This window comes from Planococcus versutus (assembly GCF_001186155.3).
Classification (GTDB): domain Bacteria; phylum Bacillota; class Bacilli; order Bacillales_A; family Planococcaceae; genus Planococcus; species Planococcus versutus.
Map to the genome: position 1 here is coordinate 1,777,402 of NZ_CP016540.2, position 112,380 is coordinate 1,889,781.

Sequence of the window (112,380 nt, forward strand, 5' to 3'; positions counted from 1 at the left end):
TCAAGCGAACGCAAAAGTGGTTTTAGTTGATCATTGATGTCGGATGATTCTTGATATCCTGTACTCAATGTCCAGTCGGTTTCTACCCTTCTTCTGGTTCCAGATGAAGTAGTAGTACTGGTTTTCTTGATAATATCTCCTTTGACATGCGTTTCAGTTGGTTGAATGGCGAGTTCTTCAGTTATTTTCTCAGGTTGGAAGTAGTTACCAACTATGCTGAAGTAAGCCATAACTTTTGTAACATCCATACAATCTCCCCCTTTGTACAAGCAGCAAAACAAACCCACTCTTTCAATCTGCGAATATAACTTAACTGCACATAAGTTACATTCAAATCTCAGCAAACTGCAGTCTCAAATATATTGATATTCATCCCCATTCATTACTTGATAAAGTACAATCTCCTGATTGAGTGAAATGGAGATAAAGTGGCTAGTTTCTGATGGATCTAGCCCTCTTAGGGCTCCTTGGACAGTTCCCAAAAGCACTGGTTTCTGTGTGCCAATTTTCAACTGATACATTTTCTGATTCGAATTGTAGGGATCAAAAAAGTAAGCGTACTTTCCTCTGATGCATAGTGCGTGGGCGCCATGCAGCAATTCAGGAACCGGATATGTGCGACTCGTTCGCTCTTTTGAGTTTATTTCAACCAAAGGAAAATCAGTATAAGGAAAAATCCAGACAGACGTTCCTCTCCCTTTGCAAAGAGCATAACAGTCAGCTATTGAATTGGGATTCAATAAATCGGAATGGTATCGTAAGAGGATGTTGCCGGTCATATCGAAAAGTACGAGTCCCTCGGTAGAGATCCCGTTACCGAAAATCCCTTCGTCAAAATAACTGATCCAGATTCCTTCTTTCCCAACGACTATCTCTTCGAACGCCTCTCCTCCCTTGAAGGAATAGAGAAGTTTTCCAGACGAGTCTACAATGAATATATTCCTTCTGTCATTTTCATAGGTAGCTGTCAAAAAACGATTGTCATCAATCCAACGAATCTTCGTTAGTTTGCATGATGTAAAGCTCACTGCTATTTCTACACCATTCAATTGAACAACGGTTTTCTTATGTCTACGAAGAATTACTGCCAACCCGTACTTGTCTCTCCAGTCTGCGTCAACGATTTCTACTGACTTTTCTTGCTGGGAAGAAACTGTATAAATGACCTCTTTGGTTAATGTCTGACTCAAAATAACTCCTCCTGATTTCACACCGAATAGTTCTTTTTCTTTATTTCCTTAATGTACCAATGCAAAGATGTAAAAGCTAGCTAATTTTACAGAGAAAACCGTTCGTAAAAGTACAGCTTTACGAACGCTTTAAAAACAAAGAAAAAATAACAAAAGAACGTTCGTAAAGGTCTCAACACACTTTACGAACGTTCTTTTATTGTATGCCACGTTTACGAACACAAACCACCCGTGTGTAACCTGGTTGTTCCTCACAAGTCAGGTTATTCTTCTATCGAATTTCTCCATCTTCTGCGGTTGAATGGCTTTGAAAAATTTTCGTACCATACTCCGTTCGGCAATTTCATGTGAAATCACAAAGTAACAAAAATCTTCCAGTGTATCTTGTTGCATCAATACACTTTCTTCGTCTTCTTCAATGGTGATGTAAATCGGGGCATCTTCAATGACTTCACGAATATCCAAGTCATTGCTACAAATGATTCCTGCACTCAGGAGCATGGCGGCTGCTAGGCTATGAATTTCGCCAAGGTCGTTTGTGTTTTTCAATCGGCGTCCTTCAGCCTCTTTTTTTACATCGAGTTGATAAAATGCCTTGCGCATTTCCCTCAGATAGATCACATATAAATCATACAATTCTTCTGTCGGGATGAGCGTTTCTGCTTGCGGATCAAACAAAATCCATTGCCCACTCGCTATGAATTGGTCTGCCTTTTTTCGTACCGATGCTACCTGAAGCTCATTTAGAACTTCTATATGAATATAAATCTCTTCGTATAACTGATTCAACCATTGAAATACATCCGTCTTCTGAAAACTTCCAGCATGAATGATCATATTAGCGTCAATAAACACTTTGCCTTTACGTTTCATGCTGTTCTGCCTCTGCGACACGCTTCATTTCTTGTTCCTGTAATTTTTTCGCCAACTGGCTGTTATACTTCTTTAGTTTGTGGGATGCGCCCAAAGAATCAACGACTCCATTTTCAAGAGCTTCTTCGACAACACGCTCATAGGCAGTAAAACGTTCAAGCCGTTGGGAAACATCTAACGTGCTCTCAGACAAGTCCAACTTTACTCGTTCGTTCTTCCATTCCTCTTCCGTAAAGGAAATTCCACTAAGGGAAATCCCTAATTCTTTCAACCGGCGAACCACGGCTTCATAAGGAACTTCCGAAAAATCTGCAATGAGAATAACGGATTCTTTCGGCTCATATAATTTCTTGAACTGAAGCCATAAATCCTTCATTATTGCCTTCGGCAACATAATGGCTGCGGCAAATCGATCGGCTGCGCGTTCGTGATCAAAATGTTCATCTTGTAACTGGCTAGCTTCCGATAAATGCCATAGCTCATGCGCTGCGGTGAAATAACGCACCCGCAATGAATGGAACGTATTCAGCGCAATAAATTGCGTCCCCGATTCATGACTGACAGCTGCCCCGTAGTAAGTTGGATCTTCTACGTATTGGTAAATCACGTTTGCCTTACTCGCAAGGATTCGTTCGATATGAGAGCCAATAAAGATCGCACTGGCGGTAGTTTCTGCTAAAAAATCAGCCGCAAACGCTTCTGCGACTGCCTCTGCCTGTTTTTTACGATCCATTCGTTTGCCCACGCTTTAAACCCAGGTAATCTTCAATCACAAACAACAACTCTTGCACTTCTTGCTTGGAACGTCGATTGGACGTGGTTCCTCTCAGCTGAACAACCAACCGTTTTGAGTTGAGAGAGCTGTCTTCCATCAGTTCATTCACCGACATCCCAAGTACTTTTGCTAACTCAGGGATTCTTTTGGGTTGAATTGTTCGATTCCCCGACAGCATATGACCAACTAATGCTTTGCTTATGTTTAGTTCTTCAGCTAACCATTGATGGGACTTTCCATTTTCTTGGAGCCAGATTTTCACTTTTTCGATTACTACTTCATTTGTTCTCATACTCTACCGCCTCCTCTAACTACATCTATTATACAACTTTTTGTAGTCGACTACAATTTAACTTACTTTTTCTTTCTTCTGTCTCTTCCATAGTCACTAATGAACAACTTCTTTTTGAGCCACGGCATAGTTGGATAATTTTAAGCGCTTATGATCGGACTATGTTCATCCTATAGTAATACCAATCATTCCGGCCGCTGCAGTTGGGAACTATATAATAGAAGAAACTCATGTTACACTGGGAAGAACAGAACCCATCACGCCTTTTCATCATGCGGACCACGGTGGGTCAAATACTTTTTGAGCCTTATACTAATAAAGTTAAGCTATTAAGGTGGGAAAGGTTCCCCATGCGCTCACGATGAGTTATCAGAGATCCCGGATACGCCGCCCGGGTAATAGCTCCCTAAACAAGTAACTCCGCTAACTTCGGTTAGCGGAGTTTTTTTACATGCTTGATTTTCTTACAATCCGTACTTTGTTAAGGTTATTGTTTTTCTAAGTAACGATAAATGGTGGTACGAGAAATCCCCCATCTTTCAGCCACATCTTTGATGGGGGTCCCCCTTGAATCAATGAACGCATCATCTCAATATCTTTTGGTCCGAATTTTTCTGGCCGTCCACCTAGCCGTCCTCTCGCTCTGGCAGCGGTTCGTCCTGCAGCTGAACGTTCTTCAATCAAGTTTCGTTCAAATTCAGCGAATGCCGCAAACAAGTGGAACATCAATTGCCCCGTTGCATTGCGTTTATCCATCGTCAAGTTTTCCTGCAAACTATGGAAGGCGACACCCCGTTCATTTAAAGCATTCACCAGTTGAATCAAGTCCTGCATATTTCGTCCCAAGCGATCCAATCGCCAAACCACAATCGTATCTCCTTCACGAGCATACGAGATGGCTTCTTCTAAACCAGGCCGTTGTTTTTTCGTCCCACTCATTTTGTCGTGGAATGTTTTATCGCAGCCGTAAGCTGTTAACGCATCCATCTGTAAATCCAAATTTTGTAATCCTGTAGACACACGCGCATATCCAATGAGCACTCGATCCCTCCTCTCTTCTTTTTCGATGAATCTATTGTACCATAAGATAAAAACGGCGCAGTTAATGCACATAGAATACTGTACAGGGTTTTATAACACGAAACGCATGAAAAAAGATCCTTTTCAAACCGACGAATGTCGTGTTCAGAAAAGGACGAGTTTTGGAACAGAGGACGTTAGCATAAAATTCAAAGTTGATAAACTTTCTTGAATCGAAACACCTCTACAAAATGACGAAATCAAAATAAGAGCCAGCGGGATTCGTAATGACATATTTTAATGCTGTTTCTTCTATATAGGGTTTGTAAGAGTATAAAAAAATTAGTGAACGTTCGCAAAGTGTCTTACCACATTTACGAACGTTCTTTTTAGCGTTTTTCACTTGTTTTTGAAGCGTTCGCAAAGCTGTACTTTTACGAACGGTTACTATTTCCAAAATTATCTAGCTATTGTTTTAAATTCTGAGTATATTTAAGTTAAGAATTCTGATTTTATCTAAGGAGGTTGCGCTATGTTTTCTACACATCCGAAATTAGTCATTCTCACTTACGTCGCATTGACGATCAGTATGCTTCTAATGTTGTTCCTGTTTCCGAATAACGAGTACAAGATTTGGCTGGCGATCCTGATCCCGTTCATCGTCTGGCTCCCATTCGATATACTCTGGTTGAGACGCAGACGAGAACAAAAACGCAATTCAACAACAAACTAGTATAATAAAAATAGACAAGGGGTAACTAAGGCTGCCTATTTTTATGGCGAAAAACAAATGAAACGGATGGTTAAGCAATGGGATTGGACATGTATTTAGAAACATTACCGGAAGTCCTATAAGAAAAATAAAAAAGAAGATGCTATGAACTCAGCATTTTTTTGTTTTTAATTTCTTTCGATAACCGTTTTTATGTCAACCAGAGCTGTATAGAGGATGAATACGGAATCTGAAGGGCGTTTTGATGCGATATGTTGCAACAGTATATTTATAAGGTGCAATACTTCATTAATCGGAAAATCCTCAGAAAAGTGATTGAACAAACTGAAAGTTAGGCTTATCATTTGAATAAGTGGCAAAGAAGGTCGATTGTTTGAAGTTAAGCAAACGGGCCATCTTATTGCCATCTATTGAACTATAGCTCCTCAATTGAATAAGATCTTAAAGTAATTAGTGAATGGGTTTTTAACTACCTTGCATAACAAGTCAAAGTAGTTTATCATTTGGATATATCTTGTTACGCAAGGTATATAACCATAACCCTTGTATTACAAGGTAGTGAACGGAGGAGGATATATTTGTCAATGACGCAAATGCTCAAGGGCATAATTGATGGATGTTTACTAGCTATTATCGAAAATGAAGAAGTCTATGGCTATGAACTAGCGGAGAAACTAGGAGGTTTCGGTTTTGACTCTTTCAGTGAGGGTACAATATATCCATTGTTAATACGTATGCAGAAGGAAGAACTTGTTTCATCAACTTTTAAAAAATCTACTGCAGGACCTAAAAGAAAATATTACTCACTAACTCCCAAGGGTAAAGTAGAATTAGAAAATTTTATCGTACGTTGGAATACCTTACAAATCAATGTAAACAGAGTCTTACATTTCGAAACAGGCATAAAAGGGGATGAGACGAATGAATAGTCAATTGGAACTTTCAAGAAAGAGTCAAAGGTTTTTAGATGATTTACGTACTTATTTATTTACCAATAGAAAAAGTTTGAGTGATGTAGATGAAATTATAAACGATTTAGAAAATCATTTATATGAAGCTGAACGAAATGGGAAGCCTATTGAAAAAGTTGTTGGGAAATCCCCAAGAGAATATATGAAGATGGTTTCTGGTGAATTGGCAACTGATAATAAGAACTGGTTCAAATATATTTGTCTAATCATTTTCGGATCATTTTCTTTTATGATTTTCCCGGATATAATGAGCCTAAATCTTTCGTTTACTGTCTTGGAAATTGGCAGTCACATTGTGATTAGCACTATGTTTATTCTATTAGCTTTTTCATACTTTAAATATAATGCAACAAAAGATAGACCCATTGCAAATCGAGTGATATTACAACTTGGAATGGTACTATTACTATCTGCTATATCATTTTCTATAATTTATTTGAATAAATATATAGACAGTCCTATTATTCATTTTGGTCCTATAGGAAGTCTGCTTGTCGCTGTTATTATGGGATTATTTTTAATCGGTCTTGTAATATGGGCATCGAAATAAAGTTCAACAAAAGGGCGCGTTTGTGGTATAAGCATCCCTGTTCTTATTAAACTAACGAGGTGCTTTATTAGTTGAACAATCGGCTGCCTTTACAGGGCAGCTTTTTCTTATTGCGTAATGGCGTTATGTCTACTAGAGGCACATTCTACATACGCCAAGGTTAATTACATTGGTAAACCTGCGACAGCAATTAATAGCCATCCTGTCATCTTTCTTTTTTCTTTAAATTCTTTAGTTGCCATTACAAGCATTAAGAAAATCAGGATGACAGTGACATAGTTTTGATAGTCATAAGAGTCAGTGGAAATCATGAAGATAGAAATTCCTATCGCAAGTGCAGCGAATAAAATTTGTAAAACTGTCAACAAAAGCGTTCCTCCATTCATATATTTTTCCTTTGAAATCTATACTTACAGATATTCCCTATGACCTACTCTAAAGTATTTTTCGCCGATTTAAACAACAAGTTATAAAAATTTAAGTTATATTGATGAAAAGGTTCAGCATCTATGTCTGCTGTCGAGCAATTTATTATTTATTTTTTAAAAATTCTTTCCAAAAAACAAGATGCAAGAGTAATCAAACTCTTATAATATGAAAATCAAAGAGGTGATGAGCCATTGATGATGACACCCAGTGAAGTTTGTAAGCAATTAAATATTTCTACTTCAACGTTACGAAAGTACAGCCTTCGCTTTGAATCGGAAGGGATTCTTTTTAAAAGAAACAAAAGTAATAGCCAAATTTACACCGTCACAGAGGTCGCGGCGTCATGACGACGTCGCGGCAGCCGTTATCTTGAAAAAATTGGAAGACATTGAAAAAGAGAATCGAAGTTTGAAAGAAGAAATACGAAAACGGGATTCTTTGTTTGTAGAAGCCTTAGAAGAGATGAAGCATCAACTGGATCAGATAGAGGAACATCAGCAGCAGTTAATTGCACCAACACCCGAAAAACCAGAGATAGATACGTCAGAACCGTCCTCACAGGAGGAAGAAAGCGAACCGGAACCGATAATGCCTAAAAAAGATACACGAAGTTTATGGGCGAGGATCTGGAACAAATAAAAGGCACTGATTTAGGGATTTTGAATGTAACTTATGTGCAGTTAAGTTACATTCAGGAGACCGTCAGTAATTATATTAATTGCAAAATAATATGGGATTAATAGTAAAAAATACAAAATATTGATTAATAAAAATTAAATATATATACTTAACTACAATATTAAAAAAAGGACTGAGAGTATTGAGAAGATTATATGAATATTTTACGATTGAGCAAAAAAAAGAAGCTGTGAAAAAACTTGAACTTGATAAATTAGAATTACAGAAAGAAATTAATCAAAATATAGATAGTTATCCGAGAATCACTCGAGAAGTTTTGTTACACACCCTCGATAGCTGGAATTTGGAGATTGAAGAATTAGAAAATGATATAAAAGATAACCGTGGTCCCCACAAAAAAATATAAGAACCCTCTCAGTTTTTAGAGGGTTCTTATATTTTTTATAACATTAGCCAAGTGACAGTTCTTGCTACTGCATCTGCAATTTGAAGAGAATATTTTGACGGAACTCCAGCTTTGCTTAGTTCTGAGTTTAATTTCGTTTTGATTGTAGTTTGAGTAACATCTGTTGCGTTATCAATCCAATTTTCCACTTTTTTTATTGCCCCAGTGATTTTACTTTTATTATTTGTAATATACTTGGCAGCATCTTTGTCTAACCACTTGGTAACATATGCTAAAACATCGCCACCCTTATCGACAGAAACTCTTATTAAAGCTAAGGACTGTTTAACTAAAAAACCTTTAAATCCATACGTACCTATTTCAGGTTCTTCCTCAAAATTTGAAATTACAACTGGTGTTTTTTCTTCAACAAAAGTAGTTGTTGGGGAAGTGGATCTTGCATTTGTTGAATTAGCAAATACTGAGCTAGAAGTAGATACAAATAGAGCTATCACCAATAAACACGCAAACATTTTCTTTAACATATTAAATCCTCCTCATTTTTTACAATAATCCTCAGTATAATACCTTATATTTGTTTTTATGTATATAATATCCAAATAATATTCTAACTTTGAATGTAACTTAATGTGAATTAAGTTACATTCAAATACGTGAGAATAAAGCTATTTAGGGGAGGTAAAAAAGTGGAGTTGATTTTTATTCGTCACGGCCAAGGCGAACATACATTGAATTTACCTGAAAGTTTGCACATGAGTAATCCCCCGTTAACCATCCAAGGAAAGATACAGGCAAAAAAGTTACAATCGGCCCTTCCGATAACTTTTGAGGACGTTTTAATTGTCAGTCCGGCTTTAAGAACCCTCCAAACGGCTTCAATCTGGAGTGAGAATATGGAGTGTAATAGAGTGGTGCATCCATTAGTAGGTCCTCGTATATTCCCTACACGATTGGCTGCCACGACATTGCCGTGTGATGAATTGCTTGATTTAGAAAGACTTCACTATGAATTCCCAAACTTTGTTCTTGCACCAGATCTTGCATCTTCTTTATGGTCATCAGGCATCAATGTCTTATCTGAAGATGAATTTAATTTGCTGACTGAAGAGTTCATTGGTTTTTGCCGAAGCTTTCAACGTGAACGAATCTATATTGTTACGCATGACGGGACCATAACTTCTTATCGGCAAAAGATTTCAAGCCAACAACTTACCAGAGAAGATTTTCTCCAAGAGACTGAGCATTTCCGTTTGATTGTAGAGTGATTTACATGGAATTTGAATGTAACATAATGCTAATTAAGTTACATTCACAACCCTGATTTTAATGGCTTCACCTGAAAATCATTCCGAACTAGCTTCATTAGAAAAAATGATACATTCAGAATGCTGTTTTACAAGGTTTTAAAACTTGAATCTCAAAAGATCTAGGTTTACATATCGTAGCTTATCGGAAGTCTATAAAAGTAAGCTGGAGAAGGTGCTGGTCCTAAGCACCTTCTTTTTTCATTCATGTAGGTGTACTTTTACGAACGGTTTAAGCTGAATTACATCTACCCATTATTAATAAACTACTGGAACTTTTTTGATAGTGAGCAAATGGCCTTCAGGCAAAAATAATTCTTCTGAAGACTTGAGTTTGTGTAAGTGTACTTGTTTTTTCTCTAAGACTTTGAATGGTACTCTATTAGAATTAACCAGCTTGGCAACTTGAAAGCTACATCTTTTGTGATTTTCAGCTTTTTTGTGAATGTACTTAAACAGAATATCTACTTCTTCTTTTGTATTAATACCATTATCAATTTCAAGTTGGATAGGAAAGTCGAATCCTTTAATCCGTTCATTAGATCTTTCAAAATATAATTCATGTTCTTTATAGATTTCCGTGGTTAACTCGATATCGGAGGCAATGTAATAAAAGTAGGTCATCAATAAATCTCCTTTCAATAATTAGAGATAGTAAGGGAGCATCCTTTTTAGAATGTTAGAACATATATAACATATTGGATCATATTTTGAATAGACATGAGTTTACATATCATTTATTATCGGTAGCAATCAGTTGTATCTCATAAAACGAAAATAAAACAGGACTGTCCTAAAAGATTAAGATACATGACTTTTAGGCACAGTCCTTTTTTATTCGATGTTCTGATCTAGATTAATTCCTTATTTCTGTTGTAGGAACGCTTTAATGAAATGAAATTAATGAAAAACATCATCAATCCTGCCCATGTTGAGAAACCTATAATTCCAAGCCCTTCACTGATACTGACCGGCAATCCACTTATGAACGGATATACTAAAATGAACATTGCTGTAAATCCGGCAGATTTTACAAGAATCACTTTTAATTCTTTTTGATATTCCTGTTCAGTCGCAATACTCGTAAATTCAATGCCTGATACGATGTATCTTCCTAAAACGTAAACCACGAATAGAACAACATGAAGAAATAGAACCGTTTCTGTGTCAAAACTAATAAATCTGCTGCAAATGAATGTGACGAGAAGTGATAAGAAAAGGAGTATTGCCCCTTCTGAGAAAAAATACAATATTTTGCTCTCTTTATATTCATCATCTGGCAATAAGAAAGATATCCATGATTTCATCATTAATCGACCTCCCAAAATAATTCATCTAAGGTTTTTCCCAGTTCCTTTGCGATGGCCACACAAAGTTGGAGACTGGGGTTATATTCTCCTTTTTCAATCAATCCGATTGTTTGCCTTGTTGCCCCGACTTTTTTGGCTAACTGTTCCTGAGTGATTGGCAATTCCAGCCGATTTATTTTTACTTTATTTTCCATCGATCCACCTGCTTTTTTTGCAATATATATCTAACATATGCAATTTATATATTACATTGTATGCGGAAGATCTCAACTTCTTATGACTTTTTATTTTATCTGAGGTGAAAACGGTCTACATATTACACTTTATCGAAAGTTCAACATCTAAATTAAAGCTCACAGCAACCTTGTTTTCACAGAATAACTAGGGTTTCTCAATTCACATGAAAAATAGCATTTAAAGTGACATCTAATTCTCTTTTTAAAAGTTTATTGAATTCAACTTAACATCTAGCTAATTCATTAAAAAGCACTAACTTTAACTTTATTTATAGTTTAATTAATAAAGTTAAATTTTTTCTTTAAAATATATTACATTTTATTAATTTGTATGATATATTATAAACTACAAGGAGGGTGTTTGAATGAACAAAGATGAAATTCCAGCATGGGTTTTGGCATTAAATAGTGAGGATTTAGAATTCGTGAAAAATTTCATTATAAGTTCAGGATCTTTAAAAGAAATAGCGAAAAATTATGGTGTTTCCTATCCTACAGTAAGAATTAGAATCGATCGTGTTATTCAAAAAATTGAGATGAATGTTAATTTAGAGAAAGAACCATTAATCAGTTACGTTAAACAATTGGCTATTGAAAATCGCATTAATATAGAGGATGCCAAAAGTATAATTGAAAAGTATAAATCTGAAAGGATGAGTAATAATGAATGATCTTTTATTTCCTTTATCAGCAGCAGCAGTTCTAGGACTACAGTATTTCTTATCATCTCGACATAATATTTATTTCGGAGCCATCATTCCAATTCTTGTTATAGGTGGTTTAACATGGATGCTGTTTACTGACCGTGTTAAAAGTCCTCTTGCTTACATATTAATTTTGGTAGTTTTATTACTTTTCCTTCTTGAGCAATGGTCTCGAGGACGCAAAGCACTTCGTACAAACACACAAGAAGAGTTAGATAAAATGGAGAAACATGATATAAGCTAAGCTTACAAGTATAAGATTTTGTTCATGCACTTAATTATAAGAAACTATATTAGGAGTATTTTTTGAAATGAAATACCCACATAACTAAAAGCACCGGTAACCTCTATGTTGAGGACACTGGTGCTTTTAAATTCCATGTAAATTAAGATTTAAAATCACTGCAAATGATTTCAACTACTGGTAGTCATATGGACAGGTAGATGACTCACCTTTGAAATCAGAGTGCTACTCAAAGAATTACTCTTCTTTCTTACTTTCAAATTTTACAAATCGGATTATGTCTCAGTTCATATGTACTGATCTACTGTTATTTCAGTCACTGTAAGATAGTGTTGACTTAATGTTTCAAGAGATTGATGACCTGTTTGTTTCGCAATAGTTGGTAAGTCTGCGCCTGCTGCGTGCATTGCTACCACTTGGCTTTTCCTGAAATTATAGCCGGTGAGTCCTGTCCATCGCTGCAAAGCTTTACCATAACCTATTTCGCTGATTGCGGTGCTTTCGTAGCGTCCATTCCTATATACTCTCCCTACGAAGTAGTCATCTGTCTTAAGGTCATATTCGCGTGTATAAACGTCGACTGCATTAATGACTTCTACTGTGAGCCGTTTAGTATGCCATCTTTTTTGTTTCTTCAAATAAACATGAACAAGTCTATTTTTCAAATCAAAATCTCGTACTCTTAATCGAACCATTTCATTGGGTCTGTTGGCGGTTACCAAGTTAACTAAACAAATCGTCTTTGCTCTTATCGGAAGAGTATTTATAATATTCATCAATTCCTTCTTATCAATGGCTGACTTTCCTTGAACTTGGATTAAGTGAGCATACTGATCCTCACGATACATCTTCCTCATTGCTGAAAGTTCGTATGCAACTCTAGCCTCTGCTCTAAAATCTATTCCATGAATCACACTCAAATATTTTCGAATAGCTGCCAATCGTCGTTCCCATGTTGTTTTTTTAACCTTTTGCTCAATCAGCGATATATATAAATAATCGAGCATCGCCTCTGTTCCAACAATTTGACTCGTACTACAGCAATACTTTTTGTACCTACGAATATCCCCGTCGTATTGCCTTGGGATTTCCTCCATCTTTTTTTCAATATGAATTTTCCTGTTGTGGTAACGCTTCTGAGTCTCCAGTGCATCTTGGTGCATTACTAATTCAAAATCTGACATTCTACTTCTTCCCCATTTCTTTTCAAAATCATTTTGAGACACCATTTATGATAAATTGATTTTGAAAAGAATTATGAGACAAAGCAAAAGAGACAAAGAAAAAAATTCGAACCTTCTTCTCTGTCTCTTATAAACCATCGTTTTTGATAGGTTGAATCTTTATTAAATAAAATTTTATAACAACAGAAAAGATTCAGCTCAGCAGAAGATTTGTAAGTCTTTTCTTTTGCTACTATGAAAATTCCAATAAATTTTAACTCTGATTAGATTTTAATCAATATTGAACCCTTGTGTATAAGGAACATACTAGTCTCTAATCTCCATAAAATATTTAACTATAATTTGTAATGTAGATGCTCTATATATTTTCTAAATCTATATCTCCAAAGTTATTTAGAATTAGCGATTTTTCTGTATCAGATAAATCAGTGTCAAAATGTATAGTTTGGTTAACTTTCATATTTCTATTTATACCCCATAGTTCCGTTTCTATTTCGGTCTTCTTATAGAAATCTTTTATTATATCTATTTGTGGAGGTGCACTTAAAAAATCAATCAATTTTTGACTTGTTAATTCGCCTTTAAATATATCAAATCTAGTACTTGAGTATTTTTTACTTTTTCCTTTGTTAACGTATGTTAACGAAGGTGGGATTCTATCTATAAACATGGTAAAAGAAGATTCATCAACAATATAGACTCCATTTATAAACATAGGAGTTCCTATCATCGAAGTTGTTAATAAAATTCTATACATATTTTTTGGTGAAAAATTTTCATTCAAATTCAACTGTTCTTTCACAATTTGTGTATTAGTTTCAAAGAAATCTGCTATCCTATTTATTTGATCTGTCTCTTTATATAATTTATACAAATGGTTCGCATGTTGTCTTCCAGTAAATGGCTGTACGTGCGCTTTACATTCAATGAAAAATAAATCATCCTCTAATATGAATGCAACATCGCATTCATATTCTGTCCCATTAATTCGCTTGTATAAACTACCATTTATAATGCCATTTATTAGTAAACCCGCCTTAGTTCTATCCTCAAATCCTTGTCCTTTAAAACTTAAGTTCACATCTCTATTAAGGAAGTTAGAAGCTAATGCTCTAGCAGTATCTGCATGTTTTGTTAATGTTGGTACTATCACTAATTTATCGTCTACTTTTATAAATGGGCAATCTACTAAATCCAATGATTTTCTGTTAAAAGTAAAAAAATGAATAATTCCTTCTGATTGTTCTTTAGTAAACCCACTCTGTATAAAAAATTTTTTCCATTCGTATTCAGTTTTGCTTAAACAAATTTTTTCGAGATTTAATGATTGAGTTTTCTTTTGTTTTTTTAAAAAGATATCACTTTCACTTTTTAAAAGCTGATAAGCTTTAATCCACTCGGTAAGTGACAAACCTTCTATTTTTTCGTTTAAAAGAGAAGAACCAAAGTATAAAGTTGCAAAAAGAGTATCAAGTGATTTACTACTATTCAAAAGTGAGTTTTCTATTCCCTCTTCTTCTAATTTATTGTACTTACTTAATATTTTAGTTATCTCATTGAATTGCCAACCATGACGAAGATTTAAAAACCTTTCATTTGAAATTTGATTATTTAACTCAAATCCATCATCACTGATATTAAAGTGTATCTTCCCATCGTCTTTTTCGATGATTTCTACCTCTGAATACTTCCAGTATTCTAATACATCATTAAGCTCATTCCAAAAATTACTAAACAAAATATGCTTTTCAGTAATCTCGATTATTTTTGGAGAAATGTTTCGTTTACTCCCTATAAAATCGCTTCTAGTATACATAAAATTCTTTAAAATCATTCCAGTAGATTCGATTGCGGAATCAAATAGATTTTCTGTTAATATAAATTTTTCGGCGATTACTTTTGTAGTATCATCATCTATTTCTCTCAAATAAAGTTCTAAAGAAATGAGATATGAAACTACTTCAAATCTATCATTAGAAATACCATTTTCTTTGAAGTAATTTTTTCGGAGTTCTCCTTGAAAGCTAAACAATTTATTGAAATAAGTAGATTCTTTCAGCATTTTTATAATTTTATATTTCCCCTCAATTTCAAGCTCACTCCAAACACTCTCAATGATTTTAAGGAATTTATCTTTTTGTTTCTTTTCGTTGAATATATTTATTGAAATCCCGGTACTTTTTATAGCGCTTATTACACTATCTATACCATCATTTTTTAAAAGGTTATTTAAATGATTTATAAATTTTGAAGGATTTTCTTTTATCATATTTTCTAACTTATAAAAATTATATCTTTCTGGATTATCTAGTAACAAGATTATCAATCCTCTTTTCTTAATCTTTTAATATAATACTGATAAGAAGTTAATTTATTTTGTATTGTAATTTATAGCGTATAGTACAGCTATGCCTATAATATTTTACTTTACCTACATTATAGAATATAGCTAACCATCGATTTAAATGTTTCTTTAGAAGTTAAGTATGAAAATTATAACAATTCGTTTTTAAAAAACGCACTTATCTATAATGAGGTTCCCAGTATCACGTATTTCAACAGTTCGGGCAATCCTCTGCTTTCATAACCTAATGGTATATTTATTGAAAGCATTCACAAACAGGAGTGTTAATGTCATGGCTAACTGGTATGTTGGTTTAACTAACGTTGTGATTAAGAAAGTTTAAATGACCATTTCTAGACTATTTTTGCAACTTGTTTGAGCTTTGAAGGGAAACTAAAACGAATGAGGGGCGTGTGAATGGAATGGTCTATCTAGGTGATAAGCCACTACTAGTAGGAAAGACAGTTATTCTTAGACCGTTTAAGGATGAGGACTTTCCTTTTATAGAGGAATGTTTAAAGGACCCAGAAGTATTAAAACTGACAGGGAGCGATTCGGATTTTAATCAGGAAGCAACTCTCCATTGGTACAATACAAGAAATAGACAAACGGATCGCTTGGATCTTGCTATTGTTGATCCATCCCAGGACTTCTTAGTAGGAGAAGTGGTGATCAATGCATACGATGAAAAAAATCATAGTATGAATTTCAGGATTCTCATTGGACCAAAAGGGAGAAATCAAGGGTTGGGAACGGAAGCGACTCGACTGACCATTGATTATGTATTTGAAAATACGACACTCAATCAACTAACTTTAAGCGTTTTTGACTTTAATCCAAGAGCCAGGCATGTATATGAAAAGGTTGGCTTTGTACCATCGAGCATTGATAAAAACGATCTGGAGTTCCAAGGAGAATGGATTGACTCTATTAATATGAAGTTAACAAGAGAGAATTGGCTCAACAGAACAAAGTGATAACATATTAGCAAAAACTAATTCACTACTCAAGATCTGAAGGAGACGAAAAAATGACAGTATTCCCCAACGATGAAGATGGACAAGTATTAAAAATGTTATCTAAACAAGGCGTTGACTTTACAGAACCACAAAATGTTGATTTTGTGATTGCAGTTCCAGCTAAAAAGAACGATAAAGCAATTTTAGAAACTTTAAGAAGTGAAGGATTTAATTGTGAATTAGAACAAGATGAGGAAACTGAAGAATGGACTTGTTATTGTTTTATAACGATGCTTTTAAAATACAAAGAGATAGTAGATATACAAAAACGACTTGACGAATTAAGTAAACCTCATGATGGTTATACAGAGGGATGGGGACTCATGGTTAACTAAACGGCTGTTTAAAAAGAATCGTTGGATAGGTGTGAGCCCTTAAAGCTAGATTTTTAGTTTATGCAGCTAATTGGTTGGCATGAGCCCGTTATTTTACTAGGCTCATACTGGCCAATTTTTTTTGATGCTCTCGTTGTTCCAGTAGAAAATAATATTAGTATCGACAATCCTCTGTTTTTATAATCAAGTGATGTCTATGGGGAGCATTCAGAAAACAAATTGTGATTTGGTGGCATGCTAGTTTAACGAATTTAATTGCTGTTGACATTTCCACCTCTTTTTCATTTATAAAAAAAGACGCGAGAATAAATTTCTCGAATCCTTAATCGCATCCTCTCGTTGATAAATCTATGCTATCTTTTGCCTTCCTCGACATTAGAAATGATTTCATACAATTCTTCTACAAGTTTGTCTCTGATAATTGGCTTCATTGCTGAATCAAGTTCCTTTTTGCTCTTATAGGTCTCTTTATATTTATAGTCATACAACAGAGCTACTATTTTTAGTCTCGGAGAATGAAATTGCATCCCTGTATCTTTGAAGTTTGGATAATCACGATAAAACCGTTCATTATCTTCCTTTCGCCACTCTTTCTGACTGATTTTCAATTGCTTTTGTCGTTCTATATATTCTTGTTCTAATCGTTTCTCTTTATCTATTATGCTTTGTTTAAATTCTTCTCTTCTTCTCTCTTTTTCTTCATGGTATTCAAGTGGCGTATTGGGATAGATTCTGCCGATTTTCTTTTCCATCTTATTTAGTATATTTACTGCCTCCTCAGGTATTAAAAAAGACTTATGGTAACAGTTTTTCATCCACTCAAGTTTAGGTATTTTTTCATCAATAAACCATTCTTCAATCATTGGTTTTAAAAAAAGATCGTATCCTAGATAACCATATTCTTGAGATGTTTCCTGTGTGATCAAAGCGTGTAAAATATTATGTTCTATCAAATCACAATAAACTAATCTTTCTTTCTTCTGAAATTCAAAAGAAAGTTGATTCTCTTCAATAAAAAATTGATTTGATAGATTCAAATAGGCGTTCTCATCAATATGGTGACAGTACAAACCTTCACTAGTTCTTGAATATTTTCCTTTTGTAATCCTTTTAATTTCACCATTCATGAAACGCTGATATGACTTTTCTCTAAAAAAATCATCTTGGGCAGAACCATATTTCTGAAGTAAAAATAGAATCACTTCGGCATAAGTTTTCGACAATAGATCCTCATACTCTTTATAAATACCCATTTATAGCTCCCCCTTTTTTCTATTATATAACAACACTAGATCAAATAAACTTTTACATTTTTCAATTCGATAAGTAACAGAGTTGGGTAGTAGAGCTGCTACTTTGATGCTTATCTTTATGTCTCAAGAGTTGAGTGAAGGATAAGCAAGTACATATTAGTAAAGTCATTCCTCTACTGTCTTAACTCTTCAAGGATCATAGCCCAATCGGCTACTCTAGGAAAATTTTAAAAGCTACAGCAAATATTCTACCTTCTTTAATCCTCTCAAATAAACATCCAAAATATGGTACTATTCTAATAGTAGATATTACGTAGAAAGAGGTGGCAGATGGTGAAAAATATCCTTAAGTTAGGTATTATTTTTAGTATATTATTTTTAGTGGGATGTAACCAAGAAAGCAATGAACTAACAAAAGAGGAGCTCGAAACTATTTATCCAGAAGAAGTCCGAAAAGAATTGGAAAAAGTCAATAAAGCTGAAGAAACTGAGATAATTGAGGAAGACTCAACAAGTGATGAAACAGAAGTTACAGCTGAATCCTCTATTCAGAACAAAGAGTCAAATAGTGAAAAATTCGAAGCATTGCCAATGGATACACAAGTGGCTTTACTAACGCCATATTATGATGAGCGTGGAGAACCGCAACTTATCAGTGAAGGTATGTATTTTATCTTATACGGGCTAGATGAGAATTCCATCTTCATACAAGTTCATTCCGGTGCTGGGACTGGGCATCCTGTCTATATGATTGAACGAAAAGGTGATACATTTAATCTAGTAGATGGTGTAATCAATATGGGTATGTCTGGATACGAGCTAATTGATCCTCCTCAAGTTAGTGTTACCATTGATGAGTTAATGGCTGATTATGAAAATAACCCAGCTCTTTATGATGCATCAGCAGCGAATACGGATACTGATCAATTTGATTTAGACTCATTTAATCAAATGAAAGTGCTTGCTGAAGAAACAGCTAATAGTATTGAGACTGAGAACGCTACAGAAATCACAGAGTCTTCTCCTGACCAGGCCATGTTCGTTAATGGGGTATTATACTCAGGCGAAACCCTAGAAGAAATGTCTTCAGCAGAAGAATTACGAGCGCAAGGTTATGAGGTTCATGAATTAACCGCTGAAAAATTTGATAAGCTAAGACAAGATATGGATGAGTTTGGAATCACTAATGAGAACCTACATGAGTATTATCTCTCTAATTACTAGGAAAAATGTAAGTTCTTATTTTTTCTTTCCAAAACCCGAGAATCGATCGTAAAAAGTTGGGTGCAGATCTTTTTAATACTACGTATTGACTTCTATTTATTACTTGCTCAAAATCTAAATTAAAAGCATTTTTATTTACATTACTCAAAATTTGTAATACAATGTATTACAAAGAAGTATAGGAGGTTTTATTCGTGGCTACTATTTCCTTGCGTGTAGATGAACGTGACAGTAAATTGATTCGTGATTATGCCAAATTAAAAAAGACATCTGTTTCTGATTTAATGAGAAATGCCATCATTGAAAAGATTGAAGATGAAATCGATTTAGAGCATTTTGATCGTGTCCTGGCAAATGTGGAAAAAACCTATTCATTGGATGAAGTCAAAAAAGAGCTCGGTTTGTAATCCGATATGTATACTGTTCGATTCTCAGAAGTGGCATTGAAGAAATTAAAGAAAATGGATCGTTACCAGGCTTCCCTCTTGGTTGGCTGGATTGAAAAGAATCTGAACAACTGTGACGACCCCAGAACTCAAGGGAAAGCATTAGTTGCAAATCACAAGGGAAAATGGCGTTACCGAGTAGGAGACTATCGCATACTGGCTTTAATTGAAGATGAAAAAATCGTCATCACCATCATTGATGTTGGACATCGCAAAGATATTTACGAATAAGAAAACAGATACATTCTCAATTAAGAGACTGTATCTGTTTTTATTTGGTTTCGTTAGATATTACTATTGATTACTTTACTTTTTATTTCAGTCAATTCTCAGCATTAAATTGAGCGACATTAACCTCTTTGATAATACTATCGGATGATTCTAAACGTAGAATTCTTTATTTAGTGAGAGACGGTTCTATTTTGACAACCATCAGAGAAGTAAAAAGTCTATCTTGCCGCTGACTTCTTAAGGGAAGAGATATCTTTTCAATCGCATAAAATAGGGTTTAATATCTGGTGAAAGTCCGAATCGAATCACATTAGAGCCTTCTACATACTTAACGCTCTCTATCCAGTGAGTCATCATCCAATCCCCATGTTCACGTGGAATCTCCACTACTTTAGATAGCAATTCTTCTACAACACCTTTAAATATCACATTGCTGTCCAATCCTTCTAGCCCAAGCATTTCATAAAAGTTCTAGATAGGAAACTCATAACTTTTATCCTCTTCATCAGTTGAATTGACCATACTAGCCATTGTAAGAATAATCTTCTTTTCTATTTCAGTTAGTGGATCTTTTTCAAGTCTTTCAATCAAGTTTCTACCCGCGATTGTCATAGGATATTCCAAAATTAAAGCCCCCATTTATTTACTTATATTTTGCTGCTCTCTTTTCTCAACTGAGTACATCAAAACTAAATTAAGTATATATTTCGCATCTGAAAATTGAGCCACAAAGTACTTTAATTTTGAGTCACTTCTGAATGGCTATTTTCAAGCCACTTTTGCGTTTCTCTCGTTCGGTAAGAGGGTCTGATCATATTCACCACGTGCGATTTATGTGTCAGGCGATCCGTCAATGCTGCGGTCAGAATGGGATCATGAAATACTTCTTCCCATTTCGCAAACCACAGGTTGCTGGTGATAAATAGGTAAACAGTAACTCAGCGCCTTCTTTATCGAAAGAAATGTAGTCCAATTCATCGATGATGATGAGATCGTAATTTTCGAATCGCAATTCAAAAGAGCGCAGGGACTAATGTGTATAGTATCTACAATCCTCTATTATCTATATCAATATTTTAGAACGTGAAAAGCCACCCTCCAAAGAAGATGACTTTCCTTTTTTCCGACTCCTGTATCCTCGGATGTTCATATGCTTTCAACTTAGGCTCAATAAATAGAGTTAGTACTTAATTTTCGATTTCAAGAATAGCTTCGATTTCTTCTTGGACCTCTCGATTCACCAAACGAGAACGTTTTTTTCTCAATTCAAGATCCATTTCTTGGTCAATAAAGTCATTCGTATGTTTATCAAAACAATTAAAACAAATAGAATAAAAGTCTTTATTCTCTTTCTTTAAAAAATTAAATTCCCACGTTTCAAGTTCCAAATAACTTACTTGATTTTTCGTTTCTTTTCCACATATTTCGCAAGTTGTTTTCATTATAAAAATACCCTTTCATACATCTACCTTTTATTTTTTTCCTGACGCTCTTTGATTCTTTTTAAACGCCCATGATATTTTAATATATTCGCTTGTGATTGTTTGGCATCTTCGCTAGTAGGTTGCAAGTTGGCAATATCCCAATATTTTATAACGACATCTAATACTTGGTCAAAGTATTGCAGTGGTCCATAATTCGTATCTATGGCAATGGTTTTCATTCTATCCTTAAAGTCTGGCATAACGGCACCTGGCATAGAGAAATTAATAATTACTTTCTCAAAAAAAACAATGAAATTCGGATCAAGTTCAAGATGGGCTTTCACTGTGTCGCGATAGAATGCATAATGAAGTGCTTCGTCTTTCGCTACACGTCGAAGTAATGTTGCTAAATCTTTGTCGTAAAGACCCGCTACCTTAGCTACATTGTTATAAAAAACGAGTGTAGCTAACTCTTGCAAAGTAGTATAGGCCATTGTTGCTAGAGGATTTGTGAAGTCTGGAAACCAACCACTTTCAACTACTCGTTTTCTTAATGCATGCAATCTTACGGGATCTACGTTTCGTGTCACCAATAAATACGTTTCCAGTAAGTTAGAGTGCTGGTCTTCTTCAGCCGTCCAAGTGCGTACGAAATCATTTATGACTTCCATTGAATTTTTAAATGTATAATCCAAATGCGAAGTATACCAAGGTAAATTTACTTCTGTAAGTAATGCTGTTTCTACCGCAATAATTACACCTTCTGGAAGCGTTACTTGACTCTTATCCCAAGGAACTCGTTTAAAGGACATGGCCTTGTCCCATGGAATAAATTCGTGATAGCTCCAGTCAATATTTGCAGAGCGTTCCTTATGTAATTGATATAATTCTTTAAGGCGTGGTTCTAAGCGTATATCCAAATCTGAATTTAACATTATCTTTTCTCCTTTAGTTGTTTTTCTAACTTTAAACCATTTGAATTTTTTTAACAAATATAATATAAATCTAGTTATAAATAATTCTCTGTTTCCATAGTCGAATGGTACGTCAACACTAAATCAAACAACTTTTTTAAGGGCTGCGTTTCGATAAGTGACAGGGCTGGTATAGCCCAGACTGCTGTGTAGACGGACATGGTTGTACCAATTCACGTAATCAAACAGTTCAAGCGCTAGCTGGTTAAGCGTGTCAAAGCACATTCCGTTGATGAGTTCCGTCTTCAAAATCTTGAACGTGGCTTCCGCCACCGCATTATCGTAAGGGGTTCCTTTTTGGCTCAGCGACCGTTCGATTTGGTGCGTCTTTAATAGCGCATCGATGCCGGTGTTCTTGAATTCAGATCCGCGGTCCGTATGGAACAGCTTCACGGCTCCCAAGTCGCCTTTGACCGATGCGAAGGCACGTTGAACCAGGGCAGCGTCTTTACGCTCGCCCAGACTGTACCCCACAATTTCACGGTTGTATAAATCGAGAAGGAAACAAATATAGTTCCAGCGGCCGCCAACCTTTACATACGTCAGGTCGCTGACCAACACGGCGTTTTTCGCTGCCGGATTGAATTGGCGGTTCAGCACATTCCGGTATGTCGCTTCATTGGGAGGCGTGACCATCGGTTTGTAGGATGGCAGCGCGTATTTCGATTGGATGCCAAGTGACGCCATGAGGCGTCCAATACGGCGTCTCGAGATCACCCATTTCTTTCTGTTCGCCAACTCTTTTTTCAGCTTGCGTGTGCCATAGACGCGGCGATTCTCGTGAAAGATCGCCCAGATTTCGTCTTTCAACTCCTGTTCTGCTTGGGCTTTTTGGTGTGCTTTTTCTACCGAAACGGAAGTCTCATAGTAAAAGGTGCTGCGGGCAATTTGGAGGACAGTGCACATTGCTGATACTGAATAGAGGTGTTGATTCTGTTGGATAATCTCTATTTTCGTCCCATGATCAGCGCCGCTTGCTTTAAAATATCCACTTCCATCTCCAACTGCTTATTTCGTTTTTTGTAGGCAAGCAATTCCGTTTCCAAAGGGCTTCGGTTATCTTTTTCCTCGAACGAGCCAGTTTGATTGGATTGGGCAATCCACCGATCGAGGGCGGAAGCCGTCAGGTCGTATTCCCGGACAATATCCGGTCGGCTTTTTCCGCCTGCGTGCAGCGCGACGACCTGTTTTTTGAATTCTGGGGAAAATGTTCGTCTTTTTTGTGGCATGGTAGATTCTCCTCACGTATAGTGGACTATTCTACGCCCCCTTATTTTTTCTGTCCAACTAAGTGTAGACTATCCAGAATGGTATATTTGTAAGAAGAATTCGACAAACTTCATAGTAAGTAAACAGTACGATTTGATGAAGTCGTAATGAGGGTACGGATTCCTTAGAGGTTGAGCAGCTATAAAAACTGATGAAGGTGGCGATTGGTCGTGAAAAAGAAATTCCCAATTATTGAAACAGATAGATTGATTTTACGAGAGGTACTAAAAGAAGATTCAGCTGATATGTTCCTCTATTTATCTGATAAAGAGGTAATGAAACATATGGGGCTAGAACCTTTTCAGACCCAAAAAGAGACACTCGATGAAATTGGCTGGTACCAAACCATATTCAAAGAGGCCACAGGAATTAGATGGGGAATAACACATAAAGAAAATGGAAGAGTTATTGGAAGTTGTGGTTTTTTTAATACGCACCCTGAGCATTCCCGAGCTGAGATCGGTTATGAATTAAGCAAAGAGTATTGGGGTAAAGGCATTGCTAGTGAAGCATTGGAAGCTATCATTCATTATGGGTTTCAACACTTCCAATTAGAACGCGTTGAAGCATTAGTCGAGCCTGCTAATTCTGCTTCCTTAAAACTGTTAGAGAAAAACGGATTTAAACAAGAAGGATTATTAAGACATTATGAATTTACTTGTGGCAAATTCGATGATTTATACATATATTCTATTTTAAAAGGTGATGTGGTCACTACTTAAAAAAATTTTACTTATTGAAGAACACTTACTGAGTAATCATTTTAGGAAAGAGTAGCTGTAGCTCTTCTTTTTTGTTTGTATTTATCATCCGACCACTTTTTTCAATCTTCTCTTTACTTCCTTTACTACTTCATCTACACTAGAGCCATCGGGAATAACCCGAACACAAAAACCGCATACGTTTTCTGCACTAGGGGTGCCCACTTTGGCTGAGATGCAAGCGCAAGCTTCGATCCCTTAAAACTCGATCAGGATAATACCTGCGTGAGGAAGTGTGGCGCATTTCTGAAATAATTCTTTTCATTATTTGTAGACTATGGCTGCATCTTCACGGATGCGGTCTTTTTTGTGCAAATTTTTAAGGAGGAATTAGAATATGGAACCACTACAATGCGGTATGAGTCCAATTGTCGGATTTCGTTTTTCACTCCATCCGATGGCTAGTAATTTTGTCAAAGTAATTAAAGGAGCGTTAACCGACATCGACACCTCGAACGTTTGGTTGCATACGGATGATGTTTCGACAATTATACGCGGTAAGCAAATTCACGTTTTCAATGTTGCCAAAGCACTGACGTTGCACACAGCAAAAACTGGAGAACATGTCGCACTTTCCGGTACCTTTTCGATTGGCTGTCCTGGTGATTCGTCAGGAGATGTCTTTTTAGAAAAAGATGATGTGTTGTTAAATACAGACAAAACACAACAATACGTGTCATCTCAATTTGCGCTGTACCCAATGAACAACCCAGATTACATGGCGGTTATTTACCATGAAGTTGAGCGTGCCAAACAACAAGGTGTTTTTAATGACTCCATGCATTACGCAAGTGGTATTGACGGCGATATTCATGACGTATTCTCTTTTTATGAACAAGCATTCACTAATGCCCTTTCCGACAAACATCGCCATTTGGTGATGACTGTGTCCATGAGCATTAACAGTCCGTCGCACGGAGGTTCGTAAAATGCTGAAATCGTGGAAATTAAAAGAAGTCATTTTGATGTCATTATTTGCAGTTGTCTTTGGTATTGTCTATTTATTGTTTGTTCACGCAGCAAACATTTGGGCAGCTGTAATTGGTCCACTCGCTTATGAATGGATGTTTGGCATTTGGTTTATTGTATCAATTATCTGCATGTATATTATTCGTAAGCCTGGCGCTGCCTTTCTTTCTGAAACGATAGCTTCAGCCATTGAAGTCCTCATTGGTAATGCCGTTGGTCCACGTCTTATTTTATCTGGCGTCATTCAAGGACTTGGCGCTGAAGCCATATTTGCAATGACCGGCTATAAACATTTTAATGTTTTAGTGCTCATGCTTGCCGGAATTGGCTCAGCTGTTTTTAGCTTTGTTTACGGTTACTTTATTTCAGGTTATGCAGTACTAGATCCGTCTTTTATCGCATTAATGTTTACAATTCGTGTCCTTAGTGGTGCGATTATTGCAGGAATTGGCGGGAAGTATATTGGTGACGTTTTACTTGCGACTGGCTCACTTCGGGGTTATGCCATTTCACGTACGAAAAAAGGTGATATCAATGTCTGAAGAGATTTTCTTTTTAAACAGGCTTTCTTTTCGCTTTCCTGAAGATGAGGAAAAAACCTTAGACAAGCTTTCATTCTCGGTTTACCGAGGTGAAAAGCTTGTCATTTCAGGGCCCAGTGGTTGTGGAAAAAGTACGCTTCTTTATTTATTGAATCGCTTGTACCCTGACAACTGCGACGGCATAATAGATGGGGAAATTCTTCTATTTAAGAAAGCAGCTGATGAGTATGCACCTGGGGAAATCAATCACCGCGTCGCGACTGTCTTTCAAGATCCCGATTCACAGTTTTGCATGCCAACTGTTGAAGAAGAACTGGCATTTACACTAGAAAATTTGCATACACCATTTGAAGAAATGAAGATGCGCATCATAGAAGTTCTAAAACTAACAGGATTAATACATTTGCGAAAAGCTGTAATCCAATCTTTATCTGGTGGAATCAAACAACGCATTGCAACTGCTTGTGCGTTAATCATGGATCCTGAAGTGTTATTGCTTGATGAACCACTTGCTCACTTGGATCCTTACACAGCCAGACAATATATCAACTGGCTAAAGGAGCTACAAGTAAAATCGAAGTTGACAATCGTCGTGGTTGAGCACCGGTTGAGCAGTTGGGGAACCTTTTTCGAAAGAGAAATTCAACTTGATAATAATGGCCATTTAGTAGCTGATCGTCCATTTGTATCAAGAGAACCGGTTGTATTTCCACAACGACAGTGTGCCATCCAAGAGAACACGGCGCTACATGCTGAAAAGCTATCCGTGACGATCAAAAACCGACAATTGCTTGCTCCTCTCTCTTTTCTAGTTGAGCGAGGCGAAGTAGTTGTTATTGCAGGACCTAATGGCAGTGGTAAATCGACACTCGTAAAGACGTTATGTGGTGTTTATAAAAAGACAACCGGTACGATCGAGTCAGATAGCATTGGTTACGTTCCACAATCCCCTGAGTATTTATTTTTAACACAAAAAGTTAGCGAAGAAGTCGCTTATTCAAGAACTTCTAGCCGATCAGAACTTGCAAAATTAATGACCAACCTGCGTCTGAAGGAAATCGCTAACGTTCATCCTTTCTGTATTAGCCACGGACAAAAAAGGCGTGTAGCAATAGCCGCGATGCTTGCTGATAAACGGTCAGTACTATTAATGGACGAACCAACTTCTGGACAAGATGCTGCAGCACTTTTAGAACTGTTTGAATTAATCGACCGGCGTTCTCACGAAGGCACAACTTTGCTAATCGTTACGCACGATATGGAATTTGCTGCGAGCATTGCTGACTCAGTCTTACTAATCAAAGATGGACAGCTAACTGGGAAATTTGCCGCAAAAGATCTGTGGCAAAACGACAGACTACTGCTATCTCACCATTTACTGGCACCTAAAGGAGTGACACGTCTTGCGGAATCTTTTGCATGACATGAATCCTTCTGTAAAATTCGTTTTGGTCACAGTGTCAATGCTTGTCCTTTCACTGTTCTTTAATCCATGGACGCCACTATTATTTTGGCTAAGTATCTTTTTTTTGCAACTCACAATGAGTCGTACCAACTGGAAGTTGTGGCTTTTGTTTATGATTCCTTTTTCAATTGGTGCTTTCGGCTATTTATGGACCACCGTCGTCTTTGGTGCAGATACAGGTGGAACCATTATTTGGTCGTTTGCAGGAATTGACGTGACCGGTGCGCAATGGGCGCATGCTTTATCTCTTGCCTTTCGCGTTATGGCATTCTCGACATTGTCTTTGCTATTCGCTTTTACGACCGATCCAGTGAAGTTTATCTTGAGTCTTATGCAGCAATTAAAGCTTTCTCCAAAGCTTGCATATGGTGTAATGGTTGGTTACCAGTTTTTACCGGTGATGAAAGATGAATTCATACAAATTCAACAAGCCCAAAGACTACGCGGTGCAGAAATTCAAAAATATAGTTGGAAACGACTCGTAGCCATCCGTCGTGTACTGATCCCAATGCTTACAGGTGCTGTCAGAAAAGCTGAACGATCCGCTTTTGCTATGGAAGCGCGTGGTTTTACAGGTAAACCAAGAAGTGCTTATTACCGACCTATTCGCCTAAGACGCTTAGATGTGTTAATGTCTGGTATTTTTATGACGATCCTACTTGTCAGCTGTCTCATTGGCAGTTGGTTGAGCTAAAATAATGGTCAGAGTGTTCGAAAAGAAAAATCCTTGGACTAAGGATTTTTCTCTTTTTATAGTACTACTTTTTTTGACTTTTATTTTAATAACCTTGTGCAGTATTTTACATGTATAATGACAAAATCAGTTACTCTAGACCATGCTCTTGATTTTGATCTAATAGATATTTTTCTACTAATTTAAGCAGTCAAAATAAACACATATTTTCTAAAGTTCATTCCATAATAAAAAACCACTGCCTCAGCATGCTGACAAAAGCAAGTTGAAATAGTGGTTTTTAACTCTTAGATTCTGAATGATAATCGGCTTGGTCTTGCGTTTATTTATCATGCTTTTTTCTATTAATCAGATAAACTAAAAAAGCAATACACACAATGATTATTGCAGTTATCCAATTGATTCGTCCTGCTTCTTCATCTAAATCTGCTTTGACTAACGGGGATTTTGTTTCAGTTATTGATACTCCCGCAATCTGCGTTTCAATCGCTATGTATTTTGAAAACACTTGCTTTGTGCGGCTACCCAAAAAAAGAACTTCAGCTGGGCATCTACTTGTCGACTGCTTAACCTTTCTTGATAGTGACAGTTTTTGCGACTGAAGATCCATTCGCAAGTTATCAGGTTGTACTTTACTGGCTACAATTACGCTGTTCGATGATTTTTCATACACCTCATCGGTCATAGCTTGACCAAACACGATTAAGCTCAGCACAAGCAGCAACATCAGTTTCTTCATCTGTCTCCGCTCCAATTTGACCGTTTTTTTCAGTAATGCAGCTATTTTAGTTAAAAATTTACTAACAGAAACTCTGTGCAAATACTAAGAATTCATCGGCAATTAAAGTTCTACAGGTGCTGAGCAGAGCATCTGCAGAACTTTAATTGCCGCCATAAATCGCTAAAATCATTTCATTTCTTAGTTTTTAATTGTTCTAATTACCATTCTTATTCCCTTAAAAATTTCATTTTACGGGAGCCTGTACTTTATTGTCTATCACTAATTGAAGATTCTTTTATATGATATCATAGTTGAGAATGATTATCAATTTCAATAAGTATTTTAGCTTCTGTCAAAAATTTATGCATAAAAAAAGAACTGATTTCTCAGCTCTCTGGTGTTCCATATGTGATGACGTCTTCATCTCGTGCATTAATGCCATTTCTCACATGGACGATTGTACGTAAAATCAATTTTGCTTTTGGATGTTCAAGTGACCATCGTTCATCTGGTACAATTTCAAACTGTTGCATAACTGTATCTTTTGACTTAACAGATCCTGCAAACTCCATTGACTGTTTTGCGATGATCGTTTCATAAAAATCAAAATCACTATCATCTCGTGTATCTTCCACAAGCCTAATTACATTCAACTCGATAAAGTCAATTGTTTGCTCACCGTCGCCTCCATCCAAGTAAATCGTTCCATTTAATGTTTCGCCTTCTTCTAAATGCGGCATTTCTACTACTGTGTTTACTTTTAATGACCCTATGCCAATTGATGATAAAAAATCTTTAAACTTCATAGCCTAGAAACCTCCACTTTTTATTAGTCCTTGTATACCACAATTCATCTAAATTTAAACAAGTTTATAGTTCTGTATAGTTGTATTGATTTTCTAAATTGGTTTCGTGTCTATTGTATCGACGTTTAAATAACTTATAAAAATGAGAAACTAATACTCTTAATAATGCATACATAGGAATACCCAGAATAACTCCCACAACTCCAAATAACGAGCCCGCAGTTAACAACACAAAGATAATCGTCACTGGATGAACAATCATCGTTTTGCCCATGACTTGAGGAGAAATTAAATTCCCTTCTACTAATTGAACTACAGTCCAGACGATTGCCAGTTTAACAAGCATGAATGGTGATGTCACCAATGCGATAATAGCAGCCGGTGCGATGGCAATTGCAGGACCGATATAAGGAACTACACTTGTGACCATGGCTAGAACACCAAGTAACAATGCATAATCCATGCCAATAATTAAGAATCCAATATAGACCATAACGCCAATGCAAAATGCCACGATCAATTGTCCTTGTATATAAGCACCTAGCTGTTTATCTGCTTCTGCAAAAACTTCTCGTGTATCATCTCTATATCTCGGAGGCAATAACTTCAAGAAATACTCCGGCAATTTCTCACCGTCTTTTAACAAATAAAACAAGATAAATGGAACAATGACAATCGATAAAATAACACTCGTAATCGTCGAAATTAATCCTGTCAAACCTGAAATAATGCTAGTTACAGTATTTTGCAATGTGTCTGCAATATTATTAGGCAATGTTGCAAGCAAGGTATCTAATGTGAAGTCAGATTCACTATAATAATTACCAACAAACGATGTTCGTAAAAACGCATCAAAGTCTGTTAACAACTGCATGAAATACTCTGGAAATTCAGCAACTAAGTTTTGAAATTGAGAACGCAAAAATGGAAAGACTAATACAATAAGCAACGTGAATAGTCCGACTACACCAAGAAAAATAAGAAGAATTCCCCAAATACGAGAAATTTTAAAGTTTTCTAGCATACGCAACACAGGACGCAACAAGTAAAATAAGACCAAAGCTAAAACAATGGGCAAGACAACTGTTTTCATGAAAACAGTTACTGGATGAAAGATAAATGAAACTTCTCTAAAAATATAAATAACAATTCCAATCAATACTAATGAAAACAATGTAAACAACGTATTTTTCCCACCTAAAAACTGTATATAATTAGTAGAAAAAAAAGACCGCTTGTCTTCTGAATCCATATGCTTCCCCTTTTCTGAATAAACTTTATAATTCTATTTTAACATAATTTCACTCTACTTAGTTTAAAGCTTGTGATAAAAATTCACGCAATGCTTGTTTGTTCTGTTCAATATCAATATCAAGAACTGATCCTGCTTGTGGATAATTACCATAACTATAACTATCTTTTACAGGTAATGTTAAACGTTCAACTTCTCCGCCACCGCTTGTTGCTAATTGAGTCGCTAACTTTATTTGATCCGTTAATGGCATATCTGTTTGCACATATCCTTGTAAGGCTCCCGCTAGCTTAGGTAATTTTGGAATTGAAGAAACTGTTGCCATTTCTTCTTTCATTGCGGCAATCACTTGTTGCTGTCTGCGCACGCGTCCAAAATCGCCTTCATTATCCGCACGGAAACGTGCATACCCTAAAAGTTCCTTGCCGTTTAATTTTTGCAGACCTGGTGTTAAAGAAACACCAATATTTTTAGACATTTCTTTCTCCACATCAATCTCTACACCGTTAGGAACTGCAACATCAACAAGACTTTCAAAACTTGAAAAATCAATCAATGCAAAATGATGAATTTCTATGCCAAACATCTCACGCAAAGTTTCAGCAAGTAAATCCACTCCGCCTAAATAGTAAGCCGTATTCAATTTATAGGATTGGTAGCCAGGAATGTCTGCATATATATCGCGCATAAATGATGTTAATTTCACTTTATTATTTATTTTGTCGTGCGTAACGAGCATCATCGTATCAGTACGAGATTTTTCTTCTCCACGGGAATCGACACCCAGTACTAAAATATTTTCATAATTTCCGTTAGGTGCATCTTCTGCGAATTGTACGGGTTCTTGGTCTGTCGTTTCGGTTTCCGCCATTTCTTTACCTGCTTTAAACTGAAGAAATATATAAGCACCACCGGCGATTAACGCGATCAAGAGCATAAAAACGATGCCACGTAATCGAACTTTTCTTTTTCTACGTCTTTTTCTATGAATAGGTTGTAATTCTTCGTTCATCATATTTACACTCCTTTAGTAAACTTTTACGTTAATAAGACGCATAAGTAGTTAGTAAGTTTCTAGTTTTGATCTCAACAGTATATGATTTATTTTTAGCATCTACATTAAAAGCTTTTTATTTCTTTCTATCATATGTTCTATAAATGAAGACATTTTTATTGTCTCTACCTCGCCAGAGTGGTAATATTTTCTTAGCAATAAGAGAGGAGAATTATTATGATAGAAAAAGCAATCTTTGCAGGCGGGTGCTTCTGGTGCATGGTCAAGCCATTTGATCAATTTGATGGCATTGAACACATCGTTTCCGGTTATAGCGGTGGACATGTAGAAAACCCGACATATGAACAAGTGAAATCTGGAACGACGGGTCATATGGAAGTTGTAGAAATTACATTCCAACCTGCAGTCTTCTCTTATGAACAATTACTGGATATTTTTTGGCAGCAAATTGATCCAACAGACGACGAAGGACAATTTCAAGACCGTGGTCCCTCTTATCGTGCAGCAATTTTTGTCCATAATGAACGACAACGGGCAATTGCAGAACATTCTAAGCAACAACTCGAAGCTAGCGGGCGTTTTAACAAGCCAGTCATTACCGAAATACGCGATGCAGTGCCATTTTATCCAGCTGAAGACTATCATCAAGATTTTCATAAGAAAAATCCTGAATACTACAAAAATGATCGAGCGGCATCTGGCCGTGACGAATTTCTTTCCACTAAATGGGATAAAGTTAACGTTTAATGCGTTAACTTTTTTTAACGCTAGGTAAAAACTGATTATTCCATCAACTTTTCATTACTCGATAATTAAGGAGGCATTAGATTGAGGCTTATCGAATCGGTTGATCCAATTATTATGCAATTAGTAATTGTTCCTTTTGTTGTTATTGGGATTGGTATTTTAATAGCTGTAGTCACTAAAAAAATTTATATGGGACCTATTACAACTATGATTTTGACGTTAAGTTATAATTATTGGTACTTCACTACTTTTTTCCCAGATTCCAAACTATCATTTACGATGATTTCATCTTGGTGTATTATATTCCCATTGCTCTCTCTCTATCTTACTTGGTTAATTTTGAGGCAACTTCAAACCATTAAGTCTTCATTTGCTATAGAAGCTCGTGATCTTGATTAATCTTTTTGATTAAGCAAAATAGCGAAAATCAGCAGCAGTATTATAAACCCTAAAAACATAAACAAAGTAACGATGTGAGTGCCTGTTTGATCATAAATGACGCCAATTGTAAAGGGCATAAACGCTGAAATAATATAGCCACCCGATTGCGTCATTGCAGTCCAACTGTTGGCTTCATCTGCAGAAGTTGTTTCATCAAGAGGCATTAGCAACGCAATTGGAAACAGACCACCTAACGCAATACCAATAAAAGCAGCAGCTATCCATATGGCCGTCACGTCTCCAAACAATAGTAAACATACTCCGATAGCGCCAGAACTTAACACCATTATAATCCAACCCAAGCGATTAGGAAATTTGCTAAAAAATAATGGAATGCTAATGTTTCCAGCTATTTGAACTGCTGTCATTAACGTTAAGACACCACCCGCTGCCAAAACAGACATCCCTTTTTCAATCGCAATCGGTGCAAGCCAAGTAAGCATTGAAAAAAACAATGACGATTGAAATCCAAAAAACAACAACATGTACCAGGCTCGTTTATTTCTTACTAGCGATATTCGAGTGGGTGGAAGATCTGTTTGTTTGACTTTTATTTCAGGTGGTTGTTCTGCCCGCAGCCAAACAATTATAGCGAACACAGACAACAAACCCCAGCTAGCGATAGCGAATGGCCAATCTACAAGTGTATAAAATAGACCTGTCAATCCTGCAGACAATGTAGCCCCGAGCCCCATTCCAAAAGAATACACTCCAATCAATGCAGCTGTTCGTCTTGGAAAGTCTCGTTTAATCATAGCTGAAAGTAACGGACTAATTACCGCAATAGCCAAGCCAATAAAAAACGCACTGATTAACAGTACTGGATAGGTTGGTAAAAACCCCCTAGCTAATGTGAAAATGCCGATCATTGCTAACAGCACAGCAATAGATCGTTTCAATCCAAATTTTCGACCAAAAAAAACTGCTAACGGTGCAAAAAGCCCCATACAAAATACAGGAACAGCCGTCAACAAACTTACTTCACTATTGCTTAAATTCAAATCATTGCGAATAGGTTCAAGCATCGGTCCAATAGACGAAATTGCAGGTCGTAAATTTAATGCCACAAACAAAATGGCCACAATCATTAAGCTTATTGCAGAATTATTCTTCGATTCAGCCACTCTTTTCCCTCCATTAACTAAACTAACTAACATTTTTTTATTATAATGATTTCTATCCAGTATATGCTTATTTTACTTTGTTAATTTCTAAAAGTAAAAAAGGACAAACATAACTGTAAATAAAGTTTAAATTTTTACCAATTTCGCTCTATATACAAACTTGTGTTCTCTACCTTACTTCATTTAAACTAAGAGTGTGAAAGGCGGGTTGCCGATGAAACTCGTAAATTGGAGTTACGCAAAACGGTATAATATAAAAGCAATTTTCGATGAATTTCCACATGTTGTCGTTTTATTCCGCCAAATTGGTGGGTATTACTTTATTTATTCCATGAAAGGGTTGACCTCAGAGCATATTCCAGGGCGACGCGACTATGTTCGCATGGAATATTTGCTCAACAAAGAACTTGGCATGCTAGAAGCTTATTTAGAACGTAAAACAAGATAAAATAATTCTGTTTTCAGTTTATACAAGACCACAGTCGATTGCTATCGATTTCTTTGGATTTCATGGTATACTAATCTTATTGTGAAATTTAGGAGGTACGTATACATGATAGCTGCAAATGATGTAAGTCTTCGCTTTGGTGATCGTAAACTATTTGAAGATGTAAATATTCAATTTAACCCCGGTAATTGCTACGGATTGATTGGTGCCAATGGTGCTGGAAAATCTACTTTCGTCAAAATTCTTTCTGGTGAAATTGAGCCACAATCCGGAAATGTTTACATGGGCTCAGGTGAGCGTCTTGCTGTACTAAAGCAAAACCATTTTGAGTACGAAGAGCACCCTGTTCTTGAAACTGTAATCATGGGACATAAAAAACTATATGAAGTCATGTCTGAGAAAAATGCGATCTACATGAAAGAAGATTTTTCTGACGAAGATGGCATGCGTGCCGCTGAACTTGAAGGCGAGTTTGCTGAATTGAATGGTTGGGAAGCTGAATCTGAAGCAGCAATTCTTTTGCAAGGACTTGGAATTAGTGAAAAACTACACGATAAGAAAATGGCTGAACTTTCTGGTTCTGACAAAGTAAAAGTACTTTTAGCACAAGCTTTGTTCGGTAAGCCGGACGTTCTATTACTAGATGAGCCTACCAACCATTTAGATTTAAAAGCGATTCAGTGGTTAGAGGAATTCTTGATCAACTTTACAAATACAGTGATAGTTGTATCCCATGACCGTCACTTTCTTAATAAAGTATGTACGAATATTGCCGATCTTGACTTTGGTAAAATTCAATTATATGTTGGTAACTATGACTTTTGGTATGAATCAAGCCAATTAGCAACACGTTTAGCTTCAGATCAAAATTCGAAAAAAGAAGAAAAAATTAAAGAACTTCAAGCATTTATTGCGCGTTTCTCTGCCAACGCTTCTAAATCGAAACAAGCAACTTCTCGTAAGAAAACGCTTGATAAAATTGAATTAGACGATATTCGCCCATCTTCTCGTAAATACCCGTTTGTTAACTTTACAGTTGGTCGCGAAATCGGCAATGATGTTTTAACGGTTAGAGATCTAAGCCAGACAGTAGACGGCAACCAATTATTAAACACGATTAGCTTCAATTTGAGTAAGGAAGATAAAATTGTTTTGATCGGTGACCCACTTGCTAAATCAGCGCTTCTGCGCGTATTAGCAGGCGAAGATCAACCAGCTACGGGAGAATGCAGATGGGGCGTAACCACATCACGTGCTTATTTACCTATCGATAACTCGAGCTATTTTGAAGGCAGCGAAACATCTCTAGTAGACTGGCTTCGCCAGTATTCTCCAGACGATGAAAGTGAGACTTTCCTGCGCGGCTTTCTTGGTAGAATGTTATTCTCTGGTGAAGAAGTTAAAAAGAAACCTTCTGTTTTATCCGGCGGTGAAAAAGTGCGTTGCATGCTTTCCAAAATGATGTTGTCTCACGCGAACGTTCTTTTGTTGGACGAACCAACAAACCATTTGGACTTAGAGTCTATCCAAGCATTGAATAACGGCATGATCGCTTTTAAAGGCGCTATGGTATTTACTTCTCATGACCATCAATTTATCCAAACTGTTGCAAACCGAGTAATTGAAATCCGTGAAGATGGATCAATCCTTGATAAGCAACTTAGCTACGATGAATTTTTGGAATGGAAAGAAAAAGAAGGCATTACAAACTAAAGTGGCACAACAAGATCACTCGTTGAGTGGTCTTGTTTTTGTCTATGTACAGAAAAAAGCTGTAGATCTGCTTAGATCTACAGCTTTTTTATTTTTTACTTTGTAAACCGTTTAACCAATCGGCCTGCAGGTAATTTAGAAACATATTTATTTCCTGAATTGGATATTTTTTTAATTAGTTTTAATAAGTCTTCATCACCAGTCCAGTGCTCTGTCACTACTTCTGTTGGGAATTTATTTAAAATGGTATTAATAACAAATACCGCCACGACTACATCATCCAAAAATCCACCAGGACCTACCAAAATCTCAGGCAAAAAATCAATAGGTGCGATGAAATACAAAATCCCTGCGCCTACTGCCGCTTTATTTTTTGCATCAATACGGCTGTCTAGCATCATTCTTGTTAACAAATGAAATAAATCGGGTGCAAACAATATATATCCGCTAACCGATCCTATCAATCCTGATTTATTATCTGCCCATTTTTGTATTTTCGTTCGAAGCTTTTGATAGAAATCTTGTTGTTTCTTCTCACTTGGCATTGGTTTTTTTAAGTATTGTTCAACCATACGTTCATCCCCCTTGACCTTCTAATTTAATTGCTCCAACTGATTAAAAAACTAATGTAATGTTTGTAGCTAAGCGTTCTTTATCAGGCACACCATCCACTATCGTAAATTTGACAAGCTGTCCTGGATTTAGTTTTCTAAAACCTTCTACGTTAATATGCATTTCTTCAAAGAAAAAATTTTCACCATTGTCGCCTGTAATCGTACCTATTCCTTTGTTCTCATCAAATGACTTTACTGTACCTTCCATTCCAAAAACCTCCTACATTTTCTTTGCCAGTATTTATTTATACCCCGTTATTAATTACTAAAAACCTTACATAGGAAAGTTTAAAGACATGACAAATTGACACACGGTGTTTCTTTTGATATAGAGGTAAAATTTGACTGGGTAGAGATTGGCTTTTTCTTACCTGCGATGAAAATCATTTTATAGATTTTGATGATTCTATCCATCTTATTAGACATAATTACCGTATGGTTAGAGCTATAAAAGAAAACTTAACTATTTCCGGTTTTTTGTATGATGGTGATTGTTAAGCAAATTCTAAAAAAAAAAGAACTACTCCTAAGAGCAGTTCTTGAAAATTAGGCTTTAGTTACGTTTGTTGCTTGTGGTCCACGGTTGCCTTCTTCTACTTGAAATTCAACACGTTGCCCTTCATCAAGCGTTTTAAACCCTTCGCCTTCGATTGCTGAGAAATGTACGAATACATCGTCTCCACCTTCAACTTCGATAAAACCAAAGCCTTTTTCTGAGTTAAACCATTTTACTGTTCCTTCTTGCATGTAAATTACCTCCTGTGGTAAAAAAAGTTTTTAATATGGAATCTTTACATAAAAAAATTCACATATTCCCTAAAGTACCATCACGTGCTGATCACTTTGGGGAATAGGTGAATAGCTATCGTTCGGTCAAGAATTCATATTGTCTATTTAGTATATCAAATTGACTACAAAAGTCAAATAAATCTAATAACTCGTTGAAGATTTGCCGTCAACTAGCCAAATCAGCCCATGAAACACTTGCAAGTCTTCTTCGCATTTATCGCAATATTCTACTTCTTCTTCATTCCAATAACAATAAAAAGCTTGATTTCTTTGTTCATGTTCCGGAAAACGATAACTGAAATCTTGTTTAAGTGTTTCTAGAAAACCCATTGCCTCTTTGGCTGAAGTAAATTCATGTCGTGAGACAACACTTTTTTCCCAACCGTCAAACATCCACCATGGTTCATAATCTGTTTTCATGTAGATGATTTCATGCATAGTTGGTAGCCTCATTTCTTTCTTATTAGCATTGTGTCAAACCCTAAATGACTTGTAAAGTGTTTCGCGCCGATTGCTACATGGAATTCGAAAGTTTGTATTGACTTGTTATTTCACGTAAAATATAGAAGAGAGAATGCGCTGCAATGAAACTTTTCAGCGCGCTGAACGTATAGATTAAGTAGTAGTGAAGGAGGTTCTTTGCATGAAGCCCCTAAAGCCGATTGAAAATTTTATTAAAAGGCAATCTGTCAGTTTGCCTATTATGGCGGTAATGTTTCCAGTTCTTTATTTAGGAGCTGAAATTGGTTTTATTGCTTCTGGAGCAGTTGCTGCTGGAACGTATATTGCCAGTAATAGCACGATAAAACAAGTTCAAATTTCTTCTGATTCTAAAAACTTTGGAATGACACGAAGTGAATTCAAGAATGTACGCGTGCAAATAAAAGAAGCACAAGAAAAAATCAAGCAACTTCAAAGTAATTATTACAAGGTCCGTTCCATTTCTTCGTTTAAACAATTGATTGAAATGACGAAAATTTCTAATAAAATCATTACTGTTGTACAACAAAATCCAAGAAAGTTTTATTTAGCAGAACCGTTTTTTTATTCCCATCTAGACTCAGCAATTGAATTAACAGAAAAATATACCTTACTTGTCGGCCAACCAGTGAAAGATCAAGACATGCGCATCGCTCTTCAAGATACACGTGAGATGTTGTTATCGCTTAACAAAGTTATGGAACAAGACTTAAAGCTTGTTTTATCTGGTGATATAGAGAGATTACGTATGGAACTCGATTATGCACAGTTAGCCGTTGATCAACACAACAATCAGAAATTACTTGTTCAGGCAGAACCTGAACATAAGGGAGACGTGAAAGATGACAGAAAAACCATCAACTCGAAGTGAATTAGATGATTTATTGGAATCTCCATTTGGCATGCAGATGGAAAAACAGGATCGATCGATCACTGAACAGTCTGAAGAACGTCCAGCATCCATTATGGATCGATTAACAAATGAAGAACAGGCAAAAGCACGCGAACTCGCAAAACAAATACCAACTGGTGATAACGAAGCGATTTTAACATATGGCGCGAATGCACAAAATCAATTGAGTCAGTTTTCTCATAAAATGTTGGACCATGTGCAGCGCAAAGACATTGGTCCTGTCGGAGATGTTCTTCACGACTTGATGAAAAAACTAGAAGAATTAAATCCAGAAGAATTAACGCAAGGCAGACGCAATGGGATCCGGAAATTGTTTTCAAAAGCTAAATACTCTGTACAAGAAATGATGACAAAATATCAAAAATTGAGTACACAAGTTGATCGCATTAGCATTCAGCTTGATCACTCAAAACGCGGATTGCTGGATGATGTTCAGCTGCTAGACCAGTTATACGATCAAAACAAAACGTATTTTCAAGCGTTAAATGTTTATATCGCAGCTGCAGAAATTAAACGTGATGAAATTATGACTGAAACTATTCCTGCTTTGCGCAAAAAAGCAGAAACTTCACAAGATCAAATGGTTTATCAAGAAGTCAACGACATGGTTCAGTACGTCGATCGTTTAGAAAAACGACTTTATGATTTGCAGTTGTCGCGTCAAATTACTATTCAAAGTGCACCGCAAATACGCATGATTCAACAAACGAACCAGACTTTAGCAGAAAAAATTCAATCGTCGATCATGACATCCATTCCTCTTTGGAAAAACCAAATTGCTATTGCACTTACATTAAACAAACAACTAAAAGCGGTAGAAGCTCAAAAACAAGTCACAGCAACAACAAATGATTTGTTGCTTAAAAATTCTGAGATGTTAAAAATGAATTCAATTGAAACCGCTCGCGAAAATGAACGCGGCATTATTGAAATTGATACATTGAAAAAAACACAAGAAAACTTATTAGAGACAATTGAAGAAACGTTGCAAATCCAAGCAGAGGGTCGCAGAAATCGAAAAGCTGCAGAACTTGAAATTGGACGTATGGAAGAAGATCTTAAACAACGTCTTCTACTTATTCATGAAGATCACGAAAAAAAACATGATCATTCGATTTAACGAAAAAACCGGAAGCCTCGAGCTTCCGGTTTTTCGTTATTGACGATGAGTAGATTGATTGGACAGTATTGCGTTTTGTTTGGATAGTATTCGACTGCTTTTCGACAGTATTTTATCTAATTTGGACAGTATTTGCACTTATTCAGACAGTATGCCCATTATCTGTAAAAAAACAATTTCTCAATCCACGAAAAATTTAAGACACTTCCTAAAACTTATCTTTATCCAGACTTAATAACCAAGTGAAGACTTCTTTTTAACAAACGCAGCGTCTGTTCTACAAACTGTTCAAGTGAATCTGCACTGACAGATTTATTGCCATACATCTTACGATAAAAAGCAGCTTGATCTTCTGAAATTGAGTTACTGCTTAAAAATAGATGCAAAACTTCAATGTCTTGCTTTTTCGCTTCTGTCACAGCGTTTGCGGTGTCCACTACACCGTTCTCTGCATAATTATAGGCAGATGGCTCACCGTCAGAAAAGACTAGTAAAAAGCGGTGTTTTTCAGTTCTACGTTTCAGTCTTTTGCTCATCCAGCGAATTGCAAAACCGTCACGGTTGTCTTCGTGGGCATCAAATGATGCAATCGTCTCTGCATGGTCTTTTTTGCGATCTTCGAATTTATGCATCCATTCAAAATAGTTTGGTTGTTCCGCATCACTTGCCTCGTAGGCATCTTCATAAAACAAGACGATTTCATGTGGTACATCCAAACCGCGCAACACATCGTGAAACAATAAGACTGCTTGCTTTGTTTCTTCTAGTTTATCAAGCATCGATGCTGACCCATCGATCAATAAGCAAAAAACCGCATCCAGTTCTTTCGAAGGCGCTGTTTTGCGATAAAACGGTTTTGGTCGCTCTTCCACTACAAGTGGTACGAGTTTTTTCGACAGTCTTCCTGCATTTAAATTACTGCGAATGCCTTCTTGTCTTTGCGTCATACGTTTTTTTAATTCTTTTAACAATGAGCGTACATAAGGTGTTTGTTTTCTTCGCCAGTTTTCAATAGTTAAGCGATGATCACTTGAAGCTTTCAGCCTCGACTCATGATAGACCACTTGATCATTTGCGGATCCAAATTCCCCTTCCGCTTTTTTAGGTTTGCTATTCATTTGGCGATCTTCTACGTGGCTGTCTTCTTTATACTCACCAGTCGAATCGCCTTTTGCTGTTTGTTGAACTTCGCCCGTTCCTTCTGCTTCTCTGCCACCTTCAGCAAGTTGTGAGTCACCTCGCTCTAACTCAAACTCCATCGCAGGCGTTTCAGCTAGTTTAGTTTCTCGGTGCCAAGCGTCGAACCATTCTTCTATGGTATCAATTTCTTCGGGGTTTTCTGCTCTTTCTGCTCGAATGCCTTCGTGATAATGAAATGGAGGCACTTTTTCGACGTCTTCACCAAATGTATAATACGTATGGCGTGCATCTGATTCTAATAGAAATTCAAGACGATCCATCATACGATTAACAATTTTCACAGAATCTTTCGTTGATTTCGCTTCAAACAACTCTGTCCAAATAAACGATAACCCTAACAACTTCTCTCCTGTATCAATGTCTTTGCCACGTAATTGCAAATAGGCTGCATTGATCAATAAATCTGCTCGAAAGCTTTTTTTCAAGTTCTGCTTGGATTGATCTTCATGGTAAGTTGTATACACGTCTTCTCTTGTGTTAAAAGCTCCGGTGGTTCCTGGTCGAGATATTTTAATAAATTCAGACAGCCGAAATTCTTCTGCACATAAAAGCAATTGTTCTCGAAGACTCGGCAATTTTGAATCTGTTTTTTTAAATTCTCGCCAATCCTGTAAGTCAAAATGACGCCAAAACCCAGCTGCCATCAAATAAATATCTGACAAATAACCGTGTCGCTCTATTTTTTTTGTTCGATGACGCCAAAAAACACTCATAGACAGCGCAGATTCTGATGGCCGGAGTTCTACTAACTTTCGCGTCGTCACTTTTAAATAAGGAGCATCGGCCATCGCTCCTGCAAGTAATTCCATTTGATGAAGTAGCTTTGTATCAATGGTTTCATCATTAAATTGAATAAAGCGGTTTACTGATGTCATCTCTCTCACCTACTTTTTCCAAGTATGAGCCAAATCCATAAACAAATCGCGTTCGCTTTCATCATCTAATTTTTCTGCAATGGCGTATTGCACTGCACGTAAAGGATCCATGTGTTCCGAAAGAGCCGTCGCATCAAGTAAACTGCGAATCGAAGCTGCTTCTTCTGATAACAAGCCATTTTTAACTTGCTTCATTAAATCTTCTGCTAAATTTAACATAAATGATTTTAACAGTTTATCAGCTGTTGGAAATTCTCGATCCCACAGTTCACTTAGTTGCTGTCCTGTTAAATATGGAATGGGGAATGCGATAAAACGATTTTTTAACGCTTCGTTCATTGGTGCTGTCCCGATATAGCCTTCGTTAATTGCTGAAATAACCCCAAAATTAGGATGAGCCTCAATAACTTCACCTGTAAACGGATTGGTCATCATGCGCCGATGATCTAACGCACTATGAAGAATCGGTAAAGTCTCTGCTTTTGCCATATTGATTTCATCAATATATAAGAAGTGTCCTTTTCTCATCGCTGTAACTACAGGTCCTTCCACAAACTCAATAATGCTTTGTCCTTCACGTTGAACCAGTGTTTTAAAGCCTAACAGTGCTTCTGCATCTAAATCAACTGAACAGTTAATACTTTGCATAGGTTGTCCAAAAAAAGCGGATATACTTTCTGCAAGTTTTGTCTTACCTGCACCTGTAGGACCTTTAAGTAATACAGGTTTACGCAAAACAATTGCAAATAGGATATCTTGCCATAAGTGATTGTCTGGAGCAATATAGCCTGGTTTGCCAATTAATTTTTCGTACTCATCGTGTGTTCGTTGTTGTCGCTTTAGAACATCTTCTTGAATGTATGACATCTTTTCATCCTCTTTCCCACAGAAAAAGCCGATGTGCTCCATCGGCTTTTCATCAGTATTCACCTTTTTATTCAAAATAAGTTTTATAAAACCCACCAATTTTCCCTGTATTGTCTACCACAAAAATAAATTCATCGGTTTCATTTTTTACTTTATATTCTTTTCCGACAGTTAATACATTCGAAACCAAAAACTTAGCTGCATTTGTGTGCTTACATATTACGGTTTTAATCGTTTCTTTTTCCAACCATTCGTTGTGAATCACAGTCATCATCCTTTTCTATCTGTCTATACATTCAGTATAAGGAAAAAGCAAGGTAATTTCAAACAGACTCAGTTACAAATTCCAATCCAATTAACAGTCATCTAAGAATTTGTAAGAGTTGTTATTATTTTATTTTGTTTTATTTTTACTAACGACATAACGCCAAACAATCAGTATGATAATGAAAGTTGATACTAAGATCAAGAATACTTGTACATGTTCGAGTATCGATTGATAAGCATAAGGAAATGACCGACCGATACTAAAGTAAAGGAACATCCAAACAAAACCTGCGGTATACGCAAATAACACATAGCGAAAAAATGGAAATCGGTTTGCTCCTACTACATATGGCATTGCCCAACGGATGCCAGGCAAGAAAAAACTAAAAGCAATTGCCCATTCTCCATGTTTTTCTAAAAATCCACTAAACCGACCGATTGCATGTTTTAACCGCGTTTGGTTTAAGCGATTTAATAATCGATGTCCCCAACTCCGACCAATTAAATACGCAAAAGTATTACTCGTGACTAAGCCTAAATATGCAGATAAAAAAGCATAGACTGGCTTAAAATAACTGATTTCTGTTAACACCCCTGAAAAAGCTGCAGCTACTTCATTTGGAATGGGTAATCCAAAAAGTAGTAGCCAATTAAAAACAAACATACTAAAATAACCATATTCTTTTACTAAGTCAATGAAAAATGAAATATCCATGAATTTCTACCGCCTTAGGCTGTTGTTCCTTTTATCATGACAAAAAAAGATAGTCCTGCAATGCAGGACTATCTTTTTAATTATTTATTAAGATTCCAGTAAGAGATCTTCTGGATTTTCGATCATATTTTTAACCATCTTCAAGAAACCAACAGAATCGCTTCCGTCAATTACGCGGTGATCGTATGAAAGAGCCACATACATCATCGGACGAATTTCGACTTCATCGCCAATTGCTACTGGACGTTTTTGGATTGTGTGCATTCCAAGAATACCTACTTGTGCACCATTCAAAATAGGCGTAGATAGCAATGATCCAAAGACACCACCGTTAGTAATTGTGAACGAACCACCTGTCATGTCTGCAATTGACAGCTTTTTATCACGCGCTTTTTTAGCAAGTTCACCAATTGTCTCTTCAATTTCAGCAAAGTTCTTTTTGTCCGTATCGCGGACGATTGGCACAACAAGTCCTTCTTCAGTTGAAACAGCAATTCCTACATCATAAAACTGTTTTAGCAATACATCTGTACCTTCTAATTCAGCGTTAACATATGGGTATTTTTTCAAAGCAGCAGTAACTGCTTTTGTGAAGAATGACATAAATCCAAGTTTCACATCGTTATTTTTAAGAAATTGATCTTTTTTACGGCTACGCAATGCCATTACATTAGTCATATCAATTTCATTGAAAGTAGTCAACATTGCCGTTGATTGTCTAACTTCAAGAAGACGTTTTGCAATTGTTTGACGGCGTCTCGTCATTTTTTCACGAACAATACGACCGCTTTCTTCATCCGAAGAAAAAGCAGATTTTGGTGCTTCTGCTTTAGCAGCAGGTGCACTTGCAGCAGGTTTTGACCCATGAGCTTCCACATCTTGAACGCGTACGCGGCCCATTGGATCTACTGGAGAAATTGCAGCAAGGTCAATTCCTTTTTCACGTGCCAATTTGCGAGCTGCTGGGCTTGCAATGGTACGATCAGAAGAAGACTGCTCTTCTGCTGCTGGATCTTTTTCTACAGGTTCTTGAGTTGCAGGAGCTTCTGTTTTAGCGGGCTCTTCTGCTTTTTGTGGAACTTCTTCAGCTTTAGGTGCTGTAGTTTCCCCAGAACTTTCGCCAACAATTGCGATAACTTGTCCAACTTCAACTGTATCACCTTCTTGTGCTAAGTGTTCTTGAACAACTCCAGCTTCTTCGGAAATAACTTCAACGTTAACTTTATCTGTTTCAAGTTCAACGATGAATTCTCCTTTTTCTACTGTGTCGCCCGGCTGTTTAAGCCACTGAGCGATTGTTCCTTCTGTAATCGATTCTGCTAGTTCTGGTACTTTAATCTCTGCCACAAAAAATTCCTCCTTAGATTATCCTTACAATTTAGCTAATGCTTCGTCAATAATACGTGTTTGTTCGACTTTATGTGCTTCTCCGTCACCTTCTGCTGGGCTTTGGCGCTGTGTGCGACCGAAGTATTTTACTTCTTTGCCATCAGCCAATTCACGTAAATATGGATCTGCAAATGTCCAGGACCCCATGTTTTTTGGTTCTTCTTGCACCCATGCGATTTCTTTAGCATTAGAATAACGGTCAACAATCGCTTTAATCTTCTCAGCCGGGAATGGATATAATTGCTCAACGCGGACAATGTGTACCCATTTGTAGTCTGTACCGTCTTTCACGCGCTCTGCCAAATCGATTGCCATTTTGCCACTTGCAAAAAGAACTCGTTTTACTTTTTTCACGTCTTTGCCCATATTCGGTTGCTCAATAATCGTTTGAAAATGACCTTCCGTTAAATCATCTACTGATGCTCCAACGAGTGGATGACGCAATAATGATTTTGGCGAAACGATGATTAATGGACGAATTGACTCTTTACCTAGCATTTTAGCTTGACGACGTAAAATGTGAAAATAGTTTGACGCACTAGAAAGGTTCGCGACTGTCCAGTTGTTCTCAGCAGCCATTTGAAGATGTCTTTCTAAACGAGCACTTGAGTGCTCTGGTCCTTGGCCTTCAAAACCATGAGGAAGCAGCATAATAAGGCCCGATTTTTGTCCCCACTTTGCTCGTCCAGAAGAAATAAATTGATCAAACATCATTTGTGCCATATTAGCGAAATCGCCATACTGTGCTTCCCAAATTACTAACGCTTTATCATTTTCAACATTATAACCATATTCAAAGCCCAAAACGGATGCTTCACTTAATGGACTGTTGTAAACAACAAACGATGCTTTAGCATCAGAAATATGATGTAACGGTACCAACTCGTTGCCATTCTTTTCATCATGTAAAACAAGGTGACGCTGAGCAAAAGTACCGCGCTGAGCATCTTGTCCCGTTAAGCGAATCGGATTCCCATCTTGTAAAATCGTCCCAAACGCAAGCGTTTCCGCATGTGCCCAATCTACTTTACCTTTTCCTTTGAATGGCTCTTCGCGACGTTTTAAAATTTTAGCTAATTTACCGAAAGCAGAAAAATCATTTGGCCATGACAACAGTTCTTCGTTCATTTTTGTTAGAACTTCTTTGTCAATACCTGTTGGAACTTCAGGAAAGCCATTTAAAACTGCTTCAGGCATTTCCACTTTTGGAAACTCGTCTGATTTATTTTCTTTTACGCGATCATATGCTTCTTGCATTTCTTTTTGTGTGTCTATATCTAACTTTTTAACATCGTCTTCAGTAAGGATTTTTTCAGCCGTTAATTGTTTTCCGTATAATTCACGAACAGTATCATGCTGATGAATGCCATGATACATTGTAGGATTTGTCACTAAAGGTTCATCCATTTCGTTGTGTCCATATCGACGGTAACCGATTAAATCGATCAAAATGTCTTTGCTGAACTTTTCACGATATTCAAATGCTAAACGAGCTACTGCAACAACTGCTTCAGGCTCATCCGCATTCACATGAATAACAGGCACTTCAAATCCTTTTGCTGGATCTGAAGAATAATGTGTAGAACGAGAGTCAAATTGCTCAGTTGTAAAACCAATCAAGTTATTCGCAATAATATGAATAGACCCACCCGTTTGATAACCTCTAACGCGACTAAAATTTAAAGTCTCTGTGACAATTCCTTGTCCTGGGAATGCTGCATCTCCATGAATAAGAATAGAATATGATTTTTTTGGATCTAAATCTGCAATACCTGTTTTGCTGGTATCTTCTTGAGCAGCACGCGTTTGACCTGCAACAATTGGGCTAACAATTTCCAAATGTGAAGGGTTGTAGGCTAACTTAACATTTGTACCTGTCGCAGACTTATAAGCTGCACCCATATGATATTTTACATCTCCAAACCAACCTTTTGTGATTTGAAGCGAACCATCTTCTGGAAGAAAAGCTTCATCTCCTACGTGAGCAAAGCCAGCAAACATCATTTCATATGGTTTATTTAAAATATGGGTAAGCACATTTAAACGACCGCGATGTGCCATCCCGATCATAATATCTTCAGTTCCTGCTGACTCAGACATACGAACTAGTTCATCCATTAACACTACTAATGAATCCACACCTTCTATTGAAAAACGTTTTTGCCCAACAAAGGTACGGTGAACAAATTTTTCGAAACCTTCTACACGCGTCAACAAATCAAGAACTTGTTTTTTCTTGTTAGCATCTAGTGAAGGCTTTGCTATTCCAGCTTCGATTTTTTCTTGTAACCAGCTACGTTCTTGTGGTTGAATTACATGCGAAAATTCAAAAGCAACTTTTTCTGTGTAAAGTGATTTTAAATAATTGATTGCATCAAGGCCATCATTTACATCTGCTGGTGCATTGCTTAAAATTAATGACACAGGTACTTCTTTCAAATCTTGTTCGCTCAGACCATAAGTTGAAGGCTCCATGCGACTAGTGTCTATTGGCTGATCTTTTAGCGGATAAATATCCGAAGCTAAATGACCGTGCGCACGAACAGCTTCTGCTAAGTTAACAGCAGCTAGTACTTTCCCAAAATTATTCGGCTCGACAGAATTCTGTTGTACTGGAGTAACATCTGTCGGCGGCCCATATTGCTTAAACAGTTTAACATATTCCGGATCAAGTAATTCCGGTGTTTCTTGATACAAGTCATACATTTCCATTATGTATCCCAAGTTCGGACCAGTAATGGAACTCCATGGGGATTTTGTATCTGAATGATTGCTAGACATTAAAAAACCTCCAACTATTTGTTTTAAGGCAGTCACTATATTCATCTATGTCTTACCTATTTTATCACGCTTCCCATTAGACATAAAGTAGAAGGCGTTAAGCAATTCAAGTTTAAATTTCCCTATCAATCTTACTACTTCCTTGACAAAAAACAAAGCATTTTAGTGAAATAGTTCGCACAACAGATATAAAAACTGATTTATCCATTTTATGTCTGAAATTCAAGCTTTTTATGGGAGTTTAATTATAACGAATACAATTGTGAATATCCTTTGCCTGTTTTTTTAGCTGTATAAAGTGCCATATCTGCTTTTTTCATTAAGTCATCAAAATTATCGCCATGTAATGGATATATGGAAATACCTGTTGAGGAAGTTGGTGAAAATTGATGTCCATTAATTGTCCACCCCTCAAGAAGGGTTTTATTGATTCGTGCGATAACCGTTTCAATATGCTGTTCAAACTTTTCCGGAACAATTCCAGTTAATGCTACCAAAAATTCATCGCCACCAATTCTTGCAACTAAATCATCAGTCCGCAAACTTTTTTTTATGGCTTCTCCGAAATGATAAATAAATTCGTCACCAACGTCATGCCCAAATTGATCATTGACTGATTTAAAATCATCGCCATCTATATACAAAAAAGCAATATACTCATTTTTATTATTCACTTGCATTTTGATTTGATCAAATTCCTGAATCATAAATCGACGATTGGGTAAATTCGTTAAACTATCATGATAAGCCATGAAATGAAGCTGTTTTTCAAGTTGTTTTCGTTCTGTAATATCAAATAAAATAGACAGAAACTGGTAAACTTCGCCATCTGTATTTACAAGTGGAATGACTGTAGCATCTACCCAAAAAAACTCATTGTTTTTCTTCGCAACTTCCATTTCTCCACGCCAGATTTCATTTTCCCAAACTACTTTTTGTATTTCTCTGTATTTTTTTGTAGTAATAAGTACATTACTAGCTTCAAAAACAGTCATATTAACTAACTCTTCTTTTTTATAGCCTGTTAGTTCGTTTAGGTTTTTATTAACAAACTTAATCGTACCAGATACATCCCAAATCGCGACAAGTGCTGCGTAATTAAGCGCATCTTTGTAGCTCTCCAAAATATTTTCTGTTTTTTTAAGCTCATTTTTCAATAGCTGTTCTGTTGTTAGCTCTCGAAACACAACATGAAATGCTCGAATCATTCCGTTTTCAATGATTGGCGAATAACTTACTGAAAACTTCGCTTTTACTCCATCGTGTTTTTGTCGATTCATAATCAAAGAGGTGCTTTTTAATAAGGGCTCAAATTGTGTTAATAATTCTTTTCCTGCTTTAAATAATTCTTTTTTCTTTTTAGACAAGTCGTCGTAAGTGAGATTGACACACTCTTTTTTCCTTACCCCAAATGCTTTTTCGTAAGCTGGATTTAAATCAATAATTTTATATTCTGCAGAAACCATAATCATTGGATCTACAGAATTTTGAACTAACGATTCATAAAACAAATAATCTTCTTCAATTTTTTTTTGAACTGTCACGTTTTTGGTTACAGCTAGTACAAACTTTTGACTCTGATAATCAATGGGCGTTAACTCAGATTCCATTGCAGTGTCCGAGTCGCTAAACAAACTGTAATCCCGATATGCGTGACTTTCACCTTTTTTCAAGGCAATTCCATATTGTTTTTTTATTTCCTGAGACAAAGCGAACGGCATGCTCTCATCTATGTTCGTTCCAACCAGCTTTTTTTTGAATATCGTAGAGCACACCGGGTTTACATACATATAGTCAAAAGTTTCACCATTTTGTTTCATGAAATAGACTGGATTTTTTGAATTTTTATAGAGAAGGTCTAGTTGCTCTATAGAAAAAGGCATTGCCATCTTATTCACCGCCTTCATTAAGAAAATAGATTTGAACGTGTAGTTACTTGCTCAATAAACTTGTTGTAAGAAACTTGTTCTTGTGAATTTTTGACGAACAAAATGCGACTTTTCTCTATATCATCTTGTGCCCAATAAAATGTTGAATACGCTAAATATGTTGCATTCCCTGATAGTTCGAGGTCAATCTTATTTTCACTACTAGCAATGGTACATTTCACAAGACCACCTGGATTATATACAGATACGTCCCCGTAAGGCGTTAATCCAGACATGCAACTAATCAAAGCAGAAGCAGTCATCGCTGTCCCGCAGGCATTTGTGAAACCAACTCCACGTTCATATGTCCGAACGAATATTCCTTTTTCGACAGCTGTTACATAGCTGACATTAACACCATCTGGAAAGTATTCATTGTCACTATTAAAATACTGTGCCCATTTTTCTTGATGGCTAGAATCATTTTGAAGTGTAGCCGGAACTATTCCGATTAAATGCGGATTGGGAACAGATACCGCTGAAAACAGAATATCTTTTGAAACAAATGGCAAAGGCTTATTGATCCATTCATTTTGGTTTAAGTAATTCATCGGTACACTGTTTAGTAAAAAGGATACCGGCGAAATTTCTACGGCATATGTTGCAATTTCTCCATTTGATACTGCTTTTTTTCTTACGCTTAAAAAAGCTTTCATAGTTTCGATGACAGCTTTTTGTATATTTTGTTGTTCGCATACATATCGTGCTACACACCGAAGACCATTTCCACACATTGATGCTTCTGATCCATCATTATTGAAAACACGCATCTTTGCATGCGCTCTAGTTGAAGGCAAAATCACCAAAATGCCGTCAATGTCTGGATCTATTGTTGAAATGTGCTTTGCTAATTGCGCGTAGTCATCGCGTTCTTCTCCTTCGAACATATAGAAAGTATTCATTGAGCCATGAACTTTTATCAACGCTATTTCCATTTTTTCACCTCTTACTTATTTTGCATGAGTCGCTACCAGTTTAGCCATTTCAGCTGCAGTAATTGGCGGTTTTGCTTTTGTCATAGCTTCGATTAACTTCTCTTTATCTTTCTGTAAAAGTGTAAGTTCTTCCATAAATCGATCTGCAGACAACTGTTCTTCCTCAACTACATGAGCAAAGCCTTGCTTTTCAAATAAATTGGCATTCAGAATTTGATCACCGCGACTTTTTTGAATTGAAAGTGGGATTAGCAACATAGGTTTTTTTAACGCTAAAAATTCAAATATCGAATTTGAACCTGCACGAGATACAACAAAATCTGTCATATGCAGCAAATGAGGAAGTTCATGTGTCACATACTCAAATTGCCGATAGTTTTTGTATGTATCTAGTTCTGGCATCCGATTTCCTTTGCCACATAAATGAATGATATTGTATTCTTCCATTAAACGGTCTAGATTATTGCGAATAGCTGAGTTGATCATGACTGATCCTTGGCTACCGCCCATAACCATTAATACAGGTAGACTACTCGTAAACGAACATATTTCCTGACCTTTTGCAGCAGTTCCTTCTTTCAATTCACTGCGAATAAGAGATCCTGTACAAGTTGACTTGTCACTTGGCACATGTGCTAATGTTTCGTTAAACACTGTGAAAATGTGGTCAGCAAACGGTAATGCTATTTTATTTGCGAGTCCTGGTGTAACATCCGACTCGTGAATAATGACAGGAATCGACATCATTCTTCCAGCCATTACAACTGGTACTGAAACAAAACCACCTTTTGAAAAAATGGCCACAGGTTTGGTTTTACGAATAATATTCACTGCTTGCATTAAACCTGCTCCTACACGAAAAGGATCTGAAAAGTTTTTTGTTGAAAAATAACGACGGAGTTTGCCACTCGAGATAGAATGATATGGAACTGAAGGAAATGACTCTCGTATCAACTCATTTTCAATGCCCTCTTTAGAACCAATATATTCAACATGAAAGTCTAATTTTTTTAATTCTGGAATTAATGCCTGGTTTAACGAAACGTGTCCAGCAGTTCCACCACCGGTTAATATAATTGTTTTGTTGTTCATTGTTTGTCCTACTTTCATCTATTAATTTGACGCATCATGATTGTCTTTTAGAAAGATTAACTGTGCTATACTGAGTTTTATGTGCTGAATTTGATGAATAGCTATAAAAATCGTATCCTTTTAAGCTAAAATAGGTCATTGATAAGTTAGCATTTATTTTACATAGATTGCAGGAGGAAAAATTATGCACGAAACGCGAACAAAAAAAGAAAAAGTGTTAATGTTGATAAAAATCGTTTTTCCTATTCTAGTCACGCAAGTCGCTATGTATTTAGTGACATTTTTTGATATTTATATGACTTCACGTTATGGAACAGAAGATTTAGCTGGTGTTTCCATTGGGTCTTCTTTTTGGGTTCCTGTCTATATTGGCCTAGCCGGAATCCTCATGTCTATCACTCCAATTGTAGCACAATTGATGGGAGCTAAGAAAAAAGAGCAAGTAAAACAAGCTGTCCAGCAAGGAATATATTTGGCAGTCTTACTGGCCGCCATTGTTTTTACCTTTTTCTACTTTGGTCTCGACAGTTTGCTTGCACTTATGAATCTTGAACCAGAAGTTGCCGATGTAGCGAGTCGGTATATTTTCGCGATGTCGGTTGGGTTGGTTCCGTTATTTGTTTATATGACATTGCGTTCGTATATTGATGCACTCGGAGCTACACGTGTCACGATGGTTATCTCTTTGCTATCCGCACCTATTAATATTTTCTTTAACTATTTATTGATATTTGGAAATTTCGGTTTCCCAGAACTCGGAGGCGCTGGAGCAGGGTTGGCTTCGGCCATCACATATTGGCTGATTCTTGCAATTGCTACTTGGATCATCCAAACAAGAAACCCTTTCACTTCGTATAGAATTTTCCGTAATTGGCCTAAACTATCATTGAGTCGCTGGATTGAAATTAGTCGCATTGGTGTTCCCATTGGCATTTCAATTTTTGTGGAAACAAGCATCTTCTCCGCAGTTACATTTTTACTTGCGGTCTATGGTACTGTTACGATTGCAGCGCATCAAATCGCATTGAATTTTACATCGTTATTGTATATGTTACCACTTAGTATTTCCATGGGTGCGACTATATTAGTAGGCTATGAAGTAGGAGCGAAACGATTTCACGATGCACGTCAATATAGCTGGTTAAGTGTCGGTACGGCTATTGTCTTTAGTTTCTTATCTGCTTGTGTTCTATTCTTTATGCGAGCTGAAATTGCAACTTTGTATTCTTCAGATCCTGTAGTTATTAAGATGGCGATTCAATTCTTACTATTTGCTGCCTTGTTCCAATTATCAGATGCTATTCAAGCTCCTGTTCAAGGTGCACTTCGCGGATATAAAGACGTTAACATTACATTTGTTATGGCGCTGATTTCTTATTGGGTTATTGGCTTGCCCAGTGGGTACGTTTTCGCTAATTTTACGGATTTCGGACCTTTTGGCTATTGGATTGGATTAATTGTTGGCTTGACTGCAGGTGCTATCACATTGTCTGTTCGATTATTAATCATACAAAAAAAGATTGCTTCTCAATTTGTTAGCTAACTACAAGAAAAAGCAGGAAATGGAAACTAATGATTTCATTTCCTGCTTTTTATTTGTCTTTTTTCAAAGCTATTTTTTTATACAACTCTACTAACTCTTTTTTTTCTGATTCCAACAACTCTGACTCAGTAATTCGCAGTAAAGCAAGTTCTAGCTTTTGCTTTTTATTTTTACGAACACGCGGATGTGTCAACTCATCGTTTAGTTCAATTAATATATGCTCTTCCAGTTCATCGTGCGTCATGATTGTTTTTACAGCCGACCTTTGTGGCCACAGCTTTTGATAAGACCGAATCACGGAAGCTCAACTTCTGCTAGCTCTTCACCGATTACCACAATTTGATTTTGCATTTTCATGTACTCAGGAAGCCATTGTGCCATTCCATAAGCAAACTGAAAAGCATGAGGATATTTGTCACCTTCAAGTGGTACATAGCCTTTTACTCGGTAAACCGAGTCAGGCAAAGTGCGTAACCATTCTTCAAATTTTTCACGTCTAACAGGAGCATCAAATTGCAGTACTTTCGCATTCAGATTTAGTTTTGAAACAGGTGCTTTTACAACATCTTGCGTAGAAGTCGTTGTTACCTTTTCCAGCGCTGAAAACGGAATTTCAGCATGAATTGTTTGAATAATTTGCGCAGTTGCGTTTAACGATTGTATTTCATACACCACTGTTCCTTGTTCACTTTCCGTCAATAAATCCATTTTGTTAGCCAGTATTAAATCTGCATGACGAATTTGTTCTAAAAACAACGATCGAATTTGCGGAGACAAGCTATTGCGATCCAACCATCTTTTGCTATCTGCTACTGTGACAATGCCTTTAAAGTTTAATTGTTCAGCAAATAATGGAGAAAAAATAGCATCTAAAGCTTCTACAGGATGTGCGGCTCCCGTTGTTTCAATTAACAGCACATCAAACTCTTCTTCTGCTAACAAGGTTTGAATTTGTGCTTCAGATTTCTCTGAGCCCGAGCAACAAATGCATCCGTCTAAAATTTCTTTTAATGGGACATCGCCTTCAACTGCATTAGAATCCATATTCATCTTGCCTAGTTCATTCATAAATACAGCTGGTTTTAGTCCTTTTTCTTTCATTTGCGTAATCATGCGTTTTAATAGCGTGGTTTTTCCACTTCCAAGAAATCCACTAAACAAGTAAACGTCTTTCATCGTCTCACCCTTTCGCTAACTAATGAAGAAAAGGCCCGCCGAAGCGGACCTTAACATCACTCTTCAGTTTTTTCTGAAGAAGCAGTGATTCCTGCTTTTTCCATCAATATTTTCTTAGCTTTTTGTAATTGTGGATCGTCATTTTCGATTTTCTTACGCAATGCATCCATCACTGCAAATGTGCTATCTTCTATTAGAGTTCCTGTTACTTCTAAATCGTTCTCTTCTTGAAAATTCTCAACAGCTTGTGTCATTTGTTCTTCAAATACGCCATCTACATCTCCAACTTCGTAGCCAAGTGCTTCGAGCATTTGCTCAGCAGTTTTAACTTGTTCAGAAATCACACCGTCTTTCAATTCGATTGATGTATCTAAAATCGGAAGAGATGCATATTCTGGATAAGCTACTTCTACATCGGGTTTGATGCCTTTTTCGTGAATCCAATTGCCATCTGGTGTCAACCACTTAGCTGTTGTAAATTTTAAGTTAGAGCCGTCTTTAAGATCATTTGCGGTTTGAACTGTTCCTTTGCCAAATGTTTTCTCACCGACTAATTGAATATCTGCTGACTCACTCATCGCACCTGCTAAAATTTCAGAAGCTGACGCGCTTCCACCATCAATTAGCAAAGTAACAGGCACTTTAACTTTCGTACCAGGTGAAGACATATAGACTTCAGGTTCTGATCCTTTTGCCTGAACTTCAAACAATGGCTTTCCTTCATCTATAAACAAATTCGAAATATCAAGCGCTACATCCAATAATCCACCTGGGTTTTGACGAACGTCCATAACGACCGCTTCCATTCCTTCGCTTTCCATTTCTTCTATCGCATCAAGCAATTCTTGATACGTATTTTCAGAAAAACTGGTTACTTGAATGTGCGCTACTTTGTCACCGATCATCTCGGCGTAAACTGTCTCGAGTGGAATTTCGTCTCGAACAATGGTGATGTCAATAGGCTCTGCGTTTTCACCGCGTTGAATCGTTAACGTGACTTCTGATCCTTTTTCACCACGAATTAACATAACCGCTTCAGTTGTCGTGAAACCTTGTATGCTTTCTCCGTCAACCGCAATAATTTGGTCATTTGGCAAAACGCCGGCTTTTTCAGCTGGCGAATTTTTAATTGGTGAAACTACCGTTACGTAACCACCGCGTTCTTGAACTTCCGCACCAATTCCTTGAAAGCTTGATGAAATACCTTCTAAAAATTGAGATGCTTCTTTTTCGTTTAAGTAATCAGAATAAGGATCTTCTAGCGAATCAACCATGCCGTTAATCGCACCGTTTACCAGAACATTTCTATCGACGTCTTCAAAGTAATTGTTTTGAATTTCATCATAGGCTGTATATAATTTTTCAAATTCACGCCGCTCTGGAGAATTTACTTCCACAGCTTTGTCTTCGCCAAACGTTAAAGCAAAAACGGTCAATCCAGCCGTAGCAATGATTAAAAGAAACACCAACATAATAAACGAAAATGTTTTCATCTTGATCATATGCGAAGGTGATTCTTCTACTGGTGGAATGGGTTTTTGCTGTTCTTCCGGACGTTGCTCATCCATCTACTATCACCACTTTCGTAATTACACTCAGAATTTGAAAAAATGAAAAGAAAAAGACTGTCGAGACAGTCTTTTTACAAGCTGAGACTTCACGCTATAGATTGCAAATCAACCTTAAGGATCGGCAAAGTTTTTTCTAGTCTTGAATCGCTGCTTCTAAAGCGACAACAATCATTTCGTTAAATGTTGTTTGGCGTTCTTCTGAAGTTGTTACTTCGCCTGTTAGTAAATGATCACTTACCGTTAATATTGATAACGCTTGACAACCGAATTTTGCAGCCAATGTGTATAATGCTGAAGATTCCATTTCAAGACCGAGTACTCCGTATTGAGCCCATTTTTCATGCTCTGCAAATTCATTATAAAAAACATCTTCGGTAAAAACATTTCCGACACGTAAGTTTAATCCTTTTTCAAGACCTGCATTATAAGCTTTTAACAATAAATCAAAATCAGCTGTCGGTGCATAATTGATTCCTTTAAAAATGATTTCATTCATTTTTGAATCTGTTGATGCGCTTTGTGCTAAAATAACATCGCGAACTTTAACGTCTTTATGAATCGAACCACATGTACCAACACGAATTAGTTTTTTAACATCATATTCCTGCATCAATTCAGTAACGTAAATCGAAATTGAAGGGACGCCCATTCCAGTTCCTTGAACAGAAATGCGTTTTCCTTTGTATGTACCGGTGTAACCGAACATATTGCGAACTTCGTTATACAAAGTTACATCTTCTAAAAACGTTTCCGCTATGTATTTTGCGCGAAGCGGATCTCCTGGTAGTAAAATCGTTTCGGCTATATCGCCTTTTTTCGCATTAATGTGAACACTCATTTAAAAAACCTCACTTTTATATAGTAGATTTAATCATACTGTTTTTTTGCTGCTAGTGCAATGAAGAGCTTTACTGGTCTATATATTCTCTCCATATCTCATCGAAAACACTTGCTTTCATAATTGGATGCGCTTTTTCTTCTATATATTTAGAAAGTCGCTCAAAATCAGTTTCTGATTTTGGAAATGAATGATCGAGAAACATCGCTTCAGAAAAACGCGAATAGTCATCTGCATCAATTTTCCCGCGGTATTTTAATGTAAATTGATAAAATGAACGATGCATCATCCAACTCCTTTCGAATTTCAGGCAAAAAAATCCGGACAACTTGTCCGGATCACCTTTTATTCAAATAATTCCTTGTACTCGGTCAAACCTTCTGCGTCTAATTGCTCTTTAGGAACAAAACGTAGCGCTGCAGAGTTGATGCAATAACGAAGGCCTCCTGAAGATGAAGGCCCATCTGGGAACAAGTGCCCCAAATGGGAATCTGCAGTTGCCGAGCGAACTTCCGTTCTTCTCATACCATGACTTGTATCGAAAGTTTCTTTAACTTCCGTTGTTTCAAGTGGCTTCGCAAAGCTTGGCCATCCACAATGTGCATCAAACTTATCTTTCGAACTAAATAACGGTTTTCCTGACACGATATCAACATAAATACCATCTTCGAAATGTTGGTCAAACTCTCCTTGAAAAGGCGGTTCAGTTCCACTTTCTTGTGTCACATGATATTGCATTGATGTTAGTTTTGTTTTTAAGTCGTCTTTCATGCTTGTCCACCCCAATTTTTTTCAATAAATGCCGTCCGACCTGACCCTACTGAATAACGGTTGTAATGGCCAGGATTTTTTTTATAATAATCTTGATGATGTGTTTCTGCTAAATAAAACGGTTTTGCTTCAAGGATTGGTGTTGTTACAGCCTTGTTAAATCGTCCTGAATTATCCAGTTCCTGCTTAGACTTTTCAGCGGCCACTCGCTGTTCTTCAGAATTGTAAAAAATAGCGGTTTGATAAGATTCACCGCGGTCAAAAAATTGACCTCCAGCATCCGTCGGATCGATTTGTGTCCAAAATACATCCAATAATTTTTCATAAGAAAATATTTCGGGTTGAAATGTAATTTGAACTGCCTCTACATGACCTGTTGCATTTGAGCACACTTGTTCATAAGTAGGGTTTTTCAAATCGCCACCGGTGTATCCACTTACAACTTCTTCAATTCCTTCTAACGAATCAAAAGGTTTGACCATACACCAAAAACAGCCTCCTGCAAATACGGCTTTTTCTGTTTTCATCTACTCACTCCGTTCTTTATGGTTCAATTGTCACCAATAATCGAATGTCGTCTTCTTTTAAGTTGAAAGACGTTGCGCGAACGGAGATACCATCGTCTAATGAAATTTCCGTCAATTTCAAGAGCACTTCTTCATCCGCCGGTATGACTTCCATAAATTCAGGAAGATCTACTGAGTCTCTAAGCAATTTTAACGCAGACTCTGGAGGAATATCCAGCATACCGACTTCTACGGATTTTTGTTCTAGTAATAAATTACCATCTTCTTGTACAATGGGTTCGAACTTCATCAAAATTGGCAATGTAACAGAAAAAATGCTTAGTTCTGTTGATATACTCACATCATCTGTAACAGATAAAGAAAGCGGTATCGGTTGATCTTTCATCGCTTCTTGTATATATGTGTTAGCAATTCCTTCAAAATCTGCTTTTGTCGTATTCACCACAACCGTATTGCCTGCAGCAGCTCCACTTTTGGCTGCTTGATACGATATATAGTCTTTCGATGGTGTAGATAAGTAAAGCGTTATTCCAATTACTACCAGTACATTTAATATCACTAACAAAATAAAAGCTAATTTCCATTTTTTCAACCCATCACCACCCTATTCTTCATAGCTTAAGCCACATTCATCCATTCTTTTTAACATACGCTCCGCTATCAAATCATACCCTTTGCTGTTTGGATGAAAAAAGTCCGAATGATAAACTAAGTTTTTATTGCCAATAAACAAATCACTGATAGGAACAAAACAGGCTTGAGGATCGGCCTCTACTCTATTTTTCATCTTCTCATTATAAGAGTCAATGATTACATCAAATTCTTCTACTTCATCTGTTACAAGCGAAAAGGGATTGTAAATGCCCATAACAATTAATGGTGCGTTGGGATTCATTTCTCTAATCCCAGTAATAATTTGGTTAAATCTATTTTCGTAAAGAACCAATTCTTCGTCAAAAGCTTCTATATTCAATGAAAATAAATCACGCTTCACAATTTTCATAACGTCGTTACCACCGATTGTTAGCGTTAAATAATCGGCTTGCCCAACTGGCCCCGTCAATTTACCTTGCTGAAGCATAGCTAATAACTGGTCACTCCGACGTCCGCGTTTAGCAGTGTTTTCAACTGTAACACCTTTGATTCCTTGCCACGTTCGAATTTCTGACGCTATTCTTCCTGTGTAACCACCCAAATTGCTTTCATCTCCTACACCTTGAGACAGAGAGTCGCCAAGTGCAGTAATGACTACAGATTGAGGAATAAAATTAGGTGGCACTGTGAAAGATATATTGACAGGTTTTTTTCTTGGTTCTGCTTTATCATTGCCAAAGATAGAAGATGGACTACACCCCGACACTATACACAAAAGCACTACTACAATAAACAGGATGCGTTTCAAATTCGTCTCTCCTTTTTTCGCCTTTTAATCGGTATAATACATAAATCCAATTGCTCCGATACCTGTGTGGGTAGAGATAATTGGCGTTGTAAAGTCAAATTGAATATCAGTAAAACCGGTTTCTTTTATTTTTTTGCGAAGTGGATCTGCCATTGCTAGTCCATTAGCATGAGCAATTCCGACACCTTTAACTTTTTTACCTGCCGTCCGCTCGTTATAGTCCTTCATCAAATACTCAACTACTTGTTTATGACTTCTAACTTTTGCTACAGGCGTATACTCTCCACCATCTAGCGAAGCTATCGGTTTAATTTTCATTAATGAGCCTAGCAAAGCGCGACCTTTTCCAATCCTTCCGCCTTTAACGAGATTATCAAGTGAATCGACTACGACAAAGAGCTTTGTATTTAGCCGAATTTGTTCAACACGTGCAACGATTTCTTCCATTGACTTTCCTGCTTTAGCCATTTCGGCAGCTTCAAAAACTTGAAAAGTTAAGGCATGCGAAATGTAACGCGAATCGACGACTGTTACATCAGAGTCAGACAATTGAGCTGCAGTTTTAGCAGATTCAACGGTTCCACTCATTCCACCAGTCATATGAATCGATAAGATTTGGTCTCCATTTTTGCCTAACTTATCATACAACTCTTTAAATAAACCTGGAGCAGGTTGCGAACTTTTTGGCATTTCATCAGTATTTTTCATTAACTCTAAAAAAGATTCTGGCTCAAGATCGACACGGTCTAAATAGTTTTTTCCACCAACTTGAATACTTAAGGGAACCACATGTAAGTCGTATTTTTCAATGATTTCCGGTTTTAAATCAGCGGTCGAATCTGTCACGATATGAATCTTTGACATGAAATCACTTCCTTCTTCATTTGAGTTTAAGTAGTTGTGGAACAATAAACAACTACTAAGATTACCATTTTGTTCTAGTTTGTTAATTTTTTTGTAGCTATTGTAGCGAGTGCGTTGGCAATTCGACCATGCACAAGTGCTATTGCCTCTTTTGGCTTTATGTCGTTTAGCTCATCTATACCGACTACATTTAAAAGTTGAACTGTTACATTTGCTGGCATTATTTTATTGTTGTTTTTTTCCATGATGTCTGCAGTTCCATGAATCGCAACCGGTACTATTGGCACACCTGCATCTTTCGCGATACGCACAAATCCAGCTTTAAACTCGCCGATTCCATCACCTTTACTTCTAGTACCTTCAGGAAAAATCAAAATAGAATGGCCTTTTTTTAGCTTTTCAACTGTATCTGCAATTGACTTTAATGCACTTCGTCGATCTGTACGATCTAAAAAAACACAATTCATTTCTTTCATATACATCGGAATAATAGGGAATTTGTTTACTTCTTTTTTAGAAATAAAACCAAAAGGCTTTGGAATTGTTGACAAAAACGTCGGAATATCAAAATTCCCTTCATGATTACTGACAAACAAGACCGGTCCTTCAGGCAAATTTTCAGTACCTATAATAGTTACTGTGCTATTTGTTCGTTTCATAATGCCACTCGCCCATTTTTGAGGTTCCGTATGAACCAATTGATCATATTCTTGTAAACTTAGTCGCGGCTTTTGTTTTACGATTTTTTTAAAATTTATCGCACTGATTGGCAAATAGCCAAATAAAAATGAAAATGTACGAATCGAATTAAACACGGTCGTTTTTCTTTTTCCGACGCTCATATACTAAATACGAAAAAGTCACATCATTTGAAGTTTGTTGTTCAGACTCCGACACAAGCTTCCACTCACGTCCATACTCCGGAAAGTACGTATCACCATTATACTCGTGTTGAACAAGCGTGATATAAAGACGATCTGCATCAGGCAATACAGATTCAAAAACTTGCTCACCACCAATAATCATAATTTCTTCATGCTTTTCTCTTGCTAACTTGATAGCATCTTGAATGTTATGAACGACATTCACACCATCTGCAGTGTAATCATCATTACGAGTCACAACAATATTGCGTCGCTTCGGAAGAGGACGTCCAATAGATTCGAACGTATTCCGTCCCATCACAATGCCCTTTCCAATAGTATGTTCTTTAAAATAAGCCAAATCTGCTGGAATATGCCAAGGCAATTCGTTATTTTTTCCGATAACACGGTTCAAATCGTGCGCTACCATCATTGAAATCATGTATTTTCCTCCTATCCTGCTATTAGCAGGGTATAAATTTTAGGTAGTTGGACTAGTTTGTATTTTAGAATTCGCTAGAATCAACTTTTTATAATTTCTTTGAAATTTATATTTGTAAAAAAGTAGAACTTATTGTGACATACTAATCATTGTATTGAGTACTATCCACTAAACTGCAACAGGTGCTTTGATACGAGGATGCGGATCGTATCCTTCAATCGTAATATCTTTTAGTTTCAAGTCGAAAATTGATTCGACGTCTCCATTGATTTTCAAAGTTGGCAATGTTTTTGGTTCTCTTGACAGCTGTTCTTGTACTTGCGAAAGATGATTTGAGTAGAGATGCGTATCACCTGTTGTATGGACAAAATCACCAACTTTCAAATTGCATTCTCTAGCAACAAGGTGCGTCAACAAAGCGTATGATGCAATATTAAATGGCACACCTAAAAAGACATCTGCACTGCGTTGATAAAGTTGGCATGATAATTTGCCGTCTGCTACATAAAATTGGAACATGATATGACATGGTGGCAAAGCCATGTGATCAATGAATTCCGGATTCCATGCAGTAACCAAGTGGCGCCTAGAATCCGGATTTTTTTTAATCGATTCAATAACATTTTTCAGTTGATCGATGGTCTTGCCTTCTGTTGTTGCCCATGAGCGCCATTGCTTGCCGTAAACGGGACCTAGGTCTCCGTATTTCTCAGCAAACTCTGGACTTTCAATTACTTTACGCTGAAAACTTTGCATCTCAATCTTGTATACTTCCGCAAATTTCGGGTCTGTTTGTGCACGACGACCGAAATCAGACATATCAGGTCCAGCGTATTCATCACTTGCTACCCACTGTGCAAACGCCCATTCATCCCAAATGTGATTATTTTCTTGCAATAGAGATCGGACATTGGTATCACCTTTGATAAACCAAAGAAGTTCCGAGACAATCAAGCGAAACGCTGTTTTTTTAGTTGTCATTAAAGGAAAGCCTTCCGCTAAATCGAATCGCATTTGATGACCAAAGACACTCAAAGTACCAGTTCCAGTTCGATCTTCTTTTGTAGCTCCATTATGTAGAATATGTTCACATAAGTCTAAATATTGCTTCATATAATTCGCCTCCGTTATTACTTTAATCATAACAAAAACTGCTCGCCAACAAAACTTTCACTTAAATAATTAAAAATTCACAAAAGAAAAACCGCCTCAATAGACGGTTTACGAAAGCCATTTTGGCGGTGTATTTTTCGACCAGTAGATGTCTCCTAATGTAATGTGTTTTTGGAAGTCATCTTCAGCCAAATGATAGTGAAAGTTAAAAGAATAGCCTAACTGTGGTTTTTTCTCTGTTCTGACATGAAAACGTATTTCGTCTTTAAGTGTTTCAGCGTCATATACATGAAATATTTTTTCAGAATGATCGCCAGAAGGTTTTTCGGAAATGGCTAATTTACTTAACTTGCCGGTATTGAGATTTCCAAGATGAACATCAATTGCTCGTTGAATATTAGGCAAAATCAATGTTTGGAATTCCTCTTGAATCACAGGACCAATTCGTGATCCGAATTTCACATAAGACTGTTCTTCTGCAGATTGATAAACTAGATCAAGAATAGACTCACTTGTGTCATAAAACTCACCTGGATCTACCCAGTCATAAATATATTGTTTGTTAATGCTTTCAGTTGCATGTGATTTCGGTTGGCCCTTTTCGTCTAAAAGCGATTCCCAAATTAAATGATTCGGGGAAATTGCGCCCAATGTTAAAACGGCAACTGCAATCACTAGCGACTTTTGCCACCAGTTTTTCATGAACATCACCTTTTCTTTATGAACATTTTAGTAACATACTTTTTTATTTATACGAATTTCGCGGGTAAAGGTTTCATCTTCTTGAAATTCATTGTACAATAAAGTCATTAACAATGCCTTGTTTTTTTTGAAAAGGAGGAATTTTCATGGATACATCATTATTGATCGGACTGGGTCTTTTGTTTATGCTTGGTTATTTGACTTCTCTCTCAATAACAGACTAATAAGCAATAAAAAACTTTCTGAACTTTAGAGAGTTTTTTTATTGTAACCGTTCTCTTCCAAAACACCACTTATAAATAAGCGAGAATACAAAAGGGCTGTCAATTCTTAATCGAATTGACAGCCCTTTTGCCTGTATTCCTACTTGAAGTTACATAGTATTTTCTTATGAGACATACTATGAGCTAGATTCCCAACCAGTTGAATATAATCTTTACCATTTAATACAATCGAACACTCGTTATCTTTACATTTCTACCCCAACACGTAAGTATCAAGACGGTTTAGTTTTTATTTTGATGTATTTGAAATTACACCATAATGGAATTTGGTATTGGGTCGAACACGTCGTGCAAATCCAAAGCGTTCGAAATCTTCAGAACGAAAATGTGCTTTTAGAACGACTGTTTTTCGTGCCACACGTCTTGCCTCTGCTACCCACTGTTCTGTTAATTGACCATAATCCGCAGAACCTCTAAGCGGTATAAAGTTGGATGCTTCTGTTATTTTTTCAGTAAACATAGGATCCATATAAATAACGTCAAACGAATTGGATTCAAGTTTTTTTAGAAAAGAAACTGCATCAGAAGATACAACAACTATTCGATTCATCGCTTCATCTAAGTGAGGCATACCTGTGTAGCGTTTTAAGCCTTGTTCTATGACGTATGCAAGGACTGGATGACTTTCACAGCCAATCACTTTACCGCTGCTTCCTACCCACTGAGAAGCTACTAGAGAGTCTGACGCTAAGCCTAATGTGCAGTCTAGAAAAGAATCACCGCGTTTAAGACCAGATATAGCAATTAACGGATCGTTTTGGAGGGGTCTTTTTGTTCGAAAAGCCGCCGAATTCGGATGAAAAAAAAACGGCTCTTTTTTACCCACTGGATAAAACTCGAGCCTTTCTTTTAAACAAATCAATAAATCTGCATTTTCATCCGCGTGTATTTTTTCAATGGATCGTTTATTGCGCGGTATTTGCTGAAGCGACAAATCTATCGAAACGCGATCAGCCCATTCAATCATGGAAAGAGTTGGGCGATACGCTGTTGTGACAACTGTCTTCACTGTGCAGACACCTGTTCAAGTGCTTGTGCTAAATGGTCTCGAATTTGTTCCATTGGATAGCCTTCAATTTGTTCACGAGAAATAAAATGAGCCAATTCGCCATCTTTTAATACCGCGATCGACGGTGATGATGGAGCTACTTCTTCAAAGTAATTACGCAGTTGCGCAGTAGCTTCTTTTTCTTGACCTGCAAATACCGTAACTAAATGTTCCGGTTTTGCTTCTACTGCTTGAAGTGCTTCTATAACTGCTGGACGTGCCAATCCTGCTGCACAACCGCAGATGGAATTGATGACAACTAAGCTTGTTCCTTTAGCGTTGCTCATATGTTCATTGACATCCTCAGCAGTCATCAATTCTGTAAATCCTGCTCCAACTAATTCCTGACGCATCGGCATAACAATGCCTTTCATGTACTCATCATACGCGTTCATGCTTTCGCCCCTTTTCTTAAAGTATTATTTTTCTTAAACCTAAGGTTTATCAGTTTTAGTGTAACCTAAAACTGCAGAACATTCATAGTATGTCGATTTAACTAGAAAAGTTTTCTACCGAAAAAGGAATAGGAAATCATGTCGATTTACTCAAACAAATCAAAAAAATAGATTTTGCACTTTTGCAATTTTTTTCGACAACACAAAATCGGCCTTGAGATGTATTTTTTAAAATCAACCGCAACTAGATTAATACGATGCAAATCATACATACGTCAGTAAACAACTTATTGATTTTGAACAAGTGATTGGCGAAGTGCTTTCATTTTATGACAACTTTCACATTTTTAAGGTTCGTTCGATTTTCTTAAGAAGATTTTCGCTCGCTTAAAAAAGCGACTTTCAACTTAAAATTTCTTCATTATCTATTGAGCTGTTGGGCAAAATTTCATCTCTTATCCGTACAACGAATGCGTTATAATAGAAAAAGTATGGTTTTATCCAATCAATAATCAAGTTAAAACCGTTTATAGTCGTTACCGATCTTGACTACCCTCAACGTATAATAGAGTCATGCTTTTTTAGCAGTAAAAGTGGGAAAGAATTACAGAGACGAAAACGTCCAGATTATAAAAAACTTAGAAGGAGCTAAGCTAATGAAGAAGAAGAAAAACACCCAAAAAGAAGAAAACTGTTTTGTCGAGTTTTTTAAGAACATTAGTATAGCAATTGTAATTGAACTTATTTTCTCATTTATTTGGAATACTTTGTTCTTCATTCCTAGATTGCTAATTCGTTTCTTTACCAGTATTTAAAGCTGCTAAAAAACTTCTATTAAGTGATTGTGACTAACATACATCTTATGGCCTTGAAAGCAAATATTTGAACGTGAAAAAATTGTTAGAGATGTATTATGGATAGTCTACACTTAGTTGGACAGAAAAAATAAGGGGGCGTAGAATAGTCCACAATACGTGAGGAGAATCTACCATGCCCCAAAAAAGACGAACATTTTCCCCGGAATTCAAAAAACAGGTCGTGGCGCTGCACGCAGGCGGAAAAAGCCGACCGGATATTGTCCGGGAATACGACCTGACGGCTTCCGCCCTCGATCGGTGGATTGCCCAATCCAATCAAACTGGCTCGTTCGAGGAAAAAGATAACCGAAGCCCTTTGGAAACGGAATTGCTTGCCTACAAAAAACGAAATAAGCAGTTGGAGATGGAAGTGGATATTTTAAAGCAAGCGGCGCTGATCATGGGACGAAAATAGAGATTATCCAACAGAATCAACACCTCTATTCAGTATCAGCAATGTGCACTGTCCTCCAAATTGCCCGCAGCACCTTTTACTATGAGACTTCCGTTTCGGTAGAAAAAGCACACCAAAAAGCCCAAGCAGAACAGGAGTTGAAAGACGAAATCTGGGCGATCTTTCACGAGAATCGCCGCGTCTATGGCACACGCAAGCTGAAAAAAGAGTTGGCGAACAGAAAGAAATGGGTGATCTCGAGACGCCGTATTGGACGCCTCATGGCGTCACTTGGCATCCAATCGAAATACGCGCTGCCATCCTACAAACCGATGGTCACGCCTCCCAATGAAGCGACATACCGGAATGTGCTGAACCGCCAATTCAATCCGGCAGCGAAAAACGCCGTGTTGGTCAGCGACCTGACGTATGTAAAGGTTGGCGGCCGCTGGAACTATATTTGTTTCCTTCTCGATTTATATAACCGTGAAATTGTGGGGTACAGTCTGGGCGAGCGTAAAGACGCTGCCCTGGTTCAACGTGCCTTCGCATCGGTCAAAGGCGACTTGGGAGCCGTGAAGCTGTTCCATACGGACCGCGGATCTGAATTCAAGAACACCGGCATCGATGCGCTATTAAAGACGCACCAAATCGAACGGTCGCTGAGCCAAAAAGGAACCCCTTACGATAATGCGGTGGCGGAAGCCACGTTCAAGATTTTGAAGACGGAACTCATCAACGGAATGTGCTTTGACACGCTTAACCAGCTAGCGCTTGAACTGTTTGATTACGTGAATTGGTACAACCATGTCCGTCTACACAGCAGTCTGGGCTATACCAGCCCTGTCACTTATCGAAACGCAACCCTTAAAAAAGTTGTTTGATTTAGTGTTGACGTACCATTATGCATTCACCTTCTCAAAAGTTATTTATTAACACCTCTTTTTTTCCTAACCATATAAAAAGTCATCCCTCAGGATGACTTGAATAGTGATATTTGAATACCTTCTACTGATGGCGGGCGAAGAGTGATAGAACTTTCTGATTCTTCTACCGTATAATCCTTCAAATACGCTTCCACTTCTCTTGCATGTTCTGCAACTGATTCTCTGAGGAGCTCTTTAATGATTAAAGAGCTCCTTTTTTGACTTAATACTACCCCATTGACTGTAAGATTCACTCGAGACCCTCCTATGTATATTTAAAAGATATCATAAAGTTATCAAGAAAAAAACGTTTATATGGACCTAATATTTATATAATTTTTTTATATTAATTAGAACAACTATGTCTATTGACTCACTAACTAGTCTTTTATACCTTATTTCCTCTATATCCTTGTGAATTGATCTTGTTATTTTATATATTTTTAATAAAATAAAACCCACTCAGGGTTTGAGTGGGTCTCATGCAACTGCTACTTTTATTATATTTCTATCATTCTTTACGTTAAAAAATCTTCATCATGAAAATTTAGCAAGCACTTAGCAAGCATTTATCATGCTTGCTCGTACTCTTTGTTAATAAATTCAAGCATTTGGTTAAAAATATCGTATTCAAACCATTCATAAATCATATCTTGCGTGTACTTGCCTTCTTCTTGAAACTCTAAATTATTAGCTGATAATTGGATAATTTGTGTATCTTCTAGTTCGTTACCTGCTTGTTTTACTTCTTGTTTTGCAAACCGTTCTACTACTTTCTTATAAAAATCATCGCGTTTTGGACGATCATCAAACTCCCACGATTCATACTTTCCACTATATAATATTTCTAATGAGTAAACGTTTTTGTTCATTGCTAGCTCCTCCTTGTACAGTTCAATTAACTGAAGTTTACCTCTTAACCACTTTTCGAAAACATTTCTAGCTGTTTGTACCTCTAAAAAAAACTGTACCAATTGTCATTTTTATGACAATTGGTACAGTTTTTTGTGGTTTATTCGCTTTTCATGGCTTGACGAGCTTCGGTCATTTGTTTCCAAACTGAACCTTTAGCATCTTCACCTTCTGCGATTCGTGCAATAGCCATCTTAATTTGCAGTTTCACTTCAAATTCAGGATCACTTTCTGCTTGCTTGAGTGCTGGTAATGCTGACTCTGTTCCTGTTTCATAAAGAAACATTGCTGCTCTCCAACGAACCAGTTTGTTTTTATCGTTTAAAGTTTCAATCATAATTGGTTCAAATTCTTCAAATCCTAAATCACTAATTGTGTCACCTGCTGTTCTGCGAACGGCCCAGCTCTTGTCTTTCATAGCACGTTCTACATAGGGAACGACGGCTTTGTCATCAATGTCGCCAAGAAAAATGGCAGCTTGTCGACGAATCGACATTTTGTCATCATCCAAAGCAACTGATAGCAATGCCAAGTCGTCAACATCCGCTTCAATCATTTGATCGAGCAACTGAAAACGTGTTTCCCAATCTGGTGCATTAAATTCTTCTGCATTTATTTTGCGGCCACGTGGAGTGGCTTCAAGTTGTTTGTCGTCTTTTTTTGTTGTCAATGCAACTAAGCGTTCTTGTGGATAAGCAGCTTCGATTTCTTCTACCATACTTTTGCCTATTTCAGCTTTATCCCCGTAACGAACACCATAATCAGCCCATTTACGCTGCAACAAATAGTTTTCCTCAGTTGGGTCCATCACGTTCTTCATAGCAGTGACAAAGCGCTCAGACATCCCAAACCGTTCTTCTGAAGAGTTGTCAAAAACTTTTACTTGTAAGGGAATACCTTTGAATTCCTGAACATGGACATACACTTCGCCAAAATGCTCATCTAATTCAATTTCTTCACTCGATTGTTCATGGCCTTCTCCAAATACATTACGTACTTGTGCCAAGATAGTTTCCCAATCAAATTTTGAAATTCGCTCGACTGCTAGAAAATCAGCAACATGATAAACGCTTTTAACGCCAGCAATTTCCAGCAACTCCTGAACTTCTTTTGGTGCGCCTTCTAACTTATTTTTATTGTAATTGTGGCTTTTGCCAAACGGTAATTCCTGATCGATAATTACTTTCATCGTATTCGGGCTTGGTGTCGGTTCTATTGTTAAAATTTTCACGAAAATCCCTCCTGCAATTAGTTGATCATGCTTCTGCAATTTCTTGAAGATATGTCCATCGCTCAATCAATGCATCGTATTCTACTGTTAATGTGTTTATTTCTTTTGTTAGCTTTTGTAATTTATCGTAATCTGTACCCGCTAAAGCCATTTCTTCTTCACGAGCTTCAATCGTTGTTTCTGCTTCTGCGATTTTCTCTAAGATGCCGTTGTATTCCAATTGTTCTTTATACGTCATTTTCTTTTTAGCTTTAACAGATTCTACCACTTCAGTTTCAACAAGTTCTTGGGCAGCTAAAGCAACCGGATTATTTTTTTCTTTAATGAATTCAGAGTAAAGACCTTGATATTCTTCGATTTTCCCTGTCCCTGTTGTCCATAATTTCTGAGCAATGCGGTCAAGGAAAAAGCGATCATGCGAAATTGTAATAACTACGCCTGGGAAATTTTCTAAGAAATCTTCCAAAACAGATAGTGTTTGGATATCCAAATCGTTTGTCGGCTCATCGAGGAATAAGATGTTTGGCTGTTCCATCAATAATTTCAATAAATACAGACGCTTTCTCTCGCCGCCTGATAATTTACCAATTTGCGTGCCGTGACCATTTGATGGGAATAGGAAACGTTCAAGCATTTGAGTTGCCGATAAGCGAACACCTTTTTCCGCTTCAAAATCACTCGACGTTTCTTGAATGTATTCAATCATGCGCTGCGATTCATCCATTTCTGGCAAATGCTGTGTAAAGTGAGCGATTTTTACTGTACTGCCGTATTCCATTTTACCGGTAGTTGGTTCAAGTTCTCCTGCTAACATTTTCATCAAGGTAGATTTTCCTGCACCGTTTGGTCCAACGATTCCAATACGATCTCCACCTTGCAACAGGAAATCGAATCCGCTAAAGATTTGTTTGTCGCCATAAGCCACACCCATATCTTTTCCTTCGATAATCTTTTTACCTAGACGTTGGCTCTGCATCGATAGTTCAAGCGATGTATTGTCATTTTCTTTTTGAACACTTTCTTTAATTTCATCAAAGCGCTGAATCCGCGCTTTTTGTTTGGTCGAACGTGCTTTAGCACCACGACGAATCCATTTCAGTTCTGAGCGGAAACGGTTTTCAAGTTTTTCCTGAGACGAAGCGTTCATTTCATCACGAATCGCTTTGTTCTCCAAATAATCTCCGTAGTTCCCTTTATGTGTGTACATCGTTTGATCGGCAATTTCAAAAATATGCGTTGATACTGCATCTAAGAAATAACGGTCATGCGTCACGAACAGCATAGCTGAACCCATCCGCAATAGCGTTTCCTGTAGCCATTCTGTTGAAACAGCGTCTAAATGGTTTGTCGGCTCATCCAAAAGAATCAAATCTGCGGGTTCGATCAATGCTTTCGCAAGTGCAACGCGTTTACGCTGGCCACCAGACAATTCACGAATCACTTGATCATACATATCGATGCCTAGTTTCGATAAAGCTGTTTTTGCAAGCGCGTTAATATCCCAAGCGTTTTCTTGCTCCATTTTTTCTTGAATATCCATCAACTCATCTTGTAATTGAGTTGAACTCGAGTCAACCATCATGTTTTTCAAAGCATTTTCATATGCGCGATTTAACATTAGTATCGGAGAGTCTCCTGAGAACACGGTTTCGAGAACAGTCAACGACTCATCAAACTCGGGCTCTTGCATCAAATACGTAATTTGATATTTTTTTGGATGATCCATTACAACGCTATCTGCATCCATTGTTCCTGCTAATATTGACATCAATGTCGATTTACCTGTTCCATTTACACCGATTAACCCGGCGCGTTCTCCTGGATACAGAGAAAATTCGACGTCTTTGAATAATGTTTTAGCTCCTACTGTTTTTGTTAATTTCGTAATATTTAAGTGGCTCATTTATTCCCATCCGTTTCTGTTTGAAGTTGCTTTAAAAAGGATAGCATAAATTCGTGGCGTTCTTCAGCCATCTGCTTACCAGTTTCCGTAGTCATTTGATCTTTTAGCAATAATAGTTTTTCGTGAAAATGTGTGACACTACTCGTCTGTGCTTCACGGTACTGTTGTTCAGTCATTTCTGTACGCGCTTTTTCGTTCCAGTCGTACAATTTACGTCCTTTGGCTCCACCAAATGCAAATGCGCGAGCAATACCAATTGCTCCGATAGCATCTAAGCGATCAGCGTCTTGAACGATTTTTGCTTCGGTACTTGTTGCTGGCTTGCCATTGCCACCTTTAAAAGATACCGATGCGATGGTATGTTGGATTTGTTGTTGTTGCGTGTCTGTCAGTTGTAGACGTTCCAAAATATCTCGCTCTAAATTCTCACCTGTTTTTTTGTATTTAGGATCCGAAACATCATGTAACAATACCGCTAGTTCAACAATAAAAGCATCAGCGGTTTCGAACGCTAAAATGGTTTTCGCATTTTTCATGACGCGTTCAATGTGCTGCCAGTCGTGGCTCGCATCAAACTGATCGTAAATTTTCTTTACTTCGATTTGACATTGGCTAATTTTTTCCTGTTCCATTCTTCCGCTCCTATCGCTTGTTTCTTCTATTATAACCTGAAGTTACTGCAAATTGCCTGTATTCCCAGCGATTATTGACGTTTCTGCAGGCTTCATGTATAGTATAGCCATCCATAACATGGAGTTTACAGGTCCATACATACTCAATATTAGGAGGAACTTGCATGAACCAAGGTACAGTGAAATGGTTTAACTCAGAAAAAGGTTACGGATTTATTGAGTATAATGATGGTGATGATGTATTTGTCCATTTTACAGGTATCCAAGGTGATGGGTTTCGCACATTGACTGAAGGCAAAGCTGTTTCTTTCGACATTATTGACGGCAACCGAGGACCACAGGCTGCTAACGTAATTGAAATCGATTCGGAGTAAACGAATAGAAAAAAGCAGGGACGGAAATCCGTTCCTGCTTTTTGTATTTCAGAAGAAAAACAGTTATTGTTTTGAGCTTGTTCCAACCTTATTAAGTTCATGTCCTAAAAACTGCAATTGTGTACCAACTGTACAGTTGCTAATGCAGAATCTGTGAGCAGCAGTCTTTCCTTCATCTTTGCGAAGTTGGGATTTCACAAAGCAACCTTCACAGTAGGTAGTCATCATTTCGTCAATTTCTTTGATAATGGCAATTTTTTTCAATCTGTCACCTCTTAGCAAAACTTCATTTTTTCATTCTACTACGCATTTGTTTTTTATACCAACAATAGTTATACTAACTGAGGACATTTTAAAGTTACTAAGCGGTTCGCAAATTCCCGCTTTACCAAAACTAAGGAGGAATTTTTTTGTTTAATGAATTTTGGGGACTTGGCTTTGCCTTGTTCAATTTTGTGCTGTTATTACTTATGTATAAGTTTTTCGGAAAAACCGGCTTGTTTGCATGGGTCGCAATTTCTACAGTACTCGCAAATATCCAAGTTACTAAAACCATTGAAATTATTGGGTTAACAGCAACACTTGGCAATAGTTTGTACGCTTCGACATTTTTAGCAACCGATATTTTAAATGAAAAATACGGCAAAAAAGAAGCAAAAAAAGCAGTATGGCTAGGATTTTCATCTCTTCTCATCATGGTACTTGTTATGCAGTTTGGGATTAAATTTATACCCGCTGAAAGTGATTTTGCTCAAGGCTCTTTAGAAACAATTTTCGGGTTAGTGCCACAAATCGCCATTGGTAGCATGGTTGCATATCTTGTGAGCCAGCATGTGGATGTTATTATTTTTGGTGCATTACGCAAACTATTTCCAAAAGATAGCCAGTTTTGGATACGCAATAATGGGTCTACATTATTAAGTCAATTGCTGGACACTTTAATTTTTACCTCTATCGCATTTTGGGGTGTTTTTCCACTTGATATATGGCTTCAAATATTCTTTACAACATATCTATTAAAATTTGTTGTTTCTGTAATGGATACGCCATTTGGTTATTTAGCAAAAATTATGAAACCCATTGACGAAAAGTAGGTGTTTTGATGCTGGAAGTTTTTGTGGATGCAGCAACTGCAGGGAATCCTCAAGTGAGTGCTGTTGGTGTCTTTATACGAGGTGAAGGTCATTTAATCCACTGGAGCGAATATGTTGGAGAAATGGACAACCATATGGCGGAATTCACAGCGCTTGTTAAAGGGCTTGAGCTCGCAAAAGAATTATCGTCCCAAATGGTTTCGATAAGGTCTGATTCGCAAGTAGTTGTGGATGCCTTTGAAAAAAAAATGATTAAAAACCCTAAGTTTAAAACGGTACTCGCCAAAGCGCTTGAACTTAGTGATCAATTCGATTTTTGTTTTATAAAATGGATACCAGATTCTCAAAATCGCGCAGCAGATGCACTAGCAAAAACTGAGCTTCGGTCACACAAATAAATGAATCTATAAACAGCTACTCAATTTTTAGGTAGCCGTTCGGTTTATATGCATACGCATAAGCAAAAGTCTGATAAGATTAACCTATCATCTTTTATTGGAGGAACCTCATGAGAACAAAACTTGGCACTGCGCTTGATATTTTCATTTTGCTTGTTGGACCGTGGATCGTCTATACACGAATTTTAGAAATGGGTAAAGATGGAGTTTCTATCTATCCAATGATTTCGGTTGTTATCGTTACTGTTGCAGTAGTTTTTTCTATCTATAATTTGTATTTACTAGTGACTCGTAAACAACAAGACCGAATGAAAAAATAAATAGAAAAGAGGCTTTACCCGTGAAATCGCTATTGTTTTATTTTATCCCGCTCTTGGTTTTTGCGGTAGTCAATAATTTCGTTTCCGTTTTTTCGTGGCCACATTATTTGGTTCTGCTAATTGCTTTTCTCATATTCCAGTTAGCTCGCACACGTTATCCAAAAGACGCGATTCCTTTTATCGCTAAAATTACACAAGCTGTTTTTTACATATTGACTGTTGCCACGATTTTTCGCGACCAATTTTTAACGCCTTTGCTAATTAATGTGTTGTTAGGTGTCACGCTTGGATTTGTTATCGTGGAAATTTTGCAAACGAGAAAAAAGCCAGTTTAACCTGACAAAGACCTTAGTCCACTCGACAAATTCGAGTGAGCTAAGGTCTTTTTATTATTTTGTAAAAACCCATATCAACACAAGTGCAATAGCGACAATAATCCATGTAAGGATTCGGATGAGGTTTCTTTTTTTGCGAATTTCTTCTTGTTCTTTAACGTCTTTTAGTAAAGACATTTTAACAGCTCCTGTTCTATTATTTCCTATCTTTGCGTTATTTTAATAAAATGAAAAAAAGGAGGTTTTTGTCGTGAAAAAAAGATGTGTTTTTTCTTTGTCTTTATTGTTACTCGCGGGTTGCAATAATGCAGCTCCCGATACTGAAAAAGCAACTGCGCCTTTTGAAGAACTTGCAACAGGACTTGAAATACCTTGGGCTATCAATAAACTTGAAGAAGAATTCTACATTTCTGAACGGCCAGGTACTGTGGCTCTTATAGATAAAGATGGTACTAAGACACATCAACAAGTTAACTTTTCAGGTAGTCTTTCAACCGCTTCAGAAGCTGGTTTTTTAGGTTATGTGTTAAAAAAAGATTTTGAATAAAGCCGGCAAGCTTATGACTATTATGTGTACGAACAAGATGGCAAAGATTTTAATAAAATTGTTGTACTTGAGTTAGAAAATGAGCAATGGCAAGAAATTTTTGTATTGCTTGAAGGTATTCCAACAGGAAACGTTCATCATGGCGGGCCTCTAAAACTAGATGCAGATGGCACGCTTTTTGCAACGATTGGAGATGCTTCGTCTCCAGATTTTGCTCAAGTCTTGGCTTCTGTTAATGGCAAAATACTCAAGCTAAATAGCGCCAACGAATTTGAAATTTATTCGTCTGGACATCGAAACCCGCAAGGACTCACTTGGGACGAAGACACCCTGTACGCTTCTGAACATGGACAATCCGCAAATGACGAAATCAATATTATTGAAGAAGGCAATAACTACGGCTGGCCAATCATCGAAGGTGACGAATCTCAAGATGGACTAGAGACGCCCTGGTTCACTACTGGTTCTGATAAAACATGGGCTCCTAGTGGCATTACGATGCACGATGGGTTGCTTTATGTCGCTGCGCTTGGTGGAACAGCAATTAAAGTATTGGATCCAAAAAGTGCACAAAAAATCGATTCGATTGAAGGATTCGGGCGCATTCGAGATGTTTTTTCAGATGGCGAATCTGTTTATTTCATCACCAACAATACCGATAGTCGCGGCATCCCTGCTGATGGTGATGACAAGCTTTATAAATTGAATGAATGAGGAAAGGTGTATTGGCAAACGTCCAATACACCTTTTTACTTATAGAAATTTTACCATTAACTGTTCATCGATCATTTGTTAACGCTTCAATACGCAACCTGTAATAAGCTTGTGCGTCTATAACGCTAACTTGACAAATCTCCATATGCAGTCATCATTGTGTTTTTAATTTTTTAAAAAAGTAACTTTATTCGATTTATACATTTTATTCAACTGTTACTTCCGACGCTAAAAGATAGGAAAAACTTTCTGGCATATCAAAAGGCACAACAATCACATCGTCTCCTACTTCTAACTCTTCAAACGAAGTAATGGTTCCGCTAAGCGTTGTAAGATCTGTAAGGTAGATTTCATTGTGTACTTCTGCGTTATCTGCACTAGCTCCTACAGTAAAACTAGAATCTGTCTTACCGATTATGACTCCTTCTATATTTCCACAAGCCGTTAAAAAAAGCATAGCGCCGATGAGTAAAACGACTTTGAATTTTACTTTCGTCACTCCTATTCTTAAAGCAGATCTATTTAAATTCCTGGACAACAATGCCTTGTCCATTTGCTACTTGTACTTGTGCATATGCTCCGTTAATAAAACACACTTGTGGCGGAACATGTCCTAAATCGATATCATAAGCAATTGGCAAATCGAGTTCTTTTGCGAGATCTTCATACATTTTTTCTACTGTGTACTCTTCAACCGCCTCATTGGCTGTACTTCGGCCAAATAAAATACCTGCACAATTCTCGAACCATCCTGCATACTTCATTTGTGTCAACGATCTTTTGAGTTCTGTAACAGCCATACCATAATTTTCAAGATACCAAATCAGGGGTTCACCTGGAATGTGTTCGTTTCTAAAACTTCGAACATCGCCAAAAGAAGTGCCGATTAAGTGACGAATAACGTCTATACATCCACCAAGTAAACGACCAGAAAAATGTTCTTCCCTACCTGAAACCGTTTTCCATTTAGTTGGTTCAGTCAGATGAAAAACAACAGAAGTGGGGAGTGTATGATTCCATTCTTTTTGATATTTTAAAGATGAATGTTGCGTAACAGAATCTCCAGCCTTCGTTTGTAAAACCGATAGCCATCGTCCTGTTGTTATATCACTTTCTTTGCCACGCAAATCAATAATATTGGTGCCGTGTGCAGTTGCAACTCCTGTTTTTAACGTTACAGCTAATAATAAAGTGCTGATATCAGAATAACCAAGAATCCACTTTGGCTGAATTTTTGAAAAATCCAGGTATTCTAATACCTCAATAAGCATTTCTCCACCCCAAGGAGGAAAAATAAAATCAATTGATGAATCTGTCATCATTTCCATGAATTCGTCAGCCCGTATTTTCGCTGGTGCTGATTTAGCCAACTCTTGCCTCCAAGCCGTGTCTCCTGTCACTACAGCAAAGCCGTTATCTTCTTGCTTTACAATTGCCTGTTCTAACAGCTCGCGCTGCTCTAAATCCATTCCTGATGAAGGTGCTGTAATGCCGATTGTTTTAAAGACATTAGATGGATATCGAATCATTTACTAGTCCCCCTTTTCATTTTATACAAAATAAAATAACGAGAAAATCATAGCGATCAAAATACCTGCCCCAACACTAAAAAACAAAGCTTGTCGAATCATTTCTTCAAAGCGACTCGGCTCTTTATCGAGTCTTTCTCCTTTAAATTGTGAAAAATCAGGTGGTACTTCTAGAGTATGTGTCGTTTTGGATTTTATAACCGGGTCCATTTTGTTCCTCCTAAAATCAGCTGCAATAAAGTCTATGTGTATATTTCATTATACTAAAGTTCGCTTAAGAATAAAGTCTCTTATCAGACTTATTATCATTTTCATAACATACAAACAAAAGCTCTTCTTGAAATAGTTTAGAGAGCGTATATGATGAAAGAGAGTAGAAGATTACGAGGAGGTTATTTGGGTGAAAGTACTAGTAGTAGGAGCTAACGGACAAATTGGAAGACATTTCGTGAAAATGCTCACAAAGAGCAAACATCATATACCTAAAGCGATGATTCGCAAAGAAGAGCAAGTTAGTTTTTTTAATCGTTTGGGTGTAGAAACCGTATTATCCAGTTTAGAAGATAGTATCGAGGAAATCACCGTAGCGATGAAAGGCTGTGATGCAGCTGTTTTTGCAGCAGGAAGTGGCGGAAAAACGAGTGCTGACAAAACCTTGTTAGTTGATTTGGATGGTGCAGCAAAAACAATAGAAGCTGCAGAACGCACGGGGACGAAACGCTTTCTTATGATCAGTGCCATTAATGCCGATAAACGAGACATGTGGAAAGAAGACCTGGCACATTATTATGTAGCTAAGCACCATGCTGATAATATTTTGCGGGCTAGTGGATTGGTTTATACCATTGTCCGTCCTGGTCTTTTGACAAACGAACCGGCTACTGGAAAAATTTTAGCGGTTACAGATTTGGATTCCGGAGAAATTTCTCGTGAAGATGTAGCGCGTGTGCTTTTGGAAGCTCTTGATAACGAACATGTCTTTAACAAAACCTTTGCTGTCGTTTCAGGAGATAGCGACATTAAATCAGCATTAAATCAACTTTAGTTAGCAGACTAGAAAAGGCTTTTGATCTGGGATCAAAGGCCTTTTCTTTAACCTCTATTCGGCTATTTTCAAACTTTTAATGCCAATGACGAGTTGGAACACAAATGCAATCGAACAAATAACAATTGCCATGTAACCGAGCATGCCGATGGGTGTCATTAAAAACGTTTGAACAACAATCAATGCCATTAAAATAGCGATACCAAAATTCACAATATAGGGCTTACTGTAAAACTTTTTCGATGCAATGCCGACAAAAATCGCCACAGCAATGATTAAAACTAATAAAAGATTTTCCATATTTCGCTCTCACCCTTTTGCTTTGTTTGTCACAAGCTTAGCATTTATCTTCCGTATTCGATAGAGTGCTCGGAATTTTTTTATATGCTAACTTTTCAATAATTTGTTCGTGTTCCGGATAAAGTTCAAGCAAGTCTGACTGCAACAACAATTCAAAATCAGCAAAATCGAATCCAGGAGAAACCATACAGCCTACAAGTGAAAATGCATCTTTAGCATCTACTGTCGAACCAAAAATACTGCCTTTTTCCACCAGAACTTGTGGATGTTCTCCCGCAAAAATATCTAATCCTAGTTTTTCAGCACGATACTCGCCTTTTGAACTAAGAATATGCACCGTCACAGCTTCTCCAGCATGAAAATACCAAAGTTCATCCGATTTCAAACGATGAAAATGCGAGATATCTTGTGACTGCAATAAAAAGTAAATGCTAGTATACAAATTCCGCTCTTTTGGATGATCGGTTGTTGTTATTTTTTCGGGGGAAACAAATGATTGTTTGTAATACCCACCTTCAGGATGTGCTGACATGTCAAAACGTGTAATCCAATCTTCTGCACGCATATTTTCCATCTCCCATGTTGTATTTTATACAGGCTAACCTGTTGATGAAACTTTCCATCTTTCTAGACGTATTCATTATATAACACTATGCACTTTAAAAAGAGGAGGAATACACATGAATAATCATGAAATCGATTATAAGTTACACGGTGACGATATGCAGTTTGTCGAAGTAGAATTAGATCCTTCAGAGACGGTAGTGGCCGAAGCTGGTGCTTTAATGATGATGGAAGATGGCATTGCGATGGAAACAATTTTTGGTGATGGCTCTAAAAGTTCAGGAGGTAGCGGTTTGATGGGTAAATTAATGGGTGCAGGCAAACGCATTATCACTGGCGAGAGTCTATTTATGACTGCTTTTACGAACAACGGGACAGGTAAACGTCACGTCGCTTTTGCTGCTCCTTACCCCGGAAAAATCATTCCCTTGGATTTAAGTACATTAAACGGTAAAGTTATTTGTCAAAAAGATGCTTTTTTAGCAGCAGCAAAAGGCGTTTCAATTGGTATCGAATTTCAACGCAAACTTGGCGCTGGTTTTTTTGGTGGTGAAGGATTCATTATGCAAAAATTAGAAGGCGACGGGTTAGCTTTTGTACATGCTGGAGGCACAATTTACCGCAAAAACCTCCAAAAAGGCGAAGTGCTACGTGTTGATACAGGTTGCTTAGTTGCCATGACGGGTGATGTTGACTACAATATTGAAGCTGTACCCGGCATCAAAACAGCTCTGTTTGGCGGTGAAGGTTTATTTTTTGCTACTTTACGTGGTCCGGGTAGCGTCTGGATTCAATCGATGCCATTTAGCCGTTTAGCTAGTCGTGTGTTTGCAGCTGCTCCGCAAAACCCTGCTGGACGCTCGAAAGGTGAAGGCAGTGCTGCTGGTGGGTTGTTCGATTTACTGGGCGGCAGGTAACAAATAAAAATATAAAAACCAATTGATGGAAATACCATCAATTGGTTTTTTTATATACCTCCATTAACCGGTTCTAACGATTTGCTCGCTTGCTTTTTTTTCTTGTTAAATCCAAGTAATCTCATTCCATTAAGAATGACGATCAATACACTCGCTTCATGAATAAACATCCCAGATGCTAAATGAATCGATCCCATAAGAACACCTGCTAACAAAACGCCAACAATTCCAACTGCAAAAAATGTATTTTGTTTCATGTTGCGAATTGTCGCTTTGGATAAAGAATAAGCGTGTGAGAACTGCATTAATTTATCAGCCATCAATACAACATCGGCAGTTTCCATTGAAATGTCTGTACCGCCTTCACCCATAGCGAGTCCGATGTCCGCAGTGGCAATTACAGGTGCATCATTAACACCATCTCCTGCCATTGCTACCACATGACCTTGTTGTTTTAGTTTTTTGACATGTGCGACTTTGTCTTCTGGTAACAGTTCCGCATGGAATTCATCCAAACCTAGAGCATGGGCGACCAACTCTGCTGTGTGCTGATTATCACCAGTCAACATGACAATTTTTTTGATGCCATTTGCACGCATCTGAGCGAGTGCAGGTACTGCGTCTTCTCGAATTTGGTCAGCAATCGAGAAGATACCTGCCACTTTTCCATCGATTGCTGCAAATATAGCTGTATTTCCTGCTTTTTCACGTTTGATTGCATAAGCTTCAGCTTCTGATGAAATGTCGATTTGTTCAGTATTCATTAATTTTCGGTTTCCGATGACTAATCGTTTTTCAGCTACTACTGCAGCTAGTCCATTTCCTTTAATGACTTTAACAGATTGTGGTTGTTCGCCTAAAAGGATATCACGGGACTTTGCTTCTTTGACAATGGTTTGGCCAAGGTGATGTTCAGAAGCCATTTCTGCTTGTGCGACTAATTGAAGAAGCTCTTGTTCTGGATATACACCCAAAGCTTTAATGGCTGTTACTTCTGGTTTACCTTTTGTTAATGTGCCTGTTTTGTCAAATACCAAAGTATCCACTTTCGAGAAGCGATCCATCACTTCTCCACCTTTTATTAAGACCCCATTTTTTGCACCATTTCCAATTCCTGCAACACTCGAAACTGGTGCACCTATAATTAATGCTCCTGGACATGCAATAACTAAGAATGTAATCGCTAGATGAAGGTCTCTTGTCAGTACGTAAACCACAACTGACAACGCGACCACTGTTGGTGTGTATACATTGGCAAACTTGTTTAAGAATTTTTCAGTTTTCGACTTTGATTCTTGTGCTTCTTCTACTAACTCAATAATTTTTGCAAATGTCGTATCGTCTCCAACTTTTTCAGCGATGATTTCGATATACCCTGAGTCAATTACGGTACTTCCAAATACTTTGTCACCTAGTTTTTTAGAAGCGGGTACCGACTCTCCGGTAATGGCTGCTTCGTTTAACGATGCATGTCCATTAACGATTCTGCCATCTACTGGTACTTTCCCACCCGTCCGTATAACAACTCGATCTCCTTCAATCACTTCTTCTACTGGGACAGTAACTGTAGTTTCTCCACGAATGAGCGTCGCTTCTTGCGGTGCCATATCCACCAAACCTTTTAAAGAAGATCTAGTTTTTTCCAAGGTACGCACTTCCAAGTAATCCCCGAACAGAAACAAGAATGTAACAACTGCTGATTCTACGTATTCTCCGATAAACAATGCACCAATCACCGCGATGGTTACAAGCATTTCAATACTAAACGCTCTCATTCTCAACGCTTGAAACGCTTTAACAGCAATTGGTATTCCCGCAATAATTGTTACAATTATTAAGATAGATTGGCGAAGATCCTGATAGCCCATCATGTTGACAATGAAGGCAAGAATTAATAAGATTCCAGCACCAAATGTAATTGTTTTTTTATTTTTGTGAATAAACGCAAACATCTTGTCATCTCCTCTTTTCGTTTTCTTGTTTCTATTCATCTTGCTTTAAGCTTTTCTTTATACTTCTATCTTAACTGGCTTGTTGTGTTAATAAATTGACCCTCATCAAGTAATTGGTCATTTATCAACAAAAATATCACTTCATAGATTAACAAGTTGATCGAGCGTCCTCTTTCTATGCTAAAAGTTGACGCAGGTCAAGGAAGCTCTCTAGTAGAAGCTTTATACTAAAAGGAGAAACAGAAAGGAGCATGATTCAAATGACTACAGTTAAATTCCAATTAGAGCCGTTGACTTGTCCTTCATGTATAAAAAAAATAGAAGGTAAAGTCGGAAAAATGAATGGTGTGGAACAAGTAAAAGTACTTTTTAACTCGAGTAAAGTAAAAGCCGTTTATGATGAAAATACAGTGTCATCAGACGAGTTAAAAACAGTGATTGAAAAGCTCGGTTATTCGGTTCTTGCATAACGTAACAATCAAAAGCAGCCCGGTAAAGAAAGGACTTACTTTCTTCACTGGGTTTTCATGTCGATATACTGAGTTTTTAAAATCGTCTATTACTTGATGCTCGTCAAGTTTTTAATTATCTTTTTCTACTAAACCAAAGTAAAAATAAGTCAAAGTCAGGAGGAATTGTCATGATACAAGTGCTGATTCTTTATACAAGTTCTACTGGAAACACAGAGGAAATAGCCGAGTTGCTGAAAAAAGAACTAGATCAAAACGTTTTTAACATAACTTTAGAAGCGCTTGAAATGGGTAATATTGACTCCCATCACTTGCTAGAATATGATGGCATTCTTTTTGGCACTTACACATACGATGATGGTGATTTGCCATTTGAAACCGATATTTTTTGTGACGTCTTGCGAACTGTTAACATGACTGGAAAGGTAGTTGGCGTTTTCGGTTCTGGAGATACCGCGTACAACCAATTTTGTTCTGCAGTCGATTTAATGAAAGTCGAATTTAAACAACAGCATGCAGAAACTATTCAGCATACGGTCAAAATCGATTTGTATCCAGATGAAGAAGAGGATTTTCAGTCTATAAAAAAATTAGCAACCGAATTTCAGCAAACAGCTTTGAATGCATTCACTACAAAAAAAGTCGAATAAAATAAAGAAAGGAAGAACGAACTATGGGAAAGAAAAAAATAATTGATTTTGAAAGCCTTCATGAAATAGACCGTATGATCGACGAAGGATTAAGTGGTGGCACGATAAATCCCGCTTATACAGAAGCTCATTTAAAACTAAAAGCTAAATATCAAAATGTGCTACTAAATCGATCTGACAAATTAGAAAAAACAGGAGATGAGTAACATGACTGCCATTCAACTCGTTTCACTTCTTTCTACCGATTTTTCTTTTACTACCTTATTGAATGACCATAATGCGATTTTCATTGTCGGGCTGTTGATTCTTTTTCTTTCTATAGTTTTACGTGCATTTAAAATTAGTATCATCGAGTTGTTACTGCTGTCACTTTTCTTTGTAATTCTTGAAACCTTTTCAAATCCTCTTTATCTAGTACTAGTTGTCTTGCAAGTAATGCTTGGCGTTTGGATGATTTGGAAAATCAAAATTGCTATTGATACAACCTTTTACCGACAGTCTGAAAAAACACTTAAAAGACCACGTGATATTACCAGCGGGGCAACCCTGGAACTGGTCATTTATTATATTGAAAACATATTAATTACATCAAAAACGTCTATCCCTAGCCTTAACTGGCTATGAATAGACGTTTTTTTAATCGACACTGAATGGAACCGCAATGGATATTTCATAATAAGGCTGTTGCTGTGCTAGAAACGTTTTTACCAATCGATATTCTCCTGGAGCTAATTCAATTCCTAGATCTTCTATAGAAAAATGCATATCGACTTTTTCTCCAGCTGCTAATACATGTCCAAAATCATTTAACTGTGGATTATTAATAAAAACAGCATCTGAATGTGTCAAAATATACCATTTTCCTTCTTTATTTATTTCGATATAAAAATAATCACCAAATCCATAGTCTCGTATGCTGTCATTTGTAATTGTGGTCGCGATAACTAGCGGTGATTCAGTGTAGTTATCTTTTTCCAAAACGAGTGACAGTCCTTCTTTAGTTGAAAGTAGTTGTTGCTCTGGCGATGGTTCGCTTAACGACGACATCGGTGATGCGGTGTTACAAGAAGCAAGAACAAATGCACTTATTACTAATGCAATCATTTTCAACATGGCTTTCACCTCCCCACTTCATCATAGATCATCAATAATTTCTCTACCTTGATGCTCGTCATTTTTTCAATAAAATCTTACTAATTAATTGGATAAGAAGAAACGATTGACAAATAAAACCACACATGAGAATATAACCTAACGACCGTTAGGAAGGTGATTAACATGAAAGCTGATTTAATTTTACAAACAGCGATTAGCCATTTTGCCAAAGAAGGGTTTGAAGGTGCTTCTCTCAGTAAAATTGCTGAAGAAGTCGGAATAAAGAAACCGTCTATTTACGCACATTATAAATCGAAAGATGATTTGTTTCTATCCGCTCTTCACTATTCGCTCTATACGCAAAAAGCACAGTTAGCGAGTTATTTTAATTCCATGAGAAATGAACCACTGGAAAATCTTCTTTTCGGTTACTTCGGATGGTTTGCAAAAGAAAGCCAAGACAACGAACAGATGAAGTTTATTTTGCGCGTTGCTTATTTTCCGCCACTTAAACTTGAAAAAGAAGTTGGAGGATTATTCAATCCTTTTTTTGATAGCTTGCATCAACATTTAACGCGCTTGTTACGAGAACGTCATCGACAAGAAAAAGTATTATACTCTGAGGATTTCTCAAGTGCGGCTTTAGCGTATTTGACGATTACTGAAGGCACGATGACGGAACTTGTTTATACCGGTATCGAAAAATATCAAGAACGTCTTCAAGCGGTTTGGCCCATTTTTTGGCGTGGCTTAACTAACTAAATTTTACTAAAAGAAAAACAGCGGACTTGCTCGTCCGAGTTATTTCCTTTTATTTTTTAAAATTGAGTTTTACTCGACAGGCACGATGACCAAAAGGAGATCGCTAGATGAAAACAAATAAATTAGTCTTATCAACATTGTTACTCAATCTATTTATCGCATTTTTAGGAATTGGACTTGTTATTCCAGTTACGCCTACCATCATGAATGAACTAAGCATTTCTGGAACCGTTGTAGGCTATATGGTTTCTGCTTTCGCATTAGCTCAACTCATTGTTTCACCAATAGCTGGACGATGGGTAGACAATATTGGACGTAAACCGATGATCATTATCGGACTGCTCATTTTTAGTATTTCGGAATTTTTATTTGGTATCGGTCAAACAGTTGAAGTGCTATTTGCTTCACGTATACTTGGTGGTATTAGTGCTGCATTTATCATGCCTGCAGTTACAGCTTACATTGCCGATATCACAACAACCAGTTCGCGTCCGAAAGCATTAGGTTATATGTCTGCTGCCATTTCGACTGGATTTATTATTGGACCTGGCATCGGTGGATTTTTAGCCGATATTAGTACACGACTTCCGTTTTTCTTTGCCGCCGGCTTTGGTTTGTTTGCGACGATTTTATCGCTTATCACATTGACTGAGCCTAACCGTAGCTATGAAGTCGAGGAAAAGCATCAGCCATTGCCTAAATCCGGCTTTAAACGCATTTTTTCTCCGATGTATTCGATTGCCTTTATGGTTATCTTTATTTCATCATTTGGTCTCGCTGCTTTCGAGTCGTTATTTGCATTATTTGTAGATCATAAATTCGGCTTTACGGCAAAAGACATCGCTGTGATTATTTCACTTGGCGCTATCGTTGGTGTGATTTTCCAAGTGGGACTGTTTGATAAACTAACACGTTGGTTTGGCGAAATTCGATTGATTCGTTACAGTCTTCTAGTGTCAACCAGTCTAGTTATGGTAATGACATTTGTTTCGAGTTATTGGTCGATTTTGCTAGTGACCATGCTAGTATTTGTCGGCTTTGACTTGATGCGACCAGCTGTCACTACTTATCTTTCGCGAATTGCCGGAAATGAACAAGGTTTTGCCGGTGGCATGAATTCAATGTTTACGAGTCTTGGGAATATCTTTGGCCCAATTGTCGGAGGGATTTTGTTCGATATAGATTTAAATTATCCCTTCTATTTCGCCACAATCGTTTTAGGAGCCGGGATCGCGTTGACGTATTTATGGAAACGCCCTGCTTTTTCCGAACCAAAACGTCAAGAATAGTTTTCAGTTTTCCTTTATGAGAAAATACGCAGTTCGCGTTTTCTTATAAGGGATTTTTTAGTAGCTTGCGGAATGTGTGTGGTTGTTTGCACATGATCGACATTTGTTTGCGGGTTGTAACAGTTTGTTTGCGCGAAACTGACAGTTTTTTTCAAATCTGCTTATTCCCAATATTTAAGCTATTCTTTTCTTTAGATTGGAGTGAGCTAATGAAGATTAGAAAAGCGACCAAACAAGATGCATCGGGAATAGCGAAAGTTCACGTCGATAGTTGGAAAACTACCTACAAAGCCATTTTACCAAACGAATTTCTTTCTAGCCTATCTTATGAAAAACGGACAACTCTTTGGAAAAACAATCTTGATGACAAAACCAATTACATTGTGGTTTCAGAAACTGACGATGGACTCATCACCGGCTTTGGCACGGCTTCGAAAAGACCTACTAATATGGTAGCCAACTGTGGGGATTTAACTTCGATTTATTTGCTCGAAGATTATCACGGCCAAGGCATTGGAAAACTCCTAATGAAAGAATTGTTTCTTCATTTTAAAAAGCTAAATTATGAAACAGTCTTTGTCGAAGTTCTTGAAGACAATAAAACACGGTTTTTCTACGAGTATTACGGAGCCAAATTGATTCAAACTGAACAACTTAAATTCGCCGAAAACATAGTTAATGAATTGATTTACGAATGGGGAAATATTGATGAAGTTCTGAAAAAGCTATGAGTACTCTATACAACAACCGTCCTTTATTAGAGGACGGTTGTTGTAGTTCATGCTAAATTTTCTATCAATTTTTCAGTCTCTTTCTTATATCAACTCAAATATTTCGAATTTAAAACCGCAAATGAATACATAATTCCAGCGAGTGATGCTATTGTTAATTTCAACGATATAAGGGTTTATTTGCGCAATACACTCGATTGCTTGCGGAAACTAATCCGTTGTTTGTGCGTTATCGACATTTGTTTGTGGGAACCCGAACTTTGTTGCAACACTTATTTTTTCACCCGCTTGTTTTCCGGTTGCTTCAACCAATGGCGCAGTCCCTTACCTGCTAAAGGTTCATCTAGGTAGCGCGGAATTACGTGAAGGTGGCTGTGCTGAATCGACTGATTCGAAGCCTCGCCCACATTCCACCCAAGTGTATAGCCATCTGGAGAACAGCTTTGATTTAAGTATTCTTTCGCTTTTTGCAGCAATTCATATGTATCATTCCATTTGTCTTTGGTTAAATCAAAAGTTGTTGCCCGGTGTAGTTTCGGCACGATCACTCCACTACCTTCTAGAACATCTTGTTGCTTTTCATGTTGGAGAAAATAACAGCTTTTATTTTCAATTACGATTTTTTGATTGTTGTCTTTTGACGGGTTACAAAAAGGACAATTAGTTTTATAAGACATGCTTGTTCTCCCCTTTTATCTAATTTGGTGAAGTGACGAATGACAGTAGCAACTCCAAGTCTTCTGGATATCCATTCCACAGATACGATAAATCTAGTTTCTTCTTTTACTTCTCTATTACACGCTTGTTCCGCGGTTTCTTTCAAGACTCCACACCGCTCCCACTACAAAACAGATCGCAACGACTCCCAAAAATGTGAATGGATTAAAAAATATATCGTTTGAAAATACGTTCAGCAACGCAAATTCTGCTGGATTGCTATATTCATCTTTTGTATCCACTATATAAGTACGGAATTTACCTGCCGCTCGAATTGTCCACAGAGCTGTGCATATTGCATAAATCAAACTTAACGATATCACAATAATTGTCTTTTTATGGCCAAGCCATTTGTTTGCTATTCGCATCGATAACTCAATCGTGCCGTATAAAAAATAAAATATAAATGGCATAAGAACTACAGGAAAAAACAAAGCTGGATTGCCATTTCCACCTCGGTAATCCGTATTAAGAAGCGGAGCAGTTAAATCATTCATTACGTAAAAAACAGCGATTGTAACCATAAAGGACAATCCATATAAGACCATTACTATTTTATTCACAGTAACTCCTCCTGGCGAAATCAAGTGAAAAACTATATCGTTATATTCTCTATTCCCTAGGAAAACCCTTTAAAATGTTACCGACAACAAAAATGCATAAAAAAAGAAGCCATAAATTTAGCTTCTTCTCCTCTCATCGCTCGATTATCTTAGCCAACTGTCTAAAAACTTACTCTGGTCTCCTTCAAAATAGGCTTCAAAAAATGTTTTGAATTGCATGGTATTTACCTGCTGGAATTGGAACTCTTCGTAATAAGCGGATAAAAACGCGAGTGCTTCATCTCTGCCACCGTTGTCATCAAAATATTCTTTTAGCACCATTGGAACTTTGCCATAGATTGTAGAATAATACGTTTCTTCACTAAATTGATCAAGTGGCAAATTGACATATTTTTCAGGTCGGTAATACTGTTCTGCAGAAGACGCTCCCCAAAAACCATATTCATCATCGTCGTACCGATCACTAATAAACAAAGAACTGCTGAACTCTGTCAATCCCTCGTCTAGCCACGACTCGTAATACGGGTCATTCGTTACAATGTAATAAAACCATTGATGCACAATTTCATGAACCAAAACTGATTCTTGCGATGCTTCGTCTGCTGCCACTTCAATGATATTTGGATATTCCATATAGCCATCGTTTCCGATTATGTCCAGCTCATTAAAAGGATTGTTTCCAATGGTTTCTTCAAAATAAATGTACGCGTCTTTCGCGAGCTGCGAAGTTCCCTCCATCATATTTTCTGAAGCCGGTGTGAAAACACGAAGCGCGGTATCGTTGGCTTGGACGATTTCAGCATCCCATTCGGCAGGATCAAGAATCGCCATGTAAAAATCTTTAATGTTTTCACCTTTTACCAAACCTTTGGCTGTAGGTTTGATCTCCCCATCATCTGCAGAAGTAGCAACTAAATATTCTTTAGGTAGTTCATAACTTACTGTAAAATCGCCATAATCCGTATTGTAAGATTCTCCATTTGCGTTGTAATCTTCGATGTTCCAGCCCTCACGGTATTGACCGAGCATGGGATACCAATGCGCCAAATAGAAGTTATCGTCAACTTGAGACAATCGCATGCCCGATACAGGCAATGTCAGAGAATAGTCGATGGTAACGTTTGCTACATTTTTTGTTTCTAAAGCCCCTTTTAACGCAACCAATAACTCATTATTGTCTAAGGAATACGCAGTCTCTTGTCCGTCTACCGAAACGGCAGATACCGTAACGATGGCTTCATCATCTTCATAAGTGTCTGTTTCTTCTGCGTTCATTGCATTTGGGATTAAATAAAATCCGATGTCCGACCAAGTATCTGGTGAATCGTTTGTAACTGCAATGGAAGCTGTAACTTGAAAGACATTTTTCTCAGTCATGTTAAACGTTAACTCATACACCGCATTGGTTGTATCTTGATACGCTTCAGTCATGTTCGTCTGTTGGTTAGGTCGCAAAAAAATGATTGCACCCACAATGCCTATCAAAAGCATACTTAAAACTAGCACAACTCCCCATCTTTTTCCCTTCATGATGCATCTCTCATTTCTACTGTTTGATAAAAAATGATTAAAAATCCCACACGTCAAAAATAGCATACAAGCCACATACACCAGGAATCCCAAAAAGGAGTGTCAGTATATATGTACGACCGGGTAATTATTTCCACTCAAAATAAGCACCACATAGATAAGTGACGATATCAAATAACCCGCTACAGCTTGAATCATCGCGCCCCCTTTAATACATTTGTTTAAATCTCGACTTGTAAATGAAAAAAGCTTTTTATAAAATGATACGAATAGCTACTTACATTAAAGAAAACAATCACTTGTCATGTGACAGGATAAGTTGATTGTACCTTATATAGAAACGCATGAGATAGTAATTTTTTCTCTAATAATTCTTATATTTTATCTATAAAATATAAGAATTATCATTAAATTGACTAATATACTTGTCATTTTGAAACATATCATTTACACTTTAACTATAAAGAGGTGGAATCATGAAAACAAAATTAAAAGAGTTAAGGGCGAGTTTAGGTATAAACCAAACAGAATTAGCAAAACGCGCAAAAATTTCACGTCAAACTGTCAGCTTGATCGAACGTGAAGAATTTATGCCTTCATTGCTCATTGCAACGAAAATTGCGCGCGTTTTTAATAAACCAGTTCAAGAGATTTTTCAATTTGACGAGGAGGAATTAGAATGAAGAAACTGTTTAAAACAAGTGGTCAACTGATTATTGGCGCATTGATTGGATTTTTCGGAATGCTAGTTTTACTTGAAGCTGATTTTCGCATCAATCTATCTGCATATGCATCTATTAGCAATATCGTTCTTCTGACAATCGCAGCATTACTTGCTTTGTTTTCGATTTATCGCTATTTCAGCATTGTGTCTCTTACCAATCAGAAGTTTACGGGCGATGAAGAAGATGCTGCGGAAGGACGCATGTATAGACAGTATTCAGATGCCAGTCTTTGTTCTAACGTTGCCATGTTGGTAAGTTTAGCGTCTTTAAGTGTAACTGCTATAACAGATCAAGTTTTGTGGATGCTTGTGACAGGTATTGCTTTAGTGTTTATCAGCGCCTCACTTTCTTTCTTGCTCCCTAGCCTTATACAAAAAATGTATCCAGAGCGTCAACTTCCCTCTGTTAATGAAAAAAATTACGCTAAAAAATTGCTAGAAGTTTCCGATGATGGAGAAAAATATGTCATGCTTGGTGGTTTATATAAAACCTACCTTACCATGAATTCTCTTTTAGTCGGAGCGATAATCCTACTGTTATTTTACTCGATTGTCTCAGATTCCTCGCAACTTTTCAGTATTTTTACAATTGTCATTATCTTGACGCTCACTAACACACAGTATCAATTCCACGTTCGAAACAAATAAATTCTCCATCAAAAAAAGCACTGATTTCTATTTAAAGAAATCAGTGCTTTTTGATTTTTTACTCGCTATGCGGTACTTTTAATGGTTGGCATACTTCACATTTACGTTGGTTTTTTGTATTGAATTTTGTAAATGTTTTTTCAAAATTATTGCCACATGCACATTTAAATAATAGTTTTTGTGAAAACCCATGATATTCTGTCGACAATAATTTACTGTCTGAATTTTTTTCGACAAATGCTTTAATTTCTTTAATATTCCATCGCTTGTTCATTTTGTTACACCTCCATATTCTCTCGATAAGCGGAGGCTTTTGGCATCCGTCCCGTTGAGGCAAAACCATGTATGCCCTAAGTTCACCATTATAGCATGTGTCTTCTCTATTTATATATTAATCGTCTTTTTCTATTACTGGTGCGTAACTGATATGAAAAGGACTAAAGTGAGCCTTGTGTCAGAATTAAGATCATCCATCAAATAGAGCTCACAACTGTTTTTTGCCACTTTTCACCATTTAAATAACTAAAGTACTCATACTCTCTTCACCACTTACATAATTGGCGAAACTAACTTTGCAATAACTTGTTTTGTATTTTCAATCCTCGACTGCTCATTAAACACCTGTTCCGTCATTTGAACAGATAGTTTTTTATCTTGAAGAAAAATATTCGTCATTTCCAGTGCTGACTGTGGATCATAGACAAAAGCATTCAATTCAAAATTCAATGCGAAACTGCGAATATCCATGTTAGCCGATCCTACAGAATATGCTTCTTGATCAACTATTACTGTTTTTGCATGCAAGAACCCATTGGTGTAGCAAAAAATTTTGACACCATCTTGAAGCAATTCGCGAGCATACGATAACGTAGCCGAGTGAACAAATATGTGATCTGCTTGATTAGGAATCATAATTTGAACGTCAACGCCGCCGAGTGCAGCTGTTTGTAACGCATTCATAATGGATTTGTCAGGAATAAAATACGGTGTTTGGATATAAATAGAATGTCGAGCATGATGAATCATTTTCAAGTAGCCATTCTTAATTTCTTCATGTCTTTCTAAAGGACCGCTCGCAACAATTTGCATCAAAGCGCCTGTTTGATTGATGATTTCGGGAAAGTAATGTTCAGCGTATTCTAGCTGATTACTTTTGGCTGCTTGGTTCCAGTCGATAAAAAAACGATTTTGTAGAGAATGCACGGTCTCTCCTTCAATGCGAAGATGCGTGTCACGCCAGTAGCCAAATTTTATATTTTTTCCTACGTACTCATCCCCCACATTAAAGCCGCCAATATAGCCAATCAAACCATCTACAATAACTAGTTTCCGGTGATTTCGGTGGTTAAACCGTGGATTGATACTAGACAATAATGCTGGCAAAAATGCAGCAGTCTTTCCTCCTGCTGCCTCTAACTCTTTAAAAAAATTTTTCGGAAGACTTTTCGATCCCAAATCATCGTACAGAAATACTATTTCTACACCTTGCTTTGCTTTTTCAGTCAGCAATGTCACTAACCGTTGACCCAACTCATCATTTTTTAAAATAAAATACTGCAAGTGGACATGGTCTGTAGCATGTTGTATATCGTTAAACAAAGCATCGAACTTTTTAGTGCCATCGTTAAGAATTTTAATATCAGACGCTTTCAACAAAGGTGCCTCAGTTCTGGTCAAATTCATTTGGATAAGATCCCACCATTTTTCGGGAATCGTTGTAGTCGGCAAGAAGCGATTGTCTCTCATTTCATTTAGTTGACAATTCATAAGCTCTAAGAAATTTTGATTTTCATAAGCAACTGGCAGATCTAACCGCTCTCGTCTTAACGATTTTCCGAATAACAAGTAAAGAACAAATCCAACTATTGGTATAAAGAAAAGTATCATGATCCAAGCCCATGCAGAAGAAGCAGTTTTTCGTTCAAAAAACAAAATAAAAAATGCCAATACCACATTTAAAACAATAAATATATTACTTAATGTGCTTAACCAGTCGAGTGAGATCTTGATCCCTCCTTAAGTTTTTTACGTTTATTTTATTATTGATAGATACTCTTACTTCTTTGAGTATAACAGTCTCTCTAGTAATTTAAAAAATAAACATGAAGAGTAAAAAGCCATCGCATTTTTCAGCGAATGGCTCTTTTGAGTTTGCTCTTTTTAGTGTTTCATCTATATCCTTATCTACTTCTCACTGATCTTCTGGTGCTACATTGGCAAATAGCATCGCTATTAAATAAAACTTAGTTACTCTATGTTCGGTAAAGCTTTTTTACGAAAAGAGACACCTTCTATTCTTCTGCAAGTACAACATAAACGGTCATCGATGTAGTTCCTGTATTTTCTATACTAATTGTTTGATGAGGATTGCAGTGTATGACGTCTCCCGAATGAATAGTAGACTGTACCTCATCTAAATAACATACACCTTCTCCTTCGACTACAAATACGTATGCATTTTTATGAGGATGTCCGTGTTTAGGTAATGTTTGTCCTGGCAGAAAGTTAAAAACAATGAGTTTGCTTTTATCTTCGTTGAATAAAATATTTTTAGCTAACTTTTTTTCATCATATAATTGAAGGTCTTCCAGTTTTTTTATAGTCATAATTTACGCTCCATTCTTTTTTTGTTTGTTGCATTTATTCAACCATTCGGTCACTACCAAAAAAATTGCGGAACATTTGAACTGTCGTATCACGATTCATCGCTGAAATAGAAGTTGTTAATGGAATTCCTTTCGGACAGCTTTCCACACAGTTTTGAGCCATTCCACAAAGTTGTATACCGCCTGGTCCCATAAGTAAATTTAAACGGACATCTTTATTCATAGCACCTGTTGGATGGGCGTTCATTAAACGGACTTGTGATATAGGTGCCGCGCCAATAAAATCTGATTTGTCATTGACGTTCGGACAGGCTTCTAAACAAACACCACACGTCATACATTTCGATAACTCATATGCCCATTGTCGCTTGCGTTCTGGCATACGGGGCCCTTCTCCTAAATCATGAGTTCCATCTATTGGAATCCAAGCTTTTAATTGCTTCAAAGTATCGAACATTGTACTGCGGTCAACGATTAAATCACGCACGACCGGAAACGTCTTCATTGGCTGCAGTTTTATCGGTTGTTCTAATTGATCAACTAATGCAGTACAGGACTGACGTGCAATGCCATTAATGACCATTGAACAAGCTCCACATACTTCTTCTAGACAATTCATGTCCCATGTAACAGGTGTCGTTTTTTGACCGTCTCTATTTATAGGATTACGTCTAATCTCCATTAAAGCAGAAATCACATTCATATTCATCACATATGGCAATTCGAATTTTTCCCAATACGAATCTTCTTCTGGAGAATTTCTCCGCTCAATTTCAAAAACTACTGTTTTAGCTGCTTCTCCCATAACGCATCAGTCCTTTCTCTATTCATTAGGTGGTGTATAAAGACCACGATGATTAAAATGGCTCAATCTAACCATAGCATAATTTATCAGAAAATTCATAAAATATGCTATACTAAAAGAAACAACTACTACTGTCACTCGATTTTTTTAATTCTATTGCTGCTTATTAGAAAAAAAGAAAGGAGTGGTTAAAAATGAAAAATCAACATTTAACAGCTCTTGAACGTTTTAATGCTATCGACCAAATGATTAATGAAGGATTAGGCAGTGGTTCTATTAATCCTAGCTATACAGAAGCACATTTAAGATTAAAAGAAAAACAAGAAGAGCAATTACGTGCCGCTTTGCAGCAACAGCAACCTCCAGAAGAAATGAATACGATGTAGTTTGTTAGTTGTAACTAACAAAAGAGTACTAACCCGCAATGGATTAGTACTCTTTTTACTCACTGATGAACATCAGCATTTTTTTAAGAAAAGATGAACTGATGTTAATTCTGATTAGTATGCGCGATGGCTCTATCCTTGCTAAAGGAAAAGGCAACAATGAAAAATGTCTATACAACAAGTGTGATGCAAGATCTGATTGATGAATCTCCTTTTGCTTATAAATCCATACAAGAAATTATCACCCATACAAAAGAGACAATTGATGTTCTGTTTATTTTAAAGCCGGTTTATAATTTCAAGACGCCTGAATATCAATCTCAGCAAAGAAAATAATAAAAAGAGCTATCTCCAAAAGTCATATCACATGATCTTTGAGACAGCTCTTTTATTGATAATTAGTCGGTCAATCCTTTAAGAATTGTATCAATATTCCACTTCATCATTTTGATATACGTATCTCCATCTTCTCCTGGCTTACCAATCGAATCAGTAAATACTTTTCCTTTGATAGCCATACCTGTTTCTCTTGCTACGGTTTCCATACTTCGGGCATCGATACTTGTTTCTAAAAACAACCCTTGAATTTGTTGATCATTTATTTTGTCTACAACTTGTGTAATTTGTGCTGGTGTTCCTTGATTTTCTTGATTGATTTCCCAAATGTACGCTGCTTCAAAGTCGTACGCTTTGCTAAAGTACTTAAATGCACCTTCACTCGTTACGAAAATACGTTTTTCTTTTGGTATTTTGCTATATTGTTCAATGGCTTCTTGGTGAAGAGCTTCTAGCTGTTCAAGGTATTCTTTCGCATTTTTTTCGTATTCTTCTTTATGTTCTGGATCTACTTCAATCAACGCATCTCTTGCATTTTCTGTATATTTAATACCGTTTTGAATATCTAACCATGCATGAGGATCTTCTTCTCCTTCTTTTCCTTCAGTTGTCAAAAACATCGGTTCAACACCTTCGCTCATCTTATAAACAGGTGCTGAATCTCCACTTTTACCAGCAGTACTCAATAGTTTTTCAAACCATGAGTTACCTGCTTCTAAATTTAAGCCGTTATAGAAAACTATATCCGCGTCGGTTGTTTTTTGAACGTCGAGTGGTAAGGTTTCGTATTCATGAGGGTTAGATCCAATAGGAGCTAAACTGTGAAGTTCGATCTTGTCACCGCCCACATTTTTGACGATATCATAAAGAATTGAGTACGTGGTTATAACCTGCAACTTATCTTCACTAGTATCTTTTTCACTACTATCGGTGTTTGAACACCCTGCTAAAATGACAAACAAAGTCAAACTCATTATAAAAAACTTACTCCTTTTGCGCATGTATACTCTCCTTTTTTGTTTAAATTTAATTTGCTAATTGTTTTTTTCTCTTCGTACTTATTTTGCGCCATAAAATCCCTTGTTTTGGTGAAAAGAGAAACGCTATCACAAACAAAGTTGTTGCAGCAAGTACAATCGTTGCACCTGATGCCAAATTATAAGTAAAGCTGAAGTACAATCCGATTACAGCTGCACTAGCACCTATTGAAGCTGACAAGAAAATCATTGTTGATAGACGATCTGTCAAAAGATAAGCAGTTGCCGCAGGTGTAATTAGCATAGCAACTACTAATATGATGCCGACCGTTTGAAGTGATGCGACAGTAACCATTGTTAGTAACGTCATTAAAAAATAATGGATCAGTCTTACTGGAAGTCCGTAAACTTGTGCCATTGTTTCATCAAAAGAAGTTACAAGTAATTCTTTATAGAATACATATACAGACACTAATACTATTACCCCGATAGTTAATGTAATCCACATATCTGAAGGTCTTACGGCTAATACGTTTCCAAATAAAATATGATAGAGATCTGTACTACTTTCAAGTACAGTTATAAGAATGACCCCTAAGGCAAATGCAGCAGAAAACACAATACCAATCGATGTGTCTTGTTTAATGCGGCTGTTTTGACTAACAAAACCAATACCGATCGCTGTTAACACGCCTGTAAATACGGCTCCGAAAAAAAAGTTGATGCCAAGTGCGTAAGAAATTGCGACTCCTGGTAATACTGCGTGTGAAATTGCATCGCCCATAAGTGCCATTCCTCTTAAAATAATAAAACACCCAATGACTCCACAAACAACACCTACCATGACGGATGTCAGCAAGGCTTTTTGCAAAAAGTCATATTCAATCAATCCATCAATAAATGCCATTATCCATTCACCCCAACTTCAAATAAAAATGACAATTCACTTTCATAAGCTTGTCGCATAACTTCTGGACGCAATACTTGCTGAGGATTGCCAAACTGAATCACATGCTTGTTCAGCAAGAGCAACTCATCAAAATATTCGTTTGCTTTACTTAAATCATGATGCACAACTACCACTGTTTTGCCTTGATCACGCAAGTCTTTTAACAGCTTAACAATCATTTCTTCACTAGATACGTCAATTCCAACAAATGGTTCGTCTAAAAAGAAAATATCTGCTTTTTGTGCGAGTGCTCTTGCAAGAAATACACGCTGTTGTTGACCTCCCGATAGCTCACCAATTTGACGATTTGAGAACTCTTCCATCCCCACTTTTTTCAAACATTCATAAGCCCATTCTTTGTCTTTTTTCTTTGGACGCTTAAAGATGCCTAAATTCGGATAAGTACCGATTAATACCGCATCAAGAACATGAATTGGAAAATCCCAGTCGTATTGATTTCTTTGTGGGACATAAGCAATTCGTTTCCGATTTTCTTTTAATGTCCCACCGAATATTTCAATACTTCCTTTATCGACTGATACAAGATTTAGTAATGCTTTTAATAGCGTTGATTTGCCCGCACCGTTGGGCCCAATAATTCCTAATACTTTTCCTTGTTCGAGTGTTAAGTCAATTGCTTCAATTGCAGTTCTACCAAAATAAGAGACATGTATATTTTTTATTTTAAGTGCAGGAACCATTTTACTTCCCCTCCGCCATTTATTTTCCGATGTGAAATGTCTTTCCTTCGGGAAACTTTTCTTTAGTTTATACTGTCCCTACATAAATGTAAATAGAAAAGGATATAAAATGGATTATTTATTTTTTCGAAATTCCTTTTTAAAAAATTAAAAATAGCTAGCTACTCTTTTTCAGCTCTACTTAAGAATAATTTCTTACGTTTCATAAGAATTTCAGTAACTAAAAATACACAGCAGTGTTTAAAATTAGTGCCTTAATACTTTTCGGGAAACTACTTTAATGTTAAAGTAGTTTCTGGGAGTTGTTCGTATTTTTAGAAGGAAATCATTCTTTCGTTTTTTTATAGTTGCCTGAGTAAATCTATATGTATATTCCGTACTTCTTAAAAGTAGGAAACTAGAATCGAGGCGTAAACTAATTGGAGACAGAAAATTTATTTAAACTTATTCATACAGTAGAAGCTATTACGAATAAAGCTATTATTATCTGGAATGATAGTTTTCCTTACAATTTGAGCGTTTCTTCTATACTAGTTTTAAGTGAATTAGAGCGAAATGGTCCTCAAAATCAAATGAAACTAGCAAATTTACTCGGCTTTACTGGTGGCGCCTTAACAAATATTGCGACAAAATTAATCAAACTTGAACTTGCTATTCGGACATTCAATGAGCTCGATCGCAGACAAGTACTATTGAAAATCACACCATCAGGAATAAGTTTACTCGAAAAAGCACAAGAATTAGGAAAACGGCAGCATATGGACATGTTCCAAGTATTGGATGAAGATGAAATTGCGCAATACTTATCCATTAACGAAAAGTTGTTAAAAAGCTTAACAACAAAAAAATAATTCTATAGGAGAGATACAGATGAAACGAGTTCAAGAGAAAGTAGCATTAATAACAGGAGGAGCTTCTGGCATTGGCTTTTCAACAGCAAGGCTTTTAGCGAAAGAAGGCGCAAAAGTAGTTATTGCCGACTTTAATACAGAAGGTGCTAAAGAGGCTGCAACTAAAATTCGAGATGAAGGTGGAGAAGCTTCAAGTGTCTTTTTGGATGCGTCGAAAGAAGCTTCTATCAAAGAAGCCGTTGAATTTACTGTAAAACAATATGGAACGCTTACCGTTCTATTTAATAACGTTGGGTTAACAAATCTAAAAAAAGACTTAGATATTGTCCATATGGATTTAGATGAATGGGATCGACTTATGAATGTAAATTTGAAAAGTGTGCTTTTAGGTAGCCGCTTTGCTATTCCGCATATGATCAAAGCAGGTGGTGGGTCAATCATCAATACCGCTTCAATGGCAGGGTTTACAGGAGATGTCGTCCGTTCTGCTTACGGAGCTTCAAAAGCAGCTGTTGTGAACTTAACGAGATACACTGCTACTCAGTATGGTAAAGACAAAATTCGATGTAACGGTATAGCTCCAGGTTTAATCTTAACACCCGCTGCTAAAAGTAACTTATCAACTGAAGTACTGGCGATTTTTGAAAAGTATAATGCACTTCCCTATCATGGCGAAGCGGATGACATCGGTTATACCGCACTTTTCCTTGCTTCTGATGAATCTAAATTTATTACTGGACAAACAATTCAAGTTGAAGGCGGACATTATATTGCAAATCCGACTGCACCTGACTTTAAAGCTTTATCAGAACAAGCTTAGTAGGTCAATTGAAATAAAATAGCGTTGAAGATTATACTTCCAATAATAAATTAGAGAATGAATAATAAATATTGACAAATAAAAACTCTTCCATTTAATTGTAGAAATTTCCTACGCATTAAATGAAAGAGTTTTTTAAAAGTTAAAATAATACTATTCTACTAACTTTAACACTCTATTTAGCTTTTTTGTTCCTTCTACTTACTGCTTACGCGTGCGAACTGCTACTGCTGTAGTCAATGCTGCTAGCATTAAGCCTGCAAGTACCCACATCAATGGGAATGATCCGGTATCGGACATGCCGCCCATGCCTGTTTTCGGCATTTCAGATGGCATTTCTGTTGCGTTAAATTGATCTGGGAATTGATCCACTATCGCTGCAGACAAGCCAGCTGCTGGCATTTGCATATGCGCATACGCCTCGCGAAGTGAACTGTACGCTGCGTCATAATCGCCCGCTACATACGAATCAAATGACGCCAGTAGTTGCCCAACGTGTGCAGTTAAGCCTTCTTCAAGTGCTGCTGCAGGAACGCGTCCTTCCGTTGCTGCGTCTAAGAATGCTGCTTGGTCTACGATATACTGATCAAGCTCTGCACGTGCTTGTTCTTGTCCTTCTTTGTTGCCTTCACCGGTTGCCGTTACGTAATCGACGAAGTAACCAATGTGTGACTTCCATGTTTCTTCAAACTGCATTCCGGCTTCCTCGCCGTAAACAGATCCTACTGCTGCACTTAAGTCATCAGCGTTCGCTAAAAGTGCGCCGGCTGCTTGGTCAAAACTTTCTGCACCGTCAGCACCGTCTTGCATCGCCATAACCGCAAGTCCTGCATGTTCTGTGAACGTTGTGTTCAATGTTGCACGTAGATCAATAGCTGGTGTATCGGCACTTGTGTTGTCAAATTTGTCCGGGAATTGAGTGGTGATCGCAACTGACAAGCTTTCGGCAAACATGCTCATGTGTTGAATCGATTCACGTTCTAATGAATACGCTTTTTCAAAATCACCTGCTACATACGCGTCAAACGCCATGATCAACTGATCGACGTGCATGTCCAAACCTTCTTGAACCGCCGCTGCTGGTAAAAGTCCGCCTGTTGCGGTATCAAAGAATTTCGATTGTTCCACTTTGTATTTTTCTAGTTCCGCTAACGCTTGGTCTTTGCCTTCTTGGTTGTCTTCAGCGGTCGCTGTGACGTAATCGACGAAATAGCCAATGTGCGATTTCCAAATTTCATCAAACTGTGCAGCGCCTTCGTCGCCATAAACCGATCCAACGGCCGCAGACAAGTCGTCAGCGTTCGCTAGTAACGCACCGGCTGCTTGGTCGAAATCTTCAGCGCCATCGACGCCTTTACGCATCGCTTCAACTGCTAAGAACGCATGCTCCGTTAAAGTCGTATCTAGTGCAATGCGCAATTCCGCCGCAGGTGTTGCGGTGCTCATGTCCATTGCAGATTCGCTTGTCGGCGTTGTGCCTCCGTGGCTGTCTGCAAGTGCTGCTGTTGGTACAAGTAATGCTAGGCTAAGGGGTAAGGCTAAAAGTACTTTGTTTAATTTCATCTAAAATCGCTCCCTTTTCTCGTTTTTTTTCGTTATACAGGCATAACGCAAAAGGAATTATTTTAGATCACTTTTTTAAAAATTAATTTAATGCGTTGAATAGATTCAATAAAGAATCTGTAAAGCATTAGCAGATAAGCTCTCAAGTGATTGACAATAAACTAAATCGTTACTTAAGTGAAAAAAAGCAGATTTTCTTTCGATTTATATAGAAGAAGATATTTAGTATATTTTCGTATACGCTTAAACTTTTTTTATTAAAAGTAATCTAATCTCTCTTTGTGCACGTTCTGTAAGCAAGAACTAAAAATGAGGAGGAACTATTATGATTACTAAAAAATTCGGATTTCTTCTTGCCGCATCAATTTTATCATTGGCCGCTTGTGGACAAGAACAAGCATCGGATGATGAAAAGTCTGAACCTGTAACGCAAGAACAAGCGAGTACTGAAGAAGAGCCCACTACTGAAGAAGTAGTAGAAGAAGAGCCAGCGGAAGAAGTGACTGATGAAGAAACAACGGAAGCTGAACCTGCAGAAGAAAGCTCACCTGAGGCGAAAAGTGGAACTGCTTCGGACTTACTGTCAAATGGTGAGATGACTAGCTTTGTATTTAACGAAACTGGCGAGTATTCGATTTTTTGTGAACCACATCCTGTAATGCAAATGACAGTTGTGGTAGATGACAACGCAGATGCAATGGATAGAGTAGCTGTTGATATTGCTGACTATGAATTCGGTGAAGAAACCATCACCGTTGCGCCAGGAACAATTATTACATGGACTAACCAAGATCAAGTTCAACATAATGTCGCATTTGAATAGTATACAATTCCAAATCACTATGCACAGGCATGAGCTCTATCTTGCTTGTGCTTTTTTAAATAAAGCGAATAAGTCAGGAGGTACTTTAATGAACTATGATCACTTCAAAAAGGCTATTGAACTTAATTTTAATAAGTCGTTGGAAGAAATACTTTATGAGGTATGCGTCATCGAAAAAATGAATGCTGTGCAAGGCTCAAAAAAGTTAGGGATAGCAAAAGAAGTATTTATTAAGTGGCGGCACAATTATCGATTTGAAGACAAACAGCAATTATTCGATAAATCAATTTACTATTTATAACTACAAAAAAACACCAGGTTTTTACCGGTGTTTTTTTGTAGTTACTATTCTATTTTTTTATAAGCTCTGGAAACAAATATTCAAGCAATTCCATCGTTAAACGACGCGACTTTCCTTTGTACGGAAAGATATGCATATACATAGAAGGATTAAAGTTTGCTTCGATGATTCCATACGCATTATCATTTGCTGCTGGAACTTCAATATCTTTAATAATCAAATCAAGACCACTAATTTTAGCGCCAAGAGCAGCGACTGATTTTACTGCTATGTTTTTATAATCGTCTCGAATGTGATCAGTGACATCAATTGAATCTCCACCCGTACTGACATTGGAATTTTCACGCAAGTAAAGGACTTCTCCTTTTTCAGGAATCGAGCTTGGTTGCTTACCTTGACCTTTTAACATTAAAATTTCAAGCTCACCTAATTGAATTTTTTCAAGTGGCGTGCGGTGATCTCTACCTCTTAGTGGATCTTTGTTTTTTTCAGCGACAAGTTCTTCAATCGTCTTTGCCCCGTCTCCTGTAACGTTTGCAGGAATTCGCGCCATGACTGCTTGCACTTTATCATTCATTACAAAAAAGCGATATTCTGTTCCATAAAGAAACTCTTCAATTAAAACAGATGAATCTTCTTTAAATGCTAGTGTCAGCGCTTGTGTATAATCTTCGTAAGTTGCACCTTCTCTAAAAATAGAAATGCCTAAACCATAGTTCGTTGATTTTGGTTTGACAACAAACGCCATCGTCGAAAACTGATGATACGAACGCAAAGCGTTAGCAAGGTCATTAAATTCTTCACCTTGTGGCACACGAAAACCTTGCTTGTGAAGAATTTTTTTGGTGACTGTTTTGTTTTCCATGATTAATGATGCAATGTAGCTATCCTTACTTGTCATATTGCCATTTTTCACATATTCTTCATGATCATTCAATACTAGTTTTAAAAATTGATCATGCCGATCTATAATGTCTACTTCAATGCCTTGTTGAATCGCATCAAACACTAACAATTGCGTAGATAATTCCATGTCGGTAAATGCAGCTAGTTGATAAGGGTTATTCCAAGCCTCGTCATAGTATGCTTTACCGAGACGCGTCGCTACTTGACTTTGATTGCTTTGTTCACTTTGTTTGAAAAGTCTTCCTGCTAACGTTTTACTCGGGTCTGTCACCATTTCTCTCAATGTATCGAATAAGTTCTCAGAAACTGATAACTCAAAGTTTTCTACCATGTGTTCGATTTCATTTAACATGGCTTCAGCTTCTGCTTTAAACTCTGTAATCGCTAATGGATGCTCCAGCGCTACTTTTTCGCTCCTTTTTTCACCTTCAGTTACCCAGTCATCATGCTGCTCGCTTTCGTCTATCCATAGCATATAAATTAAGAAAATATGAAGAAATTCCGCTTGTTGGTAGCTTATGCCGTTTTGTTCAAAAGGATTAATATCGATATTGCGTAACTCGATATAACGAATACCGCGTTCTTCCAAATCTGAAACTTTATTTCCACCTCGTAAACGCACATCGGCGTAAAATTCTTTTTCTTCTAATAATCGTCCTTGCTCGACCATCGTCGAAATATCGGAAATGTATTTTTCCAAACTACTATAGGACACTTGAATATCTTTGCAATTTACGTACCCATATTTACTGCTTCTGATGCTTCTTACAGGTTGATCTAACGACTTGTCTTCAAAAAAATTCTTTTCACTGCTAGGAGTCGCACCATAGAGGTAAGTAATTAACCAACGATAGTGTAAATAATTCCGTGTAATTTTCATGTAAATTTTAGTTTTAAACTGATGATATTTTGTAATTTCAGATTGAGCTTTAAATAGCTTTTGAATTAATTCCTCACCAAACTCAAAATTATAATGAATGCCACTAATCATTTGTTTGCGACGTCCGTGTTCTTGTGCCAACAATTCACGATAACGAACTCCTTCAGGATCTGCTAGTTTCGCAAGAACAATGTCTTTCTCATCCGCTGGCAATCCAGGTGGCATACTCAATGGCCAAATCATTTCGTCTTTATCCATCGATCGGTAAGTTACTTCATGAATCGCAGATAAGTAATCAAAAAGTTCTTCTAAAGAATCAGTGACAGGGGTCACTAATTCCAACTGTGTTTCTGAAAAATCTCGTTTGATATAAGGATGTTCGTTGCTCATTAAAATAGTTTTTGGATGAGTTGTTGCTGCTAATTTCCCTGTCAAATCCACTCGTTGACCTTCTTTTTCTACACCGTAGCGAGCTTTTAGTAAATATGGTTTTATCTGCTCATTTTCTAACATTTTTTTAAAATTCATATCATCACGACCTTTTAGTTAACATTTTTTAAGTTGAACTGAAATTTGATGCCATTATACATTTAAAATGGCCTCTTTTAATTATAGCTGACACTTGTTCGAACTTCATCGCACTTGTCTCGCAATCATAAAAGTAATAAAGCATACTCACATGAACTTCACTGTAAGTACGCCCTGTTTACACAACTAACTATGATAACTGATTAATATGAAAATTAAAATGTTCTTCTAAGAAAGTTGAGATAAAGAAATAGCTATGATCGTAACCTTCCTCTTTCTTATAATTAATCAATTGGTTATTTTCTGTAGCATTTTTTAAAAATATCGTTTCATTCAACTGTTCTGGATAAAAACCATCTTGTGTGCCTTGTGAAATCATAATAGGTGGAGCTTCTGTCACTTTGATCAGCTCTGAAGCGTCCCATGACTTCCATGAATCTTGGTCTTCTCCTAAATAAGTTGAAAATGCTTTTATTCCCCATGGAACTTGAGTGGGAGTTAAAATTGGTGAAAAAGCAGAAATGGCTTTAAATCGTTTTGTGTTTTTTAGTCCAATTACTAAAGCACCATGACCTCCCATTGAATGTCCCATAATGCTTTCTTTCCCTGAGAAATGAGGAACAAGAGTAGACGCAATTCCAGTTAGTTCCTCTGTGATATACGTATACATTTTATAATGTTCCGACCACGGTTGTTTAGTAGCATCTATATAAAACCCAGCTCCTTGACCAAGGTCATATGCATCATCATCTGCAACGTTTTCACCACGAGGTGATGTATCGGGAATAATAACTGCCACTTGATGTTGTTCAGCTAGCCTTTGGAAACCACTTTTTTGACTGAAATTATCATCTGTGCACGTTAAGCCTGATAGCCACCAAATAAGAGGAATTTCTTTTTGTTGTTTGTTTGATGGTAAGTAAATGCTAAATGCCATATCACATTGCAAAACTTCCGAATAATGGGTATATTTACGTTGTTCTCCACCAAAAGCAAGTTTTGTTTCACTAACTTTGAGACTCATCATTTCACTCTCCATATGTTAAGATTGTGCGAATCGATTCACCTTTGTGCAAAAGTTCAAATGCTTGGTTAATATCTTGGAACTGCAATTGGTGCGTGATGAACGATTCTAAATCAATGTCACCGTTCATAAATTCCTGCACCATTCCTGGTAATTCTGTACGTCCTTTAACGCCGCCAAATGCCGATCCACGCCACACACGACCTGTCACTAATTGGAAAGGACGTGTACTAATTTCTTTGCCCGCTCCAGCAACACCAAGAATAATACTTTCTCCCCAACCTTTATGACAACATTCTAGTGCCGAACGCATTACTTCTACATTGCCGATACATTCAAAGCTGTAATCAACTCCGCCATCAGTCATATCCACAATCACTTCTTGAATCGGCTTATCAAATTTCGATGGATTAATAAAATCAGTCGCACCCATTTTCTTCGCTAATTCAAATTTATCTTCGTTTAAATCAATCACAATAATACGACTAGCATTTGCTTTTACCAGTCCTTGTACAACAGCTAGTCCAATGGCGCCTACGCCGAATACAGCTGCTACCGCACCTTCTTCAACCTTGGCTGTATTCTTTACAGCACCCATGCCTGTCGTGACGCCACAGCCAAGTAAACAAACTTTGTCTAGTGGCGCGTCTTTTGCTACTTTCGCTAAACTTACTTCATTGACTACAGTGTATTCACTAAACGTACTAGTACCCATATAATGATAAACTGGCTCGCCGTTGTATGAAAAGCGCGTTGTGCCATCGGTCATTAAACCTTTTCCTTGTGTTTCACGAACCGCACTGCAAAGGTTAGTTTTACCTGACAAACAGAATTTACATTTACCGCATTCTGCTGTGTAAAGTGGAATCACGTGATCTCCTGGGGCTACAGATGTCACTCCTTCACCAACTGAAACAACGACGCCTCCACCTTCATGTCCTAAAACTGACGGAAAAACGCCTTCTGGATCATCTCCAGATAATGTGAACGCGTCTGTATGACAAACTGACGTGTATAAAATTTTAACCAGTACTTCATTTGCTTTTGGTTCTTCTACGTCGATTTCAACGATTTGAAGAGGTTCTCCTGCTTTAAACGCGACTGCTGCTCTACTTTTCATATTTATGCCTTCTTTCTTTTTGTTTGTTTTATACTATGTATCTATCATTACATACAAAAATCCTTTAAACAATACTGACGATTTTGTCACTATACACGGCTACTCCTTTTGCAATTGTTTAAGCGAGATATAAAAAGAGATGTCTAAGTCCCATGATCTTCCAGTCAACTTCAACTATTGTTTTATCAGTGTCATTATTTGATAATGACTTATTCGTTTTTAATTTTTCATTTTCACACTTTTTCATATTAAGTGCTTTTTCTGATCTAAATGCAATCGCAGCTCTTTTATTCATGACATCTCCCTTTTTCTACTGTTTTTTAGTCTAGACTTATCTTTTTACTAAAGTCCTATTGAGCAGTACTGACTTTTTTGTCATTACAGGTTAGTATAAACATAAAGGAGTGAGAACACTTGGAAATTCATTATAAAGAAAAAACCTATTTCTCTGGGAAAGATTTGGCGTTGTCAGCTATTGGCGGCCGTTGGAAAATAGCTGTTATCTGGTGTCTATTGCATGATTCTCCACTACGACTGAGTGAAATACAGAAAAAACTTCCCCAAGCCAATCAGCGTATGTTAATTAGGCAACTAAGAGAATTAGAAGAAGACCAAATCATAACTCGTTTTGTTTATCCTGTTGTGCCACCTAAAGTAGAGTATCAGTTGAGTGATATCGGTCTTCGACTAGAGCCTGTTGTTACATCTATTTGTAATTGGGGCGACGAATTTAGTGACTTCGTCAAAAAAGAAGCCACGAAAATTCCAGTCGAATAAACACTTTGTCTAAACCTTCATTGACTGCGTATCAGTCAATTAAGGTTTATTTTTTTATCCCTTTCAAGTTGACCAATAAATTTTACTATCCTTTTTCTCAACTCTTTTCAATCCAGCTTTATCTAACACACGAATAGAAGCATAATTTTCGTAATCGCAGCTGGCAATTATTTTGTTGATACCTGACTGCATTTTTCCCCATGCTACTAAAGCTTGTGCCATTTCGGTTGCATGGCCATAGCCTTGATAATTTGGGACGATGCTATAGCCTAGTTCCAATTCATCTTGCTTGCCGTCTCGGTACCGAAAACCCATCCCCCCATAATGGTTCGCGTCTAATTATGTACAAGTAAGCCTTCCGATTTATTTTTGTGTAGATATTCGCTAAAATGTATGGCACTTTCGATTTCTCTCCTTCCTACTATTCACGTAGTTTTGTTCGGTGTAATTTTTACGCTACTAGTACTTTCTCTTTTCAATGCAAAAGTCCTTTAAAAAAGTCAAAATCCTATAAAACAAAATAAAAAAAGAGCTGTACTCAAAAAGTCATTGTTTATGACCTTTTGAGACAGCTCTTTCTACTTAATTTTCTTCTGCCAATCTATATGCTTTACGACTTCTCAAGCTAAGCACTAGCCATAACAGCAGATTAAAGACGACAATAAAAGCGCCAAGCACTAAAATACTCGTAATGAAAGTATGCGTTCCATATGCCGAAGACATCGATTCTCGGAATCCAAGGATGGCATAGCTCATGGGAATAAAATCATGCACCGTCTGAAAAAATTTATTTGTTAATTCTACAGGGAATGTACCACCACTTGCACCCAATTGGAGAACGAGAATAATCATTGCCACAAATCGTCCTGGATTTCCAAAAGTAATACTTAAGAACATAATTAAGAACATGTAGGTAAGTGAAGTGATGACTGAGACCGCAATAAACTCTCCGATGTGATCGACTTGAAGATGGAAACCGAACAGCATAATTGCATCAACAATGAGTGCTGCTGCTGTTGCTTGGATAAAACCAAGTGAAAACTTACTAAACCACCAGCCAACTCCTGAAGTCGGGCGTCCAGCTGGTGCGTTAATTGGGAATACTAAATTGAAAGATAAAGCTCCGACGAAAAGAGCAAGCGACAAAATATAAGGTGCTAATGCATGACCGTAGTTCGGTACATCGCTCCGTTCACTTTCTGTTGCTGTTGCGGGTGCAGCGATCATTTCGTAATTATCATCTGTTACTTGTTTACTTGCTATATCTTCTGCGCCATCAGATAAACTTGTAGCAAGTTCAGAAGTTCCTTCCTCTAGCTCTGTAAGGCCTTGACCTAATTCACCAGAGCCGTCTTCTAGTTTGCTGGCTCCGCTATGTAAATCCGTTGCTCCACCAGCAAGTTCACCTGCACCACTTGAAAGTGCTGGTACGCCTTCGGCTAGCTGGTTTGCACCCTTTGCCAAATCACTGGAACCAGAATTTAGCTCTGCAGAGTTAGCCGCAAGTTTAGCCGTTCCTTCTTGAAGCTGTCCTGCTCCTTGTGCTGCTTTTGATACTCCTGCTGTGTATTCAGTTGCTCCTTTTTTTAATTCTATAGACCCTTGTTGCAACGCGCTCGCACCTTCAACAAGTCCAATTGAGCCTGAAGCAAGAGAAGATACACCGTCATTCAGTGAAGAGCTTCCTTCTGCTAACCGATCAACTGCATCTGCAAGCTGAGGTAGACTTTCTGCTGTTTTTTCAATTCCCGCAAGAAGTTGTCCACTTGTCTCAGCCGCTTGCTCTGCTCCTGCATTGAGATTTTTCACACCTGGAATGAGTTGATCGTTCAGTGCATTTCGGACGGCTGAATATCCACCAAGAGCTTCTTGGGCTGCAGGATTTACTTGATCTACAGCACTGTTCAATTCTGCTACTTTCTCAGGCATGGATCCGAGTGATTGAAATGCGGGAATAATTTGCTCGTTTATGTTAGCTGATACAGCAGCAAGACTTTGCTCGAGCGTTTCAAGTGCACTTTGTTGTGCTGCTGTTTGTTGCTGTGTACTTCCAGTTACTGCAGCTGATAATTCGGCTTGTTGCTCCGCAGTTAAACTGCTATAAGTAGTTGTTGCTTCAAGAGCTGCCACTGTTGCAGTTGAAGAAGTTGGCTGCATTTCGCTAACAGCTTGTTGTGCCGCCGCTAAATTCGCCTGCAATTTTGATGCATTCTGTGCACTACTGGCCGAAACAGCACCATTTAATTGGTTAACGTTTTCTTGAATAGCTAATAAACCTTGTTGCAAATTGTTGAGTTGATCTGGTGTTGGAAGTTGGTTATTTAATGCACCAAGTCCTTCTTGAAGAGTGGTACTGCCATTAGCCAGTTTAGCAAGACCTTCACCAAGCGCAGCTTGACCTGATACCAACTGCTGAATGCCAGAAGAACTCCTTGTTAACTCGCTTGTTTGTGTTTGAAGCTCATGTAAGCCGTTGTTTAGCTGTACGCTACCAGCTTCAGTAGCTGATAGACCTTGACTTAGTTGTTCCGCTCCTGGAACGAGAGAATTTAGACCTTGTTCTAATTTTTGTGATCCTTCAACAAGTTTTGGACCACTATTATTTAACTCTGCAGTTCCTTCGGCAAGCCCAACCACACCGCTTTGCAAGTTGCCTACCCCTGCTGTATAAGAAATAATCCCTTTATTCAACAGGTTCGCTCCTTGATTTAAATCTGCGGCTCCTGTAGCAAACTGTCCGGCACCAATTTCTAATTGCTCTGCGCCTTCCTGGAAAGTTAAACTTCCTTCTGAAAGTGTGCCAAGCCCTGCGATTAATTCTGCATTGCCTTTTTGCAATTTGATAGTTCCATCATCAAGTTGTTCCGCACCTTCTGCTGCAACTCCTAAACCTTCACCCAGTGTATTAATTTGTTCAAATACTGCTTTTACGTATTCTTTGGTTACACTTTCAGCAATTTCTTCTTTAATCGTCGTAGTCGCTTGCTTACTTATTGATTTTATAAAAAATCCGCGACCGGGATTGGTTTCGTACTGCAAATCCATCGGTTTTGGATCATCACTCATTACAGATGCTGCATGTTCCGAGAAATTTTCTGGAATGGTCAAAACCATAAAATATTTCCCATCGTCCATTCCTTGCTCTGCTTTTTTTGCATCGGTAAACTGCCAATCTAATGCATCATTCTCTTTTAAATTCCCAACTAACTCCGTACCGATATCAAGTGTCTTGCCTTCATATTCTGATGGTACGTCTTCGTTGACGACCGCTACCGGTAAGCGTTCTGTTTTTCCGTAAGGATCCCACGACGAGCCTAAGAAAAAACCACTATAAATAATCGGGATAAACATCATAACAACCATGGTTCCTAATAAAAGTGGTTTGGAAAACAATTGCTTCCATTCCTGTTTAAACATTTTCATTTTAAATCATCCTGTTCTTTTTTCAATACATCACTTAACGTTTCTCTATTCCAGTTTAACGTTGGCAAATTCGACATCCCTAATCCTTCTTTCAAGAGATCTGCAGCCGTTACTTTAGATAAATATTCAATCAATAACCGATTTCCTTGTGAAAAAACATTTTTAAGAATTTCTTGTCCTTTTTGTGCGTATTCTCCATCTTTAAAAGCGAGACGAATTAACCCTGTATCTGGGTATAATTGTATTGGACCTTCCATTGCTTCAATAACGTCAAGCATTGTAATATGCGTTGCCGATTTTGCTAATGAAACGCCGCCATTATTGCCAGGTACCGAAACAGCAATTCCTTGAACGACTAATTTCCTCGTTATTTTCTTCATATAAGATGGTGAAACGCCCAGCCTTTTGCTAATTTCATCTGAAGCAAGCGGCGCGCTGCTTTCTTGTGTTGCCAGCAACACAATAATACAAATAGCCTGCTCGACACCCTTTGTTAGCTGCATAATCTGCACTCCTTTTCTGTGTGATATATGTTAAACACTATTTTTTAAAATTTGAGTAGCTACTTGCAACATCCATTGTGGATATACAATGTCTATTTAGGTATACTACTCCTTTTTAATGAAAATGCAACAAGTACATCGAAATATCTTTTTTGCAGAAAAAAAGCAGACAACCAAATCTACTTGGTTGCCTGCTTTTTCATATGAAACGATTGTTCTTTTTTCGAAATTTCAATTCTGGTCTTCTGCTAGTCTAAACCCACTAAATTGCCATCTTTTTTCTGGCGGGAAAAAATTTCGGTAAGTTTCTCGGATATGATCTAGTGGCGTTGCGCATGAACCGCCGCGAAGAATCATTTGGTTGCACATGAATTTCGCATTGTATTCACCTAATGCG

Annotated in this window: 133 protein-coding genes, 3 pseudogenes and 1 riboswitch (2 of these 137 cut by a window edge); of the genes and pseudogenes, 49 read left to right on the forward strand and 87 right to left on the reverse strand. The window is 37.3% G+C overall.

Annotated features, from left to right (window positions below; translation table 11 throughout):
• From I858_RS09120 to I858_RS09145, 6 genes and pseudogenes are all read right to left on the reverse strand, one after another.
• Positions 1 to 230: the 5' portion of a DUF4279 domain-containing protein gene (locus I858_RS09120; protein WP_065524932.1), read on the reverse strand. It extends 178 nt beyond the left edge of the window; only the first 230 of its 408 coding nucleotides appear in the window; it begins with the start codon at positions 228 to 230; its stop codon lies beyond the left edge, outside the window.
• Between the two features lie 123 nt (positions 231 to 353).
• The gene (locus tag I858_RS09125) at positions 354 to 1,190 is read right to left on the reverse strand and encodes a TetR family transcriptional regulator (protein ID WP_065524651.1); all 837 of its coding nucleotides are present in this window, start codon (positions 1,188 to 1,190) and stop codon (positions 354 to 356) included.
• Between the two features lie 258 nt (positions 1,191 to 1,448).
• Positions 1,449 to 2,063, reverse strand: a complete 615-nt coding sequence (locus I858_RS09130) for a hypothetical protein (RefSeq protein WP_065524650.1) — start codon at positions 2,061 to 2,063, stop codon at positions 1,449 to 1,451.
• Positions 2,053 to 2,808 (reverse strand): ImmA/IrrE family metallo-endopeptidase, encoded by a 756-nt coding sequence (locus I858_RS09135; RefSeq protein ID WP_239457118.1) that lies wholly within the window; start codon positions 2,806 to 2,808, stop codon positions 2,053 to 2,055. The genes I858_RS09130 and I858_RS09135 overlap by 11 nt, the downstream gene beginning before the upstream one ends.
• Positions 2,786 to 3,130, reverse strand: a complete 345-nt coding sequence (locus I858_RS09140; protein WP_065524648.1) for a helix-turn-helix domain-containing protein — start codon at positions 3,128 to 3,130, stop codon at positions 2,786 to 2,788. The genes I858_RS09135 and I858_RS09140 overlap by 23 nt, the downstream gene beginning before the upstream one ends.
• Before the next feature lie 487 nt (positions 3,131 to 3,617).
• A pseudogene (locus tag I858_RS09145) lies at positions 3,618 to 4,171 on the reverse strand (recombinase family protein).
• Between the two features lie 1,290 nt (positions 4,172 to 5,461).
• Between I858_RS09145 and I858_RS09155 the strand changes: the two are divergent.
• Positions 5,462 to 5,812, forward strand: a complete 351-nt coding sequence (locus I858_RS09155) for a PadR family transcriptional regulator (protein WP_204249420.1) — start codon at positions 5,462 to 5,464, stop codon at positions 5,810 to 5,812.
• Entirely contained in the window at positions 5,805 to 6,404 is a 600-nt protein-coding gene (locus I858_RS09160; protein WP_065524645.1) for an HAAS domain-containing protein, read from the forward strand. The genes I858_RS09155 and I858_RS09160 overlap by 8 nt, the downstream gene beginning before the upstream one ends.
• Positions 6,405 to 6,568: 164 nt before the next feature.
• On the opposite strand, the gene I858_RS09165 is transcribed toward I858_RS09160, so the two are convergent.
• Positions 6,569 to 6,772: a hypothetical protein gene (locus I858_RS09165; RefSeq protein WP_071645362.1), complete on the reverse strand. Its 204-nt coding sequence runs from the start codon at positions 6,770 to 6,772 to the stop codon at positions 6,569 to 6,571.
• 430 nt (positions 6,773 to 7,202) lie between these two features.
• Between I858_RS09165 and I858_RS09170 the strand changes: the two genes are divergently transcribed.
• Together I858_RS09170 and I858_RS09175 are read left to right on the forward strand one after the other, a co-directional pair.
• Positions 7,203 to 7,472, forward strand: coding sequence for a hypothetical protein (locus I858_RS09170; RefSeq protein ID WP_157886511.1), 270 nt, complete (start codon positions 7,203 to 7,205; stop codon positions 7,470 to 7,472).
• A 181-nt stretch (positions 7,473 to 7,653) separates the two neighbouring features.
• Complete coding sequence (locus I858_RS09175; RefSeq protein WP_065524642.1) at positions 7,654 to 7,878, forward strand: hypothetical protein; 225 nt, start codon at positions 7,654 to 7,656, stop codon at positions 7,876 to 7,878.
• 35 nt (positions 7,879 to 7,913) lie between these two features.
• On the opposite strand, the gene I858_RS09180 is transcribed toward I858_RS09175, so the two are convergent.
• A complete protein-coding gene (locus tag I858_RS09180; RefSeq protein WP_065524641.1) occupies positions 7,914 to 8,402 on the reverse strand; it encodes a hypothetical protein in 489 nt (162 codons plus the stop codon).
• Between the two features lie 162 nt (positions 8,403 to 8,564).
• On the opposite strand from I858_RS09180, the gene I858_RS09185 reads away from it, so the two are divergent.
• The gene (locus I858_RS09185; RefSeq protein ID WP_065524640.1) at positions 8,565 to 9,143 is read left to right on the forward strand and encodes a histidine phosphatase family protein; all 579 of its coding nucleotides are present in this window, start codon (positions 8,565 to 8,567) and stop codon (positions 9,141 to 9,143) included.
• A gap of 297 nt (positions 9,144 to 9,440) precedes the next feature.
• On the opposite strand, the gene I858_RS09190 is transcribed toward I858_RS09185, so the two are convergent.
• The 3 genes from I858_RS09190 to I858_RS09200 all read right to left on the reverse strand — a co-directional run bounded on the left by I858_RS09190 (position 9,441) and on the right by I858_RS09200 (position 10,686).
• On the reverse strand, positions 9,441 to 9,806 hold the full coding sequence (locus tag I858_RS09190) for a hypothetical protein (RefSeq protein WP_065524639.1): 366 nt from the start codon (positions 9,804 to 9,806) through the stop codon (positions 9,441 to 9,443).
• A 227-nt stretch (positions 9,807 to 10,033) separates the two neighbouring features.
• Positions 10,034 to 10,492 carry a hypothetical protein gene (locus I858_RS09195; RefSeq protein ID WP_065524638.1) on the reverse strand — a complete coding sequence of 153 codons (459 nt, stop codon included), beginning with the start codon at positions 10,490 to 10,492 and terminating at the stop codon, positions 10,034 to 10,036.
• Positions 10,492 to 10,686 carry a helix-turn-helix transcriptional regulator gene (locus tag I858_RS09200; RefSeq protein WP_065524637.1) on the reverse strand — a complete coding sequence of 65 codons (195 nt, stop codon included), beginning with the start codon at positions 10,684 to 10,686 and terminating at the stop codon, positions 10,492 to 10,494. The genes I858_RS09195 and I858_RS09200 overlap by 1 nt, the downstream gene beginning before the upstream one ends.
• A 407-nt stretch (positions 10,687 to 11,093) precedes the next feature.
• On the opposite strand from I858_RS09200, the gene I858_RS09205 reads away from it, so the two are divergent.
• Both I858_RS09205 and I858_RS09210 read left to right on the forward strand, forming a co-directional pair.
• Complete coding sequence (locus I858_RS09205; RefSeq protein WP_065524636.1) at positions 11,094 to 11,399, forward strand: DUF2089 family protein; 306 nt, start codon at positions 11,094 to 11,096, stop codon at positions 11,397 to 11,399.
• Positions 11,392 to 11,676: a hypothetical protein gene (locus I858_RS09210; RefSeq protein ID WP_065524635.1), complete on the forward strand. Its 285-nt coding sequence runs from the start codon at positions 11,392 to 11,394 to the stop codon at positions 11,674 to 11,676. Before I858_RS09205 ends, I858_RS09210 begins: the two co-directional genes overlap by 8 nt.
• A gap of 287 nt (positions 11,677 to 11,963) precedes the next feature.
• Here the strand turns inward: I858_RS09210 and I858_RS09215 are convergent, their stop codons facing one another.
• The gene (locus tag I858_RS09215) at positions 11,964 to 12,860 is read right to left on the reverse strand and encodes a tyrosine-type recombinase/integrase (protein ID WP_065524634.1); all 897 of its coding nucleotides are present in this window, start codon (positions 12,858 to 12,860) and stop codon (positions 11,964 to 11,966) included.
• Between the two features lie 358 nt (positions 12,861 to 13,218).
• Positions 13,219 to 15,177, reverse strand: a complete 1,959-nt coding sequence (locus I858_RS09220) for a hypothetical protein (RefSeq protein WP_065524633.1) — start codon at positions 15,175 to 15,177, stop codon at positions 13,219 to 13,221.
• 449 nt (positions 15,178 to 15,626) lie between these two features.
• Between I858_RS09220 and I858_RS09225 the strand changes: the two genes are divergently transcribed.
• Together I858_RS09225 and I858_RS09230 are read left to right on the forward strand one after the other, a co-directional pair.
• Positions 15,627 to 16,181, forward strand: coding sequence for a GNAT family N-acetyltransferase (locus I858_RS09225; RefSeq protein WP_065524632.1), 555 nt, complete (start codon positions 15,627 to 15,629; stop codon positions 16,179 to 16,181).
• A 53-nt stretch (positions 16,182 to 16,234) separates the two neighbouring features.
• Positions 16,235 to 16,558 (forward strand): ribonuclease E inhibitor RraB, encoded by a 324-nt coding sequence (locus I858_RS09230; protein WP_065524631.1) that lies wholly within the window; start codon positions 16,235 to 16,237, stop codon positions 16,556 to 16,558.
• A 353-nt stretch (positions 16,559 to 16,911) separates the two neighbouring features.
• Here the strand turns inward: I858_RS09230 and I858_RS17220 are convergent, their stop codons facing one another.
• The gene (locus I858_RS17220) at positions 16,912 to 17,811 is read right to left on the reverse strand and encodes an SAV1803-related protein (RefSeq protein WP_065524630.1); all 900 of its coding nucleotides are present in this window, start codon (positions 17,809 to 17,811) and stop codon (positions 16,912 to 16,914) included.
• A gap of 330 nt (positions 17,812 to 18,141) precedes the next feature.
• Between I858_RS17220 and I858_RS09240 the strand changes: the two genes are divergently transcribed.
• The 3 genes from I858_RS09240 (at position 18,142) to I858_RS09250 (ending at position 19,712) form a co-directional block, all read left to right on the forward strand.
• Positions 18,142 to 19,035 (forward strand): hypothetical protein, encoded by an 894-nt coding sequence (locus tag I858_RS09240; RefSeq protein ID WP_239457120.1) that lies wholly within the window; start codon positions 18,142 to 18,144, stop codon positions 19,033 to 19,035.
• 194 nt (positions 19,036 to 19,229) lie between these two features.
• Positions 19,230 to 19,442, forward strand: coding sequence for a type II toxin-antitoxin system RelB family antitoxin (gene relB, locus I858_RS09245; RefSeq protein ID WP_065524629.1), 213 nt, complete (start codon positions 19,230 to 19,232; stop codon positions 19,440 to 19,442).
• Positions 19,443 to 19,448: 6 nt separating this feature from the next.
• Positions 19,449 to 19,712, forward strand: a complete 264-nt coding sequence (locus I858_RS09250) for a type II toxin-antitoxin system RelE family toxin (RefSeq protein ID WP_065524628.1) — start codon at positions 19,449 to 19,451, stop codon at positions 19,710 to 19,712.
• A gap of 237 nt (positions 19,713 to 19,949) precedes the next feature.
• Here I858_RS09250 and I858_RS09255 read toward each other — a convergent pair whose 3' ends face one another.
• From I858_RS09255 to I858_RS09275, 6 genes and pseudogenes are all read right to left on the reverse strand, one after another.
• Positions 19,950 to 20,171 (reverse strand): RepB family plasmid replication initiator protein, encoded by a 222-nt coding sequence (locus tag I858_RS09255; protein WP_065524627.1) that lies wholly within the window; start codon positions 20,169 to 20,171, stop codon positions 19,950 to 19,952.
• 12 nt (positions 20,172 to 20,183) lie between these two features.
• Positions 20,184 to 20,336, reverse strand: coding sequence for a hypothetical protein (locus I858_RS17025; RefSeq protein ID WP_157886512.1), 153 nt, complete (start codon positions 20,334 to 20,336; stop codon positions 20,184 to 20,186).
• Positions 20,337 to 20,449: 113 nt separating this feature from the next.
• Positions 20,450 to 20,742 (reverse strand): annotated as a pseudogene (locus I858_RS17685) (ATP-binding protein); the annotation flags it as partial.
• Between the two features lie 157 nt (positions 20,743 to 20,899).
• Positions 20,900 to 21,154 (reverse strand): hypothetical protein, encoded by a 255-nt coding sequence (locus I858_RS09265; protein WP_065524626.1) that lies wholly within the window; start codon positions 21,152 to 21,154, stop codon positions 20,900 to 20,902.
• A gap of 23 nt (positions 21,155 to 21,177) precedes the next feature.
• A complete protein-coding gene (locus I858_RS09270) occupies positions 21,178 to 22,071 on the reverse strand; it encodes an acyl-ACP desaturase (protein WP_065524625.1) in 894 nt (297 codons plus the stop codon).
• A 123-nt stretch (positions 22,072 to 22,194) separates the two neighbouring features.
• Positions 22,195 to 23,339 (reverse strand): IS3 family transposase gene (locus tag I858_RS09275; RefSeq protein WP_157886468.1). Its coding sequence is split into 2 segments (ribosomal slippage): positions 22,195 to 23,093 and positions 23,093 to 23,339, totalling 1,146 coding nucleotides; the frame shifts between segments, so codons are not numbered across the junction.
• Positions 23,340 to 23,549: 210 nt separating this feature from the next.
• On the opposite strand from I858_RS09275, the gene I858_RS09285 reads away from it, so the two are divergent.
• The 5 genes from I858_RS09285 to I858_RS09305 all read left to right on the forward strand — a co-directional run bounded on the left by I858_RS09285 (position 23,550) and on the right by I858_RS09305 (position 27,810).
• On the forward strand, positions 23,550 to 24,101 hold the full coding sequence (locus I858_RS09285) for a GNAT family N-acetyltransferase (protein WP_065524624.1): 552 nt from the start codon (positions 23,550 to 23,552) through the stop codon (positions 24,099 to 24,101).
• Between the two features lie 182 nt (positions 24,102 to 24,283).
• Positions 24,284 to 24,389, forward strand: a riboswitch (TPP riboswitch).
• 88 nt (positions 24,390 to 24,477) lie between these two features.
• On the forward strand, positions 24,478 to 25,068 hold the full coding sequence (locus tag I858_RS09290) for a YkoF family thiamine/hydroxymethylpyrimidine-binding protein (RefSeq protein ID WP_065524623.1): 591 nt from the start codon (positions 24,478 to 24,480) through the stop codon (positions 25,066 to 25,068).
• Between the two features lies 1 nt (position 25,069).
• The gene (locus tag I858_RS09295; RefSeq protein WP_065524622.1) at positions 25,070 to 25,651 is read left to right on the forward strand and encodes an ECF transporter S component; all 582 of its coding nucleotides are present in this window, start codon (positions 25,070 to 25,072) and stop codon (positions 25,649 to 25,651) included.
• The gene (locus I858_RS09300) at positions 25,644 to 27,074 is read left to right on the forward strand and encodes an ABC transporter ATP-binding protein (RefSeq protein WP_065524621.1); all 1,431 of its coding nucleotides are present in this window, start codon (positions 25,644 to 25,646) and stop codon (positions 27,072 to 27,074) included. The genes I858_RS09295 and I858_RS09300 overlap by 8 nt, the downstream gene beginning before the upstream one ends.
• Entirely contained in the window at positions 27,055 to 27,810 is a 756-nt protein-coding gene (locus I858_RS09305; protein WP_157886513.1) for an energy-coupling factor transporter transmembrane component T family protein, read from the forward strand. The genes I858_RS09300 and I858_RS09305 overlap by 20 nt, the downstream gene beginning before the upstream one ends.
• Before the next feature lie 322 nt (positions 27,811 to 28,132).
• On the opposite strand, the gene I858_RS09310 is transcribed toward I858_RS09305, so the two are convergent.
• The 4 genes from I858_RS09310 to I858_RS09325 all read right to left on the reverse strand — a co-directional run bounded on the left by I858_RS09310 (position 28,133) and on the right by I858_RS09325 (position 31,601).
• Entirely contained in the window at positions 28,133 to 28,549 is a 417-nt protein-coding gene (locus tag I858_RS09310) for a hypothetical protein (RefSeq protein ID WP_065524620.1), read from the reverse strand.
• Positions 28,550 to 28,917: 368 nt separating this feature from the next.
• Positions 28,918 to 29,337, reverse strand: coding sequence for a sporulation protein (locus I858_RS09315; RefSeq protein ID WP_065524619.1), 420 nt, complete (start codon positions 29,335 to 29,337; stop codon positions 28,918 to 28,920).
• Positions 29,338 to 29,401: 64 nt separating this feature from the next.
• A complete protein-coding gene (locus tag I858_RS09320) occupies positions 29,402 to 30,589 on the reverse strand; it encodes an AI-2E family transporter (protein WP_065524618.1) in 1,188 nt (395 codons plus the stop codon).
• Positions 30,590 to 30,647: 58 nt separating this feature from the next.
• Positions 30,648 to 31,601: an LCP family protein gene (locus tag I858_RS09325; RefSeq protein WP_065524929.1), complete on the reverse strand. Its 954-nt coding sequence runs from the start codon at positions 31,599 to 31,601 to the stop codon at positions 30,648 to 30,650.
• A 219-nt stretch (positions 31,602 to 31,820) separates the two neighbouring features.
• Here I858_RS09325 and msrA (I858_RS09330) point away from each other — a divergent pair, with 219 nt between their 5' ends.
• Positions 31,821 to 32,351 carry a peptide-methionine (S)-S-oxide reductase MsrA gene (gene msrA, locus I858_RS09330; RefSeq protein ID WP_083553693.1) on the forward strand — a complete coding sequence of 177 codons (531 nt, stop codon included), beginning with the start codon at positions 31,821 to 31,823 and terminating at the stop codon, positions 32,349 to 32,351.
• A gap of 81 nt (positions 32,352 to 32,432) precedes the next feature.
• Complete coding sequence (locus tag I858_RS09335; protein WP_065524617.1) at positions 32,433 to 32,750, forward strand: hypothetical protein; 318 nt, start codon at positions 32,433 to 32,435, stop codon at positions 32,748 to 32,750.
• Here I858_RS09335 and I858_RS09340 read toward each other — a convergent pair.
• Complete coding sequence (locus I858_RS09340; protein ID WP_083553694.1) at positions 32,747 to 33,916, reverse strand: MFS transporter; 1,170 nt, start codon at positions 33,914 to 33,916, stop codon at positions 32,747 to 32,749. The two genes, I858_RS09335 and I858_RS09340, sit on opposite strands and share 4 nt — an antisense overlap.
• A gap of 214 nt (positions 33,917 to 34,130) precedes the next feature.
• Between I858_RS09340 and I858_RS09345 the strand changes: the two genes are divergently transcribed.
• Both I858_RS09345 and I858_RS09350 read left to right on the forward strand, forming a co-directional pair.
• Complete coding sequence (locus tag I858_RS09345) at positions 34,131 to 34,364, forward strand: hypothetical protein (RefSeq protein ID WP_065524616.1); 234 nt, start codon at positions 34,131 to 34,133, stop codon at positions 34,362 to 34,364.
• A gap of 105 nt (positions 34,365 to 34,469) precedes the next feature.
• Positions 34,470 to 36,077 (forward strand): ABC-F family ATP-binding cassette domain-containing protein, encoded by a 1,608-nt coding sequence (locus I858_RS09350; RefSeq protein WP_065524615.1) that lies wholly within the window; start codon positions 34,470 to 34,472, stop codon positions 36,075 to 36,077.
• A gap of 95 nt (positions 36,078 to 36,172) precedes the next feature.
• Here I858_RS09350 and I858_RS09355 read toward each other — a convergent pair whose 3' ends face one another.
• The 4 genes from I858_RS09355 to I858_RS09370 all read right to left on the reverse strand — a co-directional run bounded on the left by I858_RS09355 (position 36,173) and on the right by I858_RS09370 (position 37,918).
• Positions 36,173 to 36,649 carry a YkvA family protein gene (locus I858_RS09355; RefSeq protein ID WP_065524614.1) on the reverse strand — a complete coding sequence of 159 codons (477 nt, stop codon included), beginning with the start codon at positions 36,647 to 36,649 and terminating at the stop codon, positions 36,173 to 36,175.
• A 43-nt stretch (positions 36,650 to 36,692) separates the two neighbouring features.
• On the reverse strand, positions 36,693 to 36,899 hold the full coding sequence (locus tag I858_RS09360; RefSeq protein ID WP_065524613.1) for a cold-shock protein: 207 nt from the start codon (positions 36,897 to 36,899) through the stop codon (positions 36,693 to 36,695).
• 338 nt (positions 36,900 to 37,237) lie between these two features.
• Positions 37,238 to 37,438 (reverse strand): cold-shock protein, encoded by a 201-nt coding sequence (locus I858_RS09365; RefSeq protein WP_065524612.1) that lies wholly within the window; start codon positions 37,436 to 37,438, stop codon positions 37,238 to 37,240.
• A 183-nt stretch (positions 37,439 to 37,621) separates the two neighbouring features.
• Entirely contained in the window at positions 37,622 to 37,918 is a 297-nt protein-coding gene (locus I858_RS09370) for a DUF1033 family protein (protein ID WP_065524611.1), read from the reverse strand.
• 205 nt (positions 37,919 to 38,123) lie between these two features.
• On the opposite strand from I858_RS09370, the gene I858_RS09375 reads away from it, so the two are divergent.
• Both I858_RS09375 and I858_RS09380 read left to right on the forward strand, forming a co-directional pair.
• On the forward strand, positions 38,124 to 38,831 hold the full coding sequence (locus I858_RS09375; RefSeq protein ID WP_065524610.1) for a 5-bromo-4-chloroindolyl phosphate hydrolysis family protein: 708 nt from the start codon (positions 38,124 to 38,126) through the stop codon (positions 38,829 to 38,831).
• Positions 38,803 to 39,993 carry a toxic anion resistance protein gene (locus I858_RS09380; RefSeq protein ID WP_065524609.1) on the forward strand — a complete coding sequence of 397 codons (1,191 nt, stop codon included), beginning with the start codon at positions 38,803 to 38,805 and terminating at the stop codon, positions 39,991 to 39,993. The genes I858_RS09375 and I858_RS09380 overlap by 29 nt, the downstream gene beginning before the upstream one ends.
• 221 nt (positions 39,994 to 40,214) lie before the next feature.
• Here the strand turns inward: I858_RS09380 and I858_RS09385 are convergent, their stop codons facing one another.
• From I858_RS09385 to I858_RS09425, 9 genes are all read right to left on the reverse strand, one after another.
• On the reverse strand, positions 40,215 to 42,068 hold the full coding sequence (locus I858_RS09385) for a vWA domain-containing protein (protein WP_065524608.1): 1,854 nt from the start codon (positions 42,066 to 42,068) through the stop codon (positions 40,215 to 40,217).
• A gap of 9 nt (positions 42,069 to 42,077) precedes the next feature.
• A complete protein-coding gene (locus tag I858_RS09390) occupies positions 42,078 to 42,935 on the reverse strand; it encodes an ATP-binding protein (protein WP_065524607.1) in 858 nt (285 codons plus the stop codon).
• A gap of 67 nt (positions 42,936 to 43,002) precedes the next feature.
• Positions 43,003 to 43,200 (reverse strand): DUF6501 family protein, encoded by a 198-nt coding sequence (locus I858_RS09395; RefSeq protein WP_065524606.1) that lies wholly within the window; start codon positions 43,198 to 43,200, stop codon positions 43,003 to 43,005.
• 129 nt (positions 43,201 to 43,329) lie between these two features.
• Positions 43,330 to 43,917 carry a DedA family protein gene (locus I858_RS09400; protein WP_065524605.1) on the reverse strand — a complete coding sequence of 196 codons (588 nt, stop codon included), beginning with the start codon at positions 43,915 to 43,917 and terminating at the stop codon, positions 43,330 to 43,332.
• A gap of 87 nt (positions 43,918 to 44,004) precedes the next feature.
• Positions 44,005 to 45,264 carry a 2-oxoglutarate dehydrogenase complex dihydrolipoyllysine-residue succinyltransferase gene (gene odhB / locus I858_RS09405; RefSeq protein WP_065524604.1) on the reverse strand — a complete coding sequence of 420 codons (1,260 nt, stop codon included), beginning with the start codon at positions 45,262 to 45,264 and terminating at the stop codon, positions 44,005 to 44,007.
• 24 nt (positions 45,265 to 45,288) lie between these two features.
• Positions 45,289 to 48,087, reverse strand: coding sequence for a 2-oxoglutarate dehydrogenase E1 component (locus I858_RS09410; protein ID WP_065524603.1), 2,799 nt, complete (start codon positions 48,085 to 48,087; stop codon positions 45,289 to 45,291).
• 245 nt (positions 48,088 to 48,332) lie between these two features.
• Positions 48,333 to 49,907 carry a sensor domain-containing diguanylate cyclase gene (locus I858_RS09415; protein ID WP_239457122.1) on the reverse strand — a complete coding sequence of 525 codons (1,575 nt, stop codon included), beginning with the start codon at positions 49,905 to 49,907 and terminating at the stop codon, positions 48,333 to 48,335.
• Positions 49,908 to 49,993: 86 nt separating this feature from the next.
• Positions 49,994 to 50,950: a diaminopimelate epimerase gene (dapF, locus tag I858_RS09420; protein ID WP_065524601.1), complete on the reverse strand. Its 957-nt coding sequence runs from the start codon at positions 50,948 to 50,950 to the stop codon at positions 49,994 to 49,996.
• 15 nt (positions 50,951 to 50,965) lie between these two features.
• The gene (locus I858_RS09425; RefSeq protein ID WP_065524600.1) at positions 50,966 to 52,042 is read right to left on the reverse strand and encodes an undecaprenyldiphospho-muramoylpentapeptide beta-N-acetylglucosaminyltransferase; all 1,077 of its coding nucleotides are present in this window, start codon (positions 52,040 to 52,042) and stop codon (positions 50,966 to 50,968) included.
• A 184-nt stretch (positions 52,043 to 52,226) separates the two neighbouring features.
• Here I858_RS09425 and I858_RS09430 point away from each other — a divergent pair, with 184 nt between their 5' ends.
• On the forward strand, positions 52,227 to 53,585 hold the full coding sequence (locus I858_RS09430; RefSeq protein ID WP_065524599.1) for an MATE family efflux transporter: 1,359 nt from the start codon (positions 52,227 to 52,229) through the stop codon (positions 53,583 to 53,585).
• 49 nt (positions 53,586 to 53,634) lie between these two features.
• Here I858_RS09430 and I858_RS09435 read toward each other — a convergent pair whose 3' ends face one another.
• The 16 genes from I858_RS09435 to I858_RS09510 all read right to left on the reverse strand — a co-directional run bounded on the left by I858_RS09435 (position 53,635) and on the right by I858_RS09510 (position 65,581).
• Complete coding sequence (locus tag I858_RS09435) at positions 53,635 to 53,883, reverse strand: hypothetical protein (protein ID WP_065524598.1); 249 nt, start codon at positions 53,881 to 53,883, stop codon at positions 53,635 to 53,637.
• Positions 53,880 to 54,761, reverse strand: a complete 882-nt coding sequence (locus I858_RS09440; RefSeq protein WP_065524597.1) for a CobW family GTP-binding protein — start codon at positions 54,759 to 54,761, stop codon at positions 53,880 to 53,882. The genes I858_RS09435 and I858_RS09440 overlap by 4 nt, the downstream gene beginning before the upstream one ends.
• 56 nt (positions 54,762 to 54,817) lie before the next feature.
• Positions 54,818 to 56,329: a lmo1851 family serine protease gene (locus I858_RS09445; RefSeq protein WP_065524596.1), complete on the reverse strand. Its 1,512-nt coding sequence runs from the start codon at positions 56,327 to 56,329 to the stop codon at positions 54,818 to 54,820.
• Positions 56,330 to 56,465: 136 nt separating this feature from the next.
• On the reverse strand, positions 56,466 to 57,170 hold the full coding sequence (gene deoD, locus I858_RS09450; RefSeq protein ID WP_065524595.1) for a purine-nucleoside phosphorylase: 705 nt from the start codon (positions 57,168 to 57,170) through the stop codon (positions 56,466 to 56,468).
• A 70-nt stretch (positions 57,171 to 57,240) separates the two neighbouring features.
• Positions 57,241 to 57,456 carry a YozE family protein gene (locus tag I858_RS09455; RefSeq protein WP_065524594.1) on the reverse strand — a complete coding sequence of 72 codons (216 nt, stop codon included), beginning with the start codon at positions 57,454 to 57,456 and terminating at the stop codon, positions 57,241 to 57,243.
• A 59-nt stretch (positions 57,457 to 57,515) separates the two neighbouring features.
• Positions 57,516 to 57,941 (reverse strand): peptide-methionine (R)-S-oxide reductase MsrB, encoded by a 426-nt coding sequence (msrB, locus tag I858_RS09460; RefSeq protein ID WP_065524593.1) that lies wholly within the window; start codon positions 57,939 to 57,941, stop codon positions 57,516 to 57,518.
• Entirely contained in the window at positions 57,938 to 58,468 is a 531-nt protein-coding gene (gene msrA / locus I858_RS09465; RefSeq protein ID WP_065524592.1) for a peptide-methionine (S)-S-oxide reductase MsrA, read from the reverse strand. Before msrA (I858_RS09465) ends, msrB begins: the two co-directional genes overlap by 4 nt.
• A 16-nt stretch (positions 58,469 to 58,484) precedes the next feature.
• Positions 58,485 to 59,060 carry a YpmS family protein gene (locus I858_RS09470; RefSeq protein WP_065524591.1) on the reverse strand — a complete coding sequence of 192 codons (576 nt, stop codon included), beginning with the start codon at positions 59,058 to 59,060 and terminating at the stop codon, positions 58,485 to 58,487.
• Positions 59,061 to 59,072: 12 nt separating this feature from the next.
• Positions 59,073 to 59,870, reverse strand: a complete 798-nt coding sequence (locus I858_RS09475; RefSeq protein WP_065524590.1) for a GDSL-type esterase/lipase family protein — start codon at positions 59,868 to 59,870, stop codon at positions 59,073 to 59,075.
• 24 nt (positions 59,871 to 59,894) lie between these two features.
• Positions 59,895 to 60,734: a DegV family protein gene (locus I858_RS09480; RefSeq protein ID WP_065524589.1), complete on the reverse strand. Its 840-nt coding sequence runs from the start codon at positions 60,732 to 60,734 to the stop codon at positions 59,895 to 59,897.
• A 74-nt stretch (positions 60,735 to 60,808) separates the two neighbouring features.
• The gene (locus I858_RS09485) at positions 60,809 to 61,576 is read right to left on the reverse strand and encodes a lysophospholipid acyltransferase family protein (protein WP_065524588.1); all 768 of its coding nucleotides are present in this window, start codon (positions 61,574 to 61,576) and stop codon (positions 60,809 to 60,811) included.
• Entirely contained in the window at positions 61,542 to 62,039 is a 498-nt protein-coding gene (locus tag I858_RS09490) for a dihydrofolate reductase (protein ID WP_065524587.1), read from the reverse strand. The genes I858_RS09485 and I858_RS09490 overlap by 35 nt, the downstream gene beginning before the upstream one ends.
• Before the next feature lie 168 nt (positions 62,040 to 62,207).
• Positions 62,208 to 63,152, reverse strand: coding sequence for a thymidylate synthase (locus I858_RS09495; RefSeq protein WP_065524586.1), 945 nt, complete (start codon positions 63,150 to 63,152; stop codon positions 62,208 to 62,210).
• A 108-nt stretch (positions 63,153 to 63,260) separates the two neighbouring features.
• Entirely contained in the window at positions 63,261 to 63,854 is a 594-nt protein-coding gene (locus I858_RS09500) for a YpjP family protein (RefSeq protein ID WP_065524585.1), read from the reverse strand.
• Between the two features lie 513 nt (positions 63,855 to 64,367).
• A complete protein-coding gene (locus I858_RS09505; protein ID WP_083553695.1) occupies positions 64,368 to 65,147 on the reverse strand; it encodes a class I SAM-dependent methyltransferase in 780 nt (259 codons plus the stop codon).
• Positions 65,144 to 65,581, reverse strand: coding sequence for a BrxA/BrxB family bacilliredoxin (locus I858_RS09510; RefSeq protein ID WP_065524584.1), 438 nt, complete (start codon positions 65,579 to 65,581; stop codon positions 65,144 to 65,146). Before I858_RS09510 ends, I858_RS09505 begins: the two co-directional genes overlap by 4 nt.
• Before the next feature lie 990 nt (positions 65,582 to 66,571).
• On the opposite strand from I858_RS09510, the gene I858_RS09520 reads away from it, so the two are divergent.
• Positions 66,572 to 67,716 (forward strand): IS3 family transposase gene (locus I858_RS09520; protein ID WP_157886498.1). Its coding sequence is split into 2 segments (ribosomal slippage): positions 66,572 to 66,818 and positions 66,818 to 67,716, totalling 1,146 coding nucleotides; the frame shifts between segments, so codons are not numbered across the junction.
• 89 nt (positions 67,717 to 67,805) lie between these two features.
• Here I858_RS09520 and I858_RS09525 read toward each other — a convergent pair.
• From I858_RS09525 to I858_RS09545, 5 genes are all read right to left on the reverse strand, one after another.
• Positions 67,806 to 68,012, reverse strand: a complete 207-nt coding sequence (locus tag I858_RS09525) for a hypothetical protein (protein ID WP_065524582.1) — start codon at positions 68,010 to 68,012, stop codon at positions 67,806 to 67,808.
• A 318-nt stretch (positions 68,013 to 68,330) separates the two neighbouring features.
• The gene (locus I858_RS09530; RefSeq protein ID WP_065524581.1) at positions 68,331 to 68,630 is read right to left on the reverse strand and encodes a hypothetical protein; all 300 of its coding nucleotides are present in this window, start codon (positions 68,628 to 68,630) and stop codon (positions 68,331 to 68,333) included.
• 140 nt (positions 68,631 to 68,770) lie between these two features.
• Entirely contained in the window at positions 68,771 to 69,901 is a 1,131-nt protein-coding gene (locus I858_RS09535) for a conserved virulence factor C family protein (protein WP_065524580.1), read from the reverse strand.
• Positions 69,902 to 69,926: 25 nt separating this feature from the next.
• The gene (locus I858_RS09540; protein WP_065524579.1) at positions 69,927 to 71,804 is read right to left on the reverse strand and encodes an ABC-F family ATP-binding cassette domain-containing protein; all 1,878 of its coding nucleotides are present in this window, start codon (positions 71,802 to 71,804) and stop codon (positions 69,927 to 69,929) included.
• Complete coding sequence (locus I858_RS09545; RefSeq protein WP_065524578.1) at positions 71,801 to 72,436, reverse strand: HD domain-containing protein; 636 nt, start codon at positions 72,434 to 72,436, stop codon at positions 71,801 to 71,803. Before I858_RS09545 ends, I858_RS09540 begins: the two co-directional genes overlap by 4 nt.
• A gap of 164 nt (positions 72,437 to 72,600) precedes the next feature.
• Here I858_RS09545 and I858_RS09550 point away from each other — a divergent pair, with 164 nt between their 5' ends.
• Entirely contained in the window at positions 72,601 to 72,810 is a 210-nt protein-coding gene (locus I858_RS09550) for a cold-shock protein (protein ID WP_065524577.1), read from the forward strand.
• A 63-nt stretch (positions 72,811 to 72,873) separates the two neighbouring features.
• On the opposite strand, the gene I858_RS09555 is transcribed toward I858_RS09550, so the two are convergent.
• Positions 72,874 to 73,074, reverse strand: a complete 201-nt coding sequence (locus tag I858_RS09555) for a zinc-finger domain-containing protein (protein WP_065524576.1) — start codon at positions 73,072 to 73,074, stop codon at positions 72,874 to 72,876.
• 146 nt (positions 73,075 to 73,220) lie between these two features.
• On the opposite strand from I858_RS09555, the gene I858_RS09560 reads away from it, so the two are divergent.
• From I858_RS09560 to I858_RS09575, 4 genes are all read left to right on the forward strand, one after another.
• A complete protein-coding gene (locus I858_RS09560; protein WP_065524575.1) occupies positions 73,221 to 73,904 on the forward strand; it encodes a queuosine precursor transporter in 684 nt (227 codons plus the stop codon).
• Positions 73,905 to 73,912: 8 nt separating this feature from the next.
• Positions 73,913 to 74,302 (forward strand): ribonuclease HI family protein, encoded by a 390-nt coding sequence (locus I858_RS09565; protein ID WP_065524574.1) that lies wholly within the window; start codon positions 73,913 to 73,915, stop codon positions 74,300 to 74,302.
• A 110-nt stretch (positions 74,303 to 74,412) separates the two neighbouring features.
• The gene (locus I858_RS09570) at positions 74,413 to 74,622 is read left to right on the forward strand and encodes a hypothetical protein (RefSeq protein ID WP_065524573.1); all 210 of its coding nucleotides are present in this window, start codon (positions 74,413 to 74,415) and stop codon (positions 74,620 to 74,622) included.
• Positions 74,623 to 74,642: 20 nt separating this feature from the next.
• On the forward strand, positions 74,643 to 74,957 hold the full coding sequence (locus I858_RS09575; RefSeq protein ID WP_065524572.1) for a hypothetical protein: 315 nt from the start codon (positions 74,643 to 74,645) through the stop codon (positions 74,955 to 74,957).
• A 54-nt stretch (positions 74,958 to 75,011) separates the two neighbouring features.
• Here the strand turns inward: I858_RS09575 and I858_RS17535 are convergent, their stop codons facing one another.
• Positions 75,012 to 75,134, reverse strand: a complete 123-nt coding sequence (locus I858_RS17535) for a hypothetical protein (protein ID WP_275425613.1) — start codon at positions 75,132 to 75,134, stop codon at positions 75,012 to 75,014.
• 73 nt (positions 75,135 to 75,207) lie between these two features.
• Here I858_RS17535 and I858_RS09580 point away from each other — a divergent pair.
• Positions 75,208 to 76,218: pseudogene (locus I858_RS09580) on the forward strand (PQQ-dependent sugar dehydrogenase).
• A 205-nt stretch (positions 76,219 to 76,423) separates the two neighbouring features.
• On the opposite strand, the gene I858_RS09585 reads toward I858_RS09580, so the two are convergent.
• Genes I858_RS09585 through I858_RS09595 form a run of 3 tightly spaced genes read right to left on the reverse strand, consistent with a single transcriptional unit; the run spans position 76,424 to position 77,957 of the window.
• The gene (locus tag I858_RS09585; RefSeq protein WP_065524571.1) at positions 76,424 to 76,717 is read right to left on the reverse strand and encodes a hypothetical protein; all 294 of its coding nucleotides are present in this window, start codon (positions 76,715 to 76,717) and stop codon (positions 76,424 to 76,426) included.
• A gap of 19 nt (positions 76,718 to 76,736) precedes the next feature.
• Positions 76,737 to 77,747 (reverse strand): S66 family peptidase, encoded by a 1,011-nt coding sequence (locus tag I858_RS09590; RefSeq protein ID WP_065524570.1) that lies wholly within the window; start codon positions 77,745 to 77,747, stop codon positions 76,737 to 76,739.
• A 21-nt stretch (positions 77,748 to 77,768) separates the two neighbouring features.
• Positions 77,769 to 77,957: a hypothetical protein gene (locus I858_RS09595; RefSeq protein WP_065524569.1), complete on the reverse strand. Its 189-nt coding sequence runs from the start codon at positions 77,955 to 77,957 to the stop codon at positions 77,769 to 77,771.
• A 190-nt stretch (positions 77,958 to 78,147) separates the two neighbouring features.
• Between I858_RS09595 and I858_RS09600 the strand changes: the two genes are divergently transcribed.
• The gene (locus tag I858_RS09600; protein WP_065524568.1) at positions 78,148 to 78,792 is read left to right on the forward strand and encodes an SDR family oxidoreductase; all 645 of its coding nucleotides are present in this window, start codon (positions 78,148 to 78,150) and stop codon (positions 78,790 to 78,792) included.
• A 54-nt stretch (positions 78,793 to 78,846) separates the two neighbouring features.
• Here the strand turns inward: I858_RS09600 and I858_RS09605 are convergent, their stop codons facing one another.
• Both I858_RS09605 and I858_RS09610 read right to left on the reverse strand, forming a co-directional pair.
• Complete coding sequence (locus I858_RS09605; RefSeq protein ID WP_065524567.1) at positions 78,847 to 79,092, reverse strand: hypothetical protein; 246 nt, start codon at positions 79,090 to 79,092, stop codon at positions 78,847 to 78,849.
• A 37-nt stretch (positions 79,093 to 79,129) separates the two neighbouring features.
• A complete protein-coding gene (locus I858_RS09610) occupies positions 79,130 to 79,657 on the reverse strand; it encodes a cupin domain-containing protein (RefSeq protein ID WP_083553696.1) in 528 nt (175 codons plus the stop codon).
• A 115-nt stretch (positions 79,658 to 79,772) separates the two neighbouring features.
• Here I858_RS09610 and I858_RS09615 point away from each other — a divergent pair, with 115 nt between their 5' ends.
• Positions 79,773 to 80,573 carry a TIGR00266 family protein gene (locus tag I858_RS09615; protein WP_065524565.1) on the forward strand — a complete coding sequence of 267 codons (801 nt, stop codon included), beginning with the start codon at positions 79,773 to 79,775 and terminating at the stop codon, positions 80,571 to 80,573.
• Between the two features lie 50 nt (positions 80,574 to 80,623).
• On the opposite strand, the gene I858_RS09620 is transcribed toward I858_RS09615, so the two are convergent.
• The gene (locus tag I858_RS09620) at positions 80,624 to 82,525 is read right to left on the reverse strand and encodes a heavy metal translocating P-type ATPase (RefSeq protein ID WP_065524564.1); all 1,902 of its coding nucleotides are present in this window, start codon (positions 82,523 to 82,525) and stop codon (positions 80,624 to 80,626) included.
• A gap of 260 nt (positions 82,526 to 82,785) precedes the next feature.
• Between I858_RS09620 and I858_RS09625 the strand changes: the two genes are divergently transcribed.
• The 4 genes from I858_RS09625 to I858_RS09640 all read left to right on the forward strand — a co-directional run bounded on the left by I858_RS09625 (position 82,786) and on the right by I858_RS09640 (position 84,269).
• Positions 82,786 to 82,995: a heavy-metal-associated domain-containing protein gene (locus tag I858_RS09625; protein WP_065524563.1), complete on the forward strand. Its 210-nt coding sequence runs from the start codon at positions 82,786 to 82,788 to the stop codon at positions 82,993 to 82,995.
• 170 nt (positions 82,996 to 83,165) lie between these two features.
• Positions 83,166 to 83,645, forward strand: a complete 480-nt coding sequence (locus tag I858_RS09630) for a flavodoxin domain-containing protein (RefSeq protein ID WP_065524562.1) — start codon at positions 83,166 to 83,168, stop codon at positions 83,643 to 83,645.
• A 23-nt stretch (positions 83,646 to 83,668) separates the two neighbouring features.
• Entirely contained in the window at positions 83,669 to 83,851 is a 183-nt protein-coding gene (locus I858_RS09635; RefSeq protein ID WP_065524561.1) for a hypothetical protein, read from the forward strand.
• Between the two features lies 1 nt (position 83,852).
• Positions 83,853 to 84,269 (forward strand): hypothetical protein, encoded by a 417-nt coding sequence (locus tag I858_RS09640; RefSeq protein WP_065524560.1) that lies wholly within the window; start codon positions 83,853 to 83,855, stop codon positions 84,267 to 84,269.
• A 12-nt stretch (positions 84,270 to 84,281) separates the two neighbouring features.
• On the opposite strand, the gene I858_RS09645 is transcribed toward I858_RS09640, so the two are convergent.
• On the reverse strand, positions 84,282 to 84,758 hold the full coding sequence (locus I858_RS09645) for an immunoglobulin-like domain-containing protein (RefSeq protein WP_065524559.1): 477 nt from the start codon (positions 84,756 to 84,758) through the stop codon (positions 84,282 to 84,284).
• A 165-nt stretch (positions 84,759 to 84,923) separates the two neighbouring features.
• On the opposite strand from I858_RS09645, the gene I858_RS09650 reads away from it, so the two are divergent.
• The 3 genes from I858_RS09650 (at position 84,924) to I858_RS09660 (ending at position 87,522) form a co-directional block, all read left to right on the forward strand.
• Entirely contained in the window at positions 84,924 to 85,502 is a 579-nt protein-coding gene (locus tag I858_RS09650) for a TetR/AcrR family transcriptional regulator (RefSeq protein ID WP_065524558.1), read from the forward strand.
• A 107-nt stretch (positions 85,503 to 85,609) separates the two neighbouring features.
• Positions 85,610 to 86,791 (forward strand): MFS transporter, encoded by a 1,182-nt coding sequence (locus I858_RS09655; protein ID WP_065524557.1) that lies wholly within the window; start codon positions 85,610 to 85,612, stop codon positions 86,789 to 86,791.
• Positions 86,792 to 87,000: 209 nt separating this feature from the next.
• The gene (locus I858_RS09660) at positions 87,001 to 87,522 is read left to right on the forward strand and encodes a GNAT family N-acetyltransferase (protein ID WP_065524556.1); all 522 of its coding nucleotides are present in this window, start codon (positions 87,001 to 87,003) and stop codon (positions 87,520 to 87,522) included.
• A 272-nt stretch (positions 87,523 to 87,794) separates the two neighbouring features.
• Here the strand turns inward: I858_RS09660 and I858_RS09665 are convergent, their stop codons facing one another.
• From I858_RS09665 to I858_RS09675, 3 genes are all read right to left on the reverse strand, one after another.
• Complete coding sequence (locus I858_RS09665; RefSeq protein ID WP_065524555.1) at positions 87,795 to 88,199, reverse strand: HIT family protein; 405 nt, start codon at positions 88,197 to 88,199, stop codon at positions 87,795 to 87,797.
• A 117-nt stretch (positions 88,200 to 88,316) separates the two neighbouring features.
• On the reverse strand, positions 88,317 to 88,802 hold the full coding sequence (locus I858_RS09670) for a hypothetical protein (RefSeq protein WP_065524554.1): 486 nt from the start codon (positions 88,800 to 88,802) through the stop codon (positions 88,317 to 88,319).
• Between the two features lie 144 nt (positions 88,803 to 88,946).
• Positions 88,947 to 90,332: a M1 family metallopeptidase gene (locus I858_RS09675; protein WP_065524553.1), complete on the reverse strand. Its 1,386-nt coding sequence runs from the start codon at positions 90,330 to 90,332 to the stop codon at positions 88,947 to 88,949.
• A 476-nt stretch (positions 90,333 to 90,808) separates the two neighbouring features.
• Here I858_RS09675 and I858_RS09680 point away from each other — a divergent pair, with 476 nt between their 5' ends.
• Both I858_RS09680 and I858_RS09685 read left to right on the forward strand, forming a co-directional pair.
• On the forward strand, positions 90,809 to 91,015 hold the full coding sequence (locus tag I858_RS09680; RefSeq protein ID WP_065524552.1) for a helix-turn-helix transcriptional regulator: 207 nt from the start codon (positions 90,809 to 90,811) through the stop codon (positions 91,013 to 91,015).
• Complete coding sequence (locus tag I858_RS09685; protein ID WP_065524551.1) at positions 91,012 to 91,704, forward strand: DUF3169 family protein; 693 nt, start codon at positions 91,012 to 91,014, stop codon at positions 91,702 to 91,704. The genes I858_RS09680 and I858_RS09685 overlap by 4 nt, the downstream gene beginning before the upstream one ends.
• A 58-nt stretch (positions 91,705 to 91,762) precedes the next feature.
• On the opposite strand, the gene I858_RS09690 is transcribed toward I858_RS09685, so the two are convergent.
• The 4 genes from I858_RS09690 to sdhB all read right to left on the reverse strand — a co-directional run bounded on the left by I858_RS09690 (position 91,763) and on the right by sdhB (position 95,115).
• The gene (locus I858_RS09690) at positions 91,763 to 91,978 is read right to left on the reverse strand and encodes a hypothetical protein (RefSeq protein ID WP_065524550.1); all 216 of its coding nucleotides are present in this window, start codon (positions 91,976 to 91,978) and stop codon (positions 91,763 to 91,765) included.
• Between the two features lie 275 nt (positions 91,979 to 92,253).
• Positions 92,254 to 93,714, reverse strand: a complete 1,461-nt coding sequence (cls, locus tag I858_RS09695) for a cardiolipin synthase (RefSeq protein ID WP_338046090.1) — start codon at positions 93,712 to 93,714, stop codon at positions 92,254 to 92,256.
• A gap of 281 nt (positions 93,715 to 93,995) precedes the next feature.
• Positions 93,996 to 94,310, reverse strand: a complete 315-nt coding sequence (locus I858_RS09700; protein ID WP_065524548.1) for a cupin domain-containing protein — start codon at positions 94,308 to 94,310, stop codon at positions 93,996 to 93,998.
• A gap of 34 nt (positions 94,311 to 94,344) precedes the next feature.
• Positions 94,345 to 95,115, reverse strand: coding sequence for a succinate dehydrogenase iron-sulfur subunit (sdhB, locus tag I858_RS09705; RefSeq protein WP_065524547.1), 771 nt, complete (start codon positions 95,113 to 95,115; stop codon positions 94,345 to 94,347).
• 194 nt (positions 95,116 to 95,309) lie between these two features.
• Here sdhB and I858_RS09710 point away from each other — a divergent pair, with 194 nt between their 5' ends.
• A complete protein-coding gene (locus I858_RS09710) occupies positions 95,310 to 95,501 on the forward strand; it encodes a hypothetical protein (RefSeq protein WP_065524546.1) in 192 nt (63 codons plus the stop codon).
• Between the two features lie 159 nt (positions 95,502 to 95,660).
• Positions 95,661 to 95,837: an RtcB family protein gene (locus tag I858_RS17030; RefSeq protein ID WP_157886514.1), complete on the forward strand. Its 177-nt coding sequence runs from the start codon at positions 95,661 to 95,663 to the stop codon at positions 95,835 to 95,837.
• Between the two features lie 62 nt (positions 95,838 to 95,899).
• Here the strand turns inward: I858_RS17030 and I858_RS09715 are convergent, their stop codons facing one another.
• The 3 genes from I858_RS09715 to I858_RS09725 are packed head-to-tail and all read right to left on the reverse strand — an operon-like array spanning position 95,900 to position 98,464.
• On the reverse strand, positions 95,900 to 96,838 hold the full coding sequence (locus tag I858_RS09715) for a metal ABC transporter substrate-binding protein (protein WP_065524545.1): 939 nt from the start codon (positions 96,836 to 96,838) through the stop codon (positions 95,900 to 95,902).
• A 25-nt stretch (positions 96,839 to 96,863) separates the two neighbouring features.
• Positions 96,864 to 97,721 carry a metal ABC transporter permease gene (locus I858_RS09720; RefSeq protein WP_065524544.1) on the reverse strand — a complete coding sequence of 286 codons (858 nt, stop codon included), beginning with the start codon at positions 97,719 to 97,721 and terminating at the stop codon, positions 96,864 to 96,866.
• Positions 97,721 to 98,464: a metal ABC transporter ATP-binding protein gene (locus I858_RS09725; RefSeq protein ID WP_065524543.1), complete on the reverse strand. Its 744-nt coding sequence runs from the start codon at positions 98,462 to 98,464 to the stop codon at positions 97,721 to 97,723. Before I858_RS09725 ends, I858_RS09720 begins: the two co-directional genes overlap by 1 nt.
• 419 nt (positions 98,465 to 98,883) lie before the next feature.
• Between I858_RS09725 and I858_RS09730 the strand changes: the two genes are divergently transcribed.
• Entirely contained in the window at positions 98,884 to 99,315 is a 432-nt protein-coding gene (locus tag I858_RS09730; protein WP_065524542.1) for a MarR family winged helix-turn-helix transcriptional regulator, read from the forward strand.
• Positions 99,316 to 99,334: 19 nt separating this feature from the next.
• Positions 99,335 to 100,135, forward strand: a complete 801-nt coding sequence (locus I858_RS09735) for an SDR family NAD(P)-dependent oxidoreductase (RefSeq protein WP_065524541.1) — start codon at positions 99,335 to 99,337, stop codon at positions 100,133 to 100,135.
• A 201-nt stretch (positions 100,136 to 100,336) separates the two neighbouring features.
• Here I858_RS09735 and I858_RS09740 read toward each other — a convergent pair whose 3' ends face one another.
• The gene (locus tag I858_RS09740; protein ID WP_065524540.1) at positions 100,337 to 101,698 is read right to left on the reverse strand and encodes a copper amine oxidase; all 1,362 of its coding nucleotides are present in this window, start codon (positions 101,696 to 101,698) and stop codon (positions 100,337 to 100,339) included.
• A gap of 325 nt (positions 101,699 to 102,023) precedes the next feature.
• Here I858_RS09740 and I858_RS09745 point away from each other — a divergent pair, with 325 nt between their 5' ends.
• Together I858_RS09745 and I858_RS09750 are read left to right on the forward strand one after the other, a co-directional pair.
• Positions 102,024 to 102,521 carry a plastocyanin/azurin family copper-binding protein gene (locus I858_RS09745; RefSeq protein ID WP_065524539.1) on the forward strand — a complete coding sequence of 166 codons (498 nt, stop codon included), beginning with the start codon at positions 102,024 to 102,026 and terminating at the stop codon, positions 102,519 to 102,521.
• A gap of 88 nt (positions 102,522 to 102,609) precedes the next feature.
• Positions 102,610 to 102,822: a hypothetical protein gene (locus tag I858_RS09750; protein ID WP_065524538.1), complete on the forward strand. Its 213-nt coding sequence runs from the start codon at positions 102,610 to 102,612 to the stop codon at positions 102,820 to 102,822.
• A gap of 49 nt (positions 102,823 to 102,871) precedes the next feature.
• Here the strand turns inward: I858_RS09750 and gshAB are convergent, their stop codons facing one another.
• The 4 genes from gshAB to I858_RS17035 all read right to left on the reverse strand — a co-directional run bounded on the left by gshAB (position 102,872) and on the right by I858_RS17035 (position 107,575).
• On the reverse strand, positions 102,872 to 105,136 hold the full coding sequence (gene gshAB, locus I858_RS09755; RefSeq protein WP_065524537.1) for a bifunctional glutamate--cysteine ligase GshA/glutathione synthetase GshB: 2,265 nt from the start codon (positions 105,134 to 105,136) through the stop codon (positions 102,872 to 102,874).
• Between the two features lie 190 nt (positions 105,137 to 105,326).
• Positions 105,327 to 106,160 carry an S-formylglutathione hydrolase gene (fghA, locus tag I858_RS09760; protein ID WP_065524925.1) on the reverse strand — a complete coding sequence of 278 codons (834 nt, stop codon included), beginning with the start codon at positions 106,158 to 106,160 and terminating at the stop codon, positions 105,327 to 105,329.
• A gap of 4 nt (positions 106,161 to 106,164) precedes the next feature.
• The gene (locus I858_RS09765) at positions 106,165 to 107,280 is read right to left on the reverse strand and encodes an S-(hydroxymethyl)glutathione dehydrogenase/class III alcohol dehydrogenase (protein WP_065524536.1); all 1,116 of its coding nucleotides are present in this window, start codon (positions 107,278 to 107,280) and stop codon (positions 106,165 to 106,167) included.
• 118 nt (positions 107,281 to 107,398) lie between these two features.
• Positions 107,399 to 107,575, reverse strand: coding sequence for a hypothetical protein (locus I858_RS17035; protein ID WP_157886515.1), 177 nt, complete (start codon positions 107,573 to 107,575; stop codon positions 107,399 to 107,401).
• A gap of 119 nt (positions 107,576 to 107,694) precedes the next feature.
• Here I858_RS17035 and I858_RS09770 point away from each other — a divergent pair, with 119 nt between their 5' ends.
• Entirely contained in the window at positions 107,695 to 108,057 is a 363-nt protein-coding gene (locus I858_RS09770) for a winged helix-turn-helix transcriptional regulator (protein WP_065524535.1), read from the forward strand.
• 63 nt (positions 108,058 to 108,120) lie between these two features.
• Here I858_RS09770 and I858_RS09775 read toward each other — a convergent pair whose 3' ends face one another.
• From I858_RS09775 to egtB, 4 genes are all read right to left on the reverse strand, one after another.
• Positions 108,121 to 108,372 carry a GNAT family N-acetyltransferase gene (locus I858_RS09775; protein ID WP_065524534.1) on the reverse strand — a complete coding sequence of 84 codons (252 nt, stop codon included), beginning with the start codon at positions 108,370 to 108,372 and terminating at the stop codon, positions 108,121 to 108,123.
• 267 nt (positions 108,373 to 108,639) lie between these two features.
• Positions 108,640 to 111,480, reverse strand: coding sequence for a YhgE/Pip domain-containing protein (locus I858_RS09780; RefSeq protein ID WP_065524533.1), 2,841 nt, complete (start codon positions 111,478 to 111,480; stop codon positions 108,640 to 108,642).
• Positions 111,477 to 111,983 carry an RrF2 family transcriptional regulator gene (locus I858_RS09785; RefSeq protein ID WP_065524532.1) on the reverse strand — a complete coding sequence of 169 codons (507 nt, stop codon included), beginning with the start codon at positions 111,981 to 111,983 and terminating at the stop codon, positions 111,477 to 111,479. The genes I858_RS09780 and I858_RS09785 overlap by 4 nt, the downstream gene beginning before the upstream one ends.
• A gap of 231 nt (positions 111,984 to 112,214) precedes the next feature.
• Positions 112,215 to 112,380: the 3' portion of an ergothioneine biosynthesis protein EgtB gene (gene egtB / locus I858_RS09790; RefSeq protein ID WP_065524531.1), read on the reverse strand. 1,109 nt of this gene lie beyond the right edge of the window; only the last 166 of its 1,275 coding nucleotides appear in the window; the start codon falls outside the window, past its right edge; its stop codon occupies positions 112,215 to 112,217.

What these genes read in the sequence shown, in the direction of transcription:
- I858_RS09130 (WP_065524650.1), bottom strand. Translation starts at nt 2,063, where the DNA reads ATGAAACGTAAAGGCAAAGTGTTTATTGACGCTAATATGATCATTCAT.
- I858_RS09550 (WP_065524577.1), top strand. Translation starts at nt 72,601, where the DNA reads ATGAACCAAGGTACAGTGAAATGGTTTAACTCAGAAAAAGGTTACGGA.
- I858_RS09265 (WP_065524626.1), bottom strand. Translation starts at nt 21,154, where the DNA reads ATGAAAACAACTTGCGAAATATGTGGAAAAGAAACGAAAAATCAAGTA.
- I858_RS09750 (WP_065524538.1), top strand. Translation starts at nt 102,610, where the DNA reads ATGAACTATGATCACTTCAAAAAGGCTATTGAACTTAATTTTAATAAG.
- I858_RS09365 (WP_065524612.1), bottom strand. Translation starts at nt 37,438, where the DNA reads ATGCAAGAAGGAACAGTAAAATGGTTTAACTCAGAAAAAGGCTTTGGT.
- I858_RS09195 (WP_065524638.1), bottom strand. Translation starts at nt 10,492, where the DNA reads ATGATGAAATCATGGATATCTTTCTTATTGCCAGATGATGAATATAAA.
- I858_RS09255 (WP_065524627.1), bottom strand. Translation starts at nt 20,171, where the DNA reads ATGCTTGGGCTAGAAGGATTGGACAGCAATGTGATATTTAAAGGTGTT.
- gshAB (WP_065524537.1), bottom strand. Translation starts at nt 105,136, where the DNA reads ATGAATTTTAAAAAAATGTTAGAAAATGAGCAGATAAAACCATATTTA.
- I858_RS17035 (WP_157886515.1), bottom strand. Translation starts at nt 107,575, where the DNA reads ATGAATAAAAGAGCTGCGATTGCATTTAGATCAGAAAAAGCACTTAAT.
- I858_RS09725 (WP_065524543.1), bottom strand. Translation starts at nt 98,464, where the DNA reads ATGGTTCCTGCACTTAAAATAAAAAATATACATGTCTCTTATTTTGGT.
- I858_RS09440 (WP_065524597.1), bottom strand. Translation starts at nt 54,761, where the DNA reads ATGAAAGACGTTTACTTGTTTAGTGGATTTCTTGGAAGTGGAAAAACC.
- I858_RS09510 (WP_065524584.1), bottom strand. Translation starts at nt 65,581, where the DNA reads ATGAACGCGTATGATGAGTACATGAAAGGCATTGTTATGCCGATGCGT.
- I858_RS09680 (WP_065524552.1), top strand. Translation starts at nt 90,809, where the DNA reads ATGAAAACAAAATTAAAAGAGTTAAGGGCGAGTTTAGGTATAAACCAA.
- I858_RS09425 (WP_065524600.1), bottom strand. Translation starts at nt 52,042, where the DNA reads ATGAACAACAAAACAATTATATTAACCGGTGGTGGAACTGCTGGACAC.
- I858_RS09775 (WP_065524534.1), bottom strand. Translation starts at nt 108,372, where the DNA reads ATGGGTTTTCGGTACCGAGACGGCAAGCAAGATGAATTGGAACTAGGC.
- I858_RS09700 (WP_065524548.1), bottom strand. Translation starts at nt 94,310, where the DNA reads ATGACTATAAAAAAACTGGAAGACCTTCAATTATATGATGAAAAAAAG.
- I858_RS09410 (WP_065524603.1), bottom strand. Translation starts at nt 48,087, where the DNA reads ATGTCTAGCAATCATTCAGATACAAAATCCCCATGGAGTTCCATTACT.
- I858_RS09355 (WP_065524614.1), bottom strand. Translation starts at nt 36,649, where the DNA reads ATGGTTGAACAATACTTAAAAAAACCAATGCCAAGTGAGAAGAAACAA.
- I858_RS09610 (WP_083553696.1), bottom strand. Translation starts at nt 79,657, where the DNA reads ATGCGTGCAGAAGATTGGATTACACGTTTTGACATGTCAGCACATCCT.
- I858_RS17535 (WP_275425613.1), bottom strand. Translation starts at nt 75,134, where the DNA reads ATGTCTTTACTAAAAGACGTTAAAGAACAAGAAGAAATTCGCAAAAAA.
- I858_RS09270 (WP_065524625.1), bottom strand. Translation starts at nt 22,071, where the DNA reads ATGTTAAATTCAGATTTGGATATACGCTTAGAACCACGCCTTAAAGAA.
- sdhB (WP_065524547.1), bottom strand. Translation starts at nt 95,115, where the DNA reads ATGGGAGAAGCAGCTAAAACAGTAGTTTTTGAAATTGAGCGGAGAAAT.
- I858_RS09710 (WP_065524546.1), top strand. Translation starts at nt 95,310, where the DNA reads ATGAAAAATCAACATTTAACAGCTCTTGAACGTTTTAATGCTATCGAC.
- I858_RS09205 (WP_065524636.1), top strand. Translation starts at nt 11,094, where the DNA reads ATGAACAAAGATGAAATTCCAGCATGGGTTTTGGCATTAAATAGTGAG.
- I858_RS09595 (WP_065524569.1), bottom strand. Translation starts at nt 77,957, where the DNA reads ATGGACCCGGTTATAAAATCCAAAACGACACATACTCTAGAAGTACCA.
- I858_RS09300 (WP_065524621.1), top strand. Translation starts at nt 25,644, where the DNA reads ATGTCTGAAGAGATTTTCTTTTTAAACAGGCTTTCTTTTCGCTTTCCT.
- I858_RS09530 (WP_065524581.1), bottom strand. Translation starts at nt 68,630, where the DNA reads ATGAACAAAAACGTTTACTCATTAGAAATATTATATAGTGGAAAGTAT.
- deoD (WP_065524595.1), bottom strand. Translation starts at nt 57,170, where the DNA reads ATGAGTGTTCACATTAATGCGAAAAAAGGCGATATAGCCGAAACGATT.
- I858_RS09320 (WP_065524618.1), bottom strand. Translation starts at nt 30,589, where the DNA reads ATGGATTCAGAAGACAAGCGGTCTTTTTTTTCTACTAATTATATACAG.
- I858_RS09380 (WP_065524609.1), top strand. Translation starts at nt 38,803, where the DNA reads ATGACAGAAAAACCATCAACTCGAAGTGAATTAGATGATTTATTGGAA.
- I858_RS09375 (WP_065524610.1), top strand. Translation starts at nt 38,124, where the DNA reads ATGAAGCCCCTAAAGCCGATTGAAAATTTTATTAAAAGGCAATCTGTC.
- I858_RS09570 (WP_065524573.1), top strand. Translation starts at nt 74,413, where the DNA reads ATGAGAACAAAACTTGGCACTGCGCTTGATATTTTCATTTTGCTTGTT.
- I858_RS09615 (WP_065524565.1), top strand. Translation starts at nt 79,773, where the DNA reads ATGAATAATCATGAAATCGATTATAAGTTACACGGTGACGATATGCAG.
- I858_RS09180 (WP_065524641.1), bottom strand. Translation starts at nt 8,402, where the DNA reads ATGTTAAAGAAAATGTTTGCGTGTTTATTGGTGATAGCTCTATTTGTA.
- I858_RS09390 (WP_065524607.1), bottom strand. Translation starts at nt 42,935, where the DNA reads ATGTCATACATTCAAGAAGATGTTCTAAAGCGACAACAACGAACACAC.
- I858_RS09445 (WP_065524596.1), bottom strand. Translation starts at nt 56,329, where the DNA reads ATGGATGAGCAACGTCCGGAAGAACAGCAAAAACCCATTCCACCAGTA.
- I858_RS09325 (WP_065524929.1), bottom strand. Translation starts at nt 31,601, where the DNA reads ATGAACGAAGAATTACAACCTATTCATAGAAAAAGACGTAGAAAAAGA.
- I858_RS09500 (WP_065524585.1), bottom strand. Translation starts at nt 63,854, where the DNA reads ATGAAAAACTGGTGGCAAAAGTCGCTAGTGATTGCAGTTGCCGTTTTA.
- I858_RS09620 (WP_065524564.1), bottom strand. Translation starts at nt 82,525, where the DNA reads ATGTTTGCGTTTATTCACAAAAATAAAAAAACAATTACATTTGGTGCT.
- msrA (WP_065524592.1), bottom strand. Translation starts at nt 58,468, where the DNA reads ATGAAAACAGAAAAAGCCGTATTTGCAGGAGGCTGTTTTTGGTGTATG.
- I858_RS09490 (WP_065524587.1), bottom strand. Translation starts at nt 62,039, where the DNA reads ATGATTTCAATGATGGTAGCGCACGATTTGAACCGTGTTATCGGAAAA.
- I858_RS09415 (WP_239457122.1), bottom strand. Translation starts at nt 49,907, where the DNA reads ATGAAACAAAATGGTGAAACTTTTGACTATATGTATGTAAACCCGGTG.
- I858_RS09605 (WP_065524567.1), bottom strand. Translation starts at nt 79,092, where the DNA reads ATGGAAAATCTTTTATTAGTTTTAATCATTGCTGTGGCGATTTTTGTC.
- I858_RS09455 (WP_065524594.1), bottom strand. Translation starts at nt 57,456, where the DNA reads ATGCATCGTTCATTTTATCAATTTACATTAAAATACCGCGGGAAAATT.
- I858_RS09785 (WP_065524532.1), bottom strand. Translation starts at nt 111,983, where the DNA reads ATGCAGCTAACAAAGGGTGTCGAGCAGGCTATTTGTATTATTGTGTTG.
- I858_RS09540 (WP_065524579.1), bottom strand. Translation starts at nt 71,804, where the DNA reads ATGAGCCACTTAAATATTACGAAATTAACAAAAACAGTAGGAGCTAAA.
- I858_RS09665 (WP_065524555.1), bottom strand. Translation starts at nt 88,199, where the DNA reads ATGTCTTATAAAACTAATTGTCCTTTTTGTAACCCGTCAAAAGACAAC.
- I858_RS09290 (WP_065524623.1), top strand. Translation starts at nt 24,478, where the DNA reads ATGGAACCACTACAATGCGGTATGAGTCCAATTGTCGGATTTCGTTTT.
- I858_RS09225 (WP_065524632.1), top strand. Translation starts at nt 15,627, where the DNA reads ATGGTCTATCTAGGTGATAAGCCACTACTAGTAGGAAAGACAGTTATT.
- I858_RS09640 (WP_065524560.1), top strand. Translation starts at nt 83,853, where the DNA reads ATGACTGCCATTCAACTCGTTTCACTTCTTTCTACCGATTTTTCTTTT.
- I858_RS09230 (WP_065524631.1), top strand. Translation starts at nt 16,235, where the DNA reads ATGACAGTATTCCCCAACGATGAAGATGGACAAGTATTAAAAATGTTA.
- fghA (WP_065524925.1), bottom strand. Translation starts at nt 106,160, where the DNA reads ATGAGTCTCAAAGTTAGTGAAACAAAACTTGCTTTTGGTGGAGAACAA.
- msrB (WP_065524593.1), bottom strand. Translation starts at nt 57,941, where the DNA reads ATGAAAGACGACTTAAAAACAAAACTAACATCAATGCAATATCATGTG.
- I858_RS09645 (WP_065524559.1), bottom strand. Translation starts at nt 84,758, where the DNA reads ATGTTGAAAATGATTGCATTAGTAATAAGTGCATTTGTTCTTGCTTCT.
- I858_RS09190 (WP_065524639.1), bottom strand. Translation starts at nt 9,806, where the DNA reads ATGACCTACTTTTATTACATTGCCTCCGATATCGAGTTAACCACGGAA.
- I858_RS09650 (WP_065524558.1), top strand. Translation starts at nt 84,924, where the DNA reads ATGAAAGCTGATTTAATTTTACAAACAGCGATTAGCCATTTTGCCAAA.
- I858_RS09480 (WP_065524589.1), bottom strand. Translation starts at nt 60,734, where the DNA reads ATGTCAAAGATTCATATCGTGACAGATTCGACCGCTGATTTAAAACCG.
- I858_RS09655 (WP_065524557.1), top strand. Translation starts at nt 85,610, where the DNA reads ATGAAAACAAATAAATTAGTCTTATCAACATTGTTACTCAATCTATTT.
- I858_RS09200 (WP_065524637.1), bottom strand. Translation starts at nt 10,686, where the DNA reads ATGGAAAATAAAGTAAAAATAAATCGGCTGGAATTGCCAATCACTCAG.
- I858_RS09160 (WP_065524645.1), top strand. Translation starts at nt 5,805, where the DNA reads ATGAATAGTCAATTGGAACTTTCAAGAAAGAGTCAAAGGTTTTTAGAT.
- I858_RS09310 (WP_065524620.1), bottom strand. Translation starts at nt 28,549, where the DNA reads ATGAAGAAACTGATGTTGCTGCTTGTGCTGAGCTTAATCGTGTTTGGT.
- I858_RS09685 (WP_065524551.1), top strand. Translation starts at nt 91,012, where the DNA reads ATGAAGAAACTGTTTAAAACAAGTGGTCAACTGATTATTGGCGCATTG.
- I858_RS09745 (WP_065524539.1), top strand. Translation starts at nt 102,024, where the DNA reads ATGATTACTAAAAAATTCGGATTTCTTCTTGCCGCATCAATTTTATCA.
- I858_RS09675 (WP_065524553.1), bottom strand. Translation starts at nt 90,332, where the DNA reads ATGAAGGGAAAAAGATGGGGAGTTGTGCTAGTTTTAAGTATGCTTTTG.
- I858_RS09350 (WP_065524615.1), top strand. Translation starts at nt 34,470, where the DNA reads ATGATAGCTGCAAATGATGTAAGTCTTCGCTTTGGTGATCGTAAACTA.
- I858_RS09250 (WP_065524628.1), top strand. Translation starts at nt 19,449, where the DNA reads ATGTATACTGTTCGATTCTCAGAAGTGGCATTGAAGAAATTAAAGAAA.
- I858_RS17030 (WP_157886514.1), top strand. Translation starts at nt 95,661, where the DNA reads ATGAAAAATGTCTATACAACAAGTGTGATGCAAGATCTGATTGATGAA.
- msrA (WP_083553693.1), top strand. Translation starts at nt 31,821, where the DNA reads ATGATAGAAAAAGCAATCTTTGCAGGCGGGTGCTTCTGGTGCATGGTC.
- I858_RS09545 (WP_065524578.1), bottom strand. Translation starts at nt 72,436, where the DNA reads ATGGAACAGGAAAAAATTAGCCAATGTCAAATCGAAGTAAAGAAAATT.
- I858_RS09690 (WP_065524550.1), bottom strand. Translation starts at nt 91,978, where the DNA reads ATGAACAAGCGATGGAATATTAAAGAAATTAAAGCATTTGTCGAAAAA.
- I858_RS09240 (WP_239457120.1), top strand. Translation starts at nt 18,142, where the DNA reads ATGGTGAAAAATATCCTTAAGTTAGGTATTATTTTTAGTATATTATTT.
- I858_RS09210 (WP_065524635.1), top strand. Translation starts at nt 11,392, where the DNA reads ATGAATGATCTTTTATTTCCTTTATCAGCAGCAGCAGTTCTAGGACTA.
- I858_RS09720 (WP_065524544.1), bottom strand. Translation starts at nt 97,721, where the DNA reads ATGGCATTTATTGATGGATTGATTGAATATGACTTTTTGCAAAAAGCC.
- I858_RS17220 (WP_065524630.1), bottom strand. Translation starts at nt 17,811, where the DNA reads ATGGGTATTTATAAAGAGTATGAGGATCTATTGTCGAAAACTTATGCC.
- I858_RS09430 (WP_065524599.1), top strand. Translation starts at nt 52,227, where the DNA reads ATGCACGAAACGCGAACAAAAAAAGAAAAAGTGTTAATGTTGATAAAA.
- I858_RS09740 (WP_065524540.1), bottom strand. Translation starts at nt 101,698, where the DNA reads ATGAAATTAAACAAAGTACTTTTAGCCTTACCCCTTAGCCTAGCATTA.
- I858_RS09385 (WP_065524608.1), bottom strand. Translation starts at nt 42,068, where the DNA reads ATGACATCAGTAAACCGCTTTATTCAATTTAATGATGAAACCATTGAT.
- I858_RS09780 (WP_065524533.1), bottom strand. Translation starts at nt 111,480, where the DNA reads ATGAAAATGTTTAAACAGGAATGGAAGCAATTGTTTTCCAAACCACTT.
- I858_RS09660 (WP_065524556.1), top strand. Translation starts at nt 87,001, where the DNA reads ATGAAGATTAGAAAAGCGACCAAACAAGATGCATCGGGAATAGCGAAA.
- I858_RS09565 (WP_065524574.1), top strand. Translation starts at nt 73,913, where the DNA reads ATGCTGGAAGTTTTTGTGGATGCAGCAACTGCAGGGAATCCTCAAGTG.
- I858_RS09485 (WP_065524588.1), bottom strand. Translation starts at nt 61,576, where the DNA reads ATGAGCGTCGGAAAAAGAAAAACGACCGTGTTTAATTCGATTCGTACA.
- dapF (WP_065524601.1), bottom strand. Translation starts at nt 50,950, where the DNA reads ATGGAAATAGCGTTGATAAAAGTTCATGGCTCAATGAATACTTTCTAT.
- I858_RS09370 (WP_065524611.1), bottom strand. Translation starts at nt 37,918, where the DNA reads ATGCATGAAATCATCTACATGAAAACAGATTATGAACCATGGTGGATG.
- I858_RS09635 (WP_065524561.1), top strand. Translation starts at nt 83,669, where the DNA reads ATGGGAAAGAAAAAAATAATTGATTTTGAAAGCCTTCATGAAATAGAC.
- I858_RS09215 (WP_065524634.1), bottom strand. Translation starts at nt 12,860, where the DNA reads ATGTCAGATTTTGAATTAGTAATGCACCAAGATGCACTGGAGACTCAG.
- I858_RS09590 (WP_065524570.1), bottom strand. Translation starts at nt 77,747, where the DNA reads ATGATTCGATATCCATCTAATGTCTTTAAAACAATCGGCATTACAGCA.
- I858_RS09400 (WP_065524605.1), bottom strand. Translation starts at nt 43,917, where the DNA reads ATGGATATTTCATTTTTCATTGACTTAGTAAAAGAATATGGTTATTTT.
- I858_RS09315 (WP_065524619.1), bottom strand. Translation starts at nt 29,337, where the DNA reads ATGAAGTTTAAAGATTTTTTATCATCAATTGGCATAGGGTCATTAAAA.
- I858_RS09625 (WP_065524563.1), top strand. Translation starts at nt 82,786, where the DNA reads ATGACTACAGTTAAATTCCAATTAGAGCCGTTGACTTGTCCTTCATGT.
- I858_RS09715 (WP_065524545.1), bottom strand. Translation starts at nt 96,838, where the DNA reads ATGCGCAAAAGGAGTAAGTTTTTTATAATGAGTTTGACTTTGTTTGTC.
- I858_RS09295 (WP_065524622.1), top strand. Translation starts at nt 25,070, where the DNA reads ATGCTGAAATCGTGGAAATTAAAAGAAGTCATTTTGATGTCATTATTT.
- I858_RS09360 (WP_065524613.1), bottom strand. Translation starts at nt 36,899, where the DNA reads ATGGAAGGTACAGTAAAGTCATTTGATGAGAACAAAGGAATAGGTACG.
- I858_RS09630 (WP_065524562.1), top strand. Translation starts at nt 83,166, where the DNA reads ATGATACAAGTGCTGATTCTTTATACAAGTTCTACTGGAAACACAGAG.
- I858_RS09735 (WP_065524541.1), top strand. Translation starts at nt 99,335, where the DNA reads ATGAAACGAGTTCAAGAGAAAGTAGCATTAATAACAGGAGGAGCTTCT.
- I858_RS09345 (WP_065524616.1), top strand. Translation starts at nt 34,131, where the DNA reads ATGAAACTCGTAAATTGGAGTTACGCAAAACGGTATAATATAAAAGCA.
- I858_RS09495 (WP_065524586.1), bottom strand. Translation starts at nt 63,152, where the DNA reads ATGAAGCAATATTTAGACTTATGTGAACATATTCTACATAATGGAGCT.
- I858_RS09140 (WP_065524648.1), bottom strand. Translation starts at nt 3,130, where the DNA reads ATGAGAACAAATGAAGTAGTAATCGAAAAAGTGAAAATCTGGCTCCAA.
- I858_RS09765 (WP_065524536.1), bottom strand. Translation starts at nt 107,280, where the DNA reads ATGAAAAGTAGAGCAGCAGTCGCGTTTAAAGCAGGAGAACCTCTTCAA.